This is a genomic window from Rhizobium sp. NPDC092011 (assembly GCF_044756305.1).
In the GTDB taxonomy this organism is placed as follows: domain Bacteria; phylum Pseudomonadota; class Alphaproteobacteria; order Rhizobiales; family Rhizobiaceae; genus Rhizobium.
Window position 1 is genome coordinate 57672 of sequence record NZ_JBIVSO010000005.1, and the last position, 112526, is coordinate 170197.

General features: G+C 60.3%; 109 protein-coding genes and 2 tRNA genes (1 of these 111 only partly in view). 64 read left to right on the top strand and 47 right to left on the bottom strand.

Translation table 11 applies throughout. From position 1 onward, the window contains the following. Positions 1–377: 377 nt before the first annotated feature. Positions 378–1526 (bottom strand): galactonate dehydratase, encoded by a 1149-nt coding sequence (gene dgoD, locus ACIQJ2_RS21425; protein WP_400746585.1) that lies wholly within the window; start codon positions 1524–1526, stop codon positions 378–380. Between the two features lie 25 nt (positions 1527–1551). Beyond that, positions 1552–2346 carry a FadR/GntR family transcriptional regulator gene (locus ACIQJ2_RS21430; protein ID WP_400678026.1) on the bottom strand — a complete coding sequence of 265 codons (795 nt, stop codon included), beginning with the start codon at positions 2344–2346 and terminating at the stop codon, positions 1552–1554. 344 nt (positions 2347–2690) lie between these two features. Between ACIQJ2_RS21430 and ACIQJ2_RS21435 the strand changes: the two genes are divergently transcribed. From ACIQJ2_RS21435 to ACIQJ2_RS21455, 5 genes are all read left to right on the top strand, one after another. Beyond that, a complete protein-coding gene (locus tag ACIQJ2_RS21435) occupies positions 2691–3122 on the top strand; it encodes an OsmC family protein (protein ID WP_400678025.1) in 432 nt (143 codons plus the stop codon). A 114-nt stretch (positions 3123–3236) separates the two neighbouring features. Further along, positions 3237–3716 carry a hypothetical protein gene (locus tag ACIQJ2_RS21440; protein WP_400678024.1) on the top strand — a complete coding sequence of 160 codons (480 nt, stop codon included), beginning with the start codon at positions 3237–3239 and terminating at the stop codon, positions 3714–3716. 230 nt (positions 3717–3946) lie between these two features. Next, positions 3947–4555, top strand: coding sequence for a TetR family transcriptional regulator (locus ACIQJ2_RS21445; RefSeq protein ID WP_184711394.1), 609 nt, complete (start codon positions 3947–3949; stop codon positions 4553–4555). A gap of 59 nt (positions 4556–4614) precedes the next feature. Continuing rightward, positions 4615–5763 carry an efflux RND transporter periplasmic adaptor subunit gene (locus ACIQJ2_RS21450; RefSeq protein WP_400678022.1) on the top strand — a complete coding sequence of 383 codons (1149 nt, stop codon included), beginning with the start codon at positions 4615–4617 and terminating at the stop codon, positions 5761–5763. A 23-nt stretch (positions 5764–5786) separates the two neighbouring features. Continuing rightward, on the top strand, positions 5787–8942 hold the full coding sequence (locus ACIQJ2_RS21455) for an efflux RND transporter permease subunit (protein WP_400678021.1): 3156 nt from the start codon (positions 5787–5789) through the stop codon (positions 8940–8942). Positions 8943–9095: 153 nt separating this feature from the next. Here the strand turns inward: ACIQJ2_RS21455 and ACIQJ2_RS21460 are convergent, their stop codons facing one another. The 3 genes from ACIQJ2_RS21460 to ACIQJ2_RS21470 all read right to left on the bottom strand — a co-directional run bounded on the left by ACIQJ2_RS21460 (position 9096) and on the right by ACIQJ2_RS21470 (position 11394). Beyond that, positions 9096–9842, bottom strand: a complete 747-nt coding sequence (locus ACIQJ2_RS21460) for a metallophosphoesterase family protein (protein ID WP_400678019.1) — start codon at positions 9840–9842, stop codon at positions 9096–9098. A 231-nt stretch (positions 9843–10073) separates the two neighbouring features. Further along, on the bottom strand, positions 10074–10547 hold the full coding sequence (locus tag ACIQJ2_RS21465) for a VOC family protein (RefSeq protein ID WP_199151471.1): 474 nt from the start codon (positions 10545–10547) through the stop codon (positions 10074–10076). 100 nt (positions 10548–10647) lie between these two features. Then, entirely contained in the window at positions 10648–11394 is a 747-nt protein-coding gene (locus ACIQJ2_RS21470; protein WP_400678018.1) for an SDR family oxidoreductase, read from the bottom strand. Positions 11395–11506: 112 nt separating this feature from the next. Between ACIQJ2_RS21470 and ACIQJ2_RS21475 the strand changes: the two genes are divergently transcribed. Further along, positions 11507–12421 (top strand): LysR family transcriptional regulator, encoded by a 915-nt coding sequence (locus tag ACIQJ2_RS21475; RefSeq protein ID WP_400678016.1) that lies wholly within the window; start codon positions 11507–11509, stop codon positions 12419–12421. Between the two features lie 5 nt (positions 12422–12426). On the opposite strand, the gene pdxA is transcribed toward ACIQJ2_RS21475, so the two are convergent. The 3 genes from pdxA to ACIQJ2_RS21490 form a co-directional block, all read right to left on the bottom strand. Further along, a complete protein-coding gene (gene pdxA, locus ACIQJ2_RS21480; RefSeq protein ID WP_400678015.1) occupies positions 12427–13443 on the bottom strand; it encodes a 4-hydroxythreonine-4-phosphate dehydrogenase PdxA in 1017 nt (338 codons plus the stop codon). Then, positions 13440–14639 (bottom strand): four-carbon acid sugar kinase family protein, encoded by a 1200-nt coding sequence (locus tag ACIQJ2_RS21485; protein WP_400678013.1) that lies wholly within the window; start codon positions 14637–14639, stop codon positions 13440–13442. The genes pdxA and ACIQJ2_RS21485 overlap by 4 nt, the downstream gene beginning before the upstream one ends. Positions 14640–14865: 226 nt before the next feature. Further along, on the bottom strand, positions 14866–15717 hold the full coding sequence (locus ACIQJ2_RS21490; protein WP_400678011.1) for an oxidoreductase: 852 nt from the start codon (positions 15715–15717) through the stop codon (positions 14866–14868). Between the two features lie 183 nt (positions 15718–15900). Between ACIQJ2_RS21490 and ACIQJ2_RS21495 the strand changes: the two genes are divergently transcribed. Then, the gene (locus ACIQJ2_RS21495; protein ID WP_400678010.1) at positions 15901–16779 is read left to right on the top strand and encodes an AraC family transcriptional regulator N-terminal domain-containing protein; all 879 of its coding nucleotides are present in this window, start codon (positions 15901–15903) and stop codon (positions 16777–16779) included. A gap of 170 nt (positions 16780–16949) precedes the next feature. Next, a complete protein-coding gene (locus ACIQJ2_RS21500) occupies positions 16950–17297 on the top strand; it encodes a CAP-Gly domain protein (protein WP_400678009.1) in 348 nt (115 codons plus the stop codon). Between the two features lie 39 nt (positions 17298–17336). On the opposite strand, the gene ACIQJ2_RS21505 is transcribed toward ACIQJ2_RS21500, so the two are convergent. Then, a complete protein-coding gene (locus ACIQJ2_RS21505) occupies positions 17337–18401 on the bottom strand; it encodes a D-alanine--D-alanine ligase family protein (protein ID WP_400678008.1) in 1065 nt (354 codons plus the stop codon). 355 nt (positions 18402–18756) lie between these two features. Here ACIQJ2_RS21505 and ACIQJ2_RS21510 point away from each other — a divergent pair, with 355 nt between their 5' ends. After that, on the top strand, positions 18757–19398 hold the full coding sequence (locus ACIQJ2_RS21510; protein WP_400678007.1) for an outer membrane protein: 642 nt from the start codon (positions 18757–18759) through the stop codon (positions 19396–19398). 625 nt (positions 19399–20023) lie between these two features. Here the strand turns inward: ACIQJ2_RS21510 and ACIQJ2_RS21515 are convergent. Next, positions 20024–20098: transfer RNA gene (locus ACIQJ2_RS21515), tRNA-Thr, on the bottom strand. A 154-nt stretch (positions 20099–20252) separates the two neighbouring features. On the opposite strand from ACIQJ2_RS21515, the gene ACIQJ2_RS21520 reads away from it, so the two are divergent. From ACIQJ2_RS21520 to ACIQJ2_RS21580, 13 genes are all read left to right on the top strand, one after another. After that, positions 20253–20507: a hypothetical protein gene (locus ACIQJ2_RS21520; protein ID WP_400678005.1), complete on the top strand. Its 255-nt coding sequence runs from the start codon at positions 20253–20255 to the stop codon at positions 20505–20507. Positions 20508–20668: 161 nt separating this feature from the next. After that, positions 20669–21961, top strand: coding sequence for a UDP-N-acetylglucosamine 1-carboxyvinyltransferase (murA, locus tag ACIQJ2_RS21525; RefSeq protein WP_400678004.1), 1293 nt, complete (start codon positions 20669–20671; stop codon positions 21959–21961). A 314-nt stretch (positions 21962–22275) separates the two neighbouring features. Continuing rightward, positions 22276–22719: a DUF2948 family protein gene (locus ACIQJ2_RS21530; protein WP_400678002.1), complete on the top strand. Its 444-nt coding sequence runs from the start codon at positions 22276–22278 to the stop codon at positions 22717–22719. Between the two features lie 57 nt (positions 22720–22776). Next, on the top strand, positions 22777–24075 hold the full coding sequence (gene hisD, locus ACIQJ2_RS21535) for a histidinol dehydrogenase (RefSeq protein ID WP_400678001.1): 1299 nt from the start codon (positions 22777–22779) through the stop codon (positions 24073–24075). A gap of 3 nt (positions 24076–24078) precedes the next feature. Further along, on the top strand, positions 24079–24552 hold the full coding sequence (locus tag ACIQJ2_RS21540; protein WP_400678000.1) for a UPF0262 family protein: 474 nt from the start codon (positions 24079–24081) through the stop codon (positions 24550–24552). A 5-nt stretch (positions 24553–24557) separates the two neighbouring features. Continuing rightward, a complete protein-coding gene (locus ACIQJ2_RS21545) occupies positions 24558–25031 on the top strand; it encodes a low molecular weight phosphatase family protein (RefSeq protein ID WP_400677998.1) in 474 nt (157 codons plus the stop codon). Between the two features lie 142 nt (positions 25032–25173). Further along, the gene (gene infA / locus ACIQJ2_RS21550) at positions 25174–25392 is read left to right on the top strand and encodes a translation initiation factor IF-1 (protein ID WP_004117876.1); all 219 of its coding nucleotides are present in this window, start codon (positions 25174–25176) and stop codon (positions 25390–25392) included. Positions 25393–25506: 114 nt separating this feature from the next. After that, positions 25507–26127 (top strand): Maf-like protein, encoded by a 621-nt coding sequence (locus tag ACIQJ2_RS21555; protein WP_199143889.1) that lies wholly within the window; start codon positions 25507–25509, stop codon positions 26125–26127. 4 nt (positions 26128–26131) lie between these two features. Further along, the gene (gene yacG, locus ACIQJ2_RS21560; protein WP_199143892.1) at positions 26132–26347 is read left to right on the top strand and encodes a DNA gyrase inhibitor YacG; all 216 of its coding nucleotides are present in this window, start codon (positions 26132–26134) and stop codon (positions 26345–26347) included. A gap of 196 nt (positions 26348–26543) precedes the next feature. Then, positions 26544–26619: transfer RNA gene (locus ACIQJ2_RS21565), tRNA-Phe, on the top strand. Between the two features lie 339 nt (positions 26620–26958). Continuing rightward, positions 26959–28905 (top strand): PrkA family serine protein kinase, encoded by a 1947-nt coding sequence (locus tag ACIQJ2_RS21570; RefSeq protein ID WP_199089001.1) that lies wholly within the window; start codon positions 26959–26961, stop codon positions 28903–28905. 18 nt (positions 28906–28923) lie between these two features. After that, complete coding sequence (locus ACIQJ2_RS21575; RefSeq protein WP_199143894.1) at positions 28924–30195, top strand: YeaH/YhbH family protein; 1272 nt, start codon at positions 28924–28926, stop codon at positions 30193–30195. Next, entirely contained in the window at positions 30195–31742 is a 1548-nt protein-coding gene (locus tag ACIQJ2_RS21580; RefSeq protein ID WP_199143896.1) for a SpoVR family protein, read from the top strand. The genes ACIQJ2_RS21575 and ACIQJ2_RS21580 overlap by 1 nt, the downstream gene beginning before the upstream one ends. Positions 31743–31858: 116 nt before the next feature. On the opposite strand, the gene ACIQJ2_RS21585 is transcribed toward ACIQJ2_RS21580, so the two are convergent. The 6 genes from ACIQJ2_RS21585 to ACIQJ2_RS21610 form a co-directional block, all read right to left on the bottom strand. Beyond that, positions 31859–33310 carry a DHA2 family efflux MFS transporter permease subunit gene (locus tag ACIQJ2_RS21585; RefSeq protein ID WP_400672189.1) on the bottom strand — a complete coding sequence of 484 codons (1452 nt, stop codon included), beginning with the start codon at positions 33308–33310 and terminating at the stop codon, positions 31859–31861. Positions 33311–33540: 230 nt separating this feature from the next. Further along, positions 33541–34443 carry a DUF6030 family protein gene (locus ACIQJ2_RS21590; RefSeq protein ID WP_400672187.1) on the bottom strand — a complete coding sequence of 301 codons (903 nt, stop codon included), beginning with the start codon at positions 34441–34443 and terminating at the stop codon, positions 33541–33543. A 241-nt stretch (positions 34444–34684) separates the two neighbouring features. After that, positions 34685–35395: a copper homeostasis protein CutC gene (locus ACIQJ2_RS21595; protein ID WP_400672184.1), complete on the bottom strand. Its 711-nt coding sequence runs from the start codon at positions 35393–35395 to the stop codon at positions 34685–34687. After that, positions 35385–36311, bottom strand: coding sequence for an ROK family protein (locus ACIQJ2_RS21600; protein WP_400672182.1), 927 nt, complete (start codon positions 36309–36311; stop codon positions 35385–35387). Before ACIQJ2_RS21600 ends, ACIQJ2_RS21595 begins: the two co-directional genes overlap by 11 nt. Before the next feature lie 87 nt (positions 36312–36398). Continuing rightward, complete coding sequence (locus tag ACIQJ2_RS21605) at positions 36399–37751, bottom strand: ATP-binding protein (RefSeq protein WP_400672180.1); 1353 nt, start codon at positions 37749–37751, stop codon at positions 36399–36401. Beyond that, complete coding sequence (locus ACIQJ2_RS21610; RefSeq protein ID WP_199143908.1) at positions 37748–38407, bottom strand: response regulator transcription factor; 660 nt, start codon at positions 38405–38407, stop codon at positions 37748–37750. Before ACIQJ2_RS21610 ends, ACIQJ2_RS21605 begins: the two co-directional genes overlap by 4 nt. Before the next feature lie 226 nt (positions 38408–38633). Between ACIQJ2_RS21610 and ACIQJ2_RS21615 the strand changes: the two genes are divergently transcribed. The 9 genes from ACIQJ2_RS21615 (at position 38634) to ACIQJ2_RS21655 (ending at position 48435) form a co-directional block, all read left to right on the top strand. After that, the gene (locus tag ACIQJ2_RS21615) at positions 38634–39089 is read left to right on the top strand and encodes an RbsD/FucU family protein (RefSeq protein ID WP_400672178.1); all 456 of its coding nucleotides are present in this window, start codon (positions 38634–38636) and stop codon (positions 39087–39089) included. 42 nt (positions 39090–39131) lie between these two features. Next, complete coding sequence (locus ACIQJ2_RS21620) at positions 39132–40085, top strand: sugar-binding transcriptional regulator (protein WP_400672176.1); 954 nt, start codon at positions 39132–39134, stop codon at positions 40083–40085. A gap of 147 nt (positions 40086–40232) precedes the next feature. Continuing rightward, positions 40233–41549 carry a sugar ABC transporter substrate-binding protein gene (locus ACIQJ2_RS21625; RefSeq protein ID WP_199143912.1) on the top strand — a complete coding sequence of 439 codons (1317 nt, stop codon included), beginning with the start codon at positions 40233–40235 and terminating at the stop codon, positions 41547–41549. A gap of 147 nt (positions 41550–41696) precedes the next feature. Next, entirely contained in the window at positions 41697–42569 is an 873-nt protein-coding gene (locus ACIQJ2_RS21630; RefSeq protein ID WP_199143913.1) for a carbohydrate ABC transporter permease, read from the top strand. Position 42570: 1 nt separating this feature from the next. Further along, complete coding sequence (locus ACIQJ2_RS21635) at positions 42571–43413, top strand: carbohydrate ABC transporter permease (protein WP_199143914.1); 843 nt, start codon at positions 42571–42573, stop codon at positions 43411–43413. A gap of 11 nt (positions 43414–43424) precedes the next feature. Beyond that, a complete protein-coding gene (locus ACIQJ2_RS21640) occupies positions 43425–44423 on the top strand; it encodes an ABC transporter ATP-binding protein (RefSeq protein WP_199143916.1) in 999 nt (332 codons plus the stop codon). A 152-nt stretch (positions 44424–44575) separates the two neighbouring features. Then, complete coding sequence (locus tag ACIQJ2_RS21645) at positions 44576–46057, top strand: mannitol dehydrogenase family protein (RefSeq protein ID WP_400672171.1); 1482 nt, start codon at positions 44576–44578, stop codon at positions 46055–46057. A 99-nt stretch (positions 46058–46156) separates the two neighbouring features. Next, positions 46157–46831 (top strand): HAD family hydrolase, encoded by a 675-nt coding sequence (locus ACIQJ2_RS21650; protein WP_199143918.1) that lies wholly within the window; start codon positions 46157–46159, stop codon positions 46829–46831. A gap of 20 nt (positions 46832–46851) precedes the next feature. Continuing rightward, on the top strand, positions 46852–48435 hold the full coding sequence (locus tag ACIQJ2_RS21655; RefSeq protein ID WP_400672168.1) for an FGGY-family carbohydrate kinase: 1584 nt from the start codon (positions 46852–46854) through the stop codon (positions 48433–48435). 18 nt (positions 48436–48453) lie between these two features. On the opposite strand, the gene ACIQJ2_RS21660 is transcribed toward ACIQJ2_RS21655, so the two are convergent. Further along, positions 48454–49305 (bottom strand): MurR/RpiR family transcriptional regulator, encoded by an 852-nt coding sequence (locus ACIQJ2_RS21660; protein ID WP_400672166.1) that lies wholly within the window; start codon positions 49303–49305, stop codon positions 48454–48456. Positions 49306–49558: 253 nt separating this feature from the next. On the opposite strand from ACIQJ2_RS21660, the gene ACIQJ2_RS21665 reads away from it, so the two are divergent. After that, positions 49559–50281 (top strand): sulfate transporter family protein, encoded by a 723-nt coding sequence (locus ACIQJ2_RS21665; RefSeq protein ID WP_400672163.1) that lies wholly within the window; start codon positions 49559–49561, stop codon positions 50279–50281. On the opposite strand, the gene nth is transcribed toward ACIQJ2_RS21665, so the two are convergent. Then, entirely contained in the window at positions 50278–51057 is a 780-nt protein-coding gene (gene nth / locus ACIQJ2_RS21670; protein WP_400672161.1) for an endonuclease III, read from the bottom strand. The genes ACIQJ2_RS21665 and nth overlap by 4 nt on opposite strands. 22 nt (positions 51058–51079) lie before the next feature. On the opposite strand from nth, the gene ACIQJ2_RS21675 reads away from it, so the two are divergent. Both ACIQJ2_RS21675 and ACIQJ2_RS21680 read left to right on the top strand, forming a co-directional pair. Beyond that, on the top strand, positions 51080–51583 hold the full coding sequence (locus ACIQJ2_RS21675; RefSeq protein WP_400672204.1) for a DUF2244 domain-containing protein: 504 nt from the start codon (positions 51080–51082) through the stop codon (positions 51581–51583). 112 nt (positions 51584–51695) lie between these two features. Further along, positions 51696–52568: a methylated-DNA--[protein]-cysteine S-methyltransferase gene (locus ACIQJ2_RS21680; RefSeq protein ID WP_400746589.1), complete on the top strand. Its 873-nt coding sequence runs from the start codon at positions 51696–51698 to the stop codon at positions 52566–52568. A gap of 76 nt (positions 52569–52644) precedes the next feature. Here the strand turns inward: ACIQJ2_RS21680 and ACIQJ2_RS21685 are convergent, their stop codons facing one another. Then, positions 52645–53634 carry a sugar-binding transcriptional regulator gene (locus tag ACIQJ2_RS21685; RefSeq protein ID WP_400672156.1) on the bottom strand — a complete coding sequence of 330 codons (990 nt, stop codon included), beginning with the start codon at positions 53632–53634 and terminating at the stop codon, positions 52645–52647. A gap of 504 nt (positions 53635–54138) precedes the next feature. Here ACIQJ2_RS21685 and tal point away from each other — a divergent pair. Next, positions 54139–55104, top strand: a complete 966-nt coding sequence (gene tal / locus ACIQJ2_RS21690; protein WP_199143929.1) for a transaldolase — start codon at positions 54139–54141, stop codon at positions 55102–55104. A 100-nt stretch (positions 55105–55204) separates the two neighbouring features. Here tal and ACIQJ2_RS21695 read toward each other — a convergent pair whose 3' ends face one another. The 4 genes from ACIQJ2_RS21695 to ACIQJ2_RS21710 all read right to left on the bottom strand — a co-directional run bounded on the left by ACIQJ2_RS21695 (position 55205) and on the right by ACIQJ2_RS21710 (position 58634). Beyond that, complete coding sequence (locus ACIQJ2_RS21695; RefSeq protein ID WP_400672154.1) at positions 55205–56362, bottom strand: CaiB/BaiF CoA transferase family protein; 1158 nt, start codon at positions 56360–56362, stop codon at positions 55205–55207. Between the two features lies 1 nt (position 56363). Beyond that, positions 56364–56909, bottom strand: coding sequence for a MaoC family dehydratase (locus ACIQJ2_RS21700; RefSeq protein WP_400672152.1), 546 nt, complete (start codon positions 56907–56909; stop codon positions 56364–56366). Positions 56910–56940: 31 nt separating this feature from the next. Continuing rightward, a complete protein-coding gene (locus ACIQJ2_RS21705) occupies positions 56941–57777 on the bottom strand; it encodes an amidohydrolase family protein (protein WP_400672151.1) in 837 nt (278 codons plus the stop codon). A gap of 65 nt (positions 57778–57842) precedes the next feature. Continuing rightward, positions 57843–58634: an IclR family transcriptional regulator gene (locus ACIQJ2_RS21710; RefSeq protein ID WP_184702341.1), complete on the bottom strand. Its 792-nt coding sequence runs from the start codon at positions 58632–58634 to the stop codon at positions 57843–57845. A 213-nt stretch (positions 58635–58847) separates the two neighbouring features. Here ACIQJ2_RS21710 and ACIQJ2_RS21715 point away from each other — a divergent pair, with 213 nt between their 5' ends. From ACIQJ2_RS21715 to ACIQJ2_RS21765, 11 genes are all read left to right on the top strand, one after another. Then, a complete protein-coding gene (locus tag ACIQJ2_RS21715) occupies positions 58848–60131 on the top strand; it encodes a sugar ABC transporter substrate-binding protein (RefSeq protein ID WP_400672202.1) in 1284 nt (427 codons plus the stop codon). Between the two features lie 186 nt (positions 60132–60317). Further along, positions 60318–61211 (top strand): carbohydrate ABC transporter permease, encoded by an 894-nt coding sequence (locus tag ACIQJ2_RS21720; protein WP_199143937.1) that lies wholly within the window; start codon positions 60318–60320, stop codon positions 61209–61211. 2 nt (positions 61212–61213) lie between these two features. After that, positions 61214–62080: a carbohydrate ABC transporter permease gene (locus ACIQJ2_RS21725; protein WP_400672148.1), complete on the top strand. Its 867-nt coding sequence runs from the start codon at positions 61214–61216 to the stop codon at positions 62078–62080. Between the two features lie 5 nt (positions 62081–62085). After that, positions 62086–63183, top strand: coding sequence for an ABC transporter ATP-binding protein (locus ACIQJ2_RS21730; RefSeq protein WP_400672145.1), 1098 nt, complete (start codon positions 62086–62088; stop codon positions 63181–63183). A 10-nt stretch (positions 63184–63193) separates the two neighbouring features. Continuing rightward, positions 63194–64306 (top strand): mandelate racemase/muconate lactonizing enzyme family protein, encoded by a 1113-nt coding sequence (locus ACIQJ2_RS21735; RefSeq protein ID WP_400672143.1) that lies wholly within the window; start codon positions 63194–63196, stop codon positions 64304–64306. A gap of 13 nt (positions 64307–64319) precedes the next feature. Further along, entirely contained in the window at positions 64320–64649 is a 330-nt protein-coding gene (locus tag ACIQJ2_RS21740) for an L-rhamnose mutarotase (RefSeq protein WP_400672141.1), read from the top strand. Further along, positions 64642–65721: a Gfo/Idh/MocA family protein gene (locus ACIQJ2_RS21745; RefSeq protein WP_400672138.1), complete on the top strand. Its 1080-nt coding sequence runs from the start codon at positions 64642–64644 to the stop codon at positions 65719–65721. Before ACIQJ2_RS21740 ends, ACIQJ2_RS21745 begins: the two co-directional genes overlap by 8 nt. Positions 65722–65724: 3 nt before the next feature. Next, entirely contained in the window at positions 65725–66186 is a 462-nt protein-coding gene (locus tag ACIQJ2_RS21750; protein WP_400672136.1) for a MaoC/PaaZ C-terminal domain-containing protein, read from the top strand. Continuing rightward, a complete protein-coding gene (locus tag ACIQJ2_RS21755) occupies positions 66183–67316 on the top strand; it encodes an ABC transporter substrate-binding protein (RefSeq protein ID WP_400672134.1) in 1134 nt (377 codons plus the stop codon). The genes ACIQJ2_RS21750 and ACIQJ2_RS21755 overlap by 4 nt, the downstream gene beginning before the upstream one ends. Positions 67317–67420: 104 nt before the next feature. Further along, positions 67421–68152 (top strand): SDR family oxidoreductase, encoded by a 732-nt coding sequence (locus ACIQJ2_RS21760; RefSeq protein WP_199143954.1) that lies wholly within the window; start codon positions 67421–67423, stop codon positions 68150–68152. Between the two features lie 108 nt (positions 68153–68260). Next, positions 68261–68935 (top strand): DUF1345 domain-containing protein, encoded by a 675-nt coding sequence (locus ACIQJ2_RS21765; RefSeq protein WP_400672131.1) that lies wholly within the window; start codon positions 68261–68263, stop codon positions 68933–68935. Positions 68936–68966: 31 nt separating this feature from the next. Here ACIQJ2_RS21765 and ACIQJ2_RS21770 read toward each other — a convergent pair whose 3' ends face one another. The 8 genes from ACIQJ2_RS21770 to ACIQJ2_RS21805 form a co-directional block, all read right to left on the bottom strand. Next, positions 68967–69140 carry a DUF1328 domain-containing protein gene (locus ACIQJ2_RS21770; protein WP_199143958.1) on the bottom strand — a complete coding sequence of 58 codons (174 nt, stop codon included), beginning with the start codon at positions 69138–69140 and terminating at the stop codon, positions 68967–68969. Between the two features lie 208 nt (positions 69141–69348). Next, the gene (locus tag ACIQJ2_RS21775) at positions 69349–70776 is read right to left on the bottom strand and encodes a gamma-aminobutyraldehyde dehydrogenase (RefSeq protein ID WP_400672129.1); all 1428 of its coding nucleotides are present in this window, start codon (positions 70774–70776) and stop codon (positions 69349–69351) included. 13 nt (positions 70777–70789) lie between these two features. Further along, on the bottom strand, positions 70790–71605 hold the full coding sequence (locus tag ACIQJ2_RS21780) for an ABC transporter permease (RefSeq protein ID WP_199143962.1): 816 nt from the start codon (positions 71603–71605) through the stop codon (positions 70790–70792). After that, on the bottom strand, positions 71595–72569 hold the full coding sequence (locus ACIQJ2_RS21785; protein WP_400672126.1) for an ABC transporter permease: 975 nt from the start codon (positions 72567–72569) through the stop codon (positions 71595–71597). The genes ACIQJ2_RS21780 and ACIQJ2_RS21785 overlap by 11 nt, the downstream gene beginning before the upstream one ends. Beyond that, positions 72566–73552, bottom strand: a complete 987-nt coding sequence (locus ACIQJ2_RS21790) for an ABC transporter ATP-binding protein (protein ID WP_199143966.1) — start codon at positions 73550–73552, stop codon at positions 72566–72568. Before ACIQJ2_RS21790 ends, ACIQJ2_RS21785 begins: the two co-directional genes overlap by 4 nt. Positions 73553–73696: 144 nt before the next feature. Continuing rightward, positions 73697–74857, bottom strand: coding sequence for an ABC transporter substrate-binding protein (locus tag ACIQJ2_RS21795; RefSeq protein WP_400672124.1), 1161 nt, complete (start codon positions 74855–74857; stop codon positions 73697–73699). Between the two features lie 141 nt (positions 74858–74998). Further along, complete coding sequence (locus ACIQJ2_RS21800) at positions 74999–75625, bottom strand: 3'-5' exonuclease (RefSeq protein WP_400672122.1); 627 nt, start codon at positions 75623–75625, stop codon at positions 74999–75001. A 67-nt stretch (positions 75626–75692) separates the two neighbouring features. Then, on the bottom strand, positions 75693–76601 hold the full coding sequence (locus ACIQJ2_RS21805) for a LysR family transcriptional regulator (protein WP_400672120.1): 909 nt from the start codon (positions 76599–76601) through the stop codon (positions 75693–75695). 195 nt (positions 76602–76796) lie between these two features. On the opposite strand from ACIQJ2_RS21805, the gene ACIQJ2_RS21810 reads away from it, so the two are divergent. Then, positions 76797–77636, top strand: a complete 840-nt coding sequence (locus ACIQJ2_RS21810) for a hypothetical protein (RefSeq protein WP_199143974.1) — start codon at positions 76797–76799, stop codon at positions 77634–77636. A 41-nt stretch (positions 77637–77677) separates the two neighbouring features. Here ACIQJ2_RS21810 and ACIQJ2_RS21815 read toward each other — a convergent pair whose 3' ends face one another. The 3 genes from ACIQJ2_RS21815 to gltX are packed head-to-tail and all read right to left on the bottom strand — an operon-like array spanning position 77678 to position 80968. Continuing rightward, a complete protein-coding gene (locus tag ACIQJ2_RS21815) occupies positions 77678–77962 on the bottom strand; it encodes a hypothetical protein (RefSeq protein WP_199143976.1) in 285 nt (94 codons plus the stop codon). A 36-nt stretch (positions 77963–77998) separates the two neighbouring features. Beyond that, the gene (gene lysS / locus ACIQJ2_RS21820) at positions 77999–79495 is read right to left on the bottom strand and encodes a lysine--tRNA ligase (RefSeq protein ID WP_400672118.1); all 1497 of its coding nucleotides are present in this window, start codon (positions 79493–79495) and stop codon (positions 77999–78001) included. Positions 79496–79510: 15 nt separating this feature from the next. Continuing rightward, on the bottom strand, positions 79511–80968 hold the full coding sequence (gene gltX / locus ACIQJ2_RS21825; RefSeq protein WP_400672116.1) for a glutamate--tRNA ligase: 1458 nt from the start codon (positions 80966–80968) through the stop codon (positions 79511–79513). Positions 80969–81329: 361 nt separating this feature from the next. On the opposite strand from gltX, the gene ACIQJ2_RS21830 reads away from it, so the two are divergent. Beyond that, positions 81330–81740, top strand: a complete 411-nt coding sequence (locus ACIQJ2_RS21830) for a hypothetical protein (protein WP_199143982.1) — start codon at positions 81330–81332, stop codon at positions 81738–81740. Between the two features lie 102 nt (positions 81741–81842). Here ACIQJ2_RS21830 and ACIQJ2_RS21835 read toward each other — a convergent pair whose 3' ends face one another. The 3 genes from ACIQJ2_RS21835 to ACIQJ2_RS21845 form a co-directional block, all read right to left on the bottom strand. Further along, a complete protein-coding gene (locus tag ACIQJ2_RS21835) occupies positions 81843–82586 on the bottom strand; it encodes a TerC family protein (RefSeq protein WP_199143984.1) in 744 nt (247 codons plus the stop codon). Between the two features lie 140 nt (positions 82587–82726). Further along, complete coding sequence (locus ACIQJ2_RS21840; RefSeq protein ID WP_400672113.1) at positions 82727–83566, bottom strand: GyrI-like domain-containing protein; 840 nt, start codon at positions 83564–83566, stop codon at positions 82727–82729. A gap of 109 nt (positions 83567–83675) precedes the next feature. Further along, positions 83676–84362: a TetR/AcrR family transcriptional regulator gene (locus ACIQJ2_RS21845; RefSeq protein WP_400672111.1), complete on the bottom strand. Its 687-nt coding sequence runs from the start codon at positions 84360–84362 to the stop codon at positions 83676–83678. Between the two features lie 164 nt (positions 84363–84526). Here ACIQJ2_RS21845 and ACIQJ2_RS21850 point away from each other — a divergent pair, with 164 nt between their 5' ends. From ACIQJ2_RS21850 to xylA, 5 genes are all read left to right on the top strand, one after another. Beyond that, on the top strand, positions 84527–85747 hold the full coding sequence (locus ACIQJ2_RS21850) for an HlyD family secretion protein (protein ID WP_199143988.1): 1221 nt from the start codon (positions 84527–84529) through the stop codon (positions 85745–85747). A 26-nt stretch (positions 85748–85773) separates the two neighbouring features. Then, positions 85774–87384, top strand: a complete 1611-nt coding sequence (locus tag ACIQJ2_RS21855; protein ID WP_400672108.1) for a DHA2 family efflux MFS transporter permease subunit — start codon at positions 85774–85776, stop codon at positions 87382–87384. 148 nt (positions 87385–87532) lie between these two features. After that, on the top strand, positions 87533–88558 hold the full coding sequence (locus tag ACIQJ2_RS21860; protein WP_199143992.1) for a LacI family DNA-binding transcriptional regulator: 1026 nt from the start codon (positions 87533–87535) through the stop codon (positions 88556–88558). A 36-nt stretch (positions 88559–88594) separates the two neighbouring features. Then, on the top strand, positions 88595–90052 hold the full coding sequence (gene xylB, locus ACIQJ2_RS21865) for a xylulokinase (RefSeq protein ID WP_400672106.1): 1458 nt from the start codon (positions 88595–88597) through the stop codon (positions 90050–90052). Between the two features lie 211 nt (positions 90053–90263). After that, a complete protein-coding gene (xylA, locus tag ACIQJ2_RS21870) occupies positions 90264–91574 on the top strand; it encodes a xylose isomerase (RefSeq protein ID WP_400672103.1) in 1311 nt (436 codons plus the stop codon). On the opposite strand, the gene ACIQJ2_RS21875 is transcribed toward xylA, so the two are convergent. Both ACIQJ2_RS21875 and ACIQJ2_RS21880 read right to left on the bottom strand, forming a co-directional pair. Next, positions 91565–91969, bottom strand: a complete 405-nt coding sequence (locus tag ACIQJ2_RS21875) for a VOC family protein (RefSeq protein ID WP_400672101.1) — start codon at positions 91967–91969, stop codon at positions 91565–91567. The genes xylA and ACIQJ2_RS21875 overlap by 10 nt on opposite strands. Positions 91970–91981: 12 nt before the next feature. Beyond that, a complete protein-coding gene (locus ACIQJ2_RS21880) occupies positions 91982–93007 on the bottom strand; it encodes a LacI family DNA-binding transcriptional regulator (RefSeq protein WP_400672099.1) in 1026 nt (341 codons plus the stop codon). A gap of 168 nt (positions 93008–93175) precedes the next feature. Here ACIQJ2_RS21880 and ACIQJ2_RS21885 point away from each other — a divergent pair, with 168 nt between their 5' ends. From ACIQJ2_RS21885 to ACIQJ2_RS21905, 5 genes are all read left to right on the top strand, one after another. Further along, on the top strand, positions 93176–94699 hold the full coding sequence (locus tag ACIQJ2_RS21885) for a sugar ABC transporter ATP-binding protein (RefSeq protein WP_400672097.1): 1524 nt from the start codon (positions 93176–93178) through the stop codon (positions 94697–94699). Between the two features lie 61 nt (positions 94700–94760). After that, complete coding sequence (locus tag ACIQJ2_RS21890) at positions 94761–95771, top strand: ABC transporter permease (RefSeq protein ID WP_400672095.1); 1011 nt, start codon at positions 94761–94763, stop codon at positions 95769–95771. A 66-nt stretch (positions 95772–95837) separates the two neighbouring features. Beyond that, positions 95838–96785: a substrate-binding domain-containing protein gene (locus ACIQJ2_RS21895; protein ID WP_400672092.1), complete on the top strand. Its 948-nt coding sequence runs from the start codon at positions 95838–95840 to the stop codon at positions 96783–96785. A gap of 260 nt (positions 96786–97045) precedes the next feature. Next, the gene (locus ACIQJ2_RS21900) at positions 97046–98101 is read left to right on the top strand and encodes a sugar phosphate isomerase/epimerase family protein (RefSeq protein ID WP_400672090.1); all 1056 of its coding nucleotides are present in this window, start codon (positions 97046–97048) and stop codon (positions 98099–98101) included. Between the two features lie 287 nt (positions 98102–98388). Further along, positions 98389–99579 (top strand): Gfo/Idh/MocA family protein, encoded by a 1191-nt coding sequence (locus tag ACIQJ2_RS21905; protein WP_400672087.1) that lies wholly within the window; start codon positions 98389–98391, stop codon positions 99577–99579. A gap of 47 nt (positions 99580–99626) precedes the next feature. Here the strand turns inward: ACIQJ2_RS21905 and ACIQJ2_RS21910 are convergent, their stop codons facing one another. Further along, the gene (locus tag ACIQJ2_RS21910; protein ID WP_400672084.1) at positions 99627–100031 is read right to left on the bottom strand and encodes a DoxX family protein; all 405 of its coding nucleotides are present in this window, start codon (positions 100029–100031) and stop codon (positions 99627–99629) included. A 257-nt stretch (positions 100032–100288) separates the two neighbouring features. Here ACIQJ2_RS21910 and ACIQJ2_RS21915 point away from each other — a divergent pair, with 257 nt between their 5' ends. The 3 genes from ACIQJ2_RS21915 to ACIQJ2_RS21925 all read left to right on the top strand — a co-directional run bounded on the left by ACIQJ2_RS21915 (position 100289) and on the right by ACIQJ2_RS21925 (position 104586). Further along, the gene (locus ACIQJ2_RS21915; protein WP_400672082.1) at positions 100289–101662 is read left to right on the top strand and encodes a GH1 family beta-glucosidase; all 1374 of its coding nucleotides are present in this window, start codon (positions 100289–100291) and stop codon (positions 101660–101662) included. A gap of 51 nt (positions 101663–101713) precedes the next feature. Then, complete coding sequence (locus ACIQJ2_RS21920; protein ID WP_400672080.1) at positions 101714–102262, top strand: NADPH-dependent FMN reductase; 549 nt, start codon at positions 101714–101716, stop codon at positions 102260–102262. 110 nt (positions 102263–102372) lie between these two features. Beyond that, positions 102373–104586, top strand: coding sequence for an EAL domain-containing protein (locus ACIQJ2_RS21925; RefSeq protein ID WP_199144015.1), 2214 nt, complete (start codon positions 102373–102375; stop codon positions 104584–104586). 108 nt (positions 104587–104694) lie between these two features. Here the strand turns inward: ACIQJ2_RS21925 and ACIQJ2_RS21930 are convergent, their stop codons facing one another. From ACIQJ2_RS21930 to ACIQJ2_RS21940, 3 genes are all read right to left on the bottom strand, one after another. After that, positions 104695–105636, bottom strand: coding sequence for a rhodanese-related sulfurtransferase (locus ACIQJ2_RS21930; RefSeq protein WP_400672077.1), 942 nt, complete (start codon positions 105634–105636; stop codon positions 104695–104697). Positions 105637–105790: 154 nt separating this feature from the next. Then, positions 105791–106702, bottom strand: coding sequence for a CHAD domain-containing protein (locus tag ACIQJ2_RS21935; RefSeq protein WP_400672073.1), 912 nt, complete (start codon positions 106700–106702; stop codon positions 105791–105793). Further along, the gene (locus tag ACIQJ2_RS21940; protein ID WP_199144021.1) at positions 106680–107165 is read right to left on the bottom strand and encodes a CYTH domain-containing protein; all 486 of its coding nucleotides are present in this window, start codon (positions 107163–107165) and stop codon (positions 106680–106682) included. The genes ACIQJ2_RS21935 and ACIQJ2_RS21940 overlap by 23 nt, the downstream gene beginning before the upstream one ends. A 159-nt stretch (positions 107166–107324) precedes the next feature. Between ACIQJ2_RS21940 and ACIQJ2_RS21945 the strand changes: the two genes are divergently transcribed. From ACIQJ2_RS21945 to ACIQJ2_RS21955, 3 genes are all read left to right on the top strand, one after another. Next, positions 107325–107963 carry a 2-dehydro-3-deoxy-phosphogluconate aldolase gene (locus ACIQJ2_RS21945; RefSeq protein WP_199095643.1) on the top strand — a complete coding sequence of 213 codons (639 nt, stop codon included), beginning with the start codon at positions 107325–107327 and terminating at the stop codon, positions 107961–107963. 134 nt (positions 107964–108097) lie between these two features. After that, positions 108098–108805: a tellurite resistance TerB family protein gene (locus tag ACIQJ2_RS21950; protein WP_400672070.1), complete on the top strand. Its 708-nt coding sequence runs from the start codon at positions 108098–108100 to the stop codon at positions 108803–108805. 88 nt (positions 108806–108893) lie between these two features. Continuing rightward, the gene (locus ACIQJ2_RS21955) at positions 108894–109109 is read left to right on the top strand and encodes a hypothetical protein (protein ID WP_199095641.1); all 216 of its coding nucleotides are present in this window, start codon (positions 108894–108896) and stop codon (positions 109107–109109) included. A gap of 6 nt (positions 109110–109115) precedes the next feature. On the opposite strand, the gene ACIQJ2_RS21960 is transcribed toward ACIQJ2_RS21955, so the two are convergent. From ACIQJ2_RS21960 to ACIQJ2_RS21975, 4 genes are all read right to left on the bottom strand, one after another. Next, positions 109116–110231, bottom strand: a complete 1116-nt coding sequence (locus ACIQJ2_RS21960) for a nickel/cobalt transporter (RefSeq protein ID WP_400672066.1) — start codon at positions 110229–110231, stop codon at positions 109116–109118. Beyond that, entirely contained in the window at positions 110225–110884 is a 660-nt protein-coding gene (locus ACIQJ2_RS21965) for a DUF1007 family protein (RefSeq protein WP_199144083.1), read from the bottom strand. The genes ACIQJ2_RS21960 and ACIQJ2_RS21965 overlap by 7 nt, the downstream gene beginning before the upstream one ends. Positions 110885–111101: 217 nt before the next feature. After that, positions 111102–112409, bottom strand: a complete 1308-nt coding sequence (locus ACIQJ2_RS21970; protein WP_400672062.1) for an RNA polymerase sigma factor — start codon at positions 112407–112409, stop codon at positions 111102–111104. Between the two features lie 4 nt (positions 112410–112413). Then, positions 112414–112526: the 3' end of a YciI family protein gene (locus tag ACIQJ2_RS21975; protein WP_199144027.1), read on the bottom strand. Its footprint extends 235 nt past the window's final position; the window shows 113 of its 348 coding nt (coding positions 236–348); the start codon falls outside the window, past its right edge; it ends in the stop codon at positions 112414–112416.

Below are 112526 nucleotides of genomic sequence, written 5' to 3' on the forward strand. Positions count from 1 at the left end.
CGTGATCTCAGCTAAAGGGCACTCCACGCCTTTGGTGATCATGCTCTGGGAATGCGTCTCCCTGGGGGCTTGTTGAGACGCATGACGCGCCTGCAGTATCTGCGCCGATACTGCAGGCGCTATTTTTTTTAGGAATGGGAAACCGGCCCGAGGCGAATCGTCGGGAGTTTCGCTGCACCACCGAGGGGCGGCGAGGCCGACTTGCTGAAGGGCCTGATTTCGTAACCATCTTCGCCGCCGAGCGGCAAAGGGGAAAGGTGCCGGAATAAGAAGAGCACTGGTCAAAGAAAAGGCCCGGTAGCGCAGATCTGCTGCAACCGGGCCTTCCATCATTTTTGGATGTCAGGCCCGTCGTCCGTCAGGAGAGGGCCGCAATCCTACCACTCGGCAGCGCTGCCGTCCTCGTGACGCCAGACGGGATTGCGCCAGCGATGGCCTTCCTTGGCACGCTCGATGACATAGGCCTCGTCCACCTCGATACCGAGGCCCGGACCCTGCGGGATCGAGACGAAGCCGTCGGCATAGTGGAACACCTCCTTGTTGGAGATGTAGTCGAGGATGTCGTTGCCCTTGTTGTAGTGGATGCCGAGGCTCTGCTCCTGGATGAAGGCATTGTAGCTGACGGCATCGACCTGCAGGCAGGCGGCAAGGGCGATCGGGCCAAGCGGGCAATGCGGGGCGAGCGCCACGTCATAGGCTTCGGCCATGGCCGCGATCTTGCGGCATTCGGTGATGCCGCCGGCATGGGAGAGGTCGGGCTGGAGAATGTCGACATAGCCGTCCGACAGCACCGACTTGAAGTCCCAGCGCGAATAGAGCCGCTCGCCAAGCGCAATCGGCGTCGAGCAATGATTGGCGATTTCCTTCAGCGCCTCGCGGTTTTCCGAGAGCACCGGCTCCTCGATGAACAGCAGCTTATAGGGCTCAAGCTCCTTGGCGAGCACCTTGGCCATCGGACGATGCACGCGGCCGTGGAAATCGACGCCGATGCCGATATAGGGGCCGATCGCCTCGCGGATGGTTGCGATGGTTTCGACCGCTTTCTCCACCTTGTCGTATGTGTCGACGATCTGCATTTCCTCGCAGCCGTTGAGCTTGATCGCCTTAAAGCCGCGGGCAACGACCTCCTTGGCATTGTTGGCGACGTCGGATGGACGGTCGCCGCCTATCCAGGAGTAAACCTTGATCTTGTCGCGCACCTGGCCGCCGAGCAACGAGTGGATCGGCTGGCCGAGAGCCTTGCCCTTGATGTCCCAGAGCGCCTGGTCGATGCCGGCAAGTGCCGACATATGGATGGCGCCACCGCGATAGAAGCCGGCGCGGTACATGACGTTCCAGTGATCCTCGATCAGGAAGGGATCCTTGCCGATCAGGTAGTCCTCAAGCTCGTGGACGGCGGCCTGAACGGTCAGCGCCCGGCCTTCTACCACCGGCTCGCCCCAGCCGACGATGCCTTCATCCGTCTCGATCTTCAGGAACAGCCACCGTGGCGGCACTATGTAGGTCGTCAGTTTCGTGATCTTCATGGGATTGCTTCCACTTCGGCTTGTATCAGCGGCGCGGTGCCGCGGAGGTCGGGGGTTCTGAATTTGCATTTCGCGCACCCTCTGGCCTTTGTTCGGCGGCAAGGTCGCGGGCAGCGAGATCGAGCATGCGATTGGCGCAGTCACGGGCGGCCGCGCGGTCGCGCAGGCGTAGTGCCTCCACCAGCTGTCCATGCACGACGATCGCTTCGTCGCGGCTCCGGGCGGCGACATTCGAGGCGTGCAGTGCATATTTGAGGCCCGCATGCATGACGCTCGACAGGCGGCGGAACACCTGATTGTGGCTGGCGCTCAGCAGCACCTTATGAAAGGTCACATCGGCTTCGGTGAAGCTCTCGGGGTCGTCACCGCTATCGCGCATCTGCCGCCAGGCATTGTCGAGATCGGCAATTTCCTGGGCGGTGGCGCGCTCGGCGGCATACTCGGCGGCAACGGGTTCGATGGTGCGGCGCGCCTCGAGGATGGAGCTGAGAATGTCCAGACCTGTAATGTAAGGTCCCATCCATTCGAGCACGTCCTGATCGAGGATGTTCCAGTCGTCCTTGTCGCAAACCGTGGTGCCGATGCGCGGCTTGCCGCGCACAAGGCCTTTTGATTCCAGCACTTTGAGGGATTCTCGGATCACCGTGCGGCTGACGCCATACATCGTGCAGAGATCGTTTTCCCGCGGCAATGTCGAGCCCGAGGGATAACGTTCCGAGCAGATGTCTTCGGCGATCGAGGCTGTCACATTCTTGCGGACGCGGGGGCGGCGCGCTGGCTGAGTTGAAGAGCCATGCCCCTGTCCTTCAAGCGAATCCACCCTATTTCCTCCGGACCAGCGTGCGCTCGGGAAATATCTTGCGATGTCGGGCATATGAAGCCGATACCCAAGCGCTTTTCGTATGGACAGCAGGATACTTCAATCATCATACATTAGCAATGATATTGTATGATGATTAAACGGCATCAACCCATCGAAGATGGGAACAATCCGCTGTCTTGCGCTTTGTCAAAGTCGGCGCCGTTCCTGTTATGGCGGCGTCGTCTTCGACGGATAGAAGGATTAGGATGTCCACGCGGCCCGCGTGAATGCGCCGCTGCCGGATCATCGCGGGAGGCGAAGATTCTGCTTCCAAAGCTCAGCTCAACGACAAGGAGGACGACATGCAGATCAATCGTACAGGTTCGGCTCAATGGTCCGGCGGTTTGAAGGATGGCAAAGGCCAGATCTCCACCCAGAGCGGCGCGCTCAACAGTTATCCATATGGTTTTGCCAGCCGCTTCGAAGGCGTGCCCGGCACCAATCCGGAAGAACTGATCGGGGCAGCGCATGCTGGCTGCTTCACCATGGCTCTGTCGCTCATTCTCAACGAGGCGGGCTTCACGGCCGAGAGCATGGAAACCACGGCCAAGGTAACGCTGGAAAGCGTCGAAGGTGGCTTTGCCATTACTGCGATCCATCTGACGCTGAAGGGCAAGGTTCCCGGCACTGACGAGGCCACGTTCACCGAGCTCGCCAACAAGGCCAAGGCCGGGTGCCCGGTTTCCAAGGCGCTTGCATCCGTTCCGATCTCGCTCGAAGTTCACGCCGCCTAAACCGGCTGTTTCGGCGCTTGCGCCGCGCTGGTTGGCGCGGCGCGTTTGGTATATATTCCGCATTCGGGCATTGGGCTGTCATTCATCGGAATGCAGTGCTCAAGGGAGAGGCGAATGTCTGGAATTCTCTTCATTCACGTCGTTATAAGCTTGATTGCCATTGTCAGTGGCGTCGTCGTCGCTCAGGGCTTTCTTACCGCCAACCGCCACGACCGGTCGACCATGGTCTATATGGTCACGACCATCCTCACCAGTCTGACGGGTTTTCTGTTCCCGTTTCACGGCGTCACGCCGGCAATCATTGTCGGCAGCCTCTGTGTTCTCATCTTCATACCAACGGCACTTGCGCGGTACAGGTTTCATCTTGCCGGCATCTGGCGCGCTGTCTTCGTGGTGGGTGCCCTGGTACTGCTCTTCTTCAACTGTCTGGTGCTGATCATACAGTCGTTTCAGAAGATACCGGTACTCAACGTGCTGGCGCCAAACGGCAATGAACCGCCGATCGTTGCGGCACAACTGGCGCTGCTGGTGGCCTGTCTGCTTGTGGGTTATTTCAGCATTCGTCGCTTCCGCCCGAGACTTATCGGTATCTGATCCGACTTCTGCTGCTCGCGCAGCGGAATTTGGGACGCTTCTGCGCGATTGCGCGGAGCGTTTTGCGATCACTTAACCCTTGTTTCAGGTTGTCGGGCGCATCCTCGGCATATTCATTAGCATCCAAAAACTGCCTGCGGTTGTGGGCGATTTCGTTGACATCGGTGCCTTGATGGTTTACGAGTGACGAAAATTGAAAATCGTCACTCGTAAACCATCAGGTTCTGTTCATGCTCGATCTTCCCGATGTCAGCGCCGACCCTGCGCGCCAGGAAAACATCGCGCGCATTCTCGATGCGGCCGAAAAACTCTTTCGCCACTACGGTTATAGCAAGACCAACGTGGCCGACATTGCCCGCGACCTCGGCATGTCGACGGCGAATATCTATCGTTTCTTCGGTTCGAAAACGGAGATCCATCAGGCCATTTGCGGGCGGATGCTTGAGCAGAGCTACCAGATGGCGCTTGCGATCCGCAAACAGCCGATCAGCGCGGCCGACCGGCTGCGGGCCTACACGATGGGTCAATACAGAATAACCGTGGAGAACATGCTCGATGAGCAGAAGGTGCATGAGATGGTCGTTGTCGCCATCGAACGCGAATGGCACGTCATCGAAAAATTCATCGAACGCATCCAGGAGCTGACTGGCGAGATCATCGCCGAGGGGATCGCCGCCGGCGAGTTCGTGGAGCAGGATCCGCATATCGCAGCCATGTGCTACGGCGCGGCAACCGTCAATCTCTGTCACCCGCAGATGGTGGCACAGTGCCTCAACAAGACCCACGAGGCCAGGCCCGAAGATATCATCGAATTCGCCATCAGGGCTTTGAAGAAATAACGACGCGCGCACCGGATGGCCGGCGCGCTTTCACTCTTTTGTTCGACTAGGAGAGCGACATGGTTTCGCTGACGACCAACACCCTACGCACCGTTGCCGGCGCGGCGCTGATTGCCGCCCTTGGGCTCGGGCTTGCGGGCTGCAATGAGAAGAAGGAAGAGACGGCGGAGGTCATCCGGCCGGTGAAAGTGGTCGAGATCGCCAAGGCGGACACGACGCGCAAGCTCGACTATTCGGGCGCAGTCAAGGCGCGCACCGACATGAACCTCGGCTTCCGGATCAACGGCAAGATCGTCGAGCGCAAGGTGGATATCGGCCAGAAGGTGAAGCCCGGCGACGTGCTCGCTCGCATCGATGCGACTGACTATACGCTTGCAGTGCGTCGCTCCCAGGCAGATCTGGATGCGGCCGAAAAGCAGGTGCAGACGGCTGAGCTTGCCCGCAATCGCGCTCAGGCGCTTTTCAGCAAGAACGTTACCTCGAAATCGCAGCTCGAACAGGCCGAACTTTCCTACGAGCAGGCTGTTTCGACGCGCGACTCGGCTAACTCGGCACTGACCGAGGCGAAGAACCAGGTTGCCTATGCGGACCTGACTTCAGACCTGAACGGTATCGTCACTTCGGTGAACGCAGATGTCGGCCAGGTGGTCAGCTCCGGCACGCCCGTTATTACCGTCGCTGTCGACGGCGAAAAGGAAGTACAGGTTGCGGTGCCGGAAATGGACATCGCCCAATTCAAGGTGGGCAAGGACGTCAAGGCGCGCTTCTGGTCCGACTCGGCTCTCGTGCTGGATGGAAAGGTGCGGGAAGTCTCCGGCAGTGCCGACCAGTCGCGTACCTTCGCGGTGCGCGTCAGCCTGCCGAACGATCCGCGCGTGCTGCTCGGCATGACTGCGACGATCGAGGCGCTTGCTGACAACACCCAACCCTTTGTCTCAATTCCGCTCAGCGCTCTTGCGCAAAAGGACGGGCAGAAGATCGTCTGGCTCGTCGATCGCAGCGCCGGTACGGTTCATTCCCGCGCCATCAAGGTTGCCGATTTCGCCGATGACGGCGTGAGGGTTGCCGACGGCCTCAAGGCCGGAGACGTTGTCGTCGCTGCCGGCACGCAGTTCATGACCGAGAATATGAAGGTCAAGCTCCCGGCTGATTCAGCCCAGCAGGCCTCCGCTGAAACCAAAGCCGCTTCGGCGGATGTCGTACGCTGACCCGGATTGAGAAGGGCTAGACAATGTCCACCAACAAAACTTCCGGTGAGAAGCAGCGCTTCAACCTGTCGCGCTGGGCGATCGCCCATCCGAGCATCGCGCGCTTCCTGTTCGGGCTCATCATCATCGCCGGCGCGCTCGGCCTGACCCATATGGGCCAGAAGGAAGACCCCGATTTCACCTTCCGCGTCATGGTCGTGCAGACCGTGTGGCCCGGCGCTTCCCTGCAGGATATGGAAGACCAGGTGGTCAACAAGATCGAGCGCAAGCTGCAGGAAACGCCGCATCTCGATTGGGTCAAATCCTATACCCGCGCCGGCTTTGCCATCACGACCGTCCAGATTAAGGGCGATACCAATACTGCTGAGGTGAAGGACGCCTTCTACCAGATCCGCAAGAAGGTCGGCGATATCGGCAACGAACTCCCGTCCGGCCTGCTCGGTCCCTATTTCAATGACGAGTTCGGCGATACCTTTATCACGCTGCACTCGATCAGCGGCGACGGCTATAGCTATCCGGAGCTGAAAAAATTCGCCATCCAGGCGCGCGACATGCTGCTTTCGACACCCGGTGTCGAGAAGGCCACCATCATCGGCGACCAGGCGGAGCAGATCTATATCGACGTCTCCTCCAAGGTTCTGGCCGAGCGTGGATTGACGCTCAACGACTTGAGAAATGCCATTGTCGGTCAGAACAATGTCGATCCTGCCGGCAATGTCGATACCAGCACGCGCTCGGTACGCATTTCGGTCGAGGGCGACGTCAACAAGATCGAGGATATCAAGAACCTGCGGCTGACCGCTGGTGGCCAGGTGACCCGCCTTGGCGATATCGCCACCGTGACGGCTGGCCTGCAAGACCCATATACCGCCAAGTTCCTGTATAATGGCCGCGCGAGCGTGCAGCTGGGCGTCGTCATGGCCCCGGGCTTCAAGGTGACCGATGTCGGCAAGTCCGTCGAGGAGACCTATAAGCGCTTCGAAGCCTCGCTGCCGGTCGGCGTTCAGGTCGACCAGATCGCCAACCAGCCTGACGTCGTCACCGACGCCATCAGCGAGTTCATGCATGCGCTCGGCGAAGCGCTCGTCATCGTGCTGATTGTCTCGTTCCTGTCGATCGGCTGGCGCTCCGGTCTTGTGATCGCGATCGCCATACCGCTCGTGCTGGCCGCCACCTTTGCCATCATGTACGAACTCGGCATCGATCTGCAGCGTATCTCGCTCGGTGCGCTCATCATCGCACTCGGCCTGCTGGTCGATGACGCCATGATCGTGGTCGAGCTCATGGAGCGCAAGCTGGAAGAGGGGCTGGTAAAGCTCGATGCCGCCAGCTTCGCCTATTCCTCGACCGCTTTCCCGATGTTGACAGGCACGCTGATCACCACGGCCGGCTTCATTCCGGTGGGCTTTGCGGCATCGACGGCCGGTGAGTATGTCCGCTCGCTGTTCTATGTCGTCGGCATCGCGCTCGTCGTCTCCTGGTTCGTGGCTGTTTATTTCACGCCATGGCTCGGCTACATGATCCTCAAGCAGCGGCATCATGCCGGCGAGCATCATGACGTATTCGATACGCGGTTCTATCGCCGCCTGTATTCGTCGGTCGCCTGGGCTGTGCGCCATCGCGTCATTGTCCTGCTGCTGACGCTTGCCGCCTTCGTCGGCAGCCTGTGGTCCTTCCAGTTCATTCCGCAGAACTTCTTCCCGCAATCGTCGCGTCCGGAAATCCTCGTGGATCTGTGGCTGCCCGAAGGCACCAGCATCAAGGAAGTCGAGCGTCAGGCGCAGGCCTTGGAAGCTCGCATGGCCGATGATCCGGACAAGCGTTTCATCGCCACCTATGTCGGCCAGGGCGCGCCGCGCTTCTTCCTGCCGCTCGATCAGCAGCTGACGAATCCGAACTATGCCCAGATGCTGGTCATGGCCAAGGATGAACCAGCGCGCGAGCGTCTGATCACCAAGATGCGCAACATCCTGGCGGAAGACTTCCCGGCCATTCGCGGCAAGGTCGATCGCCTGTTCCTTGGTCCGCCCACCGGCTGGCCTGTGCAGATGCGCGTGATGGGTCCGGATCGGCAAGAGGTTCGCCATATCGCCGATCAGGTGAAGCAGCGCTTTGCCCAGAATCCGCTGCTTGGCGCCATCCATGACGACTGGCTCGAGCAAGTGCCTGCCATGAAACTGGTCATCGACCAGGATCGTGCCCGCGCGCTCGGCGTCACCTCGCAGCGTATCCGCCAGATGCTGCAGGCCTCCATGTCCGGCTTCACGCTCGACAACTATCGCGAGGGCGAGGAAACAGTCGGGATCGTTGCCCGCGAGCCGGAGGAAAGCCGTCATCTGCTGACGTCGGTCAACTCGGTCTATATACCCACGGATTCGGGCGGCTTCGTTCCGCTGTCGCAGGTCGCCAAGATCGTACCTGTGATGGAGCAGAGCATCGAGTGGCGCCGCAACCGCCTGCCGACGATCTCGGTGCGGGCAACGCTGCCCGACAATGTGCAGTCGAACGACGTAACGGCCAAGCTCTATAATGACATGGCTGATCTCCGTAACAGCCTGCCTGCTGGCTACAAGATCGAGATCCAGGGTGGTGCCGAAGACAGCGCCGAGAGCCAGGCCTCGATTGCCGCCAAGGCGCCGATCATGCTCGTCATCATCGTCGTATTGCTGATGGCGCAGCTGCAGCACTTCGGCAAGGCGATGCTGGTGCTGGCGACCGGTCCGCTCGGCATTATCGGCGCGGCGGCAGCCTTGCTGATCAGCGGCGCGCCCTTCGGCTTCGTGGCGATCCTCGGCGTCATCGCGCTGCTCGGCATCATCATCCGTAATTCGATCATCCTCGTCGACCAGATCGACCAGGATATCGCGGCGGGGATGGAGCGAAGCGAGGCGATCATCGGCTCGGCCGTGCGTCGTTTCCGGCCGATCATGCTGACGGCGCTGACCGCCGTGCTGGCGCTGATCCCGATCTCGCGCGGCGTCTTCTGGGGTCCGCTCGCCTATGCGATGATGGGCGGCATCCTCGTGGCGACGATCCTTACGATCTTCGTGTTGCCCGCCGGTTATGCGCTGTTCTTCGGCCGGGAACCGAAGCACAAGTCCGCAGAGCCGCCGGCCAAGGATCAAGCCGAAGAGCAGGACAACAACATCCAGCTGCCGCCGGCCGTGGCGGCGGAGTAAGGCTCTTGAAAGACAAACCCCGGCTTCTGCCGGGGTTTTCGTTTGGGTTGCTTAGAGCAATACCAGGAAAAGTGCGCAGCGGTTTTCCGTCCGGAATTGCGCGATAACAAAAAGATGGAGCATTTTCGCAAATCGAAGAAAAGCGGAAAGGCTTTAGAGTGGGGGCAGGATCGTTTGCCTGCCGTCGGCGATTTTTAGAACTGTCAGCGTTCCGCCCATGGAGACGGCCGTATCGATGCCGATGCGGCCTTGGGCGAAAACCGGCTCGGAGCCCGGTGTGTGCCCATGAACGACCAGCAGCGGCAATTGCGGGCCATCCCACAGGAAGGGTTCGCGGATCCACATCAGGTCCTCATCGGTTTGGTCCGCGAGCGGTATGCCCGGCTTGATACCGGCGTGGACGAAGAGGGTCGAGCCCAAGGTAACAGCCACGGCAAGAGACCGCAGCAGCTCGACATGTGCCGGCGGCATCGCCTTGAGCGTTAGGTCGCGCAGCTCAACGAGGCTGCGGCCCTGGGCATACAGGATCTCGTTGGTATCTACACCATAGGAAGCGAGTGTCGGCAGTGCGCCGAATAGGTCGAGCCAGCGGCGGTTGGCGTCGGGGTCTTCCAGAAAACGCAGAAAAACGTCGTCGTGATTGCCGCACAACGCATAACGGTCGAAGCCCTCGGGCGGCGGTGCGCAGAGATGGGCCAGCACATCGCTGGAATGCGGACCGCGATCGATGTAATCGCCCAGAAACACCAGCAGCTTTCGACCAGGAATGCCGCGGGCATCCTCGACGATGCGCGCTTGAGCTTTCGCCATGTCGTGGTAGCAGCCGTGGATGTCACTCATTGCATAGACCGCCGCATATTCGCGTCCGGTGAGGTCTATGCGATCCCGTTGATGTTGCATGAAATCGACCGTTTCCCGCCGGGTTGAGCCTGATGGCCAAGGCGGTCCAATTGCTTGAAATAGCTTTGAGAAACCCGCTTGGGGCGAGTCTGCACGTGACGGTATTCCAAGCTGCGACCGGCCGCAAGCCATGCGGGCGGAAAGGTCGATCGGAAAAGGTGAAATTGCCGGAGACTAACCAGTGGGTTCGGAGGTCGCGCAGATTGCGGAACCTCCGAACGGCAATGGTGCTCAGCCGCGATAGGCGGCTTCAAGGCCGGCGATGTCGAGCTTGACCATCTGCATCATTGCCTGCATGACGCGGGCGGCCTTGGTCTGATCCGGATCGCCGATATATTTGCTGAGTACGGTCGGTACGATCTGCCAGGTAACGCCAAAGCGGTCCGTTATCCAGCCACATGCTACGGGTGTTCCACCGTCGGCAAGGCCGTCCCACAGACGATCGATCTCGGCCTGATCGGCGCAGTCCACTTCCAGCGAAATCGCATGGGTGAATTCAATGTGGTTGCCGCCATTCAGCGCCATGAAGCGCTGACCGGCAAGCGTGAAATTGACGACCAGAACCTGATCGGCCTTGCCGGCAGGCGTATCGACAACGTTCTTCTGCACGTGATCGATGCGAGAGTTGGGGAAGAGCGACACATAGAAATTCGCGGCTTCCTCCGACTCTCGCGCAAACCACAGGCATGGGGCAATCTTGGACATCGTATGCTCCTCTCTCTCGTTTCAATGTCCGAAGGACGAAAGAGAAGCGGCGAAGCCGACAAGGCTGCGAAATTTTTCCCATACCTTGGTTCTCTGATGGCTAAACCAGACGGCCGCCACCATCGATGTGCAAGATTTCTCCCGTTATGTAGCGGTTTGCCATCAGGAAGAGGATCGCCTGTGCGATGTCCTCCGGCCGGCCGATGTTGCGGCTGGGCAGGGTCGAAGCCGTCTGCTCCAGCACCTGCCGTTTTCCCTCGCCCATCAATCCGTCGAGCAGCGGAGTATCGACCCATCCCGGTGAAACCGCGTTGACGCGCATCGGCGACAATTCAAGGGCAAGGGCGCGAACCGTGCTTTCGACCGCAGCGACAGCGGCGGCCACCACCGCGCCGATGGCGGCGGGGCGCGAGGCGAACTGCCCGGAGGTCATGGTGATCGAGCTGGCCAGATGAAGAAGCGGAAGAGCGGCCTTGATGGCAAGCAGAGGCCCGATCAGACGCTCGTGCATGACCTTTGCGAGATCCGTCTCCGACTGATCCTTGAGCGATTGCAGATTCACACTTCCGGCCGTGATCAGCAGGTGATCGATCCGGTCGAGCCCTGCAAATATCGCCGGCGGCGGGGCTGCAATGTCAGCCACGATCTGGGTCGCGCCGCCGATTGCTTCCGCAGCCTTTCGAAGGCGCTCGGCGTTGCGCGACACCAGAAAGAGGTTGGCGCCGGCGTCCTTGGCCCGCTTTGCGGCCGCGAGGCCGATGCCTGACGAGCCGCCGATGATGATGATATTCTGGCCCTGGAACGATTGAAGCTGGTTATTGTCTGCTGAAATGGTGTTGGTTGGCACGACTGCTTCTCCGGTTGGATTGTTGACCAGCCTAAAATTCGTCAATCGGCGTATGCTTTAGAAGGTGGCGAGAGGCGATGTTATTTATCGTAAAATACGATAGAGTACCGATATGGACATGCTTTCCGCCATGCGCATCTTCATTCGCGTCGTCGAGCGCAGCAGCCTTTCGGCCGCGGCGCGCGATCTCGGCCTCGGCCAACCCACGGTCAGCGAGCGGGTCGAGAAGCTGGAGAAACATCTCGGCGCCCGGCTCCTCTACCGGACGACCCGCTCGGTGCAGGCAACGGACGCGGGCGCGCGCTTCTACGAGTATGCCAAGCGTGCCATCGAGGCCGCAGAGGAGGCCGAGGCTTCCGTCGCTTCGGCCGAGACATCGCTGAACGGAACGTTTCGGATTGCCGCGCCGCATGGGCTCGGGGAGACGACACTGCCGAGGCTGCTCATCGAATTCCAAACATTGCATCCGGCGCTGGCAATCGATGTGACCTTGAACGATCGCTTCGTCGATCCGATGACCGAAGGCGTGGATCTCTCTATCCGTATCGGCGAGATCGGCAGCGGCAATTTCATCGCTCGCCGACTGGGGACGATGCGGCGGCTCGTGCTGGCCGCTCCGGGCTATATTGCACGACATGGACAGCTGCATGAGCCGATGGAGCTTGCCGCACATCCCTTCATCAGGGTCGCAGGTTTCGCGGCAGATGAGCGGCTGCATCTGATCGGCCCCGGCGGAGCATCGGTGGAAGTCCCCATCCGTACCGCATGGCGCGTCAATCATTGGAGGCCGCTCATGGAGGCGGTGCTGGCTGAGAGGGGAATTGGCGCGTTGTTCGCTCCCGTCTGCAGTCAGGAGATCGCTGAAGGAAGGCTCGTTCCCGTGCTGCCGTCCTATGAGCTCAGGCGAGTGAACGTCCACGCCATCTATCCACCGGGGCCGCGACCGGCCGCCAGGACGAAAGCCTTCCTTGAACTGCTCTCCGAGCGGACCGATTTGCTCCTCGGCGAGGCATCGATTGCCTCTTGAGGATGCTATCCCTCGCTCGCAAGCCTTTCGGCGAATTCGATCGCTTCGATCAGGCTGCGCTCATTGGCGATGCCCTTGCCGGCAATGTCGAAAGCCGTGCCGTGGTCGACGGAGGTACGCACGATCGGCAGGCCGAGCGTGATGTTGACGCCGGAGAGATCCATCCATTTGCCGGTCGCAGGATCGATTTCGAAACCGAGCAGCTTGACGGGGATATGTCCCTGATCGTGATACATGGCGATGACGGCATCGTACTGGCCGGCGCGAAGCTTGACGAAGACGGTGTCGCCGGGGACCGGGCCGACGATATCGAACCCATCTTCGACGGCCTTGGCGATGGTGGGTGCGGAGATGTCGAGATCCTGCCGCCCGAAGAGGCCGCCTTCACCGGCGTGCGGGTTGAGTGCAGCGACCGCAATTTTCGGTCTGGCGATGCCGAGATGTCTGAGCGCCTTGTCGGTCAAGTCGATGACGAGACGGAGCCGCTCAGGCGTCAGTCGTTTCGGCACATCCTCCAGCGCGACATGGGTGGTGACGTGGCTGACGCGCATATTGCCGTGGGCCAGCATCATGACGGAGCCGCGGGCCCCCGTGAGCTCCGCCAGGAGTTCGGTGTGGCCGGCATAGTGGAAGCCAGCCCTGTTCAGCGCTTCCTTGTTGAGCGGTGCGGTGACGATGCCGCCGACCTTGCCTGACATGGCGAGCTCAACGCCCTTTCCGATCGCCTTGAAGGCCATGCGTCCGCCATCGCCAGAGAGAACGCCCGGCAGAATTGGTTCTCCTTCGGTGTCGGCCTGGATGAAGCAGAGGTTCGGCCAGCCGCTCTCCATCTGCGTTTCGGGGATCTCGATATCGAGACCGAGTTGCTGCCGGGCGAGCCGTAGAGCTGGACCGCTACCGATAATCGTTAGTTTCAGCTTACCTTCATCGATCCGATCTTTGAGCCGCGCTGCGGCCTTGATGATGATTTCCGGGCCGATGCCGGCGGGATCGCCCATGGTGATCGCCAGATGCCGCGTCATGGTTCTTCTCCTCCGGCGATGAGCGCATTTTCGTTCAACAGGTCGCGCCACAGGGTCGGGCCGCCAAATGCGCCTGATTTGGAGATCACCGTGGTGCCCTGCCAGGGGCCGCCAACAATCGTCGAGCGCGGCAGGCCAGGCGCTGCCTGGCCGGTGATGCTGAGCGCGGTAACGTCGAGCGCCGCACAGAGATTGCGCAACGTCTCGCCGCCGGCGACGATCAATGTGGCCGGAGCCGATTGTGCCTTGGCTATCCTGCCGAAGGTCGTGGCGATGCGTCTCGTAGCATCTTCGCGCTCGAGCCCACCGGGCAGATCGAGGCTGACCATGGCGACGCCGCCATGATGGATCTGGCGAGAGACGGCATCTGCATTCGCATCTTCCGCAAGCTTCAGCCAATAGGGACCGCAGGCCTCCAGTTGCGCCAGCGTGATCGGCTGATCAGAGCCAAACAGGCCGAGCACCGGCCTCTGCAGCCGGCGTGAAATGGGGACTGCCGGAGCCGCTCGCCGCGTGTCTGCACTCTTTTCCGTGCGCGGCAGATGACGCGTTGCCTGTTCGATATTGCGTGCCAAGGCGCGAGCGAGGCCGCCTGTGCCGCTCCAGAGGACTGGCCCCTCCAGCTGTGATGATACCCATGCGATGACGGCATCCAGATCTTCTTGGGTATGCGCATCGAAGACGTGGATACCATCTGGAACAGGCTGCTTTTCAGCGCCATCGACGGAGGCCTGGTCGAGCGTCGTGTTGAAAGCCGGCAGCCCTTCTGCCCGTAACTGCGCGACCAGATCGCCGCTGACATCGCGCCAGGCGTCCTTGCCGGCGAAGAGGACCTGCCGTCCACCCCTTGTATGCCGTCCATGATGCGGAAAAGCCGGCGCCAGGATGCAGTGCCGCCAGTGACCCAGCCGAAAGCAGGCTGCAAGCTCGACGGCCCATGGCCCGCGAAACAGGCTATCCACCTTCTTGAAGGCGAGATCCGCCCGCTCCAGCAACGGCGCAATGCCGCCGACTGCTATCTCAGCTTCCGCAGCCGTTTTCTCGCGGGTGCCGCTATCGATCGCCAGGCAATCCGGCAGGTTTGTGGGGAGCGCATTGCTGCGCAGCACCTCGATATGCCCGTAGACGCCGACGAATTCGACTGCGGTATCGAGTGCGCCCGTGAGGTCGTCGGCAATGAGGCGGAGGGTGGGCATGGACTTCTAGCGCCTTCAGCGGGCCTTGCGGGTATCGGGTATGAACATGAAAGCAAGGCCTTACGGCTGCTTGGACGAAGGGCTATGTTCAGCCTTCCACGAAGCTTGTCAACGCATTGCTTTGTCACCGTTTCATTCATCGTGCCGCGACATTCTCCGCGTTGACGGCCAGCGTGTAACCGAGCATCGCCAACAACAGGGTCGCGATGCTCGGTCCGTGCGAACGTCAGTTTGGCTGAGAAGCCGGGAAGTCGGCGCTCAGAGTAACATCCTTCCAGGCGTCGAAGTTTGCCTTGAGCGCTTCCAGGCGCTTGTAGGCAATATCGAGCGCCGGAGCGCCCAGAAGCAACCGAAGCGGCGGCACTTCGGCCTCGACCGCCTCTATGATTGCGGCTGCGGCGCGTGAGGGATCGCCGGGCTGATTGCCAGAGGAGGCTTTCGTCGATTGGCGCCGTTTTCCGGCCGTGTCGGCATAATCGTCGATCCTGATCGGGGACTCGACCATCGAGCTGCCGGCCCAGTTGGTGCGAAACGCACCGGGCTCGACGATCGTCACTTTCAAACCGAGCGGAGCAACCTCGTAGGACAGTGATTCCGAGATCGCTTCGACGGCAAATTTGGTCGCGTGGTAATAGCCGGTGGCGGCAAATGCCACCAAGCCGCCCAGCGACGAAATGTTGACGATATGGCCGCTCCTGCGGTTGCGCATGCCGGGCAATACTTCCTTGGTGACATCGATCAGACCGAACAGATTCGTTTCGAACTGTTTGCGCACGCCCTCATCATCGCCTTCCTCGATTGCGGCGAGATAACCATAGCCGGCATTGTTGACCAGCACATCGATCCTGCCGAATGCGGCGATGGAGTCGGCCACGGCTGTCTTGATCGTGGACTTGTCGGTAACATCGACGCGGAGCGCCAGGGCGCGCCCTTCGTGCTCGGCGACAAGCGCTTCCAGCTGTTCAGGCTGCCTGGCTGTGACGACCGCGCGCCAACCGCGCTCGAGCACGGATTTTGCAATCTCGAACCCAAGGCCTGCAGACGATCCGGTGATAAACCATACTGGTGTATCGTTCATGTTCAGCTCTTCCTTTTGAATGTCCTGGCGGCCCTCATGGAGAAGCACCGCATGGACCGAATCTAGGAGCGGCCGAGGTTCGGGTGTTAGGGCAGAAGGACCAGACTTTCATACGATCCTTCCAATTTTGCCGATGAGAGATATCATGCGCCGGAAATGCCGCCATTCGTGAAAGCCCGATCTATGGAACCGTCAACAGAGCTCAGAGCGCTGATCAGCCGTCACGCTGCCGTTCAGAAGCAGACGACCGCGGTGCAAGGACTGACGCTTTACAAGGTGAGCCGGCCGACATTGCCGACGGACAGTGTCTACAGCCCGAGAATTTGCCTTGTGTTGCAGGGGGCAAAGACCATTCAGCTGGGAGAGCGGACCTTCAGTGTCGATTCCGCGCAATATTTCATCGCGACAGTCAATCTGCCGGTATCTGCGCGGGTTGAACAGGCGGATCCGGCCGCCCCGCACCTGGCATTGTCCTTTGAGCTGGACCGGGAGGAGATCGCAAGGGTTCTTGCGGAAATTCCATCGGCCCATACGGCCGGGCAGCGCGATCACACCGGGCTTGCGGTGTCGCAGCAGACGCCGGAGATCCTGCGCGCGGCATTGAACCTCGTCTCCTGCCTGGACACGCCCGAGGATATCGAGATGATGGCAAGGCTCGCCAGGCTGGAACTATACTACCGGCTGCTTCGGGGTGAACTCGGGCCGATGCTGCGGCAGCTTGCGACGCAGGGGACGAATCTGGCGCAGATCGGCCGCGTTACCGATTGGATAAAGCAGCATTTCGCCGAGGCCATGAGCATCGAAAAGCTGGCCGATATGGCGGGAATGAGTGCGACGTCGCTGCATAGGCATTTCAAGGCCGTCACCTTGATGTCGCCGCTGCAATATCGAGCGCTCATTCGACTGCAGGAAGCGCGCCGCAGGTTGCTTCTTCGTGAGGCAAGCGCCCGGGAGATCGGATTTGAGGTCGGCTATGACAGCCAGACGCAGTTCACGCGTGAATACCGCAAATTGTTTGGCCGGCCACCGGCGGCAGACGCGGCCTTTCTCGGCGGCACCTGAACCCGCCTTGCCGGCGGGCCGTCCTGTTCAAGCCATGCGGTCTGGTTTGTCCGTCCGGCATAGCATAAAACGGCTTGCTGGCTTCTGCCGGCGGCATGTTGCCGATATGTGGCCATCTTCCTGTCATAGCGGCAGGGGCCATGATGTTTCATCGCTTTGAGGAGGGCAGGGTGAGTTACGATTTCCATGTGGGCCAGAAGGTCGTCTGCATCGATGACAAGTTCAAGCATGTCAGCATCGATCAGCTGATCCGCAAGGGAACGATCTACACCATCCGCTGGGTCGGCGAATACACGCATTATGTCGACGGCACCTTTATCGGGGTGAAGCTGGAAGAGATCCATCGCGGCAATGATGACGGCCCGGAAGGCTACGGCGCCGCCGACATGCCCTATCGCGCCAGCCGCTTCCGTCCATTGGTGAAGGACAAGATCGCTTCGCTCAGAAAGCTTCTGGTGCCAACGCCGGATGCGCCAGCAGAGCCGAAGGTGAAGACCAAGAAGAAGGAAAAGGTCTGATGCCTGGCGGGCGGCATTATACCCTGCCGCCCCTCTGAACTAGGCCTGCCGCGCCCGCGCAAGCCCATGTTCGATCAGGCGGCTGACAAGCTCCGGATAGGAAATGCCCGAGGCGCCCATGGCCTTGGGATACATGCTGATATTGGTGAAGCCCGGCATGGTGTTGATCTCGTTGATGACGACGCTGCCATCCGGCCGTAGAAAGAAATCGACGCGCGCCAACCCTTCGCAGCCGAGAGCCCGAAAGCCATCCGCCGCCATGCGCTTCAGCGCTTCTGCCGTCTCGGCCGGAATATCCGCAGGCACGGTGACGACGGCGCCATCCTGATCGAGATATTTCGCCTCGTAGGAGTAGAAGCCATGCGTCGCAGCCGTGGCGATCTCGCCTGGCACCGAGACGAAGAGCGTGCCGTCAGGCTGTTCCAGCACGGCGCATTCGATCTCGCGGGCGCGCACGAATTCCTCGACCAGCACCTTGCGGTCATGCCGGAAGGCTTCTGCCAGCGCCGCTTCGAACGCTGCGGCATCCTGCACCTTGCTGACGCCGACCGACGAGCCCTGGCGCGTGGGTTTTACGAAGACGGGCGAGCCGAGTGCGCTCGCAATCTCATTGAAATCGGGCTTGTCGCCGCGCGTCAGCGTTAGGGAGAGCGCCACCGGCAGACCGGCCTCGCGCAGCAGGCGCTTCGCCATATCCTTGTCGATCGCGTTGGCCGAGCCCAGAATGCCGCAGCCGACGAGGGGAAGGCCGACGATCTGCGCGAGGCCCTGGATGGAGCCATCCTCGCCGTTCAGCCCATGCAGCACTGGAAACAGCACGTCGACCGCAGGCAGTTCGCGCGCGCCAGAACCATCCAGCGCCATCAGCTGGCCCTTGCCGCCCGGAACCAGGCAGACTTGCCGGCCTTCATAGGCAATCGCCTCCGGCAGGGCGCCGTCCTTTTCCTCCGTCAGCAGCCAGCGCCCGACGCGGTCGATCAGGATCGGCACGATCTCATATCTGCCGCCATCGATCGCCTTGACGACATTGCGGGCCGACATGACGGAAACCTCATGCTCGGTGGACTGACCGCCAAACAGAACGGCGACGCGTAGTTTCGACATTGAGGCTTTTCTCCCGGGGCAAGATGGATGTGATGGGAGAAGGGTTAAAACGGGGGATTGCAGCCAAATTGGGGAGGCTGGCCGGCAGCGGGCGAGAACCGGATGCGACACGATTTCGCGACTATACCGGTATTCCTGCGCTTGCGGCCGCTTTCCGCACAATCTGTCGTGTTTTGCCTCGCCTTGCTTCGCCCCGGTTGCGCATAATCTATTTGCCGAAGGGGTATCGTTGCTTTTCTTCTCCTGTTAATTGCATGAAATGTGACAAATTCAACACAGCATTGTTTTCCTCAAGGTTGTATAGAGCTGGTATCTACGATTTAGCGTAGTGCATCTATATTGAGGAGAAAGCATTATGAAATTCCTGTTCGCGTCCGTTGCGGTGATTGCGTCAACTTTCGCGGTGTCTGCCCATGCTGCCGATCTCGCAACACCGACTGCTCCTGCTGCTGCGCCTATGGAGAGCGGCTTTTCTTGGACGGGCGGTTATCTTGGTGTGAACGGCGGTGCAGGCTGGCTGAATGGTGATTTCAGCGTTCCCGGCGCAAGCACGTCCGATAACTTCAACGGCGGCTTCATCGGCGGCTTTGCCGGCTTCAACTACCAGCTGAGCAACAACGTCGTCCTCGGCGTCGAAGGCGATCTCAATTACAACTGGAACTCGAACAACTACGATTTCTTCGGCACGAAGGTAAAGGTCGGCACGGATGTCGCCGGCTCCGTTCGCGCCCGCGTCGGCTATGCCTTCGACCGCACGCTCGTCTACGCAACCGGCGGCTGGACCGCGACGCGCGGCTTCGTCAAGGCTCTGGGCGACAAGGAAACCGAAACCTTCAACGGCTGGACCGTTGGCGCCGGCGTCGACTACGCCTTCACCAACAACATCTTCGCCCGCGCCGAATACCGCTTCAATAGCTTCGGCGACAAGGACTTCTACGGCATCAAGGCCGACCTCGACCAACACGTCATCTCCGTTGGCGTCGGCGTGAAGTTCTAAGATTTAGGACTGGTTTGATTTGGAGAGCCCCGCTGGCGTTTGTTGGCGGGGCTTTCGTTTTTACGACTGGAATGCTTTGTTCCGAAGAGAACGCGCGGCGAGCTGAAGCATAATGGCGATCAGCCGTCAGGAGTTCCGCTATCTACTTCCTGAGGGAGTTGATCCAATACCTGCGTCGCTCTTCCGATCGCATTTTGGCCGCCTCAATTTCATTGCGATCATGCTCGTCCATAGGATCAAGTGTCCTAATAACATGAGCATCCAAAAGATGTTGGCCTAGCATTGGGTCATTCTGCATTAGGTGTGCTACACAGCCTAATGGACCTTTGTATTTGCGATACTTCATCGCAGTCACTCCTTAGAGCCTGGTGAAAAAAGTCATCCCAAACCTCGGCCCGAGGCACATGACAGGAGCGAAAGTCTTTTAGGCAGCGCGCCGATCAATCGCCGACATCAATGTAGCCAGTGTATAGGTGTTCATCAATACCCGCTCCACAGCTGCTCTATCGGCTTGCACGAGCGGGGGAATAACAAAATGTACGAGCTATCTTTGAAGCCGGTCTAAGGCAAACGGATTTAGCGCAGCCAAGGCGGGAAAATTTAGAGCGATTGAGTTGTGAGAAACTGGTGCTGCTAGAGAGATTTGAACTCTCGGCCTCTCCCTTACCAAGGGAGTGCTCTACCCCTGAGCTATAGCAGCATTCCGTGGCGCTGATAGGTGCGCCGTATTGGGCGAGGCGGCTATTGCCATAGGTGGAGGCGGAGTGCAAGCCGCAAATTGCAAGTTCTGTGAAAGATCGTTGGAAAAAATGTGTCGGTCTTTTGAAGGCTGAGGTTTTCGGCTATGGAAAAGCATGGTCGCAGACAAGACAAAAATCGATGAAGAGCAGGCTTTGCAGGGTGGTTCGACATCAGGCGAGGCGGCCGAGCGTGCGGATGCCGGGCAGATCACCGAGGCGGATCGGCGGCGCGAGCGCGCGGCGCTGAAGCTACGGGAGAATCTTTCTCGCCGCAAACAGCAGGTGCGGGCGCGCCGTGCCGGTCAGGCCGACGAGACGGATGGGCTGCCGGCGGCAAAAGCAGAGGCTGTAAAAACAGGGGATGAGTAGGGCGCTGCCGCAAAAATGGACGAATCGCAATGATTCATGTCGCCCATCATCAAACGAATTGATGCGTTAATCTATTTCATCTAAACAGCGCTTTCTCCCAAAGCGCGTGAAATTTGGCGCACGGAACTTCAGGAAAGGCGGGCCTCGCCCGTATTGCACATATGGATCGTATCAGGATTGTCGGCGGCAACGAGCTCAACGGTATCATTCCGATCTCCGGCGCCAAGAATGCCGCCCTGCCGCTGATGATCGCCTCGCTTTTGACCAGCGATACCCTGACGCTCGAAAACGTGCCGCATCTGGCCGATGTCGAGCTCCTGATGCGCATCCTCGGCAATCACGGCGTTGACGTTGCCGTCAACGGCCGCCGCGAGCGCCAGGAAGACGGCTATTCCCGCACCATCCATTTCACCTGCCGCACCATCGTCGATACCACAGCGCCTTACGAGCTGGTCGCCAAGATGCGCGCGAGCTTCTGGGTCATCGGGCCGTTGCTCGCCCGTGAGGGCCAGGCGCGCGTTTCGCTGCCCGGCGGCTGCGCCATCGGCACGCGCCCGGTCGATCTCTTCATCGAGGGTCTTGAGGCGCTCGGCGCCACCATGGAAATCGACGGCGGCTATATCAACGCCACCGCGCCGAAGGGCGGCCTCATCGGCGCCCGCTATGTCTTCCCGAAGGTTTCCGTCGGCGCGACGCATGTGCTGATGATGGCGGCGACGCTTGCCCGCGGCACGACCGTCATCGGCAATGCCGCCCGCGAGCCTGAAGTCGTCGATCTCGCCAACTGCCTGATCGCCATGGGCGCCAAGATTTCCGGCGCCGGCACCAGCACGATCACCATCGAAGGCGTCACCTCGCTCTCCGGCGCCCGTCATCGCGTGCTGCCGGATCGTATCGAGACCGGCACCTACGCCATGGCCGTCGCCATGACCGGCGGTGACGTCACGCTCCAAAACACCGATATGGCGCTGCTCGACACGGCGCTCGAAAGCCTGCGCCGCGCCGGCGCTGACGTTTCGCAGACCAATAACGGCATCCGCATCATGCGCAATGGCGGCGGCATCAAGCCCGTCGACGTCGTCACCGATCCGTTCCCCGGCTTTCCGACGGACCTGCAGGCGCAGTTCATGGCGCTGATGACGCGCTCGTCCGGCATTTCGCACATCACCGAGACCATTTTCGAAAACCGTTTCATGCACGTGCAGGAGCTTGCCCGCCTTGGCGCCAAGATTTCGCTGTCCGGCCAGACGGCCCGAATCGAAGGTGTCGAGAAGTTGAAGGGCGCGCCTGTCATGGCGACGGATCTTCGCGCCTCCGTTTCGCTCGTCATCGCCGGCCTTGCCGCCGAAGGCGAGACGCTGGTGTCGCGCATCTATCACCTCGACCGTGGCTTCGAGCGTCTGGAAGACAAGCTGACGCGTTGCGGCGCCATCGTCGAGCGCATCAGCGACTAAAGCTCCATAGGGTCAGCGCTTTTAATGCCTGGCTTGCCTTCGCTGTTATACGGCGGACGGCCGCGCAGGATGCGCCAATTCCACTTCTTGTCGTGAAGAGAGCGGGCAAGCCCGCTTTCTTCGGTTGCGTCTTTTGCGCTCCCATCTTATGTCCACAGAAGAGAAACGTCGGAGACGACGTTTGCTAGAGCGCCGTGCTTCCTTTTGGAAGCACAGTGGACGCTCTAACTCTTTTAATCTACGCATCGGGCTTTCCGAAAATCGTTTCAGATTTTCGGGCCGATGCGGTAGCGCGATCGGGGATTAAGGAGCGAATGAGCAATCTCAAGCTAATGGCACTCGACAACGAGGATCTGGCCGTCATCTCCGCGCATATGCAGGATAGCGTTTTCAAGGTCGGCGATATGTCCTTCGCGCCGAAGCTCGAACACTTCTCGCTCGCAGCCAATCGCTTCGACTGGGAGCGCTCGGAAGAGCGCAAGAAGTCCTATGAGCGCCATCGCGCCGCGCTCGTGTTCAAACGGGTACAGGCGGTGCGCTCCAACGGCATCGACCGGCGCAAGCGCGATGAGGTGCTGTCGCTGCTCGCCATCCGCTTCGAACAGAAGGGCGAAGGGCCTGACGGTACGATTGAACTGACGCTTGCCGGCAACGCCACCATTGCGCTCGATGTCGAATGCATCGAAGTTCAGCTTGCCGATATCGGTGGCGCATGGGAAACGGCGCATAAGCCCCGACATCCGGATGCGGGCGAATAGCAGCGACGGTTAGGTTTTGCCGCTCAGGGCGGCTGCAGTGAAAGAGGAATATCAGCGTTGGCTATCTGGCTGGATCAGGCGTCGGAAGGGTTCGAGCAGCAGTTCGCCGCTTTCCTGACGACCAAGCGGGAAGTATCCGAGGATGTGAATGCCGTGGTGCGTGGCATCATCGACGATGTACGGGCACGCGGCGATGAGGCTCTTGCGCATTATTCCAAGAAATTCGAAGGCATCGATTTCGCCACCACGCCGATGCGCGTCAGCGAAGCGGAGATCGACGCGGCGATCGAGGCCGTTCCGGCCGAAGTGCTGGGCGCGCTGAAGGTCGCTGCGACCCGCATCGAATCGCATCACCGCCGGCAACTGCCGAAGGACGATATCTATGAGGATGATCTCGGGGTCGGCCTCGGCTCGCGCTGGACGGCGATCGAAGCGGTCGGTCTCTATGTGCCGGGTGGCACGGCGAGCTATCCGAGCTCGGTGCTGATGAACGCCGTGCCGGCCAAGGTTGCCGGCGTCGACCGTATCGTCATTGCCGTGCCCACCATGGGCGGCGCCATCAATCCGGCCGTGCTTGCCGCCGCCCGCATGGCCGGCGTCGAGGAAATCTATCGCATCGGCGGCGCGCAGGCGATTGCAGCGCTTGCCTATGGCACCGAGACGATCGCGCCGGTCTACAAGATCACCGGCCCGGGCAATGCCTATGTTGCCGCCGCCAAGCGACATGTCTTCGGCACTGTCGGCATCGACATGATCGCCGGCCCCTCCGAAGTGCTTATCATTGCCGACAAGAACAACGATCCGGACTGGCTTGCCGCCGATCTCCTGGCGCAGGCCGAGCATGACGAAGGCGCGCAGTCGATCCTGATCACCGACGATGCCGAATTCGGCAAGGCGGTGGAAAGTGCCGTCGAGCGCCAGATCAAGCAATTGAGCCGGTCGAAGACTGCAGCAGCCAGCTGGCGCGATTTCGGTGCCATCATCCTGGTGGCAGATCTGAAGCAGGCCATTCCGCTTGCCAACCGTATCGCCGCCGAGCATCTGGAACTTGCGGTCGACGATCCTGAGCCGCTGCTTTCGGGCATCCGCAATGCCGGCGCGATCTTCGTCGGCCGTCATACGCCCGAGGTGATCGGCGATTATGTCGGCGGTTCCAACCACGTGCTGCCGACGGCGCGCTCGGCACGCTTTTCGTCGGGTCTTTCCGTGCTTGATTTCGTCAAGCGCACCTCGATCCTGCGGCTCGGTCCCGAGCAGCTTCGCGCACTTGGGCCGGCGGCGATCGCGCTTGCCAAGTCCGAAGGGTTGGACGCACATGCGCGATCGGTCGCGATCCGCCTCAATCTCGAGGGGTAAGGGATGGCCAAGGGCGTCTTCCGGCTGAGCGACGTTGTCCTGGACGACACGATCGGCCGTTCGACGCCGGATGTCGAGCATGAGCGCGCCGTCGCCATTTTCGACCTCATCGAAGAAAACAGCTTTGCGCCGATCGGCCACGGCGGCGGACCCTATCTGCTCAATCTGTCGCTGGTCGACCAGAAGCTCGTCTTCGACATCCGCATCGAGGATGGCAGCATCGTCGCCACGCATATTCTTTCGCTGACGCCGTTTCGGCGCATCGTGAAGGACTACTTCATGATCTGCGAGAGCTATTACGAGGCGATCCGCTCGGCCACCCCGAGCCGCATCGAAGCCATCGATATGGGGCGTCGCGGCATCCATAACGAAGGCTCTCAAACGCTGATGGATCGGCTGGACGGCAAGATCGCCGTCGATTTCGACACGGCACGCCGGCTCTTCACGCTCGTCTGCGTGCTCTACTGGCGCGGGTGACCGGCATGGAGCAGCCGCAGGAGCAGAGGCATGTGGGCAACGGCAAAGCGCCAGGCGCCATCCTCTTCATGTGCGGGCTAAACGCCATCCGCTCACCGATGGCGGAGGCGATCGCGCGCAGCATGTTGCCGCAAGGCACTTATATCGCCTCGGCGGGCGTGCGTGCCGGCGAACGCAATCCTTTCGTGGACGTCGTGCTCGATGAGATCGGGCTTTCGCTGGGGCGCCGGCAGCCGCAGACCCTGGAGGAGCTCGAGGACGACTTCTTCGATATCATCATCACGCTCTCGCCGGAGGCGCATCACGCTGCGCTTGAGCTGACGCGGGCGAACGCCATCGAGGTCATCTATTGGCCGACCATGGACCCCTCTGCGACCGATGGCACGCGTGACCAGGTTCTCGATGCCTATCGCGGCGTTCGGGACCATTTGCTCGGGTTGATCGAGAGCCGACTTGTGGAGCATCGCGGTTCGCTTTAGAGCTGCCGATGAAACAAATGCAGAAACCCTTATCAACGAGGTTCACAAAACCGCGGCGATTGTGTAGTTTCCGCGCAATTTCCGGCGACCCCCGGCTTTTTGCCATGGGCGCCGACCTCAACCGACAGGAAAAGAAGCTTTAATGCCGAAAGAAGAAGTCCTCGAATTTCCCGGTGTCGTCACCGAACTCCTGCCGAACGCGACTTTTCGCGTGAAGCTGGAAAACGAGCATGAGATCATCGCCCACACGGCGGGCCGCATGCGCAAGAACCGCATCCGCGTTCTTGCCGGCGACAAGGTGCTGGTGGAAATGACCCCCTATGACCTGACCAAGGGCCGCATCACCTACCGTTTCAAGTAGTTCGCCGCTCTCGGTTCCAAGAAGTGGAGCATGATGTCGCCCGAATACGGCTGACACTTTTCGGCATCATGCTCTAGAGCCGGTTCTCATTCCCGCATGACAGGTCGAGGTCTGATGGCGTTGAAACACAAGCTGATACTGGCTTCCGGATCGCCGCGCCGCGTCGAACTGTTGCACCAGTCCGGCATCGAACCCGCGCGTCTCATGCCGATGGATATCGACGAGACACCGAAGAAGTCGGAGCATCCGCGCTCGCTGGCGCGGCGGCTTTCGGCGGAAAAGGGTGAGGCGGCCTTTGCAGGCATCAAGAGCGATGCCGCATGGCAGGGCAGCTATATCCTGTCGGCCGATACGGTGGTTGCCGTCGGGCGTCGCATCCTGCCGAAGGCGGAGTTTATCGACGAAGCTTCCTCGGCGCTGCACCTGCTCTCCGGCCGCGGCCACGTCGTCTATACCGGCATCTGCCTGATCACGCCGGACCGTAAGCTGCGTCAGAAGGTGGTCGAGACCAAGGTGCGTTTCAAGCGGCTTTCGAGCCGCGATATCGAAATGTATCTGGCGTCTGGCCAGTGGCGCGGCAAGGCAGGAGCCTATGGCATTCAGGGGCTTGCCGGCTCCTTCGTGCAGAAACTTGTCGGCTCCTACACCAATGTCGTCGGATTGCCGCTTTATGAAACCATGCTGCTGCTGGCGGGCGAGGGATTCGATGTCCACGCCGGATGGCAGGAAGGATAGGCTCATGGCGAGGATCGATAAGATCAAGGTAGGTTCGAAAGTTGAGCCGCTGCGCAAGACGCGTGCTTGCGCAGAATGCGGCCAGCCTTCGGTGCGCGAACACTATCCATTTTGCTCCGATCGCTGCCGTTCGCTCGATCTTTCGCGCTGGCTGAACGGCTCTTACGCCATCCCCGTCACCGAGGACGAGACCAAGGCCGACGGCTCCGATCAGGACTGAATGCGGTTTTCCCGCGTTGCTCGACCTTACGAACCCCTTCATTTTGTTCGCGAATTGCCAAAATTCGATTTCCTGTCAAAAAAGAGTCATTTGCTGCTGGACATGGCCGAACAAGATGCTATAACCCCGCTCGCTTCCGGGGCGAACCAACCGCCCAGTGCCTGCAAAGGCCCTTCGTTTGACGTGAAGTCTGGATGCCCAGATAGCTCAGTTGGTAGAGCAGCGGATTGAAAATCCGCGTGTCGCTGGTTCGATTCCGGCTCTGGGCACCATCTTTTCTCCCAAATCATGCCGACAATGGAATTGTTCTGGTTTCAGATCAGATTTTCGCTGAAATCGGGCTTTTTGCGTCGAAGAGTTCGCGTAGCGGCCTCGGCGGGAGGTGCACCCTGTGGTGAGTGAATTCCAATCACGACAACTTGAAGATGGTTCTTCATTAATTTAGTGCATGAGCACTTCAAGATGTTGATGGTATTTACAATCAGGCGTACGAATTATTGTACGGGTCACCTATTGATTCGAAGAGACTGATACCGCACCTTAGATATAGCGGGATCAAGTGATCTCGTTAAGTCCAGCGTTTATTTGCAATAGCAAGCTAACGGGGCGCCATGTCAAACAACGATGTACTATTCAACACGTTCGCCCGTACTTTCGAAGCACGGCGCGAAGTCGAGATGTCATTCTCCGAATACCTAGAAGGCTGCCGGGAGGATCCGCTCATGTACGCCAACGCGGCAGAGCGGCTGCTGGCAGCCATGGGAGAACCTCTGCTGATCGATACGGCCAAGGACACGAGACTTGGGCGTATTTTCATGAACCGGACCATCCGGACTTATCCAGCGTTTGCGGGCTTTTTCGGCATGGAAGAGACGATAGAACGTATCGTCGCCTTCTTCCGCCATGCGGCCCAGGGGCTGGAGGAGCGCAAGCAGATTCTCTATCTGCTCGGCCCCGTCGGCGGCGGCAAGTCATCGCTTGCCGAGCGGTTGAAATCGCTGATGGAGGTTCATCCCATCCATGTGCTCAAGGCCGGAAACGAGCTGAGCCCGGTCTTCGAAAGCCCTCTCAGCCTGTTCGATCCCGTGACCATGGGGCCGATGCTCGAAGAGCGCTACGGTATTCCGCGCCGGCGCTTGACGGGGCTCATGAGCCCTTGGTGCCTGAAGCGGCTTGAAGAGTTCGAAGGCGACATTTCCCGCTTCCGCGTCGTCCGATTGCAGCCATCGAGGTTGCGGCAAATCGCCGTCGCCAAGACGGAGCCGGGTGACGAGAACAACCAGGATATTTCCTCGCTGGTCGGCAAGGTCGATATCCGCAAGCTCGAAAGCCTGGCGCAGAACGACCCGGATGCCTACAGCTATTCGGGTGCCTTGAACCGCGCCAACCAGGGCATTCTCGAATTCGTCGAGATGTTCAAGGCGCCGATCAAGATGCTGCACCCGTTGCTGACGGCGACCCAGGAAGGCAACTATATCGGCACCGAGAATATCGGCGCCATTCCCTTCTCGGGCATCATTCTGGCGCACTCCAACGAGTCGGAGTGGCAGACCTTCAAGGCCAACAAGAACAATGAGGCTTTCATCGACCGCATCTGCGTCGTGAAGGTGCCTTATTGCCTGCGGGTCACCGAAGAGCAGAAGATCTACGAGAAGCTGATCGAGGAATCCGAGCTCAGCGACGCGCCCTGCGCGCCGTCGACCCTGGAAACGCTCGCCCGCTTCACTGTTCTGACGCGACTTTCCAAACACGAGAATTCGACCGCCTTCTCCAAGCTTCGGGTCTATGACGGCGAAAGCCTGAAGGAGACCGATCCGAGAGCGCGCAGCGTGCAGGAATATCGCGATACGGCTGGTGTCGATGAAGGCATGGACGGAGCATCCACCCGTTTCGCCTTCAAGGTACTGGCAGCGACCTTCAACTACGACACGACCGAGATCGGTGCCGATCCGGTGCATCTGATGTATATGCTGGAGCAGTCGATCCGCAGGGAACAGCTGCCGCTCGAAACCGAGAAGCTCTACATCGAGTTCATCAAGAGCGAGCTCGGGCCGCGCTATGCGGAGTTTATCGGGCATGAGATCCAGAAGGCTTATCTGGAATCCTATTCGGATTACGGACAGAACCTCTTCGATCGCTATGTCGACTATGCCGACGCCTGGATCGAGGACGTCGATTTCAAGGATCCGGATACGGGCCAGCTTCTGGACCGGGAGCTTCTCAACCAGGAGCTCACCAAGATCGAGAAGCCGGCCGGCATCGCCAATCCGAAGGACTTCCGCAACGAGATCGTCAAGTTCTGCTTGAGAGCAAGGGCGAGCCACGGCGGTAAAAACCCGTCCTGGACGAGCTACGAGAAAATCCGCGAAGTCATCGAAAAGCGGATGTTCTCCCAGGTGGAGGATCTTTTGCCTGTTATCTCGTTCGGGTCCAAGAAGGACGGTGAGTCCGAAAAGAAACATGGCGAATTCGTCGAGCGAATGGTCGCGCGGGGTTATACCGAGCGGCAGGTTCGGCGGCTTGTGGAATGGTACATGCGTGTAAAACAGGCGGGATGAGCCACCAAGGAAGAAGGAATGCACATTGTTGACAGACGCCTGAACCCAGGCGGAAAAAGTCTAGAAAATCGTCAACGATTTTTGCGAAGAGCAAAAGCGCTGGTGCAGAGAGCGGTCTATGAATCCTCTCAGAAACGCGACATTCAGGACATTCTGAAAGGTGGCGAAATCAGCATTCCACTGGATGGAACCGAGGAGCCTCGGTTCCATCGCGGCCCCGAGGGGCTTAAGGAGCATATTCTTCCCGGCAACAAGGACTTCCTCGAGGGCGACATTCTTCCGCGTCCCGAGGGTGGTGGCGGCAAGCCGCAGGCCGGTGGCGACGGCACCGGCGAGGATGCCTTCCGCTTCATCCTGACCCGCGACGAATTCCTCGATCTCTTCCTCGACGATCTCGAGCTGCCGGATCTGGCCAAACGGCGACTGATGTCTGCGGACCAGATCAACCCGGTTCGCTCCGGCTATTCCGTCACCGGCTCGCCCGCCAATCTCGCCATCAACCGCACCATGCGGCTGGCCATGATGCGGCGTGTCGCGCTGCATCGACCTAAGCCGGAAACGGTCGCCAAGCTCGTCGAGGAGGCGGAGGAGTGCAAGGACGAGACGCGCCGGGCGCAGCTCGAGGCCGAGATCAAGCTGCTGGAATCCAAGGTGCGGCGCATCCCCTATATCGACCCGATCGATATTCGCTATCGTCGTTTCGAGAATGAGCCGAAGCCGGTGGCGCAGGCCGTGATGTTCTGCCTGATGGACGTTTCCGGCTCGATGTCGGAGCATATGAAGGACCTCGCCAAGCGCTTCTACATGCTGCTCTACATCTTCCTCACCCGGCAGTACCGCCGGGTCGAGATCGTCTTCATCCGCCATACGGACGTGGCCGAGGAGGTGGATGAGGAGACCTTCTTCCGCAGCCCGGCAACCGGTGGCACGCAGGTATCCAGCGCGCTCGAAGCCATGCGGCGGATCGTGCAAGATCGTTTTCCGGCATCGGACTGGAACATTTATGCGGCACAGGCATCGGACGGCGACAATGCCTATTCCGACAATGCTACCACAGCGGCGCTGCTGACCGGCGAGATCCTGCCGGTCTGCCAGTATTTCGCCTATCTGGAAGTGGGCGAGGCGCGCGGCATGGCGATCTCTTCCGGCTCGGCGATCTGGTCGCTTTACGAGCGGCTGCAGGCAGCCTGGCCCGTGCTCTCCATGCGGCGCGTGAACGATCGCAGCCAGATCTATCCGGTCTTCCACGATCTCTTCCAGCGCAGGACTGCGGAAACAAGGAGCGGATAATGGCGAAAGCATCGATGGAACGGCTTTTTGAGGGTGCGGACTGGGATTTCGCCACCATCCAGCGAATCCACGATGCCTGCGAGAAGATCGCCATTGGCGAGCTTGGCCTCGATGTCTATCCCAACCAGATCGAGATCATTACCGCCGAGCAGATGCTCGACGTCTATTCCTCGATCGGTATGCCGCTCTTCTACAAGCATTGGTCTTTCGGCAAGCATTTCGCGCATCACGAGGCCTTCTACCGCAAGGGCCTGCGTGGGCTCGCCTATGAGATCGTCATCAACAGCTCGCCGTGCATTTCCTACCTGATGGAGGAGAACACGGCGACGATGCAGGCGCTTGTCATCGCGCATGCCGCCTTCGGCCACAACCATTTCTTCAAGAACAACTACCTCTTCAAGCTCTGGACCGATGCGGAGGGGATTCTCGACTATCTCAATTTCGCCAAGAGCTATATTGCACGCTGCGAGGAGCGCTACGGCCATGCGGCCGTGGAGCGGACGCTGGATGCGGCCCATGCACTGATGTCGCACGGCGTCCACCGCTATGCCGGCAAGAAGACGCCGGACCTGCGCGACGAGGAAAAGCGCGAGCGCGAGCGGCGCGAGTACGACGAGAAGATTTTCAACGACCTCTGGCGCACCATTCCGGTCGGGGCAGGCAAAAAAGCGCCCGATCTCGATCTGGAGCGCCGGCGTTCGCTTGCGGGTCTGCCACAAGAAAACATCCTCTATTTCCTGGAAAAAATGGCGCCGCGGCTGAAGCCCTGGCAGCGCGAAATCCTTCGCATCGTGCGGCATGTCGCTCAGTATTTTTATCCGCAGAGCCAGACCAAGGTGATGAACGAGGGCACGGCGACCTATGTGCACTATCGCATCATGACGCGGCTGCATGAGCTTGGCGGCATCAGCGACGGCGATTTTCTGGAATTTTTGAAATCGCATACCAACGTGGTTTTCCAGCCGACCTTCAACGATCAGCGCTATTCCGGCCTCAATCCCTATGCCATCGGTTTTGCCATGATGCAGGATATCGAGCGCATCGTGACGAAGCCCAAGGATGAGGACCGCCAGTGGTTTCCGGAGATCGCCGGCACCGGCGACGCCATGGCGGTGCTGCGCGATCTCTGGGCGAATTATCGCGACGAGAGCTTCGTCTCACAATTCCTCAGCCCGCATCTGATGCGCAAGATGCGGATGTTCCAGCTCACCGACGATCCGGAGGAAGAAGAGGGGCTGAAGGTGGCGGCAATCCATGACGAGCGCGGCTATCGGCGCATCCGCCGGGAGCTGGCGCGGCAATATGACGTCGGCTGGATCGATCCGCATATCGAGATCGTCGATGTCGACCTTGCCGGCGACAGAAAGCTCCTGCTCAGGCATACGGTGCTCAATGGTACGCTGCTTGAGGATATGGACGCCAAGCGCGTGTTGCAGCACCTGGCCGACCTCTGGAGCTATGATGTGCTGATGCAGGAGGTCGACCGCTCGGGCACGGTGCTTCGCGATCATCTGGTTCATCCACGCGCTTCCACACTTGCGGCATAAACGCTGGCTTGACTAGAGCATGCCGCGCAAAAGTGTGCAGCGGTTTTGCGACTACGACATGTGTGAAATCAAAGAGCGAAAGCCCGTGAAGCGAATCTTAGAGATCGCGACGCGCTTTAGGACGATTGTCCCTGTCTGCGTTGGTGGCCGCTAACCTGCACACCGTCTTCCGGCTGGAGCTTCAGGAAGCCGGGTATGCCGAGCAGCGGGATCACGGCCATCAGCAGAAATGCCATGTGGAATTTTTCCGGCGTCAGCGGCGAGCCGTCCAGCGTGACGAGGCCAAGCAGCATTGCGGCGACGGAGACCCCGAAGCTGACGCTCAACTGCTGAAGGACGCCGCCGAGGCTGGTCGCACGGCTGAGCTGGGCTGCCGGCGTGTCGGAATATGACAGGGTATTGGAGGTCATGAACTGCGCTGCCCGCGCCAACCCGAAGACGAAGACGTAGACGATGATGACCCAGTGCGGCGTGCTCGGCGTAATCAGCGTGAAACCGGCGACGACGGCTGCGCCGAAGACAGCGCTCCATGTCAGGATTCGGTCGAAGCCGTAAAGCTTCAGAAGTTTCACCGATACGGGCCGCACGACAAGCGCGCTGAGAGCGCTGACGAAGGTCAGCGTGCCCGATACGATCGGACTGAGGCCAAAACCGACCTGCAGCATCAGCGGCAGCAGGAAGGGAACGCCATTCAACCCGACGCGACAGACACCGCCGGCCAAGGTGCCGATGCGGAAGGTGCGCAGCCGGAACAGGGTTAGGTCGACAGCCGGCGCCTCAGCCGTTCTGGCATAGCGGATGAAGCCTGCGAGCAGCAGGCCGGCGGCGGCGAGAGCGACGAAAATTGCCCAAACCGGAATAGTAGGGCGGCCGATATTCTCGATCCCGTATTGCAGCAACACGCAGCCGAGACCGACCATGACGAAGCCGGGAAAGTCGAACCTGATCGTTTTGTCGCGCTCGGTATCTTCGACATAACGCAATGCCATGAAGATGCCGATCAGGCCAAAGGGCAGGTTCACCCAGAATATCCAGCGCCAGGAAAGATATGTCGTCAGGAAGCCGCCGAGCACCGGCCCGATGACCGGCCCGATGACGGCGGGCAGGGTCATGTAGGTCATGGCGGTGACAAGCTGGCTGCGCGGGAAGCTGCGGATGAGGATGAGGCGCCCGACGGGCGTCATCATCGCGCCGCCGAAGCCCTGCAGCGCACGCGTGGCGATCAGCATCGGCAGGCTGGTCGCCAGGCCGCACAGGATCGAGCCGATCGTGAAGATGCAAAGGGAAAGCGCGAATATGCGGCGTGCCCCAAACCGGTCCGCAAACCAGCCGCTCACCGGGATGAACATGGCAAGTGTGAGGATATAGGTGGTTACCGCCAGGTTCATGCGCACCGGGGTCGTTGCGAGGCTTTTGGCGATATCCGGTACAGCGGTGATGAGAATGGTCGAATCCAGCTGCTCCATCAGGAAGGCAACGGCAACGACGGCAGGGATGATGTAACGCAGGCGAGGATTGCGTTCGACCGCGAAAGTCTGGCCCTGTGAATTGAGATCAGGCGAGTCCATGGAATGTAATGGCTTTCCACCGCCTGAGGGGGCAGGCGTTTCCTATTGATATGACCATTATCCATGGCGCAGTGCAACAAAAACCGAACCATGAGAGGCTCGCGGAGACCAGGTTTGTCTACTCACCTGGAGCGCGCCAGGATATCTCAGATGTGCTAGGCGCGCGTTAAGCTCTTGATCTTGCAACGGTCATTGTCGCAAGGCCGGCATGTTCTTTTACGCAACATATCTTAATTCGTCGTGGCGGGAGACTGCAGCGTCCAGCGCGCCTTGTCGAAAACGATGGCGGTTCGGATCTGTTCCGGCGATGTTCTTCGCAGCTCCAGCTGAAGATTGAAGCTATTGTTGCTCTGGAATTCCTTGAAGAAACTGAGCTTGGCGCCGAAGGCCTGCAGCGTCACGTCCTGCAGCTTGCCGATCGCATCCAGCGCGGTTTGAAAGTCCAGCCAGCGCGTTTCGTTGAGCAGCAGCACCACGGTGTCGACAAAGGTGCTGGCTATGGCCTTGCCGTCGTCATTGTCGGGCATGATGACCTTGATGCGAATGGTATCGAGTTCGCCGGTCGGCTTGCCGCGGGCAATGATGAAGAAGGATGCGGCCTTAGCGTCGCCGTAGGCGCCTTTCTGGACGGCATAGCTGCATTCCGAGGTGCCGGCGCCCAGTTCGCTCGACCGCCATTGGCCCACGGACAGGCCAAATGTCACCAGATCCGAGCAAAGCTTCTCGCCGGATATTCTCCAGCTTCGCACGAAGGCGCTGCGCAGCGCGTCGACAGGCTCATCGAACAGGTGCGAGGTCTTGCGCGGGGGGGATTTCGCAACCACCGCCTTAGCCGGGGCGTTGGCGCTATGCACAGGAGGGCTTTCCGGTGCGGCGGTGTGGTTGCCGGCTATGCTGTTGGAGGAGGTTGCGGCTGAGGGCGGGGGAGGCTTGCTCTCGGCACTCTGTGTCGGCGGAGGTGCGGTCTGCTGTTCCGATACGGGGAACAGATCGAGATGATAACGGCGATCCAGCGCTCTCAGATTTCGCATGTCGTTGGCAAGCAATGCGGTCGCGAGAATGATCGAGCCGATGACAACAGCCGCAATCCAGAACACAGCCCAGCTTTTCTTGCGAGGTGGCGCCACCGACATGATCGAGATCTACAGCTACTCCCGAGGAAACCTGCCTTGCTGCAACGACCGCATGTTGCGCAGCTCGCCCATGCCTACAGCATATGCGTTTATGAACGATTGATCATTCTAATGTTTCTTTGTCAATTCATGATGTTGCTGCGAGCAGCGATAGAAAAAGCACGCAGCGGTTTTCCGTCCGGAATTGCAACGAGACAACAGCATGCAGCAGCGACGAGATTCCGTGAAAAGCTGAACCGCCCTAGGCGAAGTAGGCTTTCAGTGCCTTCACGGTCGCCGCATCGGTGTGACGGGAAGATGGTGTCGAGAATCCGAGATCGAGCAGGCGCTTGTCGTTCTCCATCACAGTCACCGCACCGGAGGAGTGGATTTCGCCGATCTGAAGTCGCGGCCACAATTGGCCGACCGTCGCCAGCGAGACGCCCGCGCCCGGCATGATGGAGATACGGCCGGCAGCGAGAGCAATTGCCCGCTCCAGCACGTCAACGCCTTCTGCCCCCGTCTTTGCACAGCCTGAAGTCAGTATGCGTTCGAAACCGAGGGAGACGGCCATTTCGACCGCCTCTCCGATATCCGGAACCAGATCGAATGCGCGATGCAACGTTTTGCCAAGAGTGCCTGAATGCGCCACCAGTGCGGAGAGCGTGTCGAAATCGAGGCGCCCGTCGGGCAACGAGGCGCCGAATACCACCCCCGGAAGGCCGGCGTTACGACATGCGTCGATATCGCGCTTCATGACGTCGAGCTCATCGGCCGAATATATGAAGCTGCCGGCGCGGGGGCGGATCATGGCATAAGAGGGGACAGGCAGGTCTGCCGCCGCGGCAATCAGTCCGGCGCTCGGCGTGAGGCCGCCGACAGAGAGCGCGCTGCACAGCTCGATGCGATCTGCGCCGCCGGCAATGGCGGTCTTGAGACCGGAGATATCATCGACGCAGATCTCAAGCAGCATGGTCGTGTTCTCCGATATATTGCAGTCCCAGCAGGGCGGCACCGATCAGTCCCGGTTCGAGCTTGCACTGGCTGGGAACGACCAGCGGCCGGCCGAACTTGCGCAGGGTGCGGTCGCGCACCGCTTCGTCCAGCCGCGCCAAGAGCGGTTCGACATTGGACAGGCCGCCGCCGACTGGAACAATGGTGGCACCGGTTATATTGATCGTCAGGGCCAGCGGCGAGGCAACCAGATCGATCATGACGTCGATGGTGCGTTGCGCCTCAGCATCGTCCTTCAGCCATTGGTCGATGATTTCTTCGCTCGACAATTCGACACCATGCAGCGTCTTGTGCACGCGTTCGATGCCACGGGCGCCGCCGACAGTGTCGACGCAGCCCTTCTGACCGCAGCCGCAGGGATAGGCGGGGATGGCGGCCGGCGGATTGCCGGCAAAGGACGCGATGATGGGACCGTGACCCCATTCGCCGGCAAAACCGCCGGCGGCGTTGACGAGGCGGCCATCCGCTACCAGGCCGCCGCCGACGCCGGTGCCGAGAATGGCGCCGAAGACAATGCGATGGCCTCGGCCCGCACCCGACTTGGCCTCGGCCATGGCGAAGCAATCCGCATCATTGGCGATCAGTACGGGGTAGCCGAGTTCGGCTTCCAGATCGGCTGCAAGGTGCCGACCATGGATGCAGGGTATGTTGGCGCAGGTCAGCGCCTGCGTGTCGGGATCGACGACCCCGGCGATGGAGAAGGAGAGGCATGCCGGTTTCTCACCCGCTTCGGCGATGACACCGCGCAAGGCTGCGACGAACTCGGAAAAATCATGCTTTGGGGTAGGGCGCCGCGCCAGCGGCAGGATGTCGGTCATGGAGCGGGCGATTCCGCCCTTGATGGCGCTGCCGCCGATGTCGAAGGAAACGATCATGAATACAGACCTGCAAGAAACATGCGGCACTTGCTCGCACCCTTTGCCGGTCTTTGCAAGGCTATTCCTTCTGGTGCCATGCGGCCATCAACCGCGCGGCAGCGTGATCCTTGCTTCGAAGCCGTCCGGTCTTCCCGTGGCGGGCGAGAGGAGATCGACGCGCCCGCCGATCTGATTGACGATGCGCTCGACGATGGAAAGCCCGAGGCCGGAACCGGCAGCTTTCGTCTTGCCGCGCCAGAAACGCTTCTTCAGGCCGGCGAGTTCCTCCTGCGAAAGCACGGTGCCGCCGTTGACGACCCGGACGGTGCCGTCATCGACGCGGACAGTCACTTCGTCGTCCACCGGCCCATGGATCAAGGCGTTCTCGATCAGGTTGCGCATGACGATTGCGAAGGCATCGATATCGATGTTTCGGATCAGTCTTTCCTTGGTGTCGTCTTCCAGCAGGACGCGGCCGGCAGTGCCGGTGTCGCGATCGTAATCGCCGATCACGGTTTCGATCACAGCAATCAGATCGATCGGTTTTTCGCCGGTGCCGATGCCTGCCTGGGCGCGGGACAACTGCAGCAGCTTTTCGGCCAGGCGGCCGAGATTGGAAAGCGACGTTTCGATAAGGGCGGCACGTTCGGTCGACTGCCCGGGCGGCAGTTCTGCGAGCAGGCGCTGGGTCTGTGCGAGAGCGCCTGCAATCGGGGTGCGCAGTTCATGCGCGCTGTTGGCGGAGAATTCTCTTTCCGCTTCGAGCGCCAGTCGGAGGCGATCGAGCAGCAGATTGACGGAACGAGCGATCGGCTGCAATTCGCGCGGCAGGGCTTCGCTATCCAGCGGCATCATGTTGCCGCCGTCCTTGGTGGCGATCTGCGATCGCAGGCGATCGATCGGGCGCAGCGAACGGCCGACGACGAGGCCGATGGCGACAATGCTGGCGGGGATGAGGGCCAGCAGTGGCCACAGCAGCGCGACGCCGCTTTCGCGGGATGCTTCGCGCCGATTCTTGAAGGCGTCGGCGACGTGCAGGAAGATCGTGCCGTCGGCCGACGATTCCGTGTAGATGCGGTACCGCGGCGTATTGTGGAAGCCGATTTCCAGCGGCACTTCGTAGGCTGTCGGCGGGGCATCGTGCGAGTGGAGGATCACCTTGCCGTTGGCGTCGAGCACCTGATAGGTCAGATATTCGCGGTTCAGCCCCTTATTGAGCTGTTCGAGGCTTTGGGGATCGCCCGAATGGTCGCGATTGGCCAGGTCGTCCAGCACCAGGGGCAGCAATCGCTCTGCGGTTTCCTGTAGCGCGCCATCGAAAGTCTCGGACAATTCCTTGTTGACGACATAGACACCGATGCCGACCGCGATCAGCCAGAAAAGCACGACGGTGCCCGTGAGCGCGGCGATCAGGCGCCAGGTGATGCTTGCACGGCTCGGCTCCTTGTGTTCCGTCATCTGTCACCCAGGCTGTAGCCTACGCCTCGGGCCGTGCGGATACGGTCCTTGCCGATCTTCTTTCTGAGGCGGCTGACATAGACTTCGACCGTGTTGCTCTCGATTTCGGAACCGAAGGCATAGAGCGCCTCTTCGATCTTGTCTTTCGAGACGATAGCGCCCGGTCGTGCGACCAGCAGATCCAGCACGGCCCATTCACGGCCTGTCAGGATGATGTTCTTGCCCTCGAGCCGGACCAGCCGTTGGGGCTGATCGATCTCAAGGTCGGCAAAGCGGACGGTCGGCTGCGGGCTACCGATGTAGCGACGGGCAACCGCCAGGATACGGGCGCTGAGCTCGCCAAGATTGAAGGGCTTTACGAGGTAATCGTCAGCGCCACTGTTCAGGCCCTCGATACGATCGGAGATCTGGTCGCGCGCCGTCAGGATGATGACCGGAGTTTCGTCGGGCTTGCGGCGCAGGCGCTTCAGAAACTCGATGCCGCTGCCGTCCGGGAGCTGCAGGTCCAAAAGGACAAGACCGTAATTGACGGCACTGGTCACTTCATCGGCGTCGGCCAGGTTTTTCACCCAGTCGACGGCATGAGCGCTTGCCGCAATATGGTCGCGAACGGCGCTGCCGATCGTATCATCGTCTTCCACAAGAAGAATCCGCACCTTAGCCCTCTCAACCGTTGACTGCGCTTCAGTTAATGCCGACGAACCTATCGGGTCAATAACGGCCAAAATAGGCCATGTGGAGATATGCTCTTCAAGGGGGCGCACCTTTGCCGAAAACGTTCCCGGCGCCTATGGACAGACAGGAACGCCGTGGTTACTTCTTTGCCTCCGGAACGAAGCGGCCAGTGGATTGCCGCAGCAAGCCATTGGAGGTTGTTCGGTCATGCTGAAGGGAATTTCGCCGCTGTTGAATGCGGATGTGCTTTACGCGCTGAAATCGATGGGGCATGGCGACATGCTCGTCGTTGTCGACACGAATTTCCCTGCCGAGGCCATTGCGAGCCAGACGGTTCTGGGCGAGCTGCTGCGCATCGACAACGTGCCGGCGGCCGACGCAGTTGCCGCGATCTTGTCGCTGATGCCTCTCGATACCTTCATCGACGACGCGGCGACGCGCATGGAAGTTGTTGGTGCGCCGGATGAGGTGCCGCAGGTTCAGCGCGAGGTTCAGGCTGCGATCGACAAGGCCGAAGGCAAGCATTGGCCGTTGTCGCCGGTCGAACGCTTCGCTTTTTACGAGCGCGCCAAGGATGCCTATTGCATCATCCAGACGGGCGAGCGCCGCTTCTACGGTTGTTTCACCTTGACCAAGGGCGTCATCCCGCCGGAAAATGCGTGATCCGATCATCGGAGAAAAGCGCTGTTTCGATAAAGGAATGTGATGGCGAAGAAGCTGGATTCCCAAGGGCGGCTCGATGATGCGGCGCGCGCCGGTTGGCTCTACTATGTCGCCGGGCGGACGCAGGACGAGATCGCAGCTGCAATGGGAATTTCTCGTCAGTCGGCGCAGCGGCTGGTGTCGCTCGCCGTTGCCGAGCGGCTGATCAAGGTTCGGCTCGATCATCCAATCGCGGCCTGTCTGGAATATGCTGCAGCGCTGAAACGGAAATTCGATCTCAAGCATGTCGACGTGGTGCCGAGCGATCCGGACGGTGCATCGTCGACGGTCGGCATCGCTGAGGCTGGAGCGGCGGAAATCGAGCGCTGGTTGAGACGCGGCGATCCGATCGTGGTGGCGATCGGTACGGGGCGCACGCTGAAGGCTGCGGTCGACCAGTTGCCGGCGATCGAGTGTCTGCAGCATCGGGTGGTGTCGCTGACCGGCAATATCGGGCCGGATGGTTCGGCCGCCTACTACAATGTCATCTTCAGCATGGCAGACGTCGTCAAGGCGCGGCATTTTCCCATGCCGCTGCCAGTGCTGGTGTCGTCCGCGGAGGAACGCGAGCTGCTGCATGCGCAGGCACTCGTGCGCTCGACGCTCGATATCAGCGCGCAGGCCGACGTCACCTTTGTCGGTATCGGCGAAATGGGCATCGAAGCCCCGCTCTGTCTCGACGGATTTCTCGAGAAAGACGAAATGCTCGCCCTGATGCAGCGCGGCGCCGCCGGCGAGATCTGTGGCTGGGTCTTCGACGGCGAGGGCAAACTGATGCCCGACGATGTCAACGAGCGCGTGGCAAGTGCGCCGATCCCCTCGCGCGACACCTCTGCCGTCATCGGAATCGCCAAGGGAAAACGCAAGTTCGAGGCGATCAAGGCTGCCGTCATCGGCCGCCAAATCAATGGTTTGATCACCGACGAGGCAGTTGCCGAGTTTTTGCTCAAGGATTGAGCAAAAAATTTAGTCCATAAAAACAAAATGATAGGCTGCTTGCTCGGCAATGCAGCAACGAATTCGCATTGACATTTTGTCGCAACGAGTGAGTAATTGCTCACGAGCAAAGCGAATGCTCATTTTTAATCTTCTGGGGAGGAAGATATGAAATTGAAGACTTTATTGCTGAGCGCCTGCTCGGCGCTGATGTTTGCTGGCCTGGCCTCTGCCGAAACTCTCACGATCGCAACCGTCAACAACGGCGACATGGTCCGTATGCAGAAGCTTACGGACGACTTCAAAGCCAAGAACCCCGGTATCGACCTGCAATGGGTTACGCTTGAAGAAAACGTCCTGCGCCAGAAGGTCACGACCGACATCGCCACCAAGGCCGGCCAGTACGACGTACTGACCATCGGCACCTACGAAGTGCCGATCTGGAGCAAGCTTGGCTGGCTCGCATCGCTCGACAAGCTTTCCGCCGACAAGGACTATGACGTGAATGACCTTCTCCCGGCCATTCGCAGCGGTCTGACCACCGGTGGCAAGCTTTATGCGGCACCGTTCTACGGCGAAAGCTCGATGGTGATGTACCGCAAGGATCTGTTCGACAAGGCCGGCCTGAAGATGCCGGACGCGCCGACCTGGGACTTCGTTGCCGATGCCGCCCGCAAGATCACCGACAAGGACCATGAAGTCTACGGCATCTGCCTTCGCGGCAAGGCCGGCTGGGGCGAGAACATGGCGTTCCTGACGGCGATGTCGAATTCGTTCGGCGCCCGCTGGTTCGACGAGAAGTGGAAGGCACAGTTCGACCAGCCGGAATGGAAGGCGACACTCGACTTCTACGTCAAGCTGATGAAGGACGCAGGCCCTCCAGGTGCTTCTTCCAACGGGTTCAACGAAAACCTGGCCCTGTTCCAATCCGGCAAGTGCGGGATGTGGATCGACGCGACGGTTGCCGCTTCTTTCGTCTCCGATCCGAAGGAATCCAAGGTTGCCGACAAGGTCGGCTTCGCTCTGGCTCCGGACAAGGGCCTCGGCAAGCGCGGCAACTGGCTCTGGGCATGGAACCTCGCCATCCCCGCTTCCTCGAAGAAGACCGAAGCTGCGGAAAAGTTCATCTCCTGGGCAACCAGCAAGGAATACACCAACCTTGTCGCTCAGAAGGAAGGCTGGCTGAACGCACCTCCCGGCACCCGTACCTCGCTCTACGCGAATGCGGACTACCAGAAGGCAGCCCCCTTCGCCAAGATGACGCTCGACTCGATCAACTCTGCTGATCCGACGCATCCGACCGTCAAGCCGGTTCCCTATGTCGGCGTTCAGTTCGTCGCTATTCCTGAGTTCCAGGGTATCGGCACGGCTGTCGGCCAGCAGTTCTCGGCCGCTCTTGCCGGCCAGATCTCCGTCGACCAGGCTCTGAAGGCTGCCCAGCAGCTGACGGAACGCGAAATGAAGAAGGCCGGCTACCCGAAGTAAGGGCCTCCGAAACGATGGAAGGCAGCACACCTCTCGAGTGCTGCTTTCCCCTAGGCCGCCGAGCGCCCGAATTGCCCTTGGCGGCCTTTTTTGTTTCCGCCGGTCCGCAGCCACCCCTTCCTGATTAAAGATAGGTCGGTATTTGCCATGGCAACGTTGCACACCCGTTCTACCGCGCGCCTGATGATGGCGCCTTCGGTTCTGCTACTCTTCGCGTGGATGATCGTCCCGCTTGTGATGACGATCTATTTCTCGACGCTGAACTACAATCTGCTCAATCCCGGCTCGCATGATTTCCTCGGGTTTCTCAACTACGAATACTTCGTCACCGACCCTGCCTTCCTAAGCTCGTTGATCGTGACGCTGCTGCTTGTCGGCGGTGCGTTGGTGATCACCGTGGTCGGCGGCATCGCGCTGGCGCTCCTTCTTGATCAGCCGATCTTCGGCCAGGGCATCGTGCGCATGCTGGTGCTTGCGCCCTTCTTCGTGATGCCGACGGTCGCCGCCCTCATCTGGAAGCATATGTTCATGAACCCGGTGAACGGGCTTCTGGCACATCTCTTCCGTCTTTTCGGGCTCGATCCGCTGACCTGGCTGGAGACGGTTCCGCTTCTGTCGATCATCATCATCGTCGCCTGGCAATGGCTGCCCTTCGCAACCCTCATCCTGCTGACCGCTCTGCAGTCGCTGGATGAAGAGCAGAAGGAAGCCGCAGAGATGGATGGCGCCGGACCGGTTTCGAAATTCATCTACATCACGCTGCCGCATCTGGCGCGTGCCATCACGGTGGTCATTCTGATCGAAACGATCTTCCTGCTCTCCGCTTTTGCCGAGATCCTCGTCACCACCAATGGCGGACCGGGCACGGCAACCACGAACCTCACCTATCTCGTCTATTCGCAGATCGTTCTGTCGCAGGACGTCGGCGGCGCATCGGCAGGTGGCATCATCGCCGTCATCCTCGCCAATATCGTCGCGATCTTCCTGATGCGCGCAGTCGGCAAGAATCTGGAGGCTTGAGATGGCACGCAAAGTCACCACACAACGCAAGATCGTCGTATCTATCGCCGCCTGGATCGTGGCAATCCTCATCTTCTTCCCGATCCTGTGGACGATCCTGACGAGCTTCAAAACGGAAGGCGATGCGATCGCCTCGCCGCCGCAATTCCTCTTCTTCCACTGGACGCTGGAGAATTATTTCGAGGTGCAGGCGCGCTCGGATTACTTCCTCCACTTCGGCAATTCGGTCATCATCGCCTTCGGCTCCACGATCCTCGGGTTGCTTGTCGCCGTTCCCGCCGCCTGGGCCATGGCTTTTTCGCCGACCAAGCGGACCAAGGACGTGCTGATGTGGATGCTCTCCACGAAGATGATGCCGCCTGTCGGCGCCTTCATCCCGATCTATCTGCTGTTCCAGAGCTTCGGCCTTCTGAACAATCAGTTCGCCAGCCGGCTCGGCATGGTCGTCGTGCTGATGCTCATCAACCTGCCGATCATCGTCTGGATGCTCTACACCTACTTCAAGGAGATCCCCGGCGAGATCCTCGAAGCAGCCCGCATGGACGGGGCGACGCTCGCCAAGGAGATCATCTACGTTCTGACGCCGATGGCGATCCCCGGTCTTGCTTCGACGATGCTGCTCAACATTATCCTCGCCTGGAACGAGGCCTTCTGGACGCTGAACCTGTCGGCTGTCGACGCCGCACCGCTCAGCACCTTCATCGCCTCCTATTCCAGCCCGGAGGGCCTGTTCTACGCCAAGCTCTCGGCGGCATCGACCATGGCGATCGCTCCGATCCTGATCCTCGGCTGGTTCAGCCAGAAACAACTCGTTCGCGGCCTGACCTTCGGCGCGGTTAAGTAAGGAAGAGAAACATGGGTAGCATTGTTCTCAAAAAAGTGTCCAAGGTCTTCGGCGAAGCCAAGGTCATCCCTTCCATCGATCTTGAGATCGATAATGGCGAGTTCGTCGTGTTCGTCGGCCCGTCGGGCTGTGGCAAGTCGACTTTGTTGCGACTGATCGCCGGCCTTGAGGACGTCTCCGGTGGACAGATCCTTATCGACGGCAAGGACGGCACCAATCTCAAGCCGTCCGAGCGCGGCCTTGCCATGGTGTTCCAATCCTATGCGCTCTATCCGCATATGAGCGTGCGCAAGAACATCGCCTTTCCATTGAAGATGGCCAACATGCCGCAGGCGGAAATCGACAAGAAGGTCGCGGATGCCGCGCGTGTCCTGAACCTGACCGATTATCTGGAGCGCAAGCCGCGCCAGCTCTCCGGCGGTCAGCGCCAGCGCGTCGCCATTGGCCGCGCGATCGTTCGCCAGCCGGCAGCCTTCCTGTTCGACGAACCCTTGTCGAACCTCGATGCGGCGTTGCGCGTCAACATGCGCCTTGAGATCAGCGAGCTGCATCAGCAGCTGAAAACGACGATGGTCTATGTGACGCACGATCAGGTCGAGGCCATGACCATGGCGGACAAGATCGTCGTGCTCAACCGCGGCAATATCGAGCAGGTGGGGTCGCCGCTGGAGCTTTATCGCTCTCCGCGCAATCTCTTCGTCGCCGGTTTCATCGGTTCGCCGAAAATGAACTTCGTCAAAGGTGCTTATGCCCAGAGCCTTGGGGGCGACACGATCGGCGTGCGACCGGAGCATGTGCTGCTGTCGACCACCTCCGGTGACTGGCAGGGCAAGGTGCTGGTTGCGGAGCATCTGGGCTCCGACACCTTCCTGCATATCGACGTCGATGGCATCGGCACGGTGACGGCGCGTGGTTCGGGCGACTTCCCGGCACGGGCTGGCGATACCGTCTACCTGACGCCCGACAAGCAGCATATTCACCGCTTCAACGCCCAGGGGTTGTCGATCTGAGCAAAAAGCCAAGGCCGTGCGCGATCGACGCGCGCGGCCAACGCATTTCCCCCGCTTCGCATGCATCGACCTCCGCAGGAGGACAAGCATAGCGGCCGGCGCCGTTTTCCCAGGACGCCCGGAGCCAGAGACCTTTCAGAAGGACCAGAGACATGACGTGCAAATTATCGCTCGCAACTCTCCAGGAGGCGGCTGCAAAGGCTGCCATTCCCACCTACGATCCGAAGTCGCTTTCGGCTGGCATCGTGCACTTCGGCGTCGGTAATTTCCATCGCGCCCACCAGGCTGTTTATCTCGACGATCTCTTCAATGCCGGCGAGGCCCATGACTGGGCAATCATCGGTGCAGGCGTGCTGCCTTCGGATGCGGCGATGCGGGAAAAGCTTGCCGCGCAGGACTTCCTGACGACGGTGGTCGAGCAGGACAATAATCGCACCGCTGCCCGTGTGACGGCGCCGATGATCGACATTCTGCCTGTTGGCGATGCCAAGGCCATCATTGCGAAGCTCGCTGATCCGACGATCCGCATCGTTTCCATGACGATCACCGAGGGCGGCTATTTCATCGATGCCTCCGGCAAGTTCAATCCTGCTCATCCGGCGATATCAGCCGACGGGCAGAACCCGGATGCGCCGAAGACGGTGTTCGGCCTGATCGTGGCCGGCCTAAAGGCGCGCCGCGCCGCCGGTCTGCAGCCCTTCACCGTCATGTCTTGCGACAACATTCCCCACAATGGCGGCGTCACCAAAGCCGCCGTCGTCGGCACGGCACGGCTGTCCGATCCGGCCTTTGCCGACTGGATCGCGGCAAACGTCGCCTTCCCGAACGGCATGGTCGATCGCATTACGCCTGCAACGGGTACGCGCGAGATCGATCTGCTGAAGCAAGCCTTCGACATCGAGGACAACTGGCCGGTCTATTGCGAAGAGTTCAAGCAGTGGGTGTTGGAAGACAACTTTCCTGCCGGTCGGCCGCCGCTGGAAAAGGCCGGCGTGACCTTCGTTCCCGATGTCACCCCCTATGAGCACATGAAGATCCGCATCCTCAACGGCGGCCATGCGGCGATTGCCTATCCGGCGGCGCTGATGGATATCCATTTCGTGCATGAGGCCATGGAAGAGCCGCTGATCCGTGCCTTCCTCGCCAAGCTTGAAAATGACGAGATCATTCCCGTGATCCCGCCGGTGCCGAACACGGTGCTTGCCGACTACTTCAAGCTGATCGAACGGCGCTTCGCCAATCCGAAGATCGCCGACACCATTCCGCGCCTGGCGCAGGACGGCTCGAACCGTCAGCCGAAGTTCATCCTGCCGTCCACGGCCGATCGCCTCCGCCGTGGCGAGGATATCGTCGGCCTCGCGCTGGTCTCCGCACTCTGGTGCCGTTATTTCGCCGGCAAGAGCGACAGCGGCAAGGATATCGTCTTCAACGACGCCAGCGCCGATCGGCTGCATGAAGCGGCGGTCAAGGCAAAGGACGATCCGAACGCCTTTCTTGTCTTCGACGATATTTTCGGCGACGTCGCCAAGTCCGATCTCTTCCGCAAGCGCTTCGCGCATGCACTGAAAACGCTGTGGGAAAAGGGTACCCGCGTCACCCTGCAGCTATACTTGGACAACAAACTCGCGGAATAACTTTCAAACGGCCGGAATTCTCCTGTTTCGGCCGTTTTCCATTGTGATGCCGGTACATCGTACTGTCGTGACGGCAACAAAGTTCAGGTTGGATTTGAGATGACCGATGCGGAGAAGGGGCTCGTAATCTTCGATTGCGACGGTGTGCTTGTGGACAGCGAACCGCTGTCGGTCAGCGTGCTCATCCAGGCAATGCACGATATCGGCGTTGAAATGACCGAGGAGGATGTCTACAGCCGCTTCCTCGGCAAGAGCCTGGCAACGCTCGTCGATACGATGCAGACGGAATTCGATGTCTTCATCGATCAGCCATTCCTGGATCGGGTTCGTAATAATCTTTACGAGCGCTTCAAGCACGAGCTGAAACCGATCGATGGCATTGGCGCGACGCTGGATGCGCTTTCGCTTCCGCGCTGCGTAGCTTCCTCAAGCCAGCTGGAGCGTATCCGCCTTTCGCTCGGCGTGACCGGCCTTCTCGACAGACTGGAGCCGAATATCTTCAGCGCCAGCATGGTCAAGCGCGGCAAGCCGGCGCCGGATCTTTTCCTCTATGCCGCCGAAAAAATGGGTGTTTCGCCCAAGGATTGCATCGTCATCGAAGACAGTCCGGCCGGGATCACGGCGGCGCGCGCCGCCGGTATGACGGTCTTCGCCTTCACTGGCGGTTCGCATGCGCATTCACCAAGCTACCGGGCGGAGCTGGAGCAACTTTCGCCGGAAGTCGTGTTTGACGCGATGCCGGAATTGCTACAACTTGTCCGCAACAAGAGATAAGTAGTCGGGACCTCCTTTGAATGCGTGATCACGTGGTTGCGGTCGATATCGGCACAGGCAGCGCGCGCGCCGGTGTCTTCACGGCAGGCGGCTCACTGCTGGCAAAAAGCGAACATCCGATCCTGATGCATCGCCCGCGTGAAAACCACGCCGAGCATGATTCCGAAGATATTTGGGCTGCCGTCTGCACCGCCGTCCGTGCAGCTGTAAAGGCCTCCGGCGTGGATGCTTCCGCAATCGGCGCCATCGGCTTCGATGCCACCTGTTCGTTGGTTGTGCGCGATAGGGAAGGGAAACAGCTGACGGTCTCCACCGGCGGAGAAAGCCGGTTCGATACCATCGTCTGGCTCGATCATCGGGCGCTTGCCGAGGCCGACTATTGCACCGCGACCGCGCATGAGGTTCTCCATTATTCCGGCGAGTTCATGTCGCCTGAAATGGAAATGCCGAAGCTGATGTGGCTGAAGGAAAACCTGCCGGAAAGCTGGGCAAAAGCAGGTTACTTCTTTGACCTCGCTGATTTCATGACCTGGAAGGCGACCGGTTCGGTGGCCCGGTCGCGCTCGACGCTGGTGGCAAAATGGAACTATCTCGCGCATCGCGATCCGGGCTGGCAAGCTGATTTTCTCAATGTGATAGGGCTCGGCGATCTGCGCGAGCGCGGCGATCTTCCCGAGGAAAGTGCCGCGGTCGGGACGAGCATCGGTACGCTGACGGCCGAAGCCGCTGACGCGCTTGGCCTCGACCCGGCCTGTCATGTCGGTGCGGGCATGATCGATGCCTATGCCGGCGCGCTGGGTGCGCTTGCCGGCCATGCCGGTGATGCCGCCGCGCTGGAGCATCAGCTGGCGCTGATCGCGGGAACGTCGAGCTGCGTTGTTTCTTTTGCGCGTGAGCGCAAGCGCAGCACCGGCATGTGGGGGCCTTATTTTGAAGCCGTGTTCCCGGGCATGTGGCTTGTCGAGGCGGGACAATCGGCCACGGGTGCACTTATCGACCATATCGTCAGCATGCATGCGGCCGGCGGCCCTCCGACGGCGGCGCTGCATGACCGCATCGTCCGGCGGATCTCGGAGCTCAGGCTTGCCGAAGGTGATACTCTCGGCGGGCGTATCCATGTGCTGCCTGACTTTCACGGTAACCGCTCGCCGCTTGCGGATCCGCATGCCCTCGGTGTCATCAGTGGCATGACGCTGGACGCATCCTTCGACGGGCTCTGCCGGCTCTACTGGCGCACCAGTGTCGGCATTGCGCTCGGCATCCGTCATATCCTGGAGCGGATGCGGGATTATGGCTACGTGCCCGACACGCTGCACGTTGCCGGCGGCCATGTAAAGAATTCCGTGCTGATGGAGCTCTATTCCGATGTCACCGGCTGCAAGGTGGTGATGCCGAAGATGAACGAGACGGTGCTGCTCGGCACGGCCATTGCCGCTTCCGTTTCCTGCGGCATCCATGAAAGCCTGGGCGCTGCCGGTGCTGCGATGTATCCAGGCGGCCTCGAGCGGCTACCGGACGCGGGCAGGAAGGCACTCTACGATCGTGACTATCGGCGCTTTCTGGCCATGTATCGACATCGGGCTGAATTGGATGCCATGGAATAGATGTTTGTTTTGCATCGCCTATCTGAGCGGTGCAGGGGCAAACATCGCCTGTAATTCTTCGATCCGGCGTATCCTGCTCTCCGCTGTCTCGCCGCCTGCCTGCCTGACGGCCATCGAGACCAGCTCCAGCAACGCCATCATGCCCGAGAGGCTATCATCGCTATTCGCGCGCTGAGGCGGCAAGGACAACGTGATATTGGCGAATTCATGCGCCCATTCCGTAAATTGGCCGGTTGCGAGCAGAACCTTGTGCCCGGCGCGACGGGCCGTTCGCGCCAATAACCGCGAAGCGACGAAGCGCGGTGAATCGATGATGATGGTGAGGTTGTTTTCCGATTGTGCGCCAAACATCTGGATGTAGCTGCCATTGGCTCCATCGAGGAAGAGGACGTGATCGCGTGCGAGCGTCAGCCGGTCGCAGAAATGGCGCCCGAGCCCCGCCAGGCCGGGATGGGCGGTGATGAACACATTGGCGGAGGACAGGATCGTCGAAACCGCCTCGTGCCATTGCGGTTGATTGGCGAGATTGTAGATGTGCTGGAGCATTTCCACCTGCTCGACGATCTGGGCGGCCAAGGGGCGGCTCTCGACGGCATCCTTCTGCAACTGCTCCAGAATGCTAGACAGTTGCAACGTGGCGGGAGGCGCGTTTTCCTTCAGGTGCACCTTGATGCCGTCCAGACCGTGGTAGCCGAGGGATCGTAGGAAGCGTCCCACCGTCATAGGGCTCAACTCCAGCCTGTCGGCAACGGAGGAGGCGGTCTCGAACGGCAATTCATTCAGGTGTTCCGAGAAATACTTTGCAATTCGACGCTCGGCCGGCGTGCCAACCTTGATATATTCCCTAAGTTTCTGACCAAGGTCTTCCAAATTTCCGCCTCGCTGACGGTCCTTCTGATGTTCGAGTGCGCCAATTGGTGGAACAATCGGGTACGAAGATCTCTCAAGGCCGCCGTTGTTGTTTTGTTTGTTGTTCGTAGCAAGGCGTATAAAATATATTAGCCTGGACTTTATTACAATGATGCAATTTTTTAATTGAGCATACTCGCATGTTTCTGGGGATATTGATATCGGGGCTATCGCTCCCTAGGTGTCGGACTATCCGCCATGAGAGCTCGACCGCATGATTGTCCTCGCTGCCCGCCTTGCTTTTGAAAATCTCTTTGCGCCTGAGACGCGCAAGGTTTTCTGGAAGGTTCTCGGCCTGACATTGCTGGCGCTTGCCGCACTTTGGCTCGCCTTGCGCGGCGCATTCAATTCGTTCGCCTTGCCATGGCTGCAAGGCTTCATGCCTGCCAGTGCGGATTGGACCGGTTGGCTAACGCTCTTTCTGGCCATTTTTGCCGGCATTGCGCTGGCGCTTGCAATGGCGTTGCTGATATCGCCGATCACGGCCCTGATTGCCGGCCTCTTTCTCGACGATGTCGCGGATGTCGTGGAGAAACGTGATTACCCCGATGATGTCCCCGGAACGGCGATGCCGCTCGGTGCGGCGATGAAAAGCTCCGTGCGGTTTCTCGGTGTCGTCATCGTCGGCAATATCGTGGCGCTGTTTCTGTTGTTCATCCCCGGCGTCAATTTGATCGCCTTCTTTCTGGTGAACGGTTATCTGCTCGGCCGGGAATTTTTCGAGTTCGCCGCCATGCGCTTCCGCTCGCCGGACGAGGCGCGGGAGTTTCGCGTCAAGCACGCCTTTACGGTTTTCCTCGCCGGCCTCGTAATCGCGGCCTTTCTGGCCATCCCATTGCTCAATCTGCTGACACCGCTGTTCGCAGCCGGGATGATGGTGCATCTGCACAAGCTGATTTCGCGACGGGAAAGCGGGCTGCGGATTCAACGTTCCTAGCTAGCGGCGTTCGTGCCGATCATCTGCGCAGGCAGTTCGACCAGCGGCGCCGGGATGTCCCAGGTCTTTTCCGGCGACCGACAGAGGTCGGCGATGACGCAGCGTTCGCACTCGGGTTTGCGCGCCTTGCAACAGTAGCGCCCGTGCAGGATCAGCCAATGGTGCGCATGGTAGAGATACTCGTCGGGAATGATCTTCATCAGTCGCTGCTCGACCTCATCAGGCGTCTTGCCCGGGGCCAGGAGCAGCCGGTTGGCAATGCGGAAGATGTGGGTGTCGACAGCCATTGTCGCTTGACCGAAAGCCATCGAGAGCACGACGTTGGCGGTCTTGCGGCCGACGCCCGGCAGGGTCACCAACTCCTCGCGGGTGCGGGGCACCTCGCCACCGAAATCGGTGATCAGCTTCTGCGAGAGCGCCACGACGTTCTTTGCCTTGTTGCGGTAGAGGCCGATCGTCTTGATGTATTCGCGGATGCGCTCTTCGCCGAGATCGAGCATCTTTTGCGGCGTATCGGCGACGGCAAAAAGCGCGCGCGTCGCCTTGTTGACGCCCGCATCGGTCGCCTGTGCCGATAGCGCAACGGCAACGACGAGCGTGAAGGGATTGACGTGCTCTAGCTCGCCCTTCGGTTCCGGCCGCTGGATGGAGAAACGACGGAAGATCTCTTCCAGGTCCGCCCTGGAGTAAAGGTTCTTTACGGCCGGCTTGCGGCCTGCGGTCGCATTTGACTTTTTCACGGTTTGGGCGCTGGATTTGACCTTGGGATTTGCCATGAACGACCTATACTCAAGTCCTATGACGGAACGCAACGCCGATACTGCGGCAGACGGCAACAGGCCGGTTTTCGCCGCCGAATTGTTCCCCCATCGCTCGCTCGGGCGGAAGGGGTTCAAGATCATGCTGGCCTTGGCCGGAGCCTGCTGCCTCTTCTACACCATCCTCTTCGTCACGCGCGGCGCCTGGCCGGTCGGCATCTTCTTCGGCGCCGATTTCGTCCTGCTCTTCGGGGCTTTCTGGCTGAACTATCGGTCCGGCCGTGTACGCGAAGAAGTGACGGTATCGCGTACCAATGTTTCCATCCGCAAGTTCTCGCCGACCGGGCGAATGGTGGAGCATGATTTCAATCCGTTCTGGACGCGTTTTCTCGTTCGCCGTCACCGCGAGATCGGGGTCGTGTCGATGCATGTCCGCGATAGAAGCCATGACACCGATGTCGGTTCCTTCCTCAATCCCGAGGATCGCGAGAGCTTCGCCCAGGCGTTCAAGCGGGCGCTGGCAACCGTGACGCAACGGATATGAGCAGGCTCGGCGAAATCAGCGACATCACATTTCCGCAGTTGCCGCACCTGCGCAAGAAACGGGTGGTTTTAGCATTCCCGCCGTGGTTTTCTCCTTTCCAAGGAGAAAGATCATGAATGCGATTGCACAGCTGAAGAAAGACATCACCCCGGAAGGTCACGACTATGAGACCGTGCGGGAGGTTATCGAGCTCATCACCGAGGAATATCGCGACCAGCCGTCGCTGGAGATGCTTGCCGATCGGCTCGGTCAATCGCCGACCCAGCTGCAGAAGACGTTCACGCGCTGGGCCGGATTGTCGCCCAAGGCATTCCTTCAGGCTGTCACGCTCGATCACGCCAAGCGCCTTTTGCGCAAGGAGGATCTGCCGCTGCTGGAGACCTCCTTCGAGGTTGGTCTTTCCGGCCCAAGCCGGCTGCACGATCTTTTCGTGACGCATGAGGCGATGTCTCCCGGCGAGTGGAAGGCAAGGGGCAGCGGTTTGGTGATGCGCTATGCGTTTCACATCTCACCCTTCGGCCTCGCTCTGATCATGGTCACGGATCGCGGTCTTGCCGGCCTTGCCTTCAGCGATTCCGGCAATGAAAAGGCCTGTCTGGCTGACGTGACCTGCCGCTGGCCCAATGCCGAGTTCATCGAGGATCCGCATGCGACGGCCCCTTATGCAGGGCGCATTTTCGAGCGGTCGAACTGGTCGAGCGATCAGCCGTTGCGGGTTGTCCTGATTGGTTCGGACTTCCAGCTTCGCGTCTGGGAAAGCCTTTTGAAAATCCCGATGGGCCGAGCTGTCACCTATTCCGATATCGCCAAGGATATCGGTCAGCCGACCGCTATGCGTGCGGTGGGCGCAGCCGTCGGTCGCAACCCCATTTCCTTCGTGGTGCCCTGCCATCGCGCGCTTGGCAAGAATGGCCAGCTCACGGGCTACCATTGGGGGCTGACGCGCAAGCGCGCGATGCTGGGATGGGAATCGGGAGACGCTTGAGGCGTTGTCTCAATAGTGCTCGAGTTTGTTGAGGGTGGCGCCCTCAACTTATTCGAAGTCGACGATTGAGCTGACCTTAAGCCGCCTTCGCCAGAGCCATGTTCAGCAGCGCCTTGGCGGCGCTTTCATCCGTAATCAGCGTGTTGCAGCCGATGCGTTTGATGGTGGCGCTGATCGCCTGGGCGCGGTGCGCGCCGCCGGAGGAGATCACGATGTGCTTGGCCTTCTTCAGCGTATCCAGATCGACGGACATGACGCGCTTGTTGATGGGATGATCGACGGAATTGCCTTCGGCGTCGAGGAAGTTGAACATGGTATCGCAGATGCAGCCCATTTCGATCAGTTCTTCCAGTTCGCGCTTCGATATGAAACCTTCCGACAGTGAGGTCGATTGCGGGCCGATATCGCCGCAGCTGACGATGGCGAGATCGAGATTCTCAGCCAGCCGGTAGATGGCTTCGAGGCCGCATTTTTCGATGAGATTGCGCTTGGTCTCGACAGAGTCGACCAGAAGCGGCGCCAGGAACATGTAGCATTCCGCGCCGAGCTGGCTTGCCAATCGCCATGTATAGTCGATCGGGTTGGTCTGATGGACGGCGACGATGCCGCCGAGCAAAGACACCACCTTGCAATTGTCACGGCGGGTCGGACGGAAGCTCGCCAGCGAGGCTGTCATCGTTCGGCCCCAGCCGACGCCGATCGTATAATTATCGGGGATGGCTTCCGTCAGGAACTGGCCGAGTGCCAGGCCGACGCTTTTTGCCTGGGCATTGACGTCGCTGCCTGCAGGCTCGGGAACGACGATGGCCTCATCGAGCCCATAGGTGCGTTCGAGTTTGATTGCCAGTTCGACGCAGTCGTCGATGCCCTCCGTGATCCAGATCTGCACCTCGCTGCGGCGCATGGCCTCATCCAGCAGACGAATGACCGTGGTGCGGCTGATGCCGAGCTGTTCTGCAACGTCCTTCTGCGTCAGGCCCTGATTGTAATAGAGCCATGCCGCGCGAAGCCTCAGTGACGAGGTTTCCGAATAGGCGGTGTGCGTCCCGCGTCTCAGTTTGGCCACAGGTCCTCCGGCAAGATTGTCGCATGCGCCTTTTAGGGTCATGATCACCCCGGAGAATGAAATGGGGCGATGTTAGATGACGGGAGCAGGCGAGGTCGGCTCTTCTGTCGCCGATATTCTATGACATGAAACTTATGTCAATTGAATTGCACAAATGTCCTTGACTTTTCATTGCGAGATTGCTGATAGTCGGTGCTGAGGAATTCGGTCTTGTCCAATCGAGGAGGACAATGTGCGAGTGTTGCTCCGAGCAGATGCCAGGCCGGACAGGGGTTCATATAGGGCGCCCCGTGCCGGTGAAAAGCCTGTTTCCGGAGGGTTGTTTCTTCACCGCTCGGCCGTTCACCGGAAATGGAACTTTCGCGCTTTTTACCCCGTTACCGATACATAGGAGAAGGAAGGGCGTATTCTGCCTGATGCCTTCAAGCCGTCCGCCGAACGGACGAGACACACCGCCCCAAATCTCCGCTTCCCCATGGGCCTCATTCAACAAGGATACCTGCTATGACTTCCAAGCTTGACCAACTCCGCGCCATGACCACGGTCGTGGCCGACACCGGCGATATCGAGGCTGTCGCACGCCTGAAGCCGGTGGATTGCACCACCAACCCGACCATCGTGCTGAAGGCGCTCGGCACGCCGATGTTCGCCGATGCGATCAAGGAAGCCGTTGCCTGGGGCAAGAAGCAGGGCGGCACGTCGGAAGCCGTCGTCCATGCTGTTGCCGACCGTCTGGCCATTTCCGTCGGTGCAGCGCTCTCCGGCCTCGTTCCCGGCCGCGTCTCGACCGAAGTCGACGCCGACCTGTCCTTCAACACGGAAGCATCGCTTGCCAAGGCACGCGCCATCATCGCTTCCTACAAGGAGCGCGGCATCGAGCGTGATCGTATCCTCATCAAGCTCGCCTCTACCTGGGAAGGCATCCGCGCCGCCGAAGTGCTGCAGAAGGAAGGCATCGACTGCAATCTGACGCTGCTCTTCAGCAAGGCTCAGGCAATCGCCTGCGCCGACGCCAAGGCATTCCTGATCTCGCCCTTCGTCGGCCGCATCCTTGATTGGTACAAGAAGTCGACCGGCAAGGACTACACCGCAGAAGAAGATCCGGGCGTTATCTCGGTGCGCGACATCTACCACTACTACAAGGCCAACGACATCAAGACGATCGTCATGGGTGCCTCCTTCCGCAACACCGGCGAAATCGAAGCGCTGGCCGGCTGCGACCGTCTGACCATCAGCCCCAACCTGCTCGACGAACTCGCTGCCGATCAGGGCAAGCTGGAGCGCAAGCTTTCGCCGGAGCCCAAGGGTTCGGTCGAAAAGATCGCCGTCGACGAGAAGACCTTCCGCTGGATGATGAACGAAGACGCGATGGCAACCGAGAAGCTCTCGGAAGGCATCCGCGCTTTCGCCAAGGACCTTGGCACGCTGCGCGCCATGGTCAGCAAGGAGCTGCAGCTCGCTGCTGCTTGAGGTGATGTAAGTTTGCTATGTTGAGAGGGGTACCGCAGGGATGCGGCGCCCTTTTTTATGTCGCTGACAGGTCGCGGCATCGAGCGTGCCGCACGATGAACTATCGAAGAAATTCCGCTCTGATCTTGTCCGACTGACCACCGATCTTCGGCGCGGCCAGATCGTTCTTGGCTCTGATACCATTCACCCGGATCGGGCTCGCCGTCGTTCGTACAGACGTTCCGTCATCGCGGCTCACGGTCTGCAGCATATCGAGTTGGCGGAAGGCCGCGCTATGCAGCAGTTGCGGCCAATCGAGCACTTCGGCCGCCCAGATGTCGGCAGGCTCCAGGAGGGCGAGCCATTCCCGAACCGTCTTCTCCTGCAGGCGGCTTGCGATCATGGTCTTGATCTCGTCGCGGCGCTGAAAGGCGTCGTCAGGCGTGTAGTCGGCGAGCGCCGGCAGATCGAGCAGCGGCGCGAGTTTTTCCAGCGGCATCATAGCCAGCGCCAGCCAGCTGTCGGCGCAGCGATAGACGCCATAGGGGGCCGCGAGGTAGGCGTGTGCATTGCGCACGGCGGATTTCTTCGGCAGGCGGCCGCCATCGTTCAGGTGTGTGGTCAGCACTTCGAACTGGAAATCGACCAGTGCCTCCAGCAGGCTCGTTTCCACATGCACGCCGCGCCCGGTCACGCCGCGTCGCACCAGCCCCGCGAGAATGGCTTGAACGAGGAGATTGCCGGCCAGCATGTCTGCGACGGCAAGCCCGAAGGGTACAGGCCCATCATTCGCCTCGCCATTGAGCCACATGACGCCGGAGCGGGCCTGAGCCAGCAGATCCTGACCGGGGAAGTGGCGCCATTCATTGTCCGGGCCATAGCCGGTGATGCTGCCATAGACGATGCGAGGATTGATTGCGGCCACGGAGGCGTAGTCGAGGCCAAGCCTTTCGATGACGCCGGGGCGGAAGTTCTGGATGATGACGTCGGCCTTGGCAATGAGCGCGCGCAATTCCTGCAGATCGCTCTCGTCCTTCATGTTGATGGCAAAGCTTTCCTTGCCGCGGTTGATGGCGTGAAAGAGCGTGGAATCGCCGCCGATTTCCGTGTCGCTGAGATAGAGCCGGCGGCAGAGGTCGCCGCCATCGGGCCGCTCGATCTTGATGACGCGCGCACCGAGATCGCCAAGCCGCAGCGCCGCCATCGGACCGGCAAGAAACTGGCTCATATCCAGCACGATGATGCCGGAGAGCAGACCTTCTTCGTCGTTGTTGTTCATATCAGGCTTTCAGCGGCGGCGCGTCCGCAGGCCGGCCGTTCTTGTAGCGCACGGTCTGGATATGCTCGCAATAGAGCACCAGCTCGCCTTCGCCCTTGAAGACTTCGTAAGATGAGCGGATCAGGCCGAGCTCGGCATATTTCGGCTGCTTATCGAGATTGGTGCGGATGGTGTAGATCGTGTCGCCGATGAAGGTGGGCTTGATGAAGCGCAGCTTGTCGTAGCCATAGGAAAAGGCATTGACGCAGTTGGTGGCGACAAGTCCCAGGCCAGCGGAAAAGACGAAGGCGCCGGCGACGAGCCGCTTGCCGAAGAGGCCTTCGGTCTCGGCGAAGATCTGATCGCTGACGTAAGGGTGCATGTCGAGCACCAGCGCGTTGAACTGTTGGGATTCGCCCTCGGAGATCGTGCGGCGCAGCGAGCGGATCTTGTGGCCGACCTCGAAATCCTCATAGAACCAGTTTTCCGAATTCCAGACGGGGATCTCGGCGTGATCGGCCGGCATAGTTTTCGGATGGGTGCTGGATACGCCGACGGTGGCGGTCATGGCATTCACTTTCGGTGGAAAGCCGCTGGCCTCAGAGAGACCAGAGGCGCTTGGCATTGAGGTGATAGAGCCCGTTGCGTTCGTCAGCGCTTACGCCTTGCATCAGGGCATGAGTGGCGGCGACCCAGGTAGAGAGATTGCCGCCGAGCGTGCAGACTGGCCAATCGCTGCCCCAGATGACGCGATCCCAGCCGAAGCTTGCGATGCAATGTTCGACGAAGGGACGCAGCGTTTCCGGCGACCAGTTGTCCGGATCGGCATAGGCAACGACGCCTGAGATCTTCACGATGACATTCGGTCGTTTCGCAGCTTCCTTGATGCCGGACGACCAGCTTTCGCTAAGCCCATCCTTCACCGCCGGGACGCCGCAATGATCAAGAATGAAGCGGACATCGGGATTGAGGTCGATCAGCGCAATCGCCTTGGCTATCTGATGCGGCAGAACGCAGAGATCGAAGGTGAGCCGCGTATTGCTGAGCCGATTCAGATTTTCGCGAAAAAGTGCGCCCTCGGAGACGTCATCAGGCACCACATGCAGCACCCGGCGAAAGCCCTTGACGAACGGGTCTGCGAGCACTCGTTCGAGATAGGCTGGAAAGCTTGTGCTTTCAGGACGGCAGGCGGCGACGGCGCCGCGCAGAAGGCTGCCGGGCTGGCGGCTCAGCTCTTTGACGTAATCCGTCTCCCGCTCGATATTGTCTTCGGCGACATCGACTTCCATGTGAAGCGTGTCGGTGATTCCAAGCCGCTTGGCTTCGCGCGCATAGTCTTCGTAGAGGCTGTCGCGGTTGAGCGCACCTGCTTCAGCCAGCCAGGGGTAGGCGAGGCGTTTCCGGTCGACGATGTGCAAATGGCTGTCGAAAAGCATGGCGTTCCTCCCATACCTGCTTGCTCAACATATACTCACAGAAGAATAGTTTATTCAAATAAAAATTACAGCTCAGCCTTGTCCACGGTGCCGGCCACGGTTTCGGAGATCTGCTTTGCCGCTTCCCGCACATATTCGACCACCTGTTCGCGCGTCGGCGCCTTCGGGTTCACAGGTTCGATATAGGGGCAGGTGAGGGCCGCCAATGCGTTGCCGTCCATCGCGAGCACGGGAGCAGAGATATTGTACACACCGCTGGTCTGAAGGCTGTTCATTGTCTCGAAGCCCTTGTCGCGGATGGCCAGCAGCTTCTCCTCGAGATCGGCAGGCGGCTCTTCCGGGTCTTGCTCCTGGCGCCTTTGCTCGTTGATCATCATCTGGCGCTGCTTTTCATCGCGGAATGCCAGGAGAATATGGCCGGAACCGGTATTGTAGAGATTGATCTGCGCCCCGACGCGTATGGATATGCCCCAATAGGTCGGCGAATCCTGTTGAGCGATGACGGCGACCGAACCGCGATCGTAAATCGCCAGATGACAGGCCTGCTCGGCGCGGTTGGAGAACTCGCGCATCAGCGGCGTTGCAAAGGAAACGAGGCGGCGCACCGGCGCATGATAATGCGCTAGTCCGAAGAGCTTCAGCGTTAGATAGAAGCGGTCGCCGTCCTGTCTCTGCACATAGCCGCGCCGCACGAGGCGATCAAGCATGCGATAGAATTCGTTAGGGCTCTTGTTGAGCGCCTTGGCGATTTCCGCCTGCGTGAGACCACCGTCGATCGTCGCCAGCAGTTCCAATATGTCCAGCCCCTTGTCCAGGGCCGGCGCGCGATAGCGATCACTGTCGTCTTCTACACTCATCAGCAGTCCCCCATGCGAAGAAACATGATTCATCATTCATATATGAATGAACGACCTTTTCAAGGGCGCGATCTCGGCTTGACGGTCAATGAATAAGATGTTTACTTATAAATCATTGATCCATATTTGGGTCGAGAGGGCGATTGGACAAGAGGTCCGATCTTATTGGGAGGAATTTCGATGAGGAATTGGAGGGCCGGTCTTGCTGCCGGCATGATGGCATTGCTTGCGAGTACCTCGGTCTTTGCCGCGGATCTGCCGGGTAAGTTTCCGGGCGTGACGATCGACGCCAAGCTCATCGGCGGCCAGCAGTATGAGCCGCTTTATGCGCGCATCACCGAATGGGAGAAGGCGACGGGCGCCAAGGTCAACATCCTGTCCAAGAAGAACCATTTCGAGCTCGACAAGGAAATCAAGTCGGACATGGCGTCTGGCAGCATCTCCTGGTGCGTCGGCTCGAACCATTCGTCCTTCGCGCCTCAGTATCCCGATCTCTACACCGATCTCGGCAAGCTTCTGCCCAAGGAAGAGATCGGCGAGTTCGTCGATTCCACCATTCAGGCTTCCACCATCGATGGCCGCCTGATCATGCTGCCGCGCGCCCAGTTCGACGTGTCGGCGCTCTACTACCAGAAGAGCCTTTACAACGACGACGCCAAGAAGACGGCGTTCAAGGCGAAGTATGGCTATGATCTGGCGCCGCCGAAGACCTGGAAGGAAGTGTCCGATCAGGCGATCTTCTTCTCCAACCCGCCGAATTTCTTCGGCACGCAGTTCCCCGGCAAGGAAGAGGCGATCAACGGCCGCTTCTTTGAAATGCTGGTCGCCGAAGGCGGTGACTATCTCGACAAGGACGGCAAGCCCGCCTTCAACTCCGAAGCCGGCGTGCGTGCGCTCGACTGGTTCGTGAACATGTACAAGGCCAAGGCAGTTCCCGCCGGTACGACCAACTATCTGTGGGATGATCTCGGAGCTGGCTTTGCGTCCGGTTCGATCGCGCTCGATCTCGACTGGCCGGGCTGGGCGACCTATTTCAACGATCCGAAGTCCTCGAAGGTTGCCGGCAATGTCGGCGTCGTCGTCCAGCCTGTCGGTTCGTCCGGCAAGCACACCGGCTGGTCCGGTCATCATGGCTTCTCGGTGACCGAGGCCTGCGCCCACAAGGATGCTGCCGCTTCGCTCGTCTGGTTCCTGACCAACGACGACTCGCAGAAGCTTGAAGCTGCCAACGGCACGCTGCCGACCCGCAAGGCTGTCTGGGAATGGGACATCCAGCAGGCTGCTTCCGATCCTTACAAGAAGGAAGTGCTGAGCACCTTCCAGGAATCGATGAAGTACGCCTTCCCGGTTCCGCGCACGCCGCAATGGATCGAGATTTCCAACGTCGTCTATCCTGAGCTCCAGGCTGCCATCCTCGGCGACAAGACCTCCAAGCAGGCGCTTGACGCCGCGGCCCAGAAGGCGACCGATGTCCTGAAGGACGCCGGCGCGCTCTAAGCGATGCAATCGAAGTCCCGCGCTCCAGAGAGTGCGGGACCTCCGCAATCTAACTTTGAGAATGGCTTTTGGTCGGTGCCGCAAGGGACTGGTCCGTGCCGCCGGCCTTGTGCCGGGTCTCGTCCTAAGCAATCCATTCCACGCAGTCCGGGCCACGCTGCCGAGGAATGCCGACAGGTGCAAACCATGTTCAAAAAGATATCTCCACCGGTCCTGCTTCTTCTTCCGGCGATTATCGTCCTTGTCGCGGTCGTTCTGTTTCCGCTGCTTCTCTCGTTCTATTCCAGCTTCACGCCGTTTCGCCTGACAAGGCCGGCGACGCTCTTTACGTTCATCGGCCTGCGCAACTACATCCGCATCCTGACGGACCCGGTGTTTCTGGCCGCCTTCGTGCGCACCGTGGTGCTGCTGACGATCGCGCTCAATCTGGAAATGCTGCTCGGCCTCGGATTGGCCCTTCTCGTCAACAAGGCAACGCACGGCAAGCGCATCCTGCGCACGCTGATGATGTTTCCGATGATGTTTTCGCCCGTGCTGGTCGGTTTCCAGTTCAAATTCATGTTCAACGACAATGTCGGCATCATCAACAATGCGCTGCAGTCGCTTGGTATCACCAACGATGCCATTCCGTGGCTCATCGACGGCAATCTGGCGCTGTTCTCGATCATCGTCGCAGAAGTCTGGTCGTCGACCTCGGTCTTCGCCATCCTCATTCTGGCCGGCCTCTTCGCCATGCCGCAGGAGCCAGTCGAGGCCGCCAAGGTCGACGGCTGCACCAGTTGGCAGACCTTCCGCTACGTCACCTGGCCGTTCCTTATGCCCTTTGCCTTCATCGCCATGACGATCCGTTCGCTCGACGTCGCCCGCGCCTATGACATCGTCAAGATCATGACCGATGGCGGGCCGGCAAGGCGTACGGAGCTGATCTGGACGCTGGTCGGGCGCACCGCCTATGCCGATGCGCAGATGGGGCTTGCCAACGCTATGGCCTATGTCTCGATCATTCTTTCGATCGCCTTCACAGTCTATTTTTTCCGTAAGCTGGCGCTTGCCCGCACCCAGATCGGAGCGGAGTGGTAATCATGGATCGCAACGCTCAACAACGCCTGCAACGCCGCCTCTGGAAGGTCGCCTATCTCATCGGCCTTTTCATCGCGATGCTCATCATCTGCCTGCCGGGTCTCTGGATCATCGTCAGCTCGCTTCGTCCGACCGTGGAGATCATGGCGAAGCCGCCGGTTTGGATTCCGCAGGAGCTTTCGCTCGAAGCCTATCGCTCCATGTTCAGTGGTGTGGGGCAGGGTGGCATTCCCGTCTGGGATTATTTCCGCAATTCGCTGATCATTTCGATCACCTCGACTGCCATCGCGCTCATCATCGGCATGTCCGGCGGTTATGCCTTTGCCCGCTTCCGTTTCCGCGGCAAGTCGACGGTGTTCCTCGGGCTCATGCTGACGCGCTCTGTACCCGGCGTCGCCCTTTCGCTGCCGCTGTTCATGGTCTATGCGCGGCTCGGGATCATCGACACGCATTTCGGCCTCATCCTCACCTATGTCGCGCTGAATGTGCCCTTCACCATCTGGCTGATCGACGGCTTCTTCCGGCAGGTGCCGAAGGATCTTGCCGAAGCCGCGCAGATTGACGGCTGCACGCGCTGGCAGGCTTTCTGGCAGGTGGAGTTTCCGCTTGCCGGTCCGGGTATCGCGTCGGCCGGCATCTTCGCCTTTCTCACCTGCTGGAACGAATATGCACTGGCCTCGCAGCTGACGCGCTCGGTCGATTCAAAGACGCTGCCTGTGGGTCTGCTCGACTATACGTCCGAGTTCACCATCGACTGGCGCGGCATGTGCGCGCTCGCGGTCGTGATGATCATTCCGGCACTCGCTCTCACTTTCATCATTCAGAAGCATCTGGTGTCGGGTCTGACATTCGGTGCGGTCAAAGGTTGATATCAATGGCTCAGGTTTCCCTTAAAAAACTCGTCAAGCGCTACGGCGCGCTGGAAATCGTCCACGGCATCGATCTCGATATCGCCGACAAGGAGTTCATCGCGCTCGTCGGCCCTTCCGGCTGCGGCAAGTCGACGACGCTGCGCATGATCGCCGGCCTAGAAGAGGTATCGGGCGGTACGATCGAGATCGGCAACACCGTCGTCAACGAGCTGCCGCCGCGCGACCGCAACATCTCGATGGTGTTCCAGTCCTATGCGCTCTATCCGCATATGACGGTGCGCGAGAACATGGGTTTCTCGCTGAAGATCGCCAAGCAGCCGCAGAGCGAAATCGATCAGCGCGTCAACCAGGCGGCCACCATTCTGAGCCTTGAAGCCCTGATGGACCGCCGCCCGGCACAGCTTTCCGGCGGCCAGCGCCAGCGCGTCGCCATGGGCCGCGCCATCGTTCGCCAGCCGGAGGTCTTCCTGTTCGACGAGCCATTGTCGAACCTCGACGCCAAGCTGCGCACGCAGATGCGCACCGAGATCAAGAAGCTGCATGCCAAGGTGCAGTCGACGGTGATCTATGTCACGCACGACCAGGTCGAGGCCATGACGCTGGCCGACCGCATCGTCATCATGCGCGACGGCCATATCGAGCAGGTCGGCACGCCCGACGAAGTGTTCAAGAAGCCGGCCACGCGCTTCGTTGCAGGCTTCATCGGCTCGCCGCCGATGAATATCGAAGAGGCGACGCTGAAGGGCGGCGAACTCACCTTCAAGAATGGCGATCGCCTGCCGCTGCCGAGCCAGTTCACCGGCAAGGTCAAGGAGGGCGAAAAGGTCGCCTTCGGCCTGCGCCCCGACGATATCTTCCCGACCGGTCATGGCCTGCATTCCGGCGCGGAATCGGCCGTCTACGAACTGACGCTGCCTGTCGCCATCACCGAGCCGCTCGGCAACGAAACGCTTGTCTTCGTCGAGTTCGCGGGGCGCGAATGGGTGTCGCGCATGCTCAATCCGCGCTCTCTGAAGAGCGGCGAACAGCTGAAGATGAGCTTCGATCTTAGTCAGGCCCACCTCTTCTCCGTTGAAACCGGCAAGAGCCTGGCAATCTAAGGAATACCCTATGGCACGCATCGAAAAAATTGAATTGCGGATGGTCGACCTGCCGCCAAAGGTGAAGCGGACGGATGCGATCCAAAGCTTCGTCAGCCAGGAAACGCCGATCGTCACCATCACCGATAGCGATGGCGCCGTCGGCACCGGCTACAGCTACACCATCGGCACCGGCGGCTCGTCCGTCATGCGGTTGCTCTCCGACCATCTGGCGCCCCTGCTCATCGGCGAGGATGCCGATCGCATCGAAGCGATCTGGCATAGGCTCGAATTCGCCACCCATGCGACGACTATTGGTCCTATCACCGCATTGGCGCTCGCGGCCGTCGATACCGCGCTGTGGGATCTGCGGGCCAAGAAGCAGAACCTGCCGCTCTGGAAGCTGGCCGGCGGCGCCAAGGACCGCTGCCCGCTCTATACGACCGAGGGCGGCTGGCTGCATATCGAGAAGGAAGCTTTGGTCGAGGACGCCCTGCAGGCGAAGGCCAAGGGCTTTTCCGGCTCGAAGGTCAAGATCGGTAAGCCGCATGGCTCTGAGGACTACGACCGGCTGGCCGCGATGCGCCTGGCGCTCGGCTCCGGCTTCGAGATCATGACCGACTGCAATCAGGGCTTTACTGTCGACGAGGCGATCCGTCGCGCGGCACGATTGAAGGAGCTGGATCTCGCCTGGATCGAGGAGCCGCTGCCGGCCGACGATCTCGACGGCCATATCCGGCTGACGCGCTCAACGCCGACGCCGATCGCGGTCGGCGAATCCATGTATTCGATCCGGCATTTCCGCGAATATATGCAGAAGGGTGCCTGCTCGATCGTCCAGGTCGATGTTGCCCGCATCGGCGGCATTACGCCGTGGCTGAAGGTGGCGCATGCGGCCGAGGCCTTCGATATTCCCGTCTGCCCGCACTTCCTGATGGAGCTGCATGTCAGCCTCACTTGCGCGGTGCCGAACGGCAAATATGTCGAATATATCCCGCAGCTCGATGACCTCACCACCAAGGGCATGGAGATCGTCGACGGCAAGGCGCTCGCGCCTTCCGAACCGGGTATCGGCATCGAGTGGGATTGGGATGCTGTGAAGGCGCGCTCGATCGGCGAATTCACCTGGGAAATCCACGGCTGAGGAGGAACTGACCATGCAACGGATGGGTATGGTGATTGGCCTGGAGCCGGCCAAGATCGCGGAATACAAGGCGCTGCACGCGGCCGTCTGGCCCGAGATCCTGGCGCTGATCTCGGACTGCAACATCACCAACTATTCGATCTTCCTGAAGGAGCCCGAAAACCTGCTCTTCGGTTACTGGGAATATATCGGCACGGATTTCGAGGCCGATATGCGCAAGATGGCCGCAAGCCCGAAGAACCAGGAATGGTGGTCGGCTTGCATCCCCTGCCAGAAGCCGCTCGAAACCCGCAAGGAGGGCGAGTGGTGGGCCATGATGGAGGAAGTGTTTCATCATGAGTGAGGCTTTCGATCCCAAATCACTTCGTCAATGGTCGCCAAAGCCGTCAACGCCGCGTCCGATCGTGATCTTCGGCGCCGGTAGCATTGTCGGTGACGCGCACCTACCGGCTTACAAGCAAGGCGGCTTTCCGGTCGCGGGTCTCTACGATCCGAATGCCGAGAAAGCGGCGGTGCTTGCTGCTCAATGGGGCATTCGCGCATTCGCTTCCGAGGCCGAAGCGTTTGCCATAGAAGGTGCTATTTTCGATTTGGCGACGCCGCCGGCGGCGCATGCGCCAATCCTGGCGAAGCTGCCGCGCGGCTCCTTCGCGCTGATCCAGAAGCCGATGGGCAGCGATCTCGCCGGCGCCTCCGAAATCCTGCGGGTCTGCCGCGAGCGCGACATCAAGGCAGCCGTCAATTTCCAGCTGCGCTTCGCGCCGATGATGCTGGCGCTCTACGATGCCGTGGAGAAGGGCTATCTCGGCGAGGTCGTCGATTTCGACGCCTGGCTGGCGCTCGCGACACCTTGGGGGCTCTGGCCTTTCCTGAAAGGCCTGCCGCGGATCGAGATCGCCATGCACTCGATCCATTATCTCGATTTCATTCGCGGGCTGCTCGGTAATCCGCAGGGGGTGCACGCCAAGACCATCGGCCATCCCAATCACGAAGTCGCCCAGACCCGGACGGCGGCGATCCTCGACTACGGCGACAAGGTCCGCTGCGTCCTCTCGGTCAATCACGACCATGATTTTGGGCGCAAGTACCAGGCCTGCGAGTTCCGCGTCGCCGGCACCAAGGGCGCGGCCTATGTGAAGCTCGGCGTCAATCTCGACTATCCGCGGGGCGAGCCGGACGAGCTCTGGATCCGTCCCGAAGGTGGCAGTGACTGGGTCGAGGTGAAGCTCGAGGGCGCATGGTTCCCGGATGCCTTCGTCAATCGCATGGCCAACCTGCAGCGCTTCGCCTCGGGCGAGGACAAGGTGCTGGTCGGCTCGGTCGAAGACGCCTGGCAGACCATGGCGCTGGTCGAAGCCGCCTATCAATCGAGCGCCGCGCCGGCGACGCCGATTGCAGAACTTCCGAAGGCTTGAGGAATGGCAGAACAAACCATCTATTTCGAAGACTATGAACTCGGGCATGTCAGAGTGACGACCGGGCGGACGATTACCGAGACCGATTTTGTCGTCCATGCAGGCCATACAGGCGATTTCTTTCCGCACCATATGGATGCGGAATTCGCAAAAACCTTGCCCGGCGGCCAGCGCATCGCGCATGGCACGATGATCTTTGCGATCGGCGTCGGACTGACGGCATCGCTCATCAATCCCGTCGCTTTCTCCTACGGCTATGACCGGCTCCGCTTCGTTCGGCCGGTGCATATCGGCGATACGATCCGCACGCGTGTCACTATCTCGGCGAAGGAAGATGACCCGAAGCGGCCGGCGTCCGGCCGTGTCGTCGAGCGCTGCGAAGTGCTGAACCAGCGCGACGAAGTCGTGCTTGCCGCCGATCATATCCTGGTCGTCGAGCGCAAGTCCTGTGCGGAGACGTCATGATGGTGAAGCTTAAGGGAATGACCTGGTCGCATCCGCGCGGCTACGATCCGATGGTTGCCTGCTCCACGCAATGGCAGGAAAAGACCGGCGTTGAAATCAGCTGGGAAAAGCGATCGCTGCAGGATTTCGAGACCTTTCCGGTGGAGGAGCTTGCTGCCCAATACGATCTCATCGTCATCGATCACCCGCATGTCGGCCAGATTACGCGCGAGAACTGCCTGCTGCCGCTCGATGATGCCGCTCATGCCGATGAAATTGCAGCGATTGCAGCGGGCACTGTCGGGCGCTCCTATCCGAGCTACAATTGGCAGGGTCGGCAGTGGGCCTTTCCGCTCGATGCGGCGACGCAGGTGCAGGCTTACCGGCCGGATCGCCTGAATGCGCCGGTCAAGGATCTCACAGAGTTCGTCACGCTCGCCAGGGAAGGCAAAGCGATCCTGCCGATGCGGCCGCCGCATTCGCTGATGACTTTCATTACGCTGGCTGCCCATCTCGGAACGCCCTGCAGCATCAATGGACCGGATTTCATCGCCGAGGCGGATGGTAAAGTTGTGCTCGATTGGATGGCACGGATCGTCTCGGGCATGGATGGCAGCTGCTACGAGATGGACCCGATCGCCGTGCTCGACCTTATGGGCGAGCCGGACAGCCCCTATGTGGCGTCACCCTTCATCTACGGTTACGTAAATTATTCCTTTGAAGGCTTCAGGCCGGCACGGATCGCCTTTGCCGATATGCCTGTTATCGACGGCCGCGAGCCGAACGGCTCGGCACTGGGTGGAACAGGCATTGCCGTCTCGGCACGCACGAAGGTGCCCGAAGAGGCGAAGGCCTTTGCGCGCTGGATTGCGAACGGGCCGGTGCAGGCGGGCATCTATGCAAATGGAAACGGTCAGCCGGGCCATGCCGACGCCTGGGCCAGCGATGTGGTCAATGCGCCCGCGCTCGACTTTTACCGCAACACACGCGCGACGCTCGAGGGCGCCTATGTACGGCCGCGACATGATGGCTACATGGCATTCCAAAGCGACGCATCCGAGGTGATTAGCGATGGACTGCGAAGCGGCGAGCGGCATACAGTCCTTATCGAAAAGCTGAACCGCCGCTTTGCGCAGTCCTTCGAAGCATAAGCGCGGGGCTGCGACAACCGATTGTTATTGCACGATCTTATCCAAGTTTCTGGCGTGCGGCCGGGATGGATAAGATCATAGTTCCCGAGGAAAGGATCAGGATTATGGGTCACGGGTTGGAAGGCAAGAAGGTCGTCATCACGGCGGCAGGGCAGGGCATCGGCCGGGCATCGGCAGAGCGCTTCATCTCGCTTGGCGCACATGTCTACGCCACCGATATCAACGAGCAGACGCTTTCCACGCTTGATGGCGCCACGAAGCATGTGTTGAACGTGCTCGATAGCGCCGCCGTCAAGGCTTACGCCGAGGAGATCGGCCCGATCGACGTGCTCTTCAATTGCGCCGGTTTCGTTCATGCCGGCACCATTCTCGATTGCGAGGAGAAGGACTGGGATTTCTCCTTCAACCTCAATGCCAAGGCGATGTACGTGACCTGCCGCACCTTCCTGCCGGGCATGCTGGAGAAGGGCAAAGGCTCGATCGTCAACATGGCCTCGGTCGCCTCCAGCGTGAAGGGCGTGCCGAACCGGTTTGCCTATTGCGCCTCCAAGGCTGCCGTCATCGGGCTCACCAAGTCGATCGCCGCCGATTTCGTAGCCAAGGGCATCCGCGCCAACGCCATTTGCCCCGGCACCGTCGACAGCCCCTCGCTGCATGAGCGGCTGCGGGCAACCGGCGACTATGACAAGGCGATGAAGGATTTTATCGCCCGCCAGCCGATGGGCCGCATCGCGACCGCCGAGGAGATCGCTGCGCTGGTAACCTATCTCGCCGGCGACGAGGCGGGCTTCACGACTGGCCAGACCCACGTCATCGACGGCGGCTGGACAGGCTGAGCTATCGGTTCACCACTTGAAGGCCCCGTATTGCGGGGTCTTCTTTTATTTGACACTCTCATCGGCGAATCGACGTCCTGTAAGACGATTTACGATTGGGAGAGCGGCATGGATGCGCAGGGACATTTGCATCGTTCGAGATGGCGGGTCTTGTGGCGTAAGCATCATGTGATTGCAATCTCGGTGCTTGCCGGCATCGCCGTCTTCCTGCTCCTGACGTCGCGTGATTTCAATGTCGGCAATCTGCTGATTGCCTGGGATACGACGGCCACCGTCTTCATCGTCTACAGCCTCTACCGGATGCTGACTGCCGATGCGCAGCGCATCCGCAAACGATCCGCCGATCTGGATTTTTCAGACGGGTTTCTGCTGTTCCTGTCGATTGCGGCCGCTATTGCGAGTATCGGCGGCATCGTGCTCGACCTGCTCGGGGTCAAGGATGCTTCACCCGAAGTCGCGTTCTTCCGCGTGATGATGGCGATCGTGACGATCCTGATCTCTTGGGCGTTCCTGCACACGCTGTTTACCATTCACTATGCGCATCGGTTCTACAGCGCTCCGGGCAAGGGGCAGGGGCTGAAATTCGCCGAGCCGGTGGAGGAGCCGATCTATTGGGACTTCCTCTATTTTTCCTTCACCATCGGCGTGGCGGCTCAAACCGCCGATATCGGCATTTCCACGGTTTCGATGCGTAAGCTGGCGCTTCTCCATGCCATCCTGTCGTTCCTGTTCAACACAACGATCCTGGCTCTCGCCATAAACGTTGGGGCGAGCCTGATCTAGGCCCGCCCCAATGCGCCAAAGGTCAATGTCGTCAGACGACGGCGTTGCCGGCCATGACTGCCAGAACCAGGAACACCAGGAAGATGATCAGGAAGATGCCGAAGAGCACACGCGCAATGGTTGCGGTTGCCGCCGACACGCCGGAAAAGCCGAAAAAGCCGCTAATCAGCGAAATCACAAAGAAAATGAGAGCCCATTTCAGCATTTAGCAGTCTCCTCTGCGTTGTACTTCTTAAAGACGCGGGAGACGGGAAATTGTTCCGAGGGCGTTTCGATTAAGGCCCGATTCTGCTGGTTAAGGCTGGATCGGGCCTCGTTCATATTGGGGCGTGCCGGCCCTTCGCATGGCTCAGGGCGTTCGGCGCTGTAATCGATCCACTGGATCGATTACTTGGGTTACGCCGAACCGCACCTCACCCATGATTGATCATCACATGCCGCACGGCGGTGTAGTCTTCGATAGCGTAGACCGACATATCCTTGCCGTAGCCTGATTGCTTCAGGCCACCATGCGGCATCTCATTGACCAGCATGAAATGGGTGTTGATCCAGGTGCACCCATATTGCAGGCGGGCGGCCGTCTGCATGCCCCGGCTGATATCCTTCGTCCAGACAGAGGAAGCGAGGCCATAGTCGCTGTCATTGGCCCAGGCCACGGCATCGTCGGGATTGGTGAAACGTGTCACCGAGACGACGGGGCCGAAGACTTCGCGGCGGACGATTTCGTCGTCCTGCGTGGCGCCGGCAACGATGGTCGGCGCATAGAAGAAGCCGCGGTCGCCGGAGATCTTGCCGCCGGTGGTGATCTCGATGTGCTTGTGTTCGGCGGCGCGGGTGACGAAGCTTTCGACGCGGTCGCGCTGGCGTTTGGAGATCAGGGGGCCGATCTCGTTCTCGGTGTCGTCGGCCTGATTGAACTTGATGCTGGAGACTGCCGATGTCAGGTCGGCGACGAAATTGTCGTAGACCTTGGCGTCGGCATAGATGCGGCAAGCGGCGGTGCAATCCTGGCCGGCATTGTAGTAGCCGAAGGTCCGGATACCTGACACGACGGCGTCGATATCGGCATCGTCGAAAATGATGACCGGGGCCTTGCCACCAAGTTCGAGATGCGTGCGCTTCACCGTCTTGGCGGCTGCCGCGAGCACCTTCTTGCCGGTGGCGACATCACCGGTGATGGAGACCATGCCGATCTTGGGATGGTTGATCAAAGCGTTGCCGACGCTTTCGCCCCGGCCGAGAATGACGTTGACGACGCCTTCCGGCAGGATGTCAGCCAAAAGCTTCGCCATCTTCAGCGCCGTCAGCGGCGTCTGCTCGGAGGGCTTGAAGACGACGGTGTTGCCGCCAGCAATCGCCGGTGCCAGCTTCCAGGCCATCATCATCAGCGGATAGTTCCAGGGCGCGATCGAGCCGACGATGCCGACCGGATCGCGGCGGATCATCGAGGTGTGACCTGGCAGATATTCGCCGGCGACCGGGCCGTGGAGGTTGCGCACCGCGCCAGCAAAGAAGCGGTAGCAGTCGACGATCGCCGGGATTTCGTCGTTGAGCACGGCGTTGATCGGCTTGCCGCAGTTCAGCGCCTCGAGCGCCGCGAAGCCTTCGGCATCCCGCTCGATGGCGTCGGCGATTTTGAGCAGGTAGGCCGAGCGCTGGCTCGGCGTCGTCTGCGACCAGTTCGTGAAGGCTTTTTCGGCGGCTTCGACGGCGGCATCGATCTGGCCGAGCGAAGCCTCCGGAAGGGCGAGTACCGCCTCGCCCGTCTTCGGGTTAAGAACGCGTTCCTCCGTTTCGGTGCCGGCTTCGAAGCGGGAGCCGATCAGCATTTGGGTATCCATTATTTTCTCCCTTTCATTTGCCGCCGCCGGCGATCTGGTCGCCGTCGCGGGTAAGATAGTAGGCTGCCAGGATCGGCAGGAAGGTGACAAGCACGACGACCATGGCGACGACATTGGTCACGGGTCGCTGGCGCGGGCGAATGAGTTCCTCCAGCATCCAGATCGGCAACGTCATCTGCTGGCCGCCGGTGAAGGTGGTGACGATGACCTCATCGAAGGACAGCGCGAAGGCAAGCATGCCGCCGGCGAGCAGCGCCGTGCCGATATTGGGCAGGACCACATGGCGGAAGGTCTGGAAGCCATCGGCACCAAGATCCATCGATGCCTCGATCAGCGAGCCGGAGGTGCGGCGGAAGCGGGCGACGGCATTGTTATAGACAACGACGACGCAGAAGGTCGCATGGCCGAGAACGATCGTCCAGACCGAGAATGGGATATCGAACAGGCTGAAGGCCGAGCGAAGCGCGATGCCGGTAATGATACCGGGAAGTGCGATCGGCAGGATGACCAGCAACGAGATAGCCTCGCGACCAAAGAACTTCGTCTGGCTGACGGCGGCGGCGCAGAGCGTGCCGAGGAGCAGGGCGATTGCGGTTGCGATGGTTGCCACCTGCACCGAGAGCGCCAGCGACGACCAGATATCCGGCCGGTTCCAGGCAATGCCGAACCATTGCAGCGTGAAGCCCGGCGGCGGCCACTGGTAGCTTTTTTCTTCCGTCGTGAAGGCATAGACGAAAATCAGCAGGATCGGCAGATGGAGGAAGAGCAGGCCGCCGGCGGCTGCGGTCTTCAGCGGAAGTGAGGCGCGTTGGCCACGATCAGAGCGCATCGAAAGCTCCCTGCTTTTTGGCGATCCAGAGATAGATGGCCATGATGACGATCGGCACGACCGAGAACGCGGCGGCGAGCGGCACGTTGCCGGCAGTGCCCTGCTGCGCATAGACGGCCTGGCCGATGAAGAGGCGCGAGGAACCGACGATCTGCGGGATGATGTAATCGCCCAAGGTCAGCGAGAAGGTGAAGATGGAGCCGGCGACGATACCCGGTAGCGCGAGCGGCAGCAGCACGGTGCGGAAGGTCTGGTTCGGCGTCGCGCCGAGATCCGACGAGGCTTCCAGCAGATTGGCCGGCACGCGTTCGAGAGCAGCCTGTGTCGGCAGGATCATATAGGGCAGCCAGACATAGACGAAGACCAGGAAGGTGCCGATATAGCTGACCGATAGCGAGTTGCCGCCGATAATGGGCAAAGCGAGGACGCCGTCGAGCAGCCAGCCGAGATGCAGTTTGGCGAAGATCCAGGTGAGGATGCCCTCCTTGGCGAGGATCAGCTTCCAGGCATAGACCTTCACCAGATAGCTCGACCAGAGCGGCAGCATAATGCCGAGATAGAACAGCGCCTTCCATTTGCCCTGCGCATAGCGGGCGGCATAGTAGGCGATGGGGAAGGCGACCAGGGCAGAGGCGACAGTGACGAGGGCGGCCATGACCACCGTGCGCACGATGATGTCGAAATTTGCCGAATTCAGCAGCTGGGCATAGGTTGAGAGCGTGAATTCGTAGTTCACCAATCCCGAGAAGTCGTCAATCGAGAAGAAGCTCTGCAGCAGCAATGCAATCAGCGCGCCGATATAGATGACGCCGAGCCAAAGCAGCGGCGGCGCCAGCATCAGGAACAAGAGCAGTTTCGGGCGACGCCAGAAGAGGTCCGAGAGATGACCGAAGACGCCGCCGCGGCTCGGCAAGATCGAAGCCGGCGCTTGTGCGGGTGAGGTGGGGAAGGCCGCGGCGTTCATGCGGCGTCGTCCATATAGTGCACATCGGCCGGCTGCCATGCGAGGCGGACGGACGTGCCGGCGTCCGGCGTCGGCAGACCGGCGGGAACGGTCACATGCAGGTGGGCGCCGTTCGCCTCCACTGAAAGGCGGGTGGCAGCGCCGAGGAAGTTCAGTGCTTTTACGGTTGCCGGCACGCCGCTCTCTTCGGTCAGGCGGATCGCTTCGGGGCGGAGGCTTGCCCAACGCCGTTCGCCGCCGAGCGACGACATGACCTCTGGGGCAATGACGTTGGAGGAGCCGACGAAATCGGCGACGAAGCGGGTTTTCGGCCGCTGATAGATATCGTGCGGCGTGCCGTGCTGCACGATGTAACCGTCGTTGAAGACGGCGACGCGGTCGGCCATCGAAAGCGCCTCGCCCTGATCGTGGGTGACGAAGACGAAAGTGATGCCGAGCGCCCGTTGCAGGGTTTTCAACTCTTCCTGCATCTGCTCTCGCAGCTTCAGATCGAGGGCGCCGAGCGGCTCGTCGAGAAGCAGCACTTTCGGCTTGTTGACGAGCGCCCGGGCGAGCGCCACGCGCTGGCGTTGGCCGCCGGAGAGCTGGCCCGGGCGGCGAGCGCCATAGCCTGGCAGCTTCACCAGCTCCAGTGCCTGCTCGGCGGCGCGCTGCCGCTCGGCCTTGCCGACACCCTTGACCATCAGCCCGTAGGCGACGTTGTCGAGGATGTTGAGATGCGGAAACAGCGCATAGTCCTGGAAGACCGTGTTGACGTTGCGCCGATAGGGCGGCACGCCTTCTGCGGTTTCGCCAAAGATTTCGATGTGCCCGCCTGTGGGCTGCTCGAAGCCGGCAATCAATCTGAGGCAGGTGGTCTTGCCGGAACCGGAAGGGCCGAGCATGGCGAAGAACTCGCCGGGCGCGATTTCCAGATCGACACGGTCCACAGCGCGAACCTGGCCGAAATGGCGCGACACCTGCTGGAAACGAACGGCGTTCATTGGTTTCTCCAGGAATATGCAGAATGTTTGAAACGATGTCAGCTGGCCCGATCGGGATCTGGTCTGCGGCAAGGAGCCGGCGCATCGGAGTGCCGGCGGGTCGCCGCTCCATCGATGGGAGCGGCGAGGGCCGATATCGGCTCGTTATCTGCCGCCGATCACGCCGATATAGTCGGAGACCCAGCGATGATAGGGCACGCATTCGCTCTGCGTGCTGCACTTCGCAACCGGCGTCCTCCAGAAGCTGATCTTGTCGAAATGGTCGTAGCCGTTCGTGGCGCAACCGCTGTCAGTCAGGAGTTCATTGCCTTTGCAAGCTGCCGGAACGGAGGGAACGGCGCCGAACCAGGCGGCCGCGTCACCCTGAACCTTGGCCTGGAGGGAATGTTCCAGCCACATATAGGCGCAGTTCGGATGCTCGCTGTCGGCATGCAGCATGGTGGTGTCGGCCCAGCCCGTCGTTCCCTCTGCCGGGAAGGTCGAGGCGATCTTCTGCTTGTCGGCCTGCAAGAGGTTCACCTGGAACGGCCAGGAGCCGGAGGCGACGACACCTTCGTTCTTGAAGTCGTCGGTCTGGATCATCGCGTCATGCCAGTAGCGGCTCACGATCTTGCGCTGGCCGCGTAGCAGTTCCAGAGCGGCCTTGTACTGATCCTCATTGAGTTCGTAAGGGTTCTTGATACCGAGCTCGGGCTTATGGGCCATGAGGTAGAGGGCAGCATCGGCGATATAGATCGGACCGTCATAGGCCTGAACGCGGCCCTTGTTGGACTTGCCGTCGGGCAGGGTCATTTCCTCGAAGACGACATTCCAGCTCTTCGGCGCCTGGCCCTTGAAGGCGTCGGTGTTGTACATCAGCACGTTCGGTCCCCAGAGATAGGGGACGCCGTAGTGGACGCCGTTGACGGTATGCCAGGGAGCGTTCTTCAGACGTTCGTCGAGGTTTTTCCAGCTTGGGATCAGATCCGTGTTGATCGGCTGGACGCGCTTGCCGGCCACGAGGCGCAGCGATGCGTCACCCGAGGCGGTGACGAGGTCGAAGCCGCCTTCGTTCATCAGCGCGACCATTTCGTCCGATGTTGCTGCTGTCTTGACGCTGACCTTGCAGCCGGTTTCCTTTTCGAAGCCGGTGACCCAATCATAGTTCTTGTCGCTCTCGCCGCGCTCGATGTAGCCGGCCCATGCGACAATGCTCACGGCGCCTTCGCCCTTGCCGAGCGTCTTCAGCGGCTCGGCGGCAATGACCTGCGTGGCGAAACTTAAGCATGCGAGTGCAGCCGTGCATGATTTCAGCAGATGCTTCATCGGATCCTCCCGGTTTTGCGCCCTGATAGTCTCGATTGTGTAGAGTCAGGGTCTGGCTCTCTTCCCGGGAGAAAAGGTGACGCGATTTCGCCGCATTCGCAAATTCATTTATCAGAAAGGTGATATCGGAAATTCCGATTCCTAGCTGCGTGTGCGCACGCTGTCGAAGGCCTCGGGCCGCAGTTTGCCAACCTTCATAAGGTGTTGCAGTGCGTAGGCAACGGAAAGGGCGTCGTCGAGTGCGTCATGGCCCACCAAGGGCGGGTGCTGCACGCCATAGTAGTCGGCGAGCTTGTTGCTCGGCGTTCTGGCCAGATCCTCGATGGGCATTCCCGCTGCCAGCAGAAGCTTGACTGCATTGTCGAAGCGGCGGGCGGGGATCGAGGGATGAATTCCGGCAACATAGCAGCTGATCGCCATCATGTTCAGCTCGTCCTTCCCCCAGGACCAGAAGCGGGCGCCGTCCGAGAAACGATCCAGGCCCGAGATGGCATCCGACAAGGAGATGCCTTCCGACTTGATGTTTTCCTCGGTAATGCCTGTCAGGGCAGTGAAGAACGGGTCGAGCGTATATTGAGCGCCAAACCTGTCGACGGTGCGAACATAGGCCTTGTAGCTATCCAGAATAGGGAAACCGCTTCCGAGGCCAAGCTTGACGGCACCGATCTGGGCGACGACTGGATCGGGATCGTGGGCGGCGCACCAGTATCTTCGTTGTGACCCTTCAAGGCAAAGGAACTCACAGTCGAATATGATGGCGGTCTTCATATCTGGGCCTCTCTGCTGGAACAATCTTCGATTGCATTTCAAGCATCGGCGCCGGCAGATCGCCTTGCTACCGCTGCCGTCCGGAGCGCATGCTTTCGGCAACGCCGACGAAGTCGCGCGCGGCCTGCGGCAGGCTCGATCCCTTCCGCCAGACCATGCCGACCTGTACGACCGGCAAAGAGCCTGAGACATCGCGGCTTTCGATACGATCGCCTTCGAGTGACCAGGGGCGGTAGACAAGGTCGGGCAGCAGCGCCACGCCGGCACCGGTCGCGACCAGGCTGCGCACCGCCTCGACCGAGCGCGTGCGGAAAGCAACATGGGGGCGGGCGCCAAGTGCACTCAAAAGCTTGCCGGTGTTCTCTTCGATTTCGTCGATGGTCAACATGATCAACGGTTCGCGGGTAATATCGGCAACGCTGATGATATCCGCCGAGACAAGGGGATGGCCCATGGGCAGCCAGAGGCGATAGGGCGAAGTCTCCAGGATCTCGGCCTGCAGCGCCATGCGGTCGCGCAGGTTTGATATGACCATGACGGCGACATCGAGCTCGCCTCCAATCAAAAGATGCTCCAGATAGCCTCCGTTGTCTTCGATGGCACTGACTTCGACGCCGGGGCAGGCGCGGCGATAGCGGGCCAGCAGGTCGGATAGCACATAGCCGGCAACGAGCGAGGTCACCCCGATATTCAGCGTGCCGCCGGCCTCGTTGCGCTTGCCTGAAAAGCTGGTTCGCGCATCGGAAACGGTGGCGAGAATCTTGGTCGCGTGGCGCAGAAACTGATGGCCGTTATGGGTGATGGACAGCCCGCGCGGGTGACGCTCGAACAGCTCGACGCCCAGGTCGCTTTCCAGCTCTTTCAGTGCTTCGGTCACCGACGACTGCGAGATGGACAGGTTCTGCGCCGCCCTGGTCACGGAACCCTGCTCCGCGACGGCAACGAAGTATTGTAGCTGTCTCAAGGTGAAGGCCATGACAGGGTTAGAGCATGTCCGCCGTAGAGAAAGCAAGCGCTCGTCATAGCTGTGAACGTTCGGACCTTTTTTGGTAAAGTCGTGGCGATGGATGTAAGTTTTGCCTCCGTTTTAAGTATTCCGAAACGCCAAATCCCTAACGTGAGAGTTGATCATCTTTATCGCCTTGGAGTGGTCTATGCTGGAGCAGTTGGCGTGAGCGCCTTACTGCACATTTTCCGGATGCCCCGGAAATTTGTCGTCATGATCGGCGGAGTGGCCCTTTTCGTAGGCTGCTCCGGCGTTTTGGCGATCTATTTCGGCAAGGACAGGCTTCTCGGTCTTACATCTGCTTCCGCAAACGGGTTGCAGTGCACGGACATCAATCTCGTTACTATTCGCAAGGACAATCGCTTCTGGGTGCGCAAATATATTCGCACCGATCCGACGGACGGCGTGACGCGCGTGAAGACGGCGTTGCGGGTCGCCAAGGCCGTCTATCAGGAGCAGAAACCTGATCTCGTGCAGGTTGTGGTTCTCGACGAAAACGGTCCGACGTTGCGCTCCGACATACGTGGCCGGGCGCTGGGAGCGGATGTCGTCTATGTGCCGCACCCGGAAAAGCTTGCCGATGGCAGCTCCGAGGCGCCGCTTACGGCGCGCTATTATAATGGCGGCGCCAGCACCGCCGGCCTGTTTTACGGCGAACAGATCACCATGCAGCCAAAGGACATCGATAGCGCTCTTGCCGGTTTGAAGGACCTCAGCGATTGCGACAATGCGCTGGCAGCCGACAACAGTGCCGGCAATGCCAAGAAGGACAAGCTGAAGGCGGCGATCGCCGCGGAGGAAAGGGCTGCCGCCGCGCAAGCCGTCGAGCAGGATAGCAAGCCCGCTGCGCCGGAGCCGAAATCGACCGGTAACGTGCGGCCTGGATATGACAGGAATGGCGAATTTATCGGCGCCGACGCCACCATCGACGAAAAAAGCCCGTCACCGGGATTGGATCCGACGATGACGGGAGCTGCGGAACGGCGGTCGCCGGTCACGAACTGATCGAGGTTTGCCTTGCGCCATTGGGCGGCAAGGCGATGGCCTCACTCCGCGAGATGTTTCTCGCCGATCGCCTGATAAAGCGCGAACAGCGCTTCGTGAACCTCACCCGCAAGACGGTAGAACTCGGGATTTGCCAGGATGGCGGGGTGCTGCAGCAACTGGTCGTCGGTCATGTCGAGCATGATCGACGCCGTGTGCATCGCCTCGTGGCAGCCGAAAGTCCCCGGTGCGTATTGCGATAGATCGATGTCACCGATCTCCGCAAGATCGGCCAGCCGCTGCTGTTCGTTGTCGGCATCTGCGGCCGATATCTCTTTCTCGGTCATGGTTCGCACCTTTGTTTTCTGGAGGACGAGACTGCCTCAATCCGCCTTGTTGCGACGGGCCGGGAAGAGGATGATATCGCGGATCGACGGCGAGTTGGTCAACAGCATGATCAGACGATCGACGCCGATGCCGAGACCGCCTGCCGGAGGCATGCCCTGGTCGATGGCGTCGAGGAATTCCTCGTCAAGCTGCTTTTCCTTTTCACCGCGCGCATGCGCCTGCTGCAATTGCTCGACCATGCGGGCGCGCTGCTCTTCCGGATCGTTGAGTTCCGAGAAGGCGTTACCGAGTTCCCAGGCGTTGCAATAGGTCTCGAAGCGCTCGACGAGGCGCGGCTCGCCCGGCACTTCCTTGGCGAAGGGCGAGATGTCCTTCGGGAAATGCGTGACGTGCGCCGGCTGGATCAGCGTGCCCTCGACCTTTTCTTCGAAGATGAAGGCAAGGCATTCGCCCCAGGTTGCGTCCTTCTCGACGGCAAAGCCGGCGGCCTTGGAGGCGGCGCGGGCCTCTTCGTCGGTCTTGATCGCCAGGAAGTCGATGCCCGTCGCTTCCTTGACGGCGCCAGGCATCGGCACGCGGCGGAACGGACCCTTGAAGGAGATCTGCTTGTCGCCGAAGGCAAACTCGGTGCTGCCGTGGATCGACATGGCGAGCGTCGAGAACAGGCGCTCGACGAGGTCCATGATGTCCTCGTAGTCGGCATAGGCCCAGTAGCACTCCATCATGGTGAATTCTGGATTGTGCCGGGTGGAAACGCCTTCGTTGCGGAAGTTGCGGTTGATTTCGAACACCTTGTCGGTGAGGCCCGAAACCAGCGTGCGCTTCAGAAACAGTTCCGGCGCGATGCGCAGGAACATGTCGAGCTTCAGCGTGTTGTGATGCGTCTTGAACGGCTCGGCGGTGGCGCCGCCATAGACCGAGTGCAGCATCGGCGTTTCGACTTCCATGAAGCCGTCATTTTCCATGAAGCGACGGATGCCGGAGACGATGCGGCTACGCTGCTGGAAGCGGAGCTTGGATTCCTCGTTGGTCATGATGTCGAGATGACGCTTGCGGTAGCGCAGCTCGATATCGGACAGGCCATGCCACTTCTCCGGCATCGGCAGCAGCGACTTGGTCAGCATCGTGATCTGCTGGGCATTGATCGTCAGTTCGCCGCGCTTGGTGCGACGCACGACGCCGGTCACGCCGATGATGTCGCCGATATCGATCATCGGCAGCAGGGCACGGGCCTCTTCGGTCGTCACGTCCTTGTGGCTGAAGATCTGGATCTTGGCCGAGGCGTCATGGATATCCATGAACATGCCGGAATTGCGCGAGGAATAGACGCGACCGGCGACGGTGACGACATCGGTCGTTTCCGTGTCCGGCTCAAGGCCTTCGTATTTGGCGGCCAGTTCGGAATTGGTCAGCGTGCGGTGGAAATGCGCGGGATAGACGTCGCCGATCTGCTCGCGCAGCAGCGTCAACTTCTGACGGCGGACTTCCGTTGCGTCGGAGGAAAGGGCTGTTGTTTCGGTCTTTTCGGTCATGGTTCTAAGTCCGGTTCAATTCTTTGGGCCGACGAGGGTCGCGACGGTCTGGGCCGCAAGCTTCAGCCGCTGGCGTACGACGGAACGGCCGAGGATGGCCATGCTATCGAAAAGCGGCAGAGAGCGCGAGGAGCCCGACATGGCGACGAAGAGAGGTGCTACGATGACCTTCAGCTTCTTGCCCATGCGGTCGGCAATGGCGCGCAGCTCTGCTTCGATCGTCTCGACATTCCATTCGAGGATCTTTTCGAGGTCCGGCTGCACGGTGTTCAGGATTTCGAGGAGTTCTTCCGGCGTCGACTTGATTTTGGCGAAGGCCGAAGGATCAAGGTTGAGGTCGGACTTGAACAGGAAGCCGGCGAGGTCGGGCAGTTCACCGAGCTTGGTGATGCGCGACTGCGACAACTTCAGGCCTTCCTGCAGGCGGCTGTTTTCCATCGCCCAGGTCAGAACGCGCTGCTGGAATTCCTCTTCCGACAATTTTTCGCGGATCCAGCGGCCGTTCAGCCAGTCGAGTTTCTGGATATCGAAGATCGCGCCGGCCTTGGAGAGGTTTTCCGGATCGAACTTTGCCGCGAGTTCTTCCATCGTCAGCAGTTCATCGCCTTCGGCGATCTGCATGAAGAACAGGCCGAGGAAGTTCATCAGCGCTTCGGGGATGTAGCCGAGGGCCGTGTAATAGGAGATCGATGTCGGGTTCTTGCGTTTCGACAGTTTCGATTTGTCGGCATTGCGCATCAGCGACAGGTGCATGAACACCGGCGGCTTAAGACCGAGATAGCGATAGATCAGGATGTGCTTCGGCACGGAAGCCAGCCACTCTTCGCCGCGTGCCACATGGGTGATCTTCATCAGATGGTCGTCGACGACGTTGGCCATATGATAGGTCGGCATGCCGTCCGCCTTCAGCAAAACCTGCATGTCGACCGCATCCCACGGGATCTCGACGTCGCCATAGACGCCGTCATGGAACTTGCAGGTGCCTTCGGTCGGGATCTTCATGCGCACGACATGCGGCTCGCCCGCGGCAACGCGCGCGGTGACTTCCTCGGCCGACAGGTTCAAACAGTGGCCGTCATACTTCGGCGGCAGGCCGGCGGCGCGCTGCGCCTCGCGCATCTTTTCCAGGCGCTCGGGCGTGCAGAAGCAACGGAAACCGTGGCCGGCATCGACGATCTTCTCAACGTAGGGCTTATAGATGTCCTTGCGGTCGCTCTGGCGGTAGGGGCCGTAAGGGCCGCCGACATCGGGACCTTCGGACCATTTGAGGCCGCACCATTTCAGAGCGTCGAGCACCTTGGTCTCGAATTCCGGGGTGGAGCGGGTCGCGTCGGTATCCTCGATGCGCAGGATGAACTCGCCGCCGTGTTTTTTGGCGAAGAGATAATTGAACAGCGCGATATAGGCCGTGCCGACATGCGGCTCGCCGGTGGGGGAGGGTGCGATGCGGACGCGAACGCCTGAAGTGGTCATCTTGTTTGCCCGTCATAAAGGGCCGGGCCGCGCTCGGGACGAGCACCGTCCAGCCGAAGATGTATGTCTGGATCAGGAAACCGGCCGGAAAAGGGCGTCTTGCCGCTTCCATTGCGCGTTTTCCATATGGCTGGCTTAGGCCATATTCAAGTGATGGCGTCAAGGGAAACTGCGCTGTGAGGCTTCCGCGATGGGGTGACCGGTACCGTGCCGCATCGATTTGAGCCGCTCTCACAATTTCATAGGGTCTCTTTACGCTTCGTAAGGCTACCGGAATAAAAGCGGACGAGCTGACGAATTTGATTTGCAATTTTCGAGGTAGTTGCGAAATAGGTCTTCAATCGTTCACCGCGAGGAAGCAATGAAGAAATTGATTTTGAGCCTTTTGTTGACAGCCGCCATGTTCGATGTCGCTGCAGCACAATCGACCATTACGCGCGACGGCTCGGCGAAGCTGATCGAATCCTATCGCGCCTATATCGGCAGCGACGACCTTTACAATTCCAAGGGCGAGCGACTGACGGCCCCCTGGCAGATCATCCGGCAGGACCGCGCGAACTATCATGCCTATCGCCGTCGCGACCGCGGCGACCAGGGGGATAGCTTCTTTTCGCTGCCGACGAACCGCGCGAAGCTCGAAGAGATGCTGGCGAACGGCAATATCGCTGATGACGCCGGCAACCTCATCGTTCGCGGCAATGTCTGGGTGAAAGTCGATATCTATGGACGCGGCGACGTCGGCGAATATGTCGACATCCACGTTCAGGACTGATCGGACAGGCGCATTTTCAGGAAAAGTGCGTAGCGGTTTTCCGTCTGGAATGCATGAAAACGTTCCAAAGCCGCACCCGTTTCGGGGGTGCGGCTTTCCCGGTCAATGGCCGCCGGATGCCTTTTTCCGCCGGTTGCGCGCCAGCATGTTGAGCACCTCGACCAGAGCCGAGAAGGCCATGGCGGCGTAGATATAGCCCTTCGGAACATGCACACCCATGCCTTCAGCGATCAGCGTCGTGCCGATCATCAGCAGGAAGGCGAGCGCCAGCATGACGATGCTCGGGTTCTTCTCGATGAAATTGGCAAGCGGATTGGCGGCCACCAGCATGACGGTGACGGCAGCGATCACGGCGATAAACATGATCGGCAGATGCGGGGTCATGCCGACGGCGGTGATGATGCTGTCGATCGAGAAGACCAGATCGAGCAAAAGGATCTGGCCGATGGCTGCGGCAAAGGTCGAGGTCGTCGATTTGGCAATGAAATCCTCGCCCTGTTCCTGCGGATCGACGTTATGATGGATCTCCTTCGTGGCCTTCCAGACCAGAAAGAGGCCGCCGCCGATCAGGATCATGTCCTTCCAGGAGAAGCCCTGGCCGAAGATCTCGAAGACGGGGGTCGTCAGCTGGACGATCCAGGCGACGGTGCCGAGCAACGCGAGGCGCATGCCAAGAGCAAGGCCGATGCCGATCTTGCGGGCTCGGTCGCGATGTTCGGCCGGCAGCTTGTTGGTCAGGATCGAAATGAAGATGAGGTTGTCGATGCCAAGCACCACCTCCATAACCACGAGTGTGACGAGCGCGACCCATGCGCTCGGATCCTGCATCAGACCAACGATATCCATAGACGGTTTCCCCTTTTTTCAGCTTCTTATCGGCTTGGCCGGTGCTCAAACTCAGCCTCCAGCCTTCCAGAATGGCCGTAATGTAAGGAGTGCCGTCTTCGGTACAAGCGTCGCCGCCATTTTCGTGGCGGCGGCGTTGTCTATGCCTGCAGAGGAATCCAGATTTCGGTTAGGCCCATGCCTGTGCGCGGATCGAACCTGTCGTCGTAGCGTTCCATCATGTCGGGTGTTCCACCGTGCCGGTGGCCCGATTGCGGCAGCCATTCGCCGAAGATCTGGTGCACGGTAGCGGAAATGCCGGATATGTGGCCGCGATGAGCAAAAACCGCGTAGCGCTGCTGCGGCAGTCTTGTCGTCGTGAAGCCTTCGGGAAGATCGTCGGTTTCGCTGACCTCCACGGCGGCCATATAGCGAAAGCCCTCTTTGCCATCATCCGCCTGCGTGCAGACGCCGTAGGCGACATTGCCTGCCTGACCCGGGATGTGGCCGTAATGCTGATTGAATTTCTGCCAGAGCGACGGTATCGCCTGCGTGGCTTCATAGGCATAAGTCTCCGCAAGGCCTGCAAGTAGTATTGCTGGATAGGTTTCGAAGCGTGGGGCCTCGAGCTTGGGAAGGCGGGTGTCGTCCATTCTGATCGGCTCCTGTAGAGCGAGGTTGCGAACGTGCCCCTGTTTACGCAAGCTTTCCGGCGTCATGCCGAATTGCTCGCGAAAGGCACGGGTGAAGGCCTCGTGCGAGCCGTAGCCGGCATCGAGGGCAACCTGGAGAATGGTGGAGGAATTGTCGATCAGTGCGAGGGCCGCTCCGCTGAGGCGCCGGCTCCTGATGTAGCCGCTGATCGAGTGGCCCGTCGTCATGCCGAAGACGCGCGACAGATGATAGCGCGACAGCCCGGCCGTCTCGGCGATCTCATCAAGCGAAATATCGGACGCAAAGTGGCTTTCGATGAACCATATTGCCCGTCCGATAGCGCTCATGATGAATTCTCCTGGTTGCCGGACCAGTCATAGGCGCCCGATCACAGCGACGCTTGATCGTCATTGCGGAGTTGGGGGCTGCTCCGAATGTCGGCAATCGGAAGCGCCGTCAGGTGCGATCCCGCCGTACGGTAGCGTAAGCCGCCAGGAAAACCCGCACTGCGCCGCGCACGACATAATCGATTTCGTCCGCCGAGGGTGGGGCGTCCATGTCGCCGAACAGTCGCAGCTTGAAATAGCCGCCGCTGGCCATCTCGAGGAATTGGCGCGCGGCCAGATCGAAATCCTCTATTTCGACAGCGCCCGCTTCGGCCTTGCGCTCCAGAAAACTGCGCAGAACGGTGCGAAGATTGTCAGGGCCGGTGAAGAAGCGTTGACAGAGGGTCGGCATGCGCTCGCGTACGCCAACCACTGTCCGCATGGCACTGATGGTCTTGTCGGACGTGACGTGGGTCGCAAATACCTTGCCAAACTGGAGAAGGCTGGAGGCTATGTCGGCATCGTCCACCAGGGCGGCACGCACGATTTCGACGAAGTGGGCGCGTTCGCTGTTTACGATGGCGGCGAACAGATCTTCCTTATTGGCGAAATAGACGTAGAGAGTGCCCTTGGAAACGCCGGCTTCACGAGTGACGTCGTTCATGCTCGCCGCATCAAAGCCCATTTTCATAAAGACGCGTTTTGCGCCCTCGAGAATTTGATGACGTTTGGCTGGGTCCTCGCCGGCGGCCCAACGTCCACCGGATGCAGGTGCGGGCGCGCTCAACAGGACGGCATTTTGCGATTCGTGTTTCATCTTCTCCTTCTTCGATTCATTTTTTCTGAATCTTAAACAGATTCGCCAAATAAATCGAACCACGCGGTTCGATGTCTCTTGATATGGAATCTAAAAGGCTCTATGTCAATTGAACTGAACCGTTCGGTTCGATTATTTTTACCAAGATTTTCGGTGGTAGGGCAATGTCGTCAAGTCATGGAAACAATGTAGCGCGCATCGTGAATGAGCCCGCTGATGCCGAAGCGGAAGCTCGGGAAGCAGGGGCATCCGCCGATGCTCCTGTCGCCGAAACGCGCGGCAACCCCGCCCCCGCCCAGGCTGCGCCGGCGTCTCCGGCCCCCGCGGCCCCACCGCCGCCGGAAAAGAAGCGGCGCAGCCTGGTTATGCCTATCGTCGTCGTTCTGGCGCTGGCAGGCGGCGGCTGGTACGGCTATGACTGGTGGACGAACGGCCGCTTCATGGTGTCCACAGACGACGCCTATATCGGTGGCGATATCGCAACCATCTCGCCGAAGGTTACGGGTTATGTGGCCAAGGTGAATGTCGTCGCCAACCAGCAGGTCAAGGCAGGCGACGTGCTCGCCGTTCTCGACGATGGTGACTACAAGCTGGCGCTGGAACAGGCGCAGGCTTCCTACGACACCGAACAGCTTTCGCTCCATACCATCGATGCACAGATCGCTGCCGGCCAGGCCGCTCTTGCCCAGTCGCAGGCCCAGAAGGTTGCCCTCGACGCCACGGTTCGTGGCGCCCAGATCACCCAGACGCGCGCTGCTGAGTTGCAAGCCAAGTCGGTCGGCACCACGGCTGCCTTGGATAGCGCCAATATCGCGCTCGACCAAGCCAAGGCCAACCTGGTCGGCGGCGATGCCGCGATTGCTTCGGCGCAGGCGAACATCAACCTGCTGCAGGCTCAGCGCCGCCAGGCCGAAAGCACGATCAAGGGTCTTGCCGCTGCCCGTGACAAGGCCGCCCGCGACCTGTCGTTCACCGTGCTGAAGGCGCCCTATGACGGTATCGTCGGCAACCGCTCGGTTCAGGAAGGCGATCTCGTCTCTCCTGGGCAGAAGCTGATGGCGATCGTCCCGACCAAGCAGCTCTATATCGACGCGAACTTCAAGGAAACGCAGATCCAGCATCTTGTTCCCGGTTCCAAGGTCAATGTCCACGTCGATGCCTTCAGCGACCATCCGATCGTCGGCACTGTCGAGTCGATCTCGCCGGCTTCGGGCTCGGTCTTCTCGCTGCTGCCGCCGGAAAACGCGACAGGTAACTTCACCAAGATCATCCAGCGCGTGCCTGTTCGCATCGCATTGCCGCAGGATGCGCTCAATACCGGCCGTCTGCGCGCAGGCCTCAGCGTCGTCGTCGACGTCGATACCCGCACGGCACCGGACAAGTAAGCGATCAAGCTCGGGAGAGACGCGCCATGTCGTCCGCCAGCACTACAGCCGGATCGCCTCCACGCGCGGCCGGCCCAGCCGCGCCAGCCGCGGCCGATCACATAGACCCGAAAAAGCTCATCGCCTTCCTGGCGATGGTGCTCGGCATGTTCATGTCGATTCTCGACATTCAGATCGTTTCGGCATCGCTCAGCGAAATCCAGGCCGGCCTCAGTGCCGGCTCGGATGAAATCGGCTGGGTTCAGACGGCCTATCTGATTGCCGAAGTCATCATGATCCCGCTGTCGGGAACGTTGGCGCGCATTATCTCGACGCGCTATCTGTTCGCGATTTCGGCCGCCGGCTTCACCGCGGCGAGCGCGCTTGCCGCGACCGCCACAAACATCGATCAGATGATCATCTACCGCGCCCTGCAGGGCTTCATCGGCGGCGGCATGATCCCCTCGGTCTTTGCGGCTGCCTTCACGATCTTCCCGCCGTCCAAGCGCAACGTCGTTTCGCCGATCATCGGCCTGATTGCCACCCTTGCGCCGACCATCGGCCCGACCGTCGGCGGCTATCTCTCCAACGCCTTCTCCTGGCATTGGCTCTTCCTGGTCAATATTCCGCCGGGTATCGTCGTTGCCATCGTCACCTGGAACTACATCGATTTCGACAAGCCCGAGCTGTCGCTGTTTAAGAAATTCGACTGGTGGGGCCTGATCTCGATGGGCGTTTTCCTCGGGGCGCTGGAATATGTGCTTGAGGAAGGCAATACCAACGACTGGTTCAACGACAACTTTATCGTTGCCGGCGCCATCGCCTCCGCCATCGGTGCGATCATCTTCTTCTACCGGGCCTTCACCGTCGATTTCCCTGTGGTGGACCTTAAAGCTTTCACGAACAAGAACTTCGCCTTCGGATCGATGTTCTCCTTCGTCATGGGCATTGGCCTTTATGGCCTGACCTATATCTATCCGCTCTTTCTCGCACGTATTCGAGGCTACGACTCGCTGCAGATCGGCGAGACGATGTTCGTTTCGGGTCTCACCATGTTCTTCACGGCGCCGCTTGCCGGCTTCCTGGCGAGCAGGATCGATCTGCGCATTCTAATGATCATCGGGTTCACCAGCTTCTCGGCCGGTACCTACATCATGATGCACCTGACGGTCGATTGGGACTTCTGGGAACTGCTGATCCCGCAGATATTGCGCGGATTCGGCCTGATGCTCTGCATGGTGCCGATCAACAACATCGCGCTCGGAACAATGCCCCCCGCCCGTATGCGCGGCGCGTCCGGTCTGTTCAATCTGACGCGTAACCTTGGCGGCGCGGTCGGTCTTGCCATCATCAATACGCTGCTGACGAACAGGCAGGACCAACATTACTTCAACCTGCGCGACCATATTCACTGGGGCAGCCATGCTGCCGTTACCCAACTGAACAACATGGCCGCAAACTTCAATGCGTCCGGCCTGGACGGGCAGCAGGCTGCGCTGAAGCAGATGGTCAATATGGCGACGCGGCAGGCTGTCGTCATGTCGTTCGGCGACATCTTCCTGATGCTGACCGTGCTGTTCCTGGCGATGATCCTCGGTGTTCTCATGCTCAGCAAGCCGAGCGTGCCGGGTGGCGGCGGTGGTGGCGGCGGCCACTGACAAGCCGGTTTTAAAGAATGCTCCCAAGGCATGGCCCCTCCTCGTGAGGGGCCTTTTTTATTTCCAGCCAAGACGAAAATGCCGGTGCCGGAAAATTCTGATTTACGTACATCAGAAATCGCAGTAAGGGTTTGTGCAGGAGGAGCCGATGAGACCGACCGTGCATGACATCGCCGCTGCCGCAGGCGTCAGCCTCGCCACCGTGGACCGCGTCTTGAACCAGCGGCCGGGCGTACGGCTGGTCACGCGCGAAAAGGTGGAGGAGGCCATCCGCCAGATCGGTTACATACGCGATGTCGCCGCCGCCAACTTGGCCAAGGGGCGCGTCTATCCCCTCGTTTTCATTGTACCAACAGGCGACAATTCCTTCATGCACGGCCTGCGTTCCGAGGTGCATCACGCGACCTTGCGCGCGAGCATAGAGCGCACGGATATCCGCATCGTCGAAGTGCCGGCTTTCGATGTGCCGGCGCTTGTTGCCGCGCTCGACGCATTGCAGGGACGGGACATTGCCGGCGTTGCCCTGGTGGCGACCGACGCGCCGGAGGTTAGGGCGGCGGTCGACCGGCTGGTGTCGGAGCGCATCCCTGTCGTCACGCTGGTTTCCGATCTTACCGATTCTACCAGGCATCACTATGCCGGTATCGACAATATCGCCGCCGGTCGTACCGCCGCGCGGTTGCTCGGGCGGTTCCTGGGGGGGCGCGAGGGCTATCTTACCGTTCTTGCTGGCTCCATGCTGGTGCGCGACCATCGCGAGCGCCTGCAGGGCTTCTCGGCTGTCATGGCGGCGGAATTTCCCAGGCTGCGGTTGCTGCCGGTCCTGGAAGGGCGCGACGATCCCGAGCGGACGAAATCGCTTGTTTCCAAGGCGCTGTCCGAAAACAAGGACATTATCGGCATCTACAGCCTCGGCGCCGGCAATAGAGGTCTGATCGCAGCCTTGAAGGCCGTTCGGCCCGCGCGCGAGTTGACCGTTGTCGCGCATGAACTCACGCAGCATACGCGCGCGGCACTGCAGGACGGCACCATCGATGCCGTTCTCAATCAGGATGCCGGCCATGAGGTGCGCAGCGCCATCCGCGTCATGAAAGCGACCGCCGATGGCCAGGCCGTCATCGCCGATCAAGAGCGCATCCGTCTCGACATTTTCTTGAAGGACAATCTGCCCTGACATTCGCAGGCGGCAGAGCACAGGGAGTACCATCTGATGTATTTGGGTCTCGATCTCGGAACGTCCGGCGTCAAAGCGATGCTGATCGACGGCAATCAGAAGATCATCGGTTCCGCCCATGGCGATCTCGATGTCTCGCGCCCGCATCCCGGCTGGTCGGAGCAGGATCCCGCACACTGGATCCGCGCGACCGAAGACGCGGTTGCCGGGCTGAAGGCGGCGCATCCTAGGGAATTGGCGGCTGTGCGCGGTATCGGCCTTTCCGGCCAGATGCATGGCGCGACGCTGCTTGATGCCGATGACAAGGTGCTGCGCCCCTGCATCTTGTGGAACGACACCCGCAGCTACCATGAGGCTGCCGCGCTCGACGCCGACCCACGCTTCCGCGCGCTGACCGGCAACATCGTCTTCCCCGGATTTACGGCGCCGAAGCTTGCATGGGTTGCCAAGCACGAGCCTGATATTTTCTCCAAAGTGCGCTGGGTGCTGCTGCCGAAGGACTATCTGCGTCTCTGGCTGACGGGCGAGCACATGTCGGAAATGTCCGACTCTGCCGGCACGTCCTGGCTCGACACCGGCAAGCGCAAATGGTCCTCTGAGCTTTTGGCAGCGACCAATCTCGACGAGAAGCAGATGCCGACGCTGGTCGAGGGCACCGAGGTCGCCGGCAAGCTGCGCGGCGAACTAGCCTCGAAATGGGGTATTGGCGGCGATGTCGTCGTTGCCGGCGGCGCAGGGGACAATGCCGCCTCGGCCTGCGGCATGGGCACGGTGAGCCACGGCGCCGCCTTCGTTTCGCTCGGAACGTCTGGCGTGCTCTTTGCCGCCAACGGCTCCTACCTGCCGAAGCCGGAAAGCGCTGTCCATGCCTTCTGTCATGCGCTCCCGAATACCTGGCACCAGATGGGCGTCATTCTCTCGGCAACCGATGCGCTCAACTGGCACTCGCATGTGACGGGCAAGTCTGCCGCCGAACTCACCACCGAGCTTGGCGATACGCTGAAGGCGCCGACGAGCGTCACCTTCCTTCCCTATCTCTCGGGCGAGCGTACGCCGCATAATGATGCGAAGATCCGTGGCGCCTTCATCGGTCTCGGCCATGAAAGCGGTCGCGCCGTGTTGACGCAGGCCGTGCTCGAAGGTGTGTCCTTCGCCATTCGCGACAATCTGGAAGCGCTCCGTTCTGCCGGCACCGATATTGCGCGCGTCACCGCCATCGGCGGCGGGTCGCGTTCCTGTTACTGGTTGGCCTCGATCGCCACTGCGCTCGGCGTGCCTGTGGATTTGCCGGCGGACGGGGATTTCGGCGCGGCTTTCGGCGCTGCGCGTCTCGGGCTGATTGCGGCGACGGGCGCCGACCCCGTTGCCGTTTGCACCCCGCCCGAGACGGCCGGCACGATCGATCCCGTGACATCGCTGACGGATGTGTATGCCGATGCCTACAAGCGCTATCGGGCAGTGTATCCGGCGATCAAGCCGCTGTCGGCGCACTGAAATGGCGTGCGTGTGAGCCCCTCATCCGCCCTGTCTTCTTCCCGTCGGTACGGGGAGAGGGGGGATGGGCGTACCGCTCTCCCTATCACCTCTGACGAACGGGAGCACGGAGGTCGTCCTGTCACCCGCAAGCGGGGAGAGGGCCAGGGTGAGGAGCAACGCCGCTTGAAACGAACAACAATACCGAAATACCAACCTGAGGAGACAAGACATGAGCACCGGATTTTTTGGTGACATCAGCAAGGTGAAATACGAAGGCCCCGACAGCACCAATCCGCTGGCCTTCCGTTACTACAACAAGGACGAAGTCATTGCGGGCAAGCGCATGGAAGAGCATCTGCGCTTCGCCGTCGCCTATTGGCATACGTTTACCTGGCCGGGCGGCGACCCCTTCGGCGGCCAGACCTTCCTGCGTCCCTGGTTCAACGAGACGATGGAAGCCGCCAAGCTGAAGGCTGACGTCGCCTTCGAATTCTTCACTCTCCTCGGCTCGCCCTACTACTGCTTCCACGATGCCGACGTGCGTCCGGAAGGCAAGAATTTTGCCGAGAACACCAAGAACCTCAACGAGATCGTCGATTACTTCGCCAGGAAGCAGGCCGATACCGGTGTAAAGCTGCTTTGGGGCACGGCAAACCTCTTCTCCAACCGCCGCTTCATGTCGGGTGCTGCCACCAATCCGGATCCGGACGTCTTCGCTTTCTCGGCCGCGACCGTGAAGACCTGCATGGATGCGACGCATAAGCTCGGCGGCGAAAACTACGTCCTCTGGGGCGGCCGCGAAGGCTACGAGACGCTGCTCAACACGGATCTGAAGCGCGAACTGGACCAGATGGGCCGTTTCCTCAATCTCGTCGTCGAGTACAAGCACAAGATCGGCTTCAAGGGCACGATCCTGATCGAGCCGAAGCCGCAGGAGCCCACCAAGCACCAGTACGACTACGACGTTGCCACGGTCTACGGCTTCCTCAAGAAGTATGGTCTTGAGAATGAAGTGAGGGTCAATATCGAGCAGGGCCATGCGATCCTCGCCGGCCATTCCTTCGAGCACGAACTGGCGCTTGCCAATGCGCTCGGCATCTTCGGCTCCATCGACATGAACCGCAATGACTACCAGTCCGGCTGGGACACTGACCAGTTCCCGAACAATGTTCCGGAAATGACGCTGGCTTACTACCAGGTTCTGGCAGGCGGCGGCTTCAAGACCGGCGGCACGAACTTCGACGCCAAGTTGCGCCGTCAGTCGCTCGATCCCGCGGACTTGCTCATCGGCCATATCGGCGGCATGGATTGCTGCGCCCGCGGCCTGAAGGCGGCTGCCAAGATGATCGAGGATAAGGCGCTCTCCAAGCCGCTCGCCGACCGTTATGCCGGCTGGGATTCGGCCGAGGGCCAGAAGCTGCTGCGCGGCGAATATTCGCTCGACCAGATCGCCCAGTGGGTCGAAACCAAGGACGTCAACCCGCAGCCGAAGTCCGGCAAGCAGGAGCTCCTCGAAAACATCGTCAATCGTTACGTTTGATCGACATGGTCTGGAGGCGGTGGTCCATCGCCTCCAGACTTCTGCCTGAAGGCTCGGCTGGAAATGGATATGGAGTTTCCGGAAGGGTCTTTGGCATTGGCGAAGGCATAGCCATCGGCTTGATGGATAGGGCCGAATTCAAGCCCCTTTTCTGAACATCTCGCGCGGAATGCTTCGACATGTTCGACATCGAAGACCAGCTTTACCAACGACTGGCCCATCTTCTGAGCTTTCCCCGCCGGATGGATCATCAGGTTGGCACCGCCATCCGATGTCAGCAGTTCGACGATCCGATCGCCCTCCAGACGGAGCGGCGTGAACCCGAAATGCGTCACGTAAAAGCGGATCGTTGCTTCGACATCGCGGACATAGAGCGTAATTCTACCGAGTGGCATCACTGCACGCGCCTATCTGCGGCCACGTGCCGGCGGCGCAACCGAGTTTCGCACCACGAGGTCCGGCCGCAGAAGGATTTCCGTCTCGGGCGGCTCCCCATTCGAAAGCAGTTCGAGCAGCAAAGCCATCGCGTGCTTGCCGATGGCGGTGCGAGGTTGCCGGATCGTCGTCAGCGACGGCGTCATGAAGACGGCTTGCGGCACGTCGTCGAAGCCGGTCACCGAAAAATCCTCGGGGATATCGTAGCCACGCGCCTTCAGGGCGATCATCACGCCGATCGCGGTTTGGTCGTTAACGCACATGAAGGCTGTCGGCAGCGTGTCACGCATGAAGAGTTGCTCGACGGCCAGCCGCCCGCTTTCGATGGTGCCATCGCCGTCGAGCACGATGCGCAGGTCATGGCCGATGCCGGCTGCGTCCATTCCGGTTTCATAACCCACGCGCCGGCGGCTATAGGCGAGGCGGGTGCGGGAATCGCCGATGAACGCGATCTTGCGGTGGCCCTCGGCAATCAGCAGGTCGACAGCCTTGCGCGCGCCGGCGATATCGTCGACGCCGACATAGGGAATGCCGCCGTTGAAGACCGGCTCGAAGACGCCAACGCTCGGCGGCAGCCGCGCCGTCATCGTCTGATGTCCGAAGGGCAAGATGCCGGTAAAGAGGATCAATCCCGCCGCCTGGTTCGAGTTCAGGAATTTCAGATACTCGAGCCCGCGTTGCGCGTCGTTCTGCGTGTGGCCGATAAGAATGCCATAGCCGTGCGAACGGGCCTCGTTCTCCAGGCCGATCAGAATATTGGAGAAGTTCGGGTCGCCGATATCGGGTGCGACGACGAGAATCATGTTGGAACGGCCGAGCCTCAGGCTGCGGGCCATGGCGTTGGTCGTATAGCCAGTGACGGCGATGGCCTGATTGACCTTCAGCCGCGTGGAATTGGCGACTTTCTCTGGTGTATGGATTGCCCGCGAGACCGTTGCGATGGAAACATTGGCAATGCGGGCGACGTCTTCGATAGTTGCGGGCGTGGAATTCGACACTGCGCTCTGCCTTGGGGTCTCGTCTCGGGGCTGGAGACTACACAGACTTACGTGGAGGTCAAAGGTAACCGCGAAATTTTGTACGATATCCGATGATGTAAACCTTTACACCATCTATGTAAAGGTTTACATACCGTGGAAAGCGGGTGGGACCGCAGGGAGGATTCTATGAGTTCGGAAGCCGTCGACGGTGCGGTGGTGCTGTCTGCGAGAGGGATTTCCAAGGCCTTCAACGGCGTGCAGGTGCTGTTCAGCGTCAACTTCGATCTGCGCGTTGGCGAGATTCATGCGCTGATGGGCGAGAACGGCGCCGGCAAGTCGACGCTCGTCAAGGTTCTCTCCGGTTTCGAGCAGCCGACCTCGGGCGAAATCCTGCTTGACGGCAAGCCGGTCAAGCTGCCGCCGAACGGCGCTGCCGAAGCGCTCGGCATCGTCATCATCCATCAGGAATTCAATCTTGCGGAACATCTGACCGTCACCGAGAGCCTGTTTCTCGGCCGCGAAGTCACGCGCTTCGGCGTGCTCGACCGCAAGCATATGCGTGCGGAGACGCGGCGTGTGCTCGATCTTCTCGGGTCGCATGTCGATGAGAATGCGCTGATCAGCACGCTCTCCATCGCCGACAAACAGATGGTGGAGATCGCCAAAGCCATCAGCCGCGATGCACGGATCGTCTTCATGGATGAGCCGACCGCCGTCCTGTCGCGCGAGGAGACCAATTTCCTGTTCAAGCAGGTACGCAAGCTGCGCGATCAGGGAACGAGCTTCGTCTTCGTTTCCCACAAGCTCGATGAAGTCATGGAGCTGACGGATCGGGTGACCGTGTTGCGCGACGGCCAATGGGTCAAGACATCGCCGACTTCGCTGCTCGACGGCGAATCGATCGCCCAGTTGATGGTCGGGCGCGAGCTTTCCAGCCTCTATCCGGCGAAGAACGAGCCCGATGTCGACGAGAAGGTCGTGCTCAGTGTCAGCTCGCTTTCGACCGGTTACGTCCGGGATGCGAGCTTCGAGCTGCGCAAGGGCGAGATATTGGGTTTTTCCGGCATGATCGGCTCGGGTCGGACCGAGCTGATGGAGGCGATCGTCGGGCTGCGGTCGCGCATTGCCGGCGAAGTCGTCGCCAATGGTCAGACGGTGCCTCAGCATGATGTGCATGCGGCCATCGATGCCGGCCTTGCCTATATGACCAAGGACCGCAAGTCCAAGGGGTTGCTTCTGAACTCGGGCATGGCCGTCAACCTGACCCTCCAGTCGCTCGATCGGCACGGCAAGTTCGGCTATCTGAGCGCCTCCAGCGAGGCCAATGCGTTGACGCGGGCGCGCCGCCGGTTCGACATCCGCGTGCGGGACGGCAATATCGTCGCCGGCCGCATGTCCGGCGGCAATCAGCAGAAGCTACTTCTGGCAAAGGTCATGGAGACCGAGCCGCAAATCATCATCATCGATGAGCCGACGCGCGGTATCGATGTCGGCACGAAGCAGCAGATCTATCATTTCATTTCGGCACTGGCGCGTGACGGCCATTCCATCATTGTGGTGTCTTCGGAAATGCCCGAGGTCATCGGGCTGTGCACGCGGATTGCCGTGATGCGCGAAGGCCGGATCGTCGGCGTGCTCGAGGGCGACGAGATCTCCGAACAGGAAATCATGCGTTATGCAGCGGGCCTGAAGAAAAAGACCGCCGCCTGAACGGGTGGCACAGAGCAGGGCGAATTCCCAGCAATCGTGGGACGGGAGGTTGGTTTTGGTTATGAGCGTGGGCGAAGACAGCAGCGGAAAGACAGGTCGGCGGGGACGTTCCTGGCGGGATATCGATCTGCGGGCCGTTGCGCCGTTTGCGGCGCTGGTGCTGCTTCTGATCGTGGGCGCGTTGGTCAATCCGAACTTCATCGGCATCACCAATCTCACAAACGTTGCGACGAGATGCGCGTTCATCGCCATCATCGCCGTCGGAGCTACCTTCGTCATCTCGGCGGGCGATCTCGATCTGTCTGTCGGCGCCATGGTGGCTTTCGTCGCCAGCCTGATGATCCTGTTGATGAACTCCGGCGTCATCGCCGATCCAGTGCTGATGTTGGCGGCGGCGGTGTTTTTCTCGATCGTTGCCGGCGTTCTGTGCGGCTTGGCCAATGGTTTGATCACGACCATGGGCAAGATCGAGCCCTTCATCGCCACTCTGGGCACGATGGGTGTCTACCGCGGCTTGACGACCTGGTTATCGCAAGGCGGCGCGATCACCCTGCGCTCCGCAGAGGTGCAGGCGCTCTACAAGCCCGCCTACTACGGCTCGGTACTCGGTGTGCCGGTGCCTATCGTGGTCATCCTCGTGATAACCTGCGTCGCGGCCTTCATTCTCTATCGTACCCGTTACGGACGGCATGTCATCGCCGTCGGCTCCAATCGTGACGTCGCGCGCTATTCGGGCGTGGCCGTCAATCGCGTGCGCACCGTCGCCTTCATTATCCAGGGATTTTGCGTTGCCATTGCCGTCCTTCTGTATGTGCCGCGGCTTGGGTCCACATCGGCCCAGACGGGTATTCTCTGGGAGCTTCAGGCAATCACTGCCGTCGTTGTCGGTGGCACGGCTCTCAAGGGTGGCGCGGGCAGGGTATGGGGCACGATCTGTGGTGCCTTCATCCTGGAGCTTGTCGGCAACATCATGCTGCTTTCCAACTTCATCAGCGAGTATCTGCTCAGTGCCATCCAGGGCGCGATCATCATCATCGCCATGCTGGTGCAGCGTTCGCTCGCTCGCAAATAGCCAATAACCGGGTCAGGGGGCGCCCGGTCATCAGGACAAGGCCCTGTTTCCAAGTGGGAGGATAAAATGCGCAAAAGACTATTGGGCTTGGCAGTGGCGATGGCGGCTCTGGCCGGCACGGTACATGCCGAAGACAAGAAAGTGACCATCGGCGTTTCCATTCCGGCCGCAGACCATGGTTGGACCTCGGGCGTGGTGTTCCATGCCGAGCGCGTCGCCAAGCAGCTGATGGCCCAGCATCCCGGCCTGAACGTCATCGTCAAGACCTCGCCCGATGCGGCAAGCCAGGCCAATGCCGTACAGGACCTCGAAACGCAAGGCATCGACGCTCTCGTGATCCTGCCGTCGGATCCGGATCCGCTGGTCAACGCCATCAAGGAAGTCAAGGATAAGGGCAAGTTCGTGACGCTGGTCGACCGTGCGCCGAGCAGCAACGACAACTCCGTCCGTGACCTCTATGTTGCCGGCAACAATCCGGCGCTCGGCCAGACGGCCGGCGAATACATCAAGAAGACGACGCCGGATGCACAGGTCGTCATCATCCGCGGTCTGCCGATCCCGATCGACCAGCAGCGCCAGGATGGCTTCGACAAGGGCATTGCGGGTTCGAATGTGAAGGTTCTCGATCGCCAGTACGGCAACTGGAACCGCGACGATGCCTTCAAGGTCATGCAGGACTACCTGACCAAGTTCCCGAAGATCGATGTCGTCTGGTGCCAGGATGACGACATGGCCGTCGGCGTGCTGCAGGCGATCGATCAGGCCAAGCGCACCGACATCAAGTATATCGTTGCCGGCGCCGGCTCGAAGGACATGATCAAGAAGGTCATGGATGGCGACAAGCTGATCCCGGTCGACGTGCTCTACCCGCCGGCAATGGTCGGCACCGCGATGGAATTGACCGCCGCCAATTTCTACAATCAGGTTCCGGTTCGCGGCAACTACATCCTCGATGCGACGCTCGTGACGAAGGATAATGCCAAGGACTTCTACTTCGCCGATTCACCGTTCTGATCGGTTAGGTTGAACAGATGCGCCCGCCGGCTTCGGCGGGCGTTTTTTATGGGTGCGCCGCCTTGTTTCTCTGCCGGCGAGAATTTTTGCGGCACGTACCTCTTGCCGCCGGCGGCAGGCCGTGATTAGGTCACCAGGCATTCGACTTTCATCCTGACGGCCCTATAGTTTTTTGAGGTCATGGTATCCCATACCGCCTCGAATACAGGTCGGTATGGCATCGGAAACGTTTACAGAACGCGACTAGGGAGGAATTAGCTATGAAGACGATCAAGGGCCCCGGCCTGTTTCTCGGACAATTCGCAGGCGATACCGCGCCATTCAATTCGTGGGATTCGATCACGAAATGGGCTGCCGATGCCGGCTATGTCGGCGTGCAGGTTCCGACCTGGGCAAGCCAGCTCATCGACCTGAAGAAGGCGGCATCCTCCAAGGATTATTGTGATGAGTTTGCCGGCATTGCCCGCTCGAACGGCGTCGAGGTAACGGAGCTTTCGACGCATCTGCAGGGCCAGCTCGTCGCTGTTCACCCTGCCTATGACGAAGCTTTCGATGGCTTTGCCGCTCCGGAAGTGCGCGGCAACCCCAAAGCACGGCAGGAATGGGCGGTCGAACAGGTCAAGATGGCGCTGACGGCTTCCAGGCATCTCGGCATCAAAGCGCATGCGACCTTCTCGGGCGCGCTTGCCTGGCCATTCATCTATCCCTGGCCGCAGCGTCCGGCCGGCCTCGTCGAAACCGCGTTTGAAGAGCTTGCCCGTCGTTGGACGCCGATCCTCAATCACGCCGATGAAAACGGCGTCGACGTCTGCTACGAAATCCATCCCGGCGAAGACCTGCATGACGGCATCACTTTCGAGATGTTCCTCGAGCGCGTGAAGAACCATCCGCGCGCCAACATGCTCTACGACCCCTCGCACTATGTCCTGCAGTGCCTCGACTATCTCGACAACATCGACATCTACAAAGACCGGATCAAGATGTTCCACGTCAAGGATGCGGAATTCAATCCGACCGGACGTCAAGGCGTTTACGGTGGCTATCAGGGCTGGGTCGAGCGTGCCGGTCGCTTCCGTTCGCTTGGCGACGGCCAGGTCGATTTCGGTGCCGTCTTCTCGAAGATGACTGCGAACAACTTTGACGGCTGGGCAGTGGTCGAATGGGAATGCGCGCTGAAGCATCCCGAGGATGGCGCGCGTGAAGGCGCCGATTTCGTCAAGGCACATATCATCCGCGTTACGGAAAAGGCCTTCGACGACTTTGCCGGCAGCGGTACCGACCAGGCGGCAAACCGCCGTATGCTGGGGCTGTCGTAATTTCTCTTCTCCTCCCAAGCCCGGGAGGATGCTGCCGGAGCCACCCTCGTCCTTCGAGGCTTCACTCCTTCGCAGAGCTCAGGAGCCTCCGCACCTCAGGACGAGGGGCGAGCAGGCTCTCGCGAAGCTCCACGAGAGCCATCTTCGGCATCGGCAGGTGGACGAGTGTGGTGCTGGCGCAGCAGATCAGCCTCACCCTGAGGCGGCCCGCAGGGCCCTCGAAGGGCGAGGCGGGTGGTTTGGACTAGGGCCACCAAGAATGTGAATTCAATTCTCAGGAGGACAGAATGGCAATCGAAGGATCATCGGAACAGACGCGGGAGCCGCGCATTCGGCTTGGCATGGTCGGCGGTGGTGCCGGCGCATTCATCGGCGCGGTACATCGCATCGCGGCACGCATTGACGACCAGTTCGATCTTATCGCGGGCGCGCTATCGTCTTCACCGGAGAAGGCTGCTGCTTCCGGTCGCGATCTCGGTCTCGATCCCTCGCGCACCTATTCCAGCTATCGCGACATGGCGATCCGGGAAGCCAAGTTGAAGAATGGCATCGAAGCCGTTTCGATCGTCACGCCGAACCATGTCCACTATGACGCTGCGAAGGAATTCCTCCGTCGCGGCATTCATGTCATCTGCGACAAGCCGCTGACCTCCAATCTCGCCGACGCCAAGAAGCTGAAGAAAGTGGCCGACGAGAGTGGTGCGCTCTTCATCCTCACACACAACTACACCGGCTATCCGATGGTCCGTCAGGCACGCGAGATGGTTGAGAATGGCGAGCTGGGCGATATCCGCATCGTACAGGTGGAATATCCGCAGGATTGGCTGACCGAGAATATCGAGCAGTCCGGCCAGAAGCAGGCGGCATGGCGCACCGACCCGGCTCAGTCCGGCGCTGGCGGGTCCACGGGTGATATCGGCACGCACGCCTATAATCTCGCTTCCTTCGTCACTGGCCTTGAGCTCGATAGCCTTGCCGCCGATCTCGACAGTTTCGTCGAGGGACGTCGTCTGGACGACAATGGCCATGTGCTGCTGCGCTTCAAGGCGAAGGGCAAGGAGAAGAAGCCGGCCAAGGGCATGCTCTGGTGCAGCCAGGTGGCGCCCGGCCACGAGAATGGCCTGAAGCTGCGCGTCTACGGCACCAAGGGCGGCATCGAGTGGACGCAGGCCGATCCGAACTATCTCTGGTACACGCCGTTCGGCGATCAGAAGCGGCTGATTACCCGCAACGGCGCCGGCTCCGGTGCTGCCGCGGCCCGTGTCTCGCGCATTCCATCAGGTCATCCCGAGGGCTATCTGGAAGCCTTCGCGACGATCTATACCGAGGCCGCGCGCGCCATCAACGCCCGCAAGAGGGGCGTGGCGGTCGATCCTGCCGTGGTCTATCCGACCGTCGACGATGGCGTGAAGGGCGTGGCTTTCGTCGAGGCTTGCGTCGCTTCCTCGAAGCGCAATGGTGCCTGGGTGAAGCTTTGAGCTAAAGGTTGGATTCGAGGCGGTGAAGCCGCCTCGAATCTCCTCGTTCAAGCGACGGCTGTCCGTTTGCGCTTCAGCAGTGCATCGAGGCTCAGTGGGCCGCCGCCGGCGCCTACGAGAAACAGGAAGATGAAGCAGAAGAGGATGGCGGCGACGCCGCCGTTCTGCGCGGGGTAAAAGCTTTTCGGCGCGTGGGCCATGAAATAAGCGAAAGCCATCAGGCCCGAGAGCACGAAGGAGGCAACCCGCGTCTGGAAGCCGATCAACACGAGGAAGCCCAGGGTAAGCTCAAGCAGGCCGGCGACCCAGGACAGTGATCCGACTGCCGGAACAGATTCTGCGGCCGGGAAGTGCAGGATCTTCTGCGTTCCATAGCTGAACAGCACGAGCGATGCGACGATGCGCAGGAGGCTCAGCAGATGGGGTTGAAAAGCGTGGAGCGCAGGGAGCATTTGTATCCTTTCATTGTCAAGTTTGCCTGCTACCCTCAATTGATCCACGCCAAAAAGACAAGTCACGACTGTTGACATTGGTGTTATCGGCTTGGCCGTGGACATCATCGTCATAAGCCAAGTGATCCGGAGAGCCGTTAGCCGGCTCTATTTGAGAGCCCCTGCAACGTTACAGTTTCCAAATGCCGGTACTGTACTTTGCCACGCAGGTTGGCTAAACCGCAGCCAGCGAAGCCACAACAGACGGGATTTTCACCATGATCGATCCGAAGCTTCTTGCCGATCGCTTCCCCGGCGATTTCACATTCGGCGTTGCCACCGCCGCGTTCCAGATCGAAGGCGCCACCAAGGCCGACGGGCGCAAGCCCTCCATTTGGGACGCTTTCGCCAACATGCCCGGTCGCGTCTATCAGCGTAACAATGGTGACGTCGCCTGCGATCACTACAATCGGCTGGAACAGGATCTCGATCTGATCAAGGACATGGGCGTCGAAGCTTATCGCTTCTCGATCGCCTGGCCGCGCATCATTCCCGACGGCACCGGCCCGGTAAACGAAGCCGGCCTCGATTTCTACGATCGCCTCGTCGACGGCTGCAAGGCACGCGGCATCAAGACCTTCGCGACCCTCTACCATTGGGATCTGCCGCTGACGCTGGCCGGTGACGGCGGCTGGACGGCACGGTCGACGGCGCATGCCTTCCAGCGCTATGCCAAGACGGTCATGAGCCGCCTCGGCGACCGTTTGGATTCTGTCGCGACCTTCAATGAGCCCTGGTGCATCGTCTGGCTGAGCCATCTCTATGGCGTCCATGCGCCGGGCGAGCGCAACATGCAGGCAGCCCTCTATGCCATGCACTATATGAACCTCGCGCATGGTCTTGGCGTCGAAGCGATCCGCTCGGTCGCCCCCAAGGTGCCGGTCGGCATCGTGCTGAATGCCGCCTCCATCCTGCCGGGCTCGAATAGCCCCGAAGATCTTGCTGCAGTCGAGCGCGCGCATCAGTTCCACAATGGTGCCTTCTTCGATCCGATCTTCAAAGGCGAGTATCCGAAGGAGTTCGTTGAGGCGCTTGGCGACCGCATGCCTGTCGTCGAGGATGGCGATCTCAAGATCATCAATCAAAAGCTCGATTGGTGGGGTCTGAACTACTATATGCCGATGCGCGTCCTCGATGACGCCTCCAAGAGCGGCGATTTCCCCTGGACGAAGGATGCGCCGCCGGTCAGCGACGTCAAGACGGATATCGGCTGGGAGGTGTACTCGCCTGGCCTGAAGCACGTCGTCGAGGATCTCAACAAGCGCTACGAACTGCCGGAGTGCTACATCACCGAAAACGGCGCCTGCTACAATATGGGCATCGTCAACGGGGAGGTGGATGACCAGCCGCGCCTCGACTATTACATTGAGCATCTCGGTGTGGTGGCCGACCTCATCAAGGACGGCTATCCGATGCGCGGCTACTTCGCCTGGAGCCTGATGGACAATTTCGAATGGGCCGAAGGATACCGCATGCGTTTCGGCCTCGTGCATGTCGACTACGAAACGCAGGTCCGCACGATCAAGAAAAGCGGCAAATGGTATCGGGAGCTTGCGGGCCACTTCCCGAAGGGCAACCACAAGGCGGATTAATCGATCCGGCTGGGCGTCGCCCGAATCGATGGAGCCTGCTAGGTTCCATCGATGACCTCGCGCCCGCTCTTCCTCTATGCGCTTTGTGGCAGCCAGCGGCAGGCTTCGACCAGCCGCCGGCTGCTGGAAGCCATGCGGCTTGCTTGCCCTGACAATATCGCCATCGAGATCTGCGATCTGATCGGCGCGTTGCCGATCTTCAATCCGGATCATGAAGGCGGGAAAACGCCGCCCATCGTGGAAAAGTTTGCCGCGAGAATACGAGAGGCGGATGGCCTGATCGTGTCCTGCCCGGAATATGCACACGGCATACCGGGAGGCTTCAAGAACGCGCTCGACTGGCTGGTGTCGCGGGACGAGGTGCCGTTCAAGCCGCTGATGTTCGCGCATGCATCGCATCGCGGCGATCTCGTTCTGGAGCAGCTCACGGAGGTGCTGAGAACCATGTCGCTGCGCATCGTATCCGAGGCCTTTTTGCGTTTGCCGATTGCCGGCAAAGGCGACGAAGCGCAGGCGGAAGCTCTTGTGCAGGCACGGAATAATGGTTTGTTGCTCACCAGCCTCAGCCGTTTCGCGGCCGCGATTTCCACAGAAGGGTGAATTCTTCCCAGATCGGCAAAGATACAACTCTTTCCTGTAGGAATCCGGAACTCGCCTTAACCGTTTATTGAAGTCCTGACGGCACACTTTCGCACCAAGGAGAAAAGGCCTTGGGAGCAGTTTTCGAGTCATTGCGGCAGGGCACGCATATCGGTCGTCATTCCATTGTGACGGCCGTTTTGATTTCTTTCGCAGTGGTCGTTGCCGTGGTGACCCTGATGGTACTCAGCGCGATCGGCCGGGTCGCGGATTACTCCAACAAGCTGGATGACGAACGCTCCTGGGAGACGACCGTCGGCGCGCTCAAGACTTTTCAGGGGCAGCTCGAGGCGACGCTGCACGATCATTCCGCACGCAACGACGCAGCGAAGAGTGTCTACGGCAAGGACGACCAAGGCTGGGTCGCCGGCAATTACGGTGACATCTCCTCGAACGGTGCACTGTTCGATATGGCGATCATCGTCGATGACGAGAACAAGCCGATCGTCGCTTTCCACGACGGCGAGCCGATGACTGAGAATGTCGAGGATGCGCTCGGAACCGCGGTTTGGGCTCTGGTCGACCAGGCAAGACGCACGCTCGTGACCGGGGTTCCCGAGGCGAGCGGCTATATCATGACCAACAAGGGGATCGCAGCTGTCGGCGTTGCGACCATTCGAGAGAGATCCGGCCGCATTCCGGTGCCCGAGGGCCAGCGGCGCTATCTGATCCTCGTGCGCTATTTCGATGCCGCTCGGATCAAGATGCTCTCGAATATCTATGTCATCAGCGGTTTGAAGCTGGTGCCGGCGGAGACCGTGGCGCGGTACGCCGTTTCCATCGTCGATCCGCTAGGCAAGCCGCTGGGCCGATTGGTCTGGAACTCGCGCGAACCGGGAGATCAGAGCTATCAGCAGGTACGCCCGCTGGTGCTTGGCGCACTCGGCCTGGTAGGGCTGTTCTTCGTCGTCCTGCTGATCCTGGGGTGGCTTGCCGGGCGCCGGCTTCGCGCCGAAGAAGTGCAGGCCCGCCAGGGCTCGCTGCGTGATCGCCTGAGCGGTCTCCTCAATCGCGAGGGATTGCGCCTCGATGTGGATCGGTTGGTGGAGCGGGCACGCACAGACCGCAGCAATGTTCTGCTTCTCTATCTCGATCTCGATGGTTTCAAGGAAATCAATGACGCATACGGGCACGGTACTGGCGACCAGCTCATTCGCGCCGTGGCGGCGGGCCTGAGCGTGCTCGTGCCGCCGCAGGCGTCGCTCGCCCGGCTTGGAGGCGATGAATTCGCCATCGTTTTCCCGACCAAGGAACTCAACGATGCTCCGGCCCTGCGGTTGGCCGAACAGGTTCTCGATTTTCTCTCGGAGCCGCTGGAGATCGGACGGCGCGTGGTTGTCGTCGGCGCGAGTATCGGGATTGCAAGCTCCGCCGAAGGTCGCATCGACCGTGAGGAGCTGGTGCGCCGTGCTGATCTTGCCATGTACAAGGCCAAGGAGGCCGGCCGCGCCCGCATGACCTGCTACGAGACGGCCATGGATGCGCATCGCGAGGAGCGCAACGCACTGGAGCTCGATCTGCGGCGCGCGATCGAGACGGAGGAATTGACGCTCGTCTATCAGCCGCTGGTCGATGCTTCGAGCTGTGAAATGACCGGCGTCGAGGCGCTGGTGCGCTGGAACCGCCCGGGTCACGGCGCGATTTCGCCGGAAGTATTCATCCCCGTTGCCGAAACCAGCGGATTGATCGAGGCGCTCGGGTTGTTCGTCTTGCGCAAGGCGTGCGAAGCGGCCCAGCAATGGCCGGATCTGCGTGTCGCCGTCAACGTCTCGCCGGGGCAATTCCGCAACCCGGCCTTTGCCGACTACGTTCGCAGCGTGTTGAACACGACGGAAATCGAGGCGGGACGGGTAACGCTTGAGATCACCGAAGGCTACATCATCCAAAATCCGGAGCGGACCCGTCAGTCTATCGAGCGGCTGAAGGCGCTGGGCGTCAAAGTCGCGCTTGACGATTTCGGGTCGGGTTTTTCGTCCATCGGCTATCTCAGGCAGTTCGGCTTCGATCGCATCAAAGTCGACCGCTCGCTCACCATGAACGTGCTGGAGGACAGCCGTGCTCGCGAAATGCTGCGGGCAACCGTGGCGCTGGCTCGCTCGCTCGACATTCCGGTCACGGCCGAGGGGATCGAGATCGAGGAGCAGGGGCGGGCGCTGCAGGGCTTCGGCTGTGATGAACTACAGGGCTATTTCTATGGAAAGCCGATGCCGGCAGCCGAAATCACCAAGCGGTTTTCGATTCAGAAGGCTGCAGCGCTGGACGAGGAACGCGGCGCCGCCGCTTGAAGCGCGTCGCGATCGACGGAATTCGCGTCTCGCGCTTTAGGCTTTTGATTTGACTTATGTCGTTGTCGCAAAGCCGTGTCTCACTTTTTCGCGACACGCTCTGGCTTCTCAGCCGATATGCTGCTGGCCGCGCTTGCGGGCAAGTGCAATCTGGCGCTGCCTCTCACGGTAGCGTTCGCGGTCTTCCTCGTTGCGCTCATGGTAGCAATGGCTGCAGGACACGCCGGCCTCGTAGAAGGGTGATGTCACCTCTTCCGCCGTAATCGGGTTGCGGCAGGCGTGGCAGAGCTTGTGGTTGCCTTCCTTCAGGCCGTGCTCGACCGAGACGCGCTCGTCGAAGACGAAGCAGGCACCTTCCCAAAGGCTCTCTTCCGCCGGAACTTCCTCGAGATATTTCAGGATGCCGCCCTTGAGATGATACACCTCGTCGAAGCCCTGCTGCTTCATGAAGGCTGTTGCCTTCTCGCAGCGGATGCCGCCGGTGCAGTACATGGCGATCTTCGGCTTGTTGTGCAGGCCGGTATTGTCGCGCACCCATTCCGGAAACTCGCGGAAGGTCTTCGTCTTCGGGTCGACCGCGCCCTTGAAGATGCCGATGGCGGTTTCATAGTCGTTGCGCGTGTCGATGACGATGGTATCGGGGTCGGAGATCAGCGCATTCCAGTCCTTCGGCGCAACGTAGGTGCCGACGACCCGGGTGGGGTCGATATCTTCGACGCCCATGGTGACGATCTCTTTCTTGAACTTCACCTTCATGCGCACGAAGGGCATTTTCGAGGCGCGGCTCTCCTTGTGCTCCAGCCCGGCAAATTCCGGCTGCGCCCGCAAGAAGGAAAGCACGATGCCGATGGCCGCATCTGTTCCGGCGATGGTGCCGTTGATGCCCTCATGCGCGAGCAGCAGCGTGCCCTTGACGCCATTTGCCTCGCAGAGCGCGAACAGAGGCTCCTGCAAGCTTTCAAAGCGCGGGAAGGAAACGAAATGGTAGAGCGCCGCAACGAGGAATGCGCCGGTCGCGTCGCGCCGTGGATCTGAAAGAATGTCGGTCATGGCGGGGAAATACAATTTTGTGAGCTTTCAGGCAATCGGGATTCGCATGGAGGCCCTGCATTCCCGGGCCGATGCTTTCATTCGAGCGACCCCGCCGACCGTAGATGCAAGATAAAAGGCCGATCCGGCTGCCGTCGCCGCCGAAGCGGCTGCTTCAATCCGCCGCTTCCAGCCATAGGCGCTTGATGGTTTGCGCCTCGCGCTCGGGCTTGTCGGCAAAGACCCAATGGGCTCTGCTTAGCGCTTCCTCGCGGGCGATCTGCTGGCGGGAAACGATTGCTTCCAGCAGGCGGGCGCGATCGTCGCAGCCGTCGAAGAGCTGCGGTTCGCGGTTGGCGACATCGGAGAGGATCGACAGATCGAGATAACGTCCGAGCACATCGACGAGAGCTTTGGCTTCAAGCTGCTTGGCGTGCATGGCCGCCGGCCAGATGTCGCGCAGCAGCATGTGGTTCATCCAGCAATCCTGGCTGCGTTTGCGCAGGTCATGGAAGCTTTCCACATGGGCATCGTCGTCGCGGCATTGGTGAAAGGCGTCCATCGCCTTGCGGCCGTTCCTGCGCCAGCTTTTCTCAAGCAGGCGGGCCGTATCGCGCCTGCCGCATTCGAGGGAAATATCTTCCACGGCTTTGATGGCTTCGTTACAGGTGGAGATTGCCGCCTGCGCCTTGTCTTCAAGGTCGTTCTCCGCCTGGGACAACCGGTCGCGGCGAGTGGTCAGCACATCCGCGACCCGAGACAAGGCTTGCCGTTCTTCATCCAGAGTTGCCGTACCCTGAAGATAGCGAGTGACTTCGATCAACGCTGTTGCGTCGCGCACGCTGGAGAGAGTGCGCGCCATGTCTCGAAGCCGGCCATTTTCCTGCTGCTGGAATTCCCGGGCTACGGGGGCGATCAATCGATAGAGTGCGCGTACGCGCTTGACGCTCTTGCGCGCGGCATGCACCGCTTCATGCAAGCCTTGCGGACGATCCTGAAGAACGGCTATGGCTTTGCCGAGCTGATGCGCGGCGACCCTGTGCACCTCGCCATCGAGGCCCCGATCAGGCCGTATGCGATAGCTCATCGTACTCCCGTTCGAACTGGGTCGCGAGCGCTTGATTGGAGTAGCGGTAGTCGCCGGTCACTTCCCGGCCTATCCAGTCCGGCAGTTCCGGATTGTCGTTTTCGTCTTCCATTTCGACTTCGGCGATCACGAGGCCGCGATGGGCGCCGCGGAAGACATCGACTTCCCAGATGAAGCCCTTGAAGGGTACTTTGTGACGGGTCTTTTCGATGACGAGGCCGAGAGCCGTCCCCAGCAGTTCTTCCGCCTCGGGAATGGGGATCTCGTACTCGAATTCGTCACGCGTCATCTTCTTGCCGATCTTGATCGTCAAGGTTGCGACAGATTCGTTCGTCAGCCTGATCCGCACTGAACGATCTTCCATGGAGGCGATATATCCCTGTCGCAGAACAAGTCTCTCCGACACGAAATTCCGCCAATGATCGCCGCGCACCAGAAACTTTCGCTCGATCTCTTTTGCCATGCGTTTGACATGCTCCACCGGCACAGATCAGTCTAGACTATAGCAAGTCAGGACGGATTCCTACCCATCGTAGCGAGAGCAAGCTTTTGTCTCGACAAGCCCCTTTGGGGAGGTTATTCGAAAGCCGGATTTCAATCGTTTTAAAGGAGCGCACCGACCATGGGCGAGAAAACTGCGAAGCTTCTTTCCATTCTGAAACTGCAGCCGGTCGTTCCCGTGCTGATCGTCGAGGATGCGAAATCGGCCGTTCCCCTTGCGCGGGCCCTCGTTGCCGGCGGGTTGAAGGCGATCGAGATCACGCTGCGCACCGCCGGCGCGCTCGATGCCATTCGCGCCGTGGCCGAGGAAGTCGAAGGCGCTGAAGTCGGCGCCGGCACGATCCTGAATGTTGCCCAGTGGGACGCGGCCGTCGAAGCCGGTTCCAAGTTCATCGTCAGCCCCGGCACGACGCAGGAGCTTCTTGACGCTGCCCGCTCATCGCATGTTCCGCTCCTGCCGGGTGCCGCTACGGCTAGCGAAGTCATGGCTCTGCGGGAAGAGGGCTACACAGTACTGAAATTCTTTCCGGCCGAGCAGGCCGGCGGCGCTGCCTATCTCAAGGCGCTGTCTTCGCCGCTTGCCGGCACGATCTTCTGCCCGACGGGCGGCATTTCGCTGAAGAACGCCCACGACTACCTGTCGCTGCCGAACGTCGTCTGCATCGGCGGTTCCTGGGTCGCACCGAAGGAGCTGGTTGCGGCCGGCGACTGGGCCGGGATCACCAAGCTCGCGGCTGAGGCTGCCGCCCTCAAGGGCTAAACCCGCACATCCCGTTCATTGGACTTCGAAGGCGTGTCTGGGACCAGGCGCGCCTTTTTCTATCTCGCGGATTGGTATTTGCGGTTGCGCTTCCTATCTCCCTGTCACCATCAACAGGACGGAAGGAGCACCACATGATCGATGCCCGCAAGCTGCTGGACCAGTTTTTGGGATCACAAGTCCCTGGAATGCAGGGAAGCGTGAAGGACAAGGCGACCGCCGCCATCAATCTCGCAAGGGATAATCCCATGGCGACCAGCGCGATCGCCGGCGTGCTGCTCGGAACGAAGACCGGACGCCAGGTTGCCGGCAATGCGCTGGCGCTCGGCGGTCTTGCCGCCATCGCCGGGCTTGGCTATCAGGCCTACAAGAATTACCGGGATGGCAATCAGCCGCAGCCGGCGCCTCAATCCACTCCGCAGGCCGAGCCGCAATTCCTGCCGCCGCCTTCGGATTCCGGCTTCAGCACGGCACCGGCCATCGCCAGCAACGACTTCACGCTCTCATTGGTTCGCGCAATGATCGCGGCGGCCCGCGCCGACGGCCATATCGACGATACCGAACGCCAGCGCATTCTCGGCAAGGTGCAGGAATCGGGCGTGGGTTCCGAGGCGGAGTCCTTCTTTCAGCGCGAGCTCGCCAGTCCCGTCGATCTCGACGCCATCGTTGCCTCGGCGAAGACGGAGGAGCAGCGAGTGCAGGTCTATACCGCTTCGCGGCTGACGATCGAGCCCGATTCACGGGCCGAGCGCGGCTATCTTGATCTGTTGGCCGGCCGTCTCGGTCTGCCCGACGCGCTGGTCGATCACATCGAGGCGACGGTTGCAGGCGCCAAAGTCTGAGCCTGGGTGGTTGCGGCCGGTTGCCTTTCGTCGGCGGCTGGCCTAAGCCTTCGCCGGGACATTTCACGGCATGCTAGGAATCGGCGATTTGACGGACAAGAAAAGCGATACGCGCTCGGCAGCGATAGCGGCAGGGGTTATTTTGCTGGTCGCAACGGCCGTGCTCTATCTGATGCCGAATGTCATCGTCCGGCTTGGAACCATCTCGCCCTGGCTCGGCACCGGCTTCGGTGTGCTGGTCATTCTGGCCTTCTTCTTCGTGTTCTGGCTGAGGGCACGTTATCAGCGCCGCAGGGATCGGTAGTCGCTCTCAATTCTGCAGTGAAGCGCCGAGCAGAATGACGCCGGTGAAGACGACCAGCAGCGCGCCGAGTATCTCGATACTGTTGCCGACCCATGCCGAAAGCCTTGAGCCCTTGCCGGTGAAGCGCATGGCTGTGCCTTTCGCGAAAACCGCGATCATGGCGAGCAGCGAAACGGTCAGCGCCGTGCCGATCGACATGGCGAGCACCGACAGCAATCCGCCGAGATAAAGCCCGTTCAGCATCGAGAAGGTCATGACCAGCAGTGCGCCCGAGCAGGGCCGCAGGCCGACGGCTATAATCGCAGACCAGGCTTCGCGAACGCTGAACTTTTCGTTCGATAGCATCTTCGGATCCGGCAGATGGGCGTGGCCGCAGGCCTCGCAATAGGCGCCGTCGCCTGTCGCATGGGCCGGATCGTAGCATTGATAGCCTTCGGCAGCAGGCAAGGCGGTCGTACGACTGCGCGGAAAGCCTCTTGCCGAATCCGTGCCGGTTGCGGCCCCTTCGAAGAGCGACATGCTGATTGGCCCGACTGATGTCGCAAGCTCAATCTCCCGGCGTTGCGCCCGGCTCTGAAGCATCGCCCGCACTTTGCGGAACAGAAGCCAGCAGCCGAACAGAATGACCATGACGAAGCTGGCAAGCTCCATGGCGTTGGTGGCCATGGTCATGGTGATGCCGGAACCGCGCAGAACGAAATAAGCGGCGCCCACGACGAGAACGGCGACGAGGCCCTGGATGAGCGCAGAGACGAAGGAAATGCCGATGCCGCGCTTCAGCTCGATCTCATTGGCAACCATGTACGAGGAAATGACTGCCTTGCCGTGGCCGGGGCCGGCGGCATGGAAAATGCCATACGCAAAGGAAAGGCCGATCAGGGTCCAGAGCTGCCAGGGGTCCTGGCGCATGGCCTCGATCGATTTCGTAAGGGCGCGATAGAAGGCCTGCTGCTCGTAATTCACATAGAGAAAGATCGGAGCAAGCGGACCGCCTATCGGCTGGAAGCTCGGTTCGGCCGTGCCGATGCCAAGGGGGGAGCCTGCCGCATGCGCGAGACCGGCAACCGCCAGAAAGGCGAGCGCTGCAGCCGCGACCAGTTTCTCTCTTTTCGATATCAGCATTCGACGTCTATCCGCGTTGCGAAGAGTTTCGACATCGTCGTCCCCGTCGGATCGTTGAAGAAGGCATCCGTCAAGGTCGAGCGGTTTTCGGCGATAACTTCATCCGGGTTCGGGCGCACGACTTTCTGGGTGCAGCTTTTGAAGGCCGCGCCCTCGGTCACCAATTCCTTGTCGCTCGGAAAATCGATCGACGTATAGAGCGTTGGGTCGTAGATACCGAAGCTGAGCTTGTTGCCCTTTGCCAACGGCATCGGCTCCGCCGGCTTGACGGCGAAGAACATCAGAAGCTGGCCGTCGCGAAAGTCGACATTGATGATGTCCGGTTTCTCCACCTTGATCGATTTGCCGTTGAGCGTGAGGTTCGCATAGTAATCGTAGTCGGCGAGGGATTCCCGAACGGTCTTGCCAACTTCCTTCAGCTCGTCCGGATCAAGCTTCAGGTTGGTGTTCTTGTCGAAGTCCATCAGCACGGAGGACGAGAATACTTCATCGAAGCGCCAGACGTTGCGCAGTTCCTGCACATTGCCGTCCGGACCTGCCAGCACTTCAAGCCGCGCTTCCACGAAGATATGCGGATGCGCCGACACGATTGCCGGCGCAAACAGCAGTCCGCCGGCGAGGGCGACGACGTGGACAATCGTGGGTTTTCTCATGCGTCCGATGTGTTTCGCGAGCATTGATTCCTTTCGACTTCTGGTTAGGAAATGAGACGGAATTGGGACCGGTCGGCGGAACCGGTATCAAAACCAATTCAAGGCGATTCATTCAAGTATTTGATCTCGCGATACCTGCCGACAAGAAGAGGTTCATGTTGCGAAGAGCAGACAGGTTGATGAGCTAACCCGACGAGCGCGTAAGAATTGGGGGAACTCAAATCAAGCTTGTTTCATCAGGATCTGTCTTTGTCTGACGTCTCTCGGGTTTGGCGGACGCCGGGTTTTCGGCCCGCCGCTTTTGTAGAAAGCGGCGGACGGCAGGATCTATTTCCAGCGCGATCGCTTGGTCATAGGCCTCGCGCGCAGCCATCATTTCCCCTGCTCTCGTATGAAGTTCGGCTCGCGCCGCCCAATAGGGCTGGTACTCGATAAGCCGGCTGCCGGGGTCCAGCGCCGGCAGCGCCGCCAGTCCCGCGGCGGCGCCATGCGTCTGCGCCACGGCGATCGCGCGATTGATGGCCGCCACCGGCGAGCCGGTAATTGCGCAGAGACCGTCATAGAGGCGTTCGATCGCCACCCAATCAGTCTTGCCTGTTCGGCGTCGCGCGACATGGGCCGATTGGATTGCCGCTTCCAATTGATAGCGGTCGAAGGCGTTCAATGCACTGGCGTGAATAAGCAACCTCTCAGCTTCGTCGATCAACCCTTCGTCCCAAAGAGCAGGATCCTGATTGGCCAGCGGTACGAATTCGCCGGCCGAACTGCGCCGAGCCTCAAGCCGCGCATGTGAATAGAGCATCAGCGCAAGCAGGCCCAGCGCTTCAGCCTCCTCCGGCAAGAGCGCGACGATCAGCCGGCCGAGCCAAATCGCCTCCTCAGCCAGGTTACGCAGGCTGGCATCGACGCCGGCCGGGTCACTCCAGCCTTCCGTGTAGGCCGCATAGACCGCCTCCAGAACTGCGCCAAGGCGCCCGCGCATGTCCGCCTTGTCGGGCACGCGCAAGGGAATCTTGGCGCGTCGAATCCTGCTTTTGGCCCGCGCCAGGCGCTGGCCCATTGCCGCCGGTGAGATCAGGAAGGCAGAGCCGATTGTCTGTGCGTCAAACCCGAGGATCGTCTGCAGGATCAGCGGCGCTCTGATACCAGGCTCTATTGCCGGATGCGCGCAAGCGAACATCAAAGCAAGGCGCTCGTCGGGAATCTCCGGCGTTTGACTCGCGGTCGCCTCCAGCTCCTCCGCCATCAGCCGAAGATGTTCGGAGGCAGCGGCGCCGACCCGTCCGCGTCTGATGGCGTCGATCATCTTGCGCCGGGCAACGGCAAGTAGCCAAGCCTCCGGGTTATGCGGCGCGCCATTGACTGGCCAATCGGCCAGGGCGGAGGCAAAAGCCTCCGACAAGGCGTCTTCGGCGCCGGCCACATCGCGCGTTCGCGCCGCGAGAATGGCGACCAGCTTGCCATAGCTTCGGCGCGCAACCGCCTCGGCAGCCGTAATGGCCGGCTGGTCGTCTTCTCGCGACATGGCGTCAATAGACCATGAGAGGGCGAAGCTCCACGGTGTCGTGCTGAGCGCCCGGACAACGGGCTGCCCAGACGACGGCGCTGTCGAGATCGGCGGCCTCGATCAGATAATAGCCGC

Bases quoted from the DNA above. Each gene is read 5' to 3' on its own strand.
- dgoD (WP_400746585.1), bottom strand. From the start codon at position 1,526: ATGAAGATCACGAAACTGACGACCTACATAGTGCCGCCACGGTGGCTG.
- ACIQJ2_RS21435 (WP_400678025.1), top strand. From the start codon at position 2,691: ATGCAGATCAATCGTACAGGTTCGGCTCAATGGTCCGGCGGTTTGAAG.
- ACIQJ2_RS21440 (WP_400678024.1), top strand. From the start codon at position 3,237: ATGTCTGGAATTCTCTTCATTCACGTCGTTATAAGCTTGATTGCCATT.
- ACIQJ2_RS21445 (WP_184711394.1), top strand. From the start codon at position 3,947: ATGCTCGATCTTCCCGATGTCAGCGCCGACCCTGCGCGCCAGGAAAAC.
- ACIQJ2_RS21450 (WP_400678022.1), top strand. From the start codon at position 4,615: ATGGTTTCGCTGACGACCAACACCCTACGCACCGTTGCCGGCGCGGCG.
- ACIQJ2_RS21455 (WP_400678021.1), top strand. From the start codon at position 5,787: ATGTCCACCAACAAAACTTCCGGTGAGAAGCAGCGCTTCAACCTGTCG.
- ACIQJ2_RS21460 (WP_400678019.1), bottom strand. From the start codon at position 9,842: ATGCAACATCAACGGGATCGCATAGACCTCACCGGACGCGAATATGCG.
- ACIQJ2_RS21465 (WP_199151471.1), bottom strand. From the start codon at position 10,547: ATGTCCAAGATTGCCCCATGCCTGTGGTTTGCGCGAGAGTCGGAGGAA.
- ACIQJ2_RS21475 (WP_400678016.1), top strand. From the start codon at position 11,507: ATGGACATGCTTTCCGCCATGCGCATCTTCATTCGCGTCGTCGAGCGC.
- pdxA (WP_400678015.1), bottom strand. From the start codon at position 13,443: ATGACGCGGCATCTGGCGATCACCATGGGCGATCCCGCCGGCATCGGC.
- ACIQJ2_RS21485 (WP_400678013.1), bottom strand. From the start codon at position 14,639: ATGCCCACCCTCCGCCTCATTGCCGACGACCTCACGGGCGCACTCGAT.
- ACIQJ2_RS21490 (WP_400678011.1), bottom strand. From the start codon at position 15,717: ATGAACGATACACCAGTATGGTTTATCACCGGATCGTCTGCAGGCCTT.
- ACIQJ2_RS21495 (WP_400678010.1), top strand. From the start codon at position 15,901: ATGGAACCGTCAACAGAGCTCAGAGCGCTGATCAGCCGTCACGCTGCC.
- ACIQJ2_RS21505 (WP_400678008.1), bottom strand. From the start codon at position 18,401: ATGTCGAAACTACGCGTCGCCGTTCTGTTTGGCGGTCAGTCCACCGAG.
- ACIQJ2_RS21510 (WP_400678007.1), top strand. From the start codon at position 18,757: ATGAAATTCCTGTTCGCGTCCGTTGCGGTGATTGCGTCAACTTTCGCG.
- ACIQJ2_RS21520 (WP_400678005.1), top strand. From the start codon at position 20,253: ATGGTCGCAGACAAGACAAAAATCGATGAAGAGCAGGCTTTGCAGGGT.
- murA (WP_400678004.1), top strand. From the start codon at position 20,669: ATGGATCGTATCAGGATTGTCGGCGGCAACGAGCTCAACGGTATCATT.
- ACIQJ2_RS21530 (WP_400678002.1), top strand. From the start codon at position 22,276: ATGAGCAATCTCAAGCTAATGGCACTCGACAACGAGGATCTGGCCGTC.
- ACIQJ2_RS21540 (WP_400678000.1), top strand. From the start codon at position 24,079: ATGGCCAAGGGCGTCTTCCGGCTGAGCGACGTTGTCCTGGACGACACG.
- ACIQJ2_RS21545 (WP_400677998.1), top strand. From the start codon at position 24,558: ATGGAGCAGCCGCAGGAGCAGAGGCATGTGGGCAACGGCAAAGCGCCA.
- infA (WP_004117876.1), top strand. From the start codon at position 25,174: ATGCCGAAAGAAGAAGTCCTCGAATTTCCCGGTGTCGTCACCGAACTC.
- ACIQJ2_RS21555 (WP_199143889.1), top strand. From the start codon at position 25,507: ATGGCGTTGAAACACAAGCTGATACTGGCTTCCGGATCGCCGCGCCGC.
- yacG (WP_199143892.1), top strand. From the start codon at position 26,132: ATGGCGAGGATCGATAAGATCAAGGTAGGTTCGAAAGTTGAGCCGCTG.
- ACIQJ2_RS21570 (WP_199089001.1), top strand. From the start codon at position 26,959: ATGTCAAACAACGATGTACTATTCAACACGTTCGCCCGTACTTTCGAA.
- ACIQJ2_RS21575 (WP_199143894.1), top strand. From the start codon at position 28,924: ATGCACATTGTTGACAGACGCCTGAACCCAGGCGGAAAAAGTCTAGAA.
- ACIQJ2_RS21580 (WP_199143896.1), top strand. From the start codon at position 30,195: ATGGCGAAAGCATCGATGGAACGGCTTTTTGAGGGTGCGGACTGGGAT.
- ACIQJ2_RS21585 (WP_400672189.1), bottom strand. From the start codon at position 33,310: ATGGACTCGCCTGATCTCAATTCACAGGGCCAGACTTTCGCGGTCGAA.
- ACIQJ2_RS21590 (WP_400672187.1), bottom strand. From the start codon at position 34,443: ATGTCGGTGGCGCCACCTCGCAAGAAAAGCTGGGCTGTGTTCTGGATT.
- ACIQJ2_RS21595 (WP_400672184.1), bottom strand. From the start codon at position 35,395: ATGCTGCTTGAGATCTGCGTCGATGATATCTCCGGTCTCAAGACCGCC.
- ACIQJ2_RS21600 (WP_400672182.1), bottom strand. From the start codon at position 36,311: ATGATCGTTTCCTTCGACATCGGCGGCAGCGCCATCAAGGGCGGAATC.
- ACIQJ2_RS21605 (WP_400672180.1), bottom strand. From the start codon at position 37,751: ATGACGGAACACAAGGAGCCGAGCCGTGCAAGCATCACCTGGCGCCTG.
- ACIQJ2_RS21615 (WP_400672178.1), top strand. From the start codon at position 38,634: ATGCTGAAGGGAATTTCGCCGCTGTTGAATGCGGATGTGCTTTACGCG.
- ACIQJ2_RS21620 (WP_400672176.1), top strand. From the start codon at position 39,132: ATGGCGAAGAAGCTGGATTCCCAAGGGCGGCTCGATGATGCGGCGCGC.
- ACIQJ2_RS21625 (WP_199143912.1), top strand. From the start codon at position 40,233: ATGAAATTGAAGACTTTATTGCTGAGCGCCTGCTCGGCGCTGATGTTT.
- ACIQJ2_RS21630 (WP_199143913.1), top strand. From the start codon at position 41,697: ATGGCAACGTTGCACACCCGTTCTACCGCGCGCCTGATGATGGCGCCT.
- ACIQJ2_RS21635 (WP_199143914.1), top strand. From the start codon at position 42,571: ATGGCACGCAAAGTCACCACACAACGCAAGATCGTCGTATCTATCGCC.
- ACIQJ2_RS21640 (WP_199143916.1), top strand. From the start codon at position 43,425: ATGGGTAGCATTGTTCTCAAAAAAGTGTCCAAGGTCTTCGGCGAAGCC.
- ACIQJ2_RS21645 (WP_400672171.1), top strand. From the start codon at position 44,576: ATGACGTGCAAATTATCGCTCGCAACTCTCCAGGAGGCGGCTGCAAAG.
- ACIQJ2_RS21650 (WP_199143918.1), top strand. From the start codon at position 46,157: ATGACCGATGCGGAGAAGGGGCTCGTAATCTTCGATTGCGACGGTGTG.
- ACIQJ2_RS21655 (WP_400672168.1), top strand. From the start codon at position 46,852: ATGCGTGATCACGTGGTTGCGGTCGATATCGGCACAGGCAGCGCGCGC.
- ACIQJ2_RS21665 (WP_400672163.1), top strand. From the start codon at position 49,559: ATGATTGTCCTCGCTGCCCGCCTTGCTTTTGAAAATCTCTTTGCGCCT.
- nth (WP_400672161.1), bottom strand. From the start codon at position 51,057: ATGGCAAATCCCAAGGTCAAATCCAGCGCCCAAACCGTGAAAAAGTCA.
- ACIQJ2_RS21675 (WP_400672204.1), top strand. From the start codon at position 51,080: ATGACGGAACGCAACGCCGATACTGCGGCAGACGGCAACAGGCCGGTT.
- ACIQJ2_RS21680 (WP_400746589.1), top strand. From the start codon at position 51,696: ATGAATGCGATTGCACAGCTGAAGAAAGACATCACCCCGGAAGGTCAC.
- tal (WP_199143929.1), top strand. From the start codon at position 54,139: ATGACTTCCAAGCTTGACCAACTCCGCGCCATGACCACGGTCGTGGCC.
- ACIQJ2_RS21695 (WP_400672154.1), bottom strand. From the start codon at position 56,362: ATGAACAACAACGACGAAGAAGGTCTGCTCTCCGGCATCATCGTGCTG.
- ACIQJ2_RS21700 (WP_400672152.1), bottom strand. From the start codon at position 56,909: ATGACCGCCACCGTCGGCGTATCCAGCACCCATCCGAAAACTATGCCG.
- ACIQJ2_RS21705 (WP_400672151.1), bottom strand. From the start codon at position 57,777: ATGCTTTTCGACAGCCATTTGCACATCGTCGACCGGAAACGCCTCGCC.
- ACIQJ2_RS21710 (WP_184702341.1), bottom strand. From the start codon at position 58,634: ATGAGTGTAGAAGACGACAGTGATCGCTATCGCGCGCCGGCCCTGGAC.
- ACIQJ2_RS21715 (WP_400672202.1), top strand. From the start codon at position 58,848: ATGATGGCATTGCTTGCGAGTACCTCGGTCTTTGCCGCGGATCTGCCG.
- ACIQJ2_RS21720 (WP_199143937.1), top strand. From the start codon at position 60,318: ATGTTCAAAAAGATATCTCCACCGGTCCTGCTTCTTCTTCCGGCGATT.
- ACIQJ2_RS21725 (WP_400672148.1), top strand. From the start codon at position 61,214: ATGGATCGCAACGCTCAACAACGCCTGCAACGCCGCCTCTGGAAGGTC.
- ACIQJ2_RS21730 (WP_400672145.1), top strand. From the start codon at position 62,086: ATGGCTCAGGTTTCCCTTAAAAAACTCGTCAAGCGCTACGGCGCGCTG.
- ACIQJ2_RS21735 (WP_400672143.1), top strand. From the start codon at position 63,194: ATGGCACGCATCGAAAAAATTGAATTGCGGATGGTCGACCTGCCGCCA.
- ACIQJ2_RS21740 (WP_400672141.1), top strand. From the start codon at position 64,320: ATGCAACGGATGGGTATGGTGATTGGCCTGGAGCCGGCCAAGATCGCG.
- ACIQJ2_RS21745 (WP_400672138.1), top strand. From the start codon at position 64,642: ATGAGTGAGGCTTTCGATCCCAAATCACTTCGTCAATGGTCGCCAAAG.
- ACIQJ2_RS21750 (WP_400672136.1), top strand. From the start codon at position 65,725: ATGGCAGAACAAACCATCTATTTCGAAGACTATGAACTCGGGCATGTC.
- ACIQJ2_RS21755 (WP_400672134.1), top strand. From the start codon at position 66,183: ATGATGGTGAAGCTTAAGGGAATGACCTGGTCGCATCCGCGCGGCTAC.
- ACIQJ2_RS21760 (WP_199143954.1), top strand. From the start codon at position 67,421: ATGGGTCACGGGTTGGAAGGCAAGAAGGTCGTCATCACGGCGGCAGGG.
- ACIQJ2_RS21765 (WP_400672131.1), top strand. From the start codon at position 68,261: ATGGATGCGCAGGGACATTTGCATCGTTCGAGATGGCGGGTCTTGTGG.
- ACIQJ2_RS21770 (WP_199143958.1), bottom strand. From the start codon at position 69,140: ATGCTGAAATGGGCTCTCATTTTCTTTGTGATTTCGCTGATTAGCGGC.
- ACIQJ2_RS21775 (WP_400672129.1), bottom strand. From the start codon at position 70,776: ATGGATACCCAAATGCTGATCGGCTCCCGCTTCGAAGCCGGCACCGAA.
- ACIQJ2_RS21780 (WP_199143962.1), bottom strand. From the start codon at position 71,605: ATGCGCTCTGATCGTGGCCAACGCGCCTCACTTCCGCTGAAGACCGCA.
- ACIQJ2_RS21785 (WP_400672126.1), bottom strand. From the start codon at position 72,569: ATGAACGCCGCGGCCTTCCCCACCTCACCCGCACAAGCGCCGGCTTCG.
- ACIQJ2_RS21790 (WP_199143966.1), bottom strand. From the start codon at position 73,552: ATGAACGCCGTTCGTTTCCAGCAGGTGTCGCGCCATTTCGGCCAGGTT.
- ACIQJ2_RS21795 (WP_400672124.1), bottom strand. From the start codon at position 74,857: ATGAAGCATCTGCTGAAATCATGCACGGCTGCACTCGCATGCTTAAGT.
- ACIQJ2_RS21800 (WP_400672122.1), bottom strand. From the start codon at position 75,625: ATGAAGACCGCCATCATATTCGACTGTGAGTTCCTTTGCCTTGAAGGG.
- ACIQJ2_RS21805 (WP_400672120.1), bottom strand. From the start codon at position 76,601: ATGGCCTTCACCTTGAGACAGCTACAATACTTCGTTGCCGTCGCGGAG.
- ACIQJ2_RS21815 (WP_199143976.1), bottom strand. From the start codon at position 77,962: ATGACCGAGAAAGAGATATCGGCCGCAGATGCCGACAACGAACAGCAG.
- lysS (WP_400672118.1), bottom strand. From the start codon at position 79,495: ATGACCGAAAAGACCGAAACAACAGCCCTTTCCTCCGACGCAACGGAA.
- gltX (WP_400672116.1), bottom strand. From the start codon at position 80,968: ATGACCACTTCAGGCGTTCGCGTCCGCATCGCACCCTCCCCCACCGGC.
- ACIQJ2_RS21830 (WP_199143982.1), top strand. From the start codon at position 81,330: ATGAAGAAATTGATTTTGAGCCTTTTGTTGACAGCCGCCATGTTCGAT.
- ACIQJ2_RS21835 (WP_199143984.1), bottom strand. From the start codon at position 82,586: ATGGATATCGTTGGTCTGATGCAGGATCCGAGCGCATGGGTCGCGCTC.
- ACIQJ2_RS21840 (WP_400672113.1), bottom strand. From the start codon at position 83,566: ATGAGCGCTATCGGACGGGCAATATGGTTCATCGAAAGCCACTTTGCG.
- ACIQJ2_RS21845 (WP_400672111.1), bottom strand. From the start codon at position 84,362: ATGAAACACGAATCGCAAAATGCCGTCCTGTTGAGCGCGCCCGCACCT.
- ACIQJ2_RS21850 (WP_199143988.1), top strand. From the start codon at position 84,527: ATGTCGTCAAGTCATGGAAACAATGTAGCGCGCATCGTGAATGAGCCC.
- ACIQJ2_RS21855 (WP_400672108.1), top strand. From the start codon at position 85,774: ATGTCGTCCGCCAGCACTACAGCCGGATCGCCTCCACGCGCGGCCGGC.
- ACIQJ2_RS21860 (WP_199143992.1), top strand. From the start codon at position 87,533: ATGAGACCGACCGTGCATGACATCGCCGCTGCCGCAGGCGTCAGCCTC.
- xylB (WP_400672106.1), top strand. From the start codon at position 88,595: ATGTATTTGGGTCTCGATCTCGGAACGTCCGGCGTCAAAGCGATGCTG.
- xylA (WP_400672103.1), top strand. From the start codon at position 90,264: ATGAGCACCGGATTTTTTGGTGACATCAGCAAGGTGAAATACGAAGGC.
- ACIQJ2_RS21875 (WP_400672101.1), bottom strand. From the start codon at position 91,969: ATGCCACTCGGTAGAATTACGCTCTATGTCCGCGATGTCGAAGCAACG.
- ACIQJ2_RS21885 (WP_400672097.1), top strand. From the start codon at position 93,176: ATGAGTTCGGAAGCCGTCGACGGTGCGGTGGTGCTGTCTGCGAGAGGG.
- ACIQJ2_RS21890 (WP_400672095.1), top strand. From the start codon at position 94,761: ATGAGCGTGGGCGAAGACAGCAGCGGAAAGACAGGTCGGCGGGGACGT.
- ACIQJ2_RS21895 (WP_400672092.1), top strand. From the start codon at position 95,838: ATGCGCAAAAGACTATTGGGCTTGGCAGTGGCGATGGCGGCTCTGGCC.
- ACIQJ2_RS21900 (WP_400672090.1), top strand. From the start codon at position 97,046: ATGAAGACGATCAAGGGCCCCGGCCTGTTTCTCGGACAATTCGCAGGC.
- ACIQJ2_RS21905 (WP_400672087.1), top strand. From the start codon at position 98,389: ATGGCAATCGAAGGATCATCGGAACAGACGCGGGAGCCGCGCATTCGG.
- ACIQJ2_RS21910 (WP_400672084.1), bottom strand. From the start codon at position 100,031: ATGCTCCCTGCGCTCCACGCTTTTCAACCCCATCTGCTGAGCCTCCTG.
- ACIQJ2_RS21915 (WP_400672082.1), top strand. From the start codon at position 100,289: ATGATCGATCCGAAGCTTCTTGCCGATCGCTTCCCCGGCGATTTCACA.
- ACIQJ2_RS21920 (WP_400672080.1), top strand. From the start codon at position 101,714: ATGACCTCGCGCCCGCTCTTCCTCTATGCGCTTTGTGGCAGCCAGCGG.
- ACIQJ2_RS21930 (WP_400672077.1), bottom strand. From the start codon at position 105,636: ATGACCGACATTCTTTCAGATCCACGGCGCGACGCGACCGGCGCATTC.
- ACIQJ2_RS21935 (WP_400672073.1), bottom strand. From the start codon at position 106,702: ATGAGCTATCGCATACGGCCTGATCGGGGCCTCGATGGCGAGGTGCAC.
- ACIQJ2_RS21940 (WP_199144021.1), bottom strand. From the start codon at position 107,165: ATGGCAAAAGAGATCGAGCGAAAGTTTCTGGTGCGCGGCGATCATTGG.
- ACIQJ2_RS21945 (WP_199095643.1), top strand. From the start codon at position 107,325: ATGGGCGAGAAAACTGCGAAGCTTCTTTCCATTCTGAAACTGCAGCCG.
- ACIQJ2_RS21950 (WP_400672070.1), top strand. From the start codon at position 108,098: ATGATCGATGCCCGCAAGCTGCTGGACCAGTTTTTGGGATCACAAGTC.
- ACIQJ2_RS21960 (WP_400672066.1), bottom strand. From the start codon at position 110,231: ATGCTGATATCGAAAAGAGAGAAACTGGTCGCGGCTGCAGCGCTCGCC.
- ACIQJ2_RS21965 (WP_199144083.1), bottom strand. From the start codon at position 110,884: ATGAGAAAACCCACGATTGTCCACGTCGTCGCCCTCGCCGGCGGACTG.
- ACIQJ2_RS21970 (WP_400672062.1), bottom strand. From the start codon at position 112,409: ATGTCGCGAGAAGACGACCAGCCGGCCATTACGGCTGCCGAGGCGGTT.